We start from the raw sequence: 103656 nt of genomic DNA on the forward strand, positions 1-103656 counted from the left end.
TGTAGTTGGTCATGACGTTGTCGACGCGGGCGTGGAGGCGTGAGGCCGGGGGCTGGTCGCCGCAGGCGGTGTGGGGGCGATGATAGTTGTAGTGGCGCAGCCAGACGCCGTGACGGTTTCGACGCTCCTGCTCGGAGGTGAACACCTCTGCGTAGAGGAACTCGTCGGCGGTGATCCTCTGGAACCGCTCGACCTTCCCGTTGTGGCGGGGCGTATAGATCCGGGTGCGCTGGTGCCGGCCGATGAACGCGCAGGTAGAGCGCCGGAACGCCTTGGCGGTGTAGTTCTTGCCGTTGTCCGTGATCAGACGGGAGATCCGCGTGATCCCGTGGGCAGCGAAGAACACCCTGGCGCGGTGGAAGAATGCGATGGTCGTCGCAGCGGTCTCGTCCTCGAGCGCCTCGGTATAGGCCAGACGGGAGTACCCGTCGATCATCGAGTGGAGGTAGGTATAGCCGACCTTCTGCCGGTGGGCGCGCTTGCTCTTGGCTGGGCGGTGCCGCATTCGGCATCGAGCGCCTCCCGCCGCTGATTTCGAGATCTCCGGTCCGCGCGAGATCCCCGGTCTCCTACAGTGGGCCCATGAATCCCGCGCGCAGCGCCCGTGAAGGCGCCGAATCTGTCGAGAACGCCGCCGAGGACGTCGCTGAGAACCCTACGTTCGAGGCCATCGCCCGCGGCGGGTTCGTGATGAGCGGGCTGGTCCATGTGCTGATCGGGGTGATCACGCTGCAGATGGCGCTCGGCGGATCCTCCGAGGATGCCGACCAGTCCGGGGCGCTGCGCACACTCGCCGCGGCGCCGGGCGGGAACATCCTGCTCTGGATCGGCGGCCTGGCGATGGCCGCGCTGGTGATCTGGCATCTGGTCGAGACCTGGTTCGGAGCCAAGGGGAAGCAGGACGCGAAGGACCGCGCCGCTCACATCATCAAGACCCTCGGCAAGGCCGCGGTGTACGCGGCGCTGGCCGTGACCGCGTTGCGCTTCGCCGCCGGGGGAGGCAGTGACTCCGGACAGCAGACCACCGAGCTCACCGCGGGGATGATGGGCAGCGCCGCGGGGCGGGTCCTCATCGTGGTCGTGGCGCTGGTGGTGATCGGCATCGGCTGCTTCCACGTGTACAAGGGTGCGAGCCGCAGCTTCGAGGACGACCTGCGGATCCCGCCGGGGCAGAGGGTCGCCGGGGCGATCGTCGTGACCGGCATTCTGGGGTATATCGCCAAGGGCATCGCGCTGCTCGGCGTCGGCCTGATGTTCGGCTGGGCCGCCTTCGGCGCGGACCCGGAGAAGGCCAGCGGCCTGGACGGGGCGCTGAAGGCCATGGCACAGCTGCCCGCCGGCACGATCGTGCTCGCAATGATCGGCGTGGGCCTGATGCTCTACGGCGTCTACGCGGTGCTGCGCTCGCGCTACGCGCCCATGTGAGGGGGCTGAGTCCGCTGCTCATGCCCGATGCCGCACCGGACGTCGCACGACGCGATCCATTTGTCGCGCCGCGGTCCTCCTGATGAAGCATGAGAAGGGTCCTGAAGTACGTGGTGCCGTTCACCGGCTGGCCGATACGTTGCTTGTGGGGCAACGGTCCAGTGGCCTCGACGAACCGGAGAGGGAAGAGGGGCAGTTATGTCGGAGAAGATGCTGGTGGGGCGCCGAGCGCTGATCGCCGCATGTGTTGCGGTGCCTGCAGTGGCGGTGACCGGAGGTGTCGCGACAGCGGCACCGGTGAAGATCGCCCTCCCTGCAGGACAGAAGCGCGGAACGGTCGTCGAAACGGTCGAGGACGGCACCAAGATCTATGAGGTGCTGGATCGCGAGGGGAACGTGGTCGGCTACACGCTTGACGATGACAAGCTTCGGCAGATGTCGACCGCGAGCATGGCGCTGGCTCAGGAGGATACCCTCGACGGAAGTCTTCAGATCCGGGTCGTGACTCCGAGTGGAGTGACGAGCGTGGCGGCATGCGCGGCCGCTATCGCCGGCTTCGTAGCACTCACCGTGTTCCCGGCCGCGCGCGTCGCGAAGCTGGCCTGGCGTCTGGGGAAGCTCACGGTGAAGTACGGTCCGACGCTGGTTGCGAGGATCTTCCGTGGTGCCCGCGGCATCGCTGGTCGTACCGTGGAGAAGGAACTGATCGACCTCGCTAAGTCGCTGACGGGTGTTGCCGCACTCGCGGCGTGCGGACTCTGACCGGCCCGAGACGACCTGACCCAGACGGCAAGAAGGAGGACCCATGGCTGCCCGATCTGATCGAAGGAGCAGCACTGCACGCAGTTCGTCGAGCGCGATCCTGCTCGGGGTAGTGATGGCAGTGGTGGGAATCTGGTTGCTTGTCGGGGACGTGAGGCTGGGGGCGCTGGTCATCGAGCGCAACCTGTTCTTCGGCATTGTGGCGCTCATTGCCGCTGCGTTGAGTCTCGTCGGAGGCGGCATGGGTCTCTTCCGGTCCCGTAGCAGGTGAAGCCTGACTCCCGGGGGTGGAGGATCAGCTTTGCGATGAGCGGCACGGAGGAGAGGAGCCGGACTCGCCAGCATCTGAGGATGCTGGCGAGTCCGACGTGCATCAGGGGGGCCACGCTCCCCAGTTCAGGCTGTCGGCAGCCGGCTGTGTGGAGAACTACTTTTCGGGAAGTCTCGCCATGAGTGTGAAACTCTCTCCGCTCTGCTGGGTCTCAAGTGTTCCCCCGAGCAACGATGCTCTTTCGCGAAGCCGCGCGAGACCGTAGCCGGATGTTCGCGGGAAATCTTCAGGGCTGGTGGTGCCCGATAGGGAATTGCTGATGCCAAGTCGAATCCCGTGGTCGTCCGCGCGCAGGTCGATGGAGACATGGGGACTGGTCGGACCGTGTTTGATGATGTTCGTGACGGCTTCCCTGACGATGCGCACGGTCGCGTGCTCCACGGAGGATGATGCGTTGAGGGGTCCGCGCTGGACTATCTCCACGGTCGCGCCGAGGGCTGTCAGCTCGCGCTCCGCCTCCTTGAGTGCGTGGCCCACGGCGACGGTCTCAGGCATATGTTCGCCGCCGGCTTGCGAGTCGTTGGCCACGCGTAGAAGTCGCCGGATATCGGCGAGGGCTTGATCTGCACTGTTTCGGATGACCTCCTGGGAGGCGTCTCGACCCTCTTGATCACGGACGCGCTCGAGAACACGAACATGCATTGCTATCAGCGTGATATTTCGGGCGATGGTGTCATGGAGTTCGTCAGTGATTCGAAACCGCTCTGTGGTGACCGCAGCTTCCCTCGCACGCTCGAGACGGGCGAGGTCGGCCGCGAAATGCTGTTGGCGGCGATGCGCTGCGCTCAGTGCGATGCCGATTCCAGAGCATGTGATCAGTACGAGTCCGAGCGCGACCACGCCTCCGATGTCGGAGAAGCTGGAAGTTGCCACAGCAAATGCCGAGAGGCCGATCACCGCGGAAACGTAGATCGCGGTGAATCTGGACGGGGATGTGTACGCAACCAGCCCGCTGCCGATGGCCAAGTGCAGCAGCTCGTCGCCTGGGGGGCCCGTTGCCATGTGGGTGAGCGCACCCATCAGGAGGAGGATCGCCGCGGTCAAGGGCTGCCAACCGAATAGCGCGGTGGCGAAAAGCATGACGGCACTCGACAGGGCGTTCTGCCAAGTGTTCGGGGTACCGGTGACGTGCAACACCAGATCGACGCCACCGGTGATGGAGACGATCGTGACCAAGGCAATTCTTCCGCGACGCGAAAGATCCGTGAAGACCGGTTGCTCGATGGCGGCGGATGTGGGCCCGTGGGGATGCGTGCTGCCGCGGGCTCGGTCCGTCGTCATGTGCTCAGGATGCGCGAGTTGCGGGAGTCTGTCACTACTTGCAGATGCCGAGCAGGCGGCACAGTGATTTCATCACTTGTCCGGCCGGCGATGCTTGTGCGAGGTGGAACAGGATGTTGTTCATTGAAGCCTCTCGTGGTGGCGCGGTGATCCCTGATCGTCCCAGCTGATCGGTGTGGTCGGACGGGCACTTTTGGATCAACCCTTGCGACTTATGTATGGCCTCGCGTGTCGGTGATGCAGTTCCGGTGATCAGCCGCGGGAGGATCTACCCGCGGGCTTTCCTCGTTGAGGTGTCCGAGGGGTGGGTCGTCATGAGTGAAGGCGCTCCGCGGCTCCGCCCGCGGCCTCCGCAACCTCACCAACTACATCGCCCGCAGCCTCCTCTGATCAGGAGGCTTCAGACCCCTGCTGCACCCTCAAATGCGATGAGCCGGCAATGTACTATTGGGGAACTGTGACGTCGAGGAGGCGGAAGTATGGCAGATTCGAAACGCAAACACGGCAAGGTGTTCGCCTGGTTGGTGGCGATTGGCATCGTGGCGCTTGTCGGTCTTCCGACTGCGCTGCTCTTCGGCCTCGGCGACCTGATCTTCGACGGCCCCAAAGAAGGCGTGATCTCTTTCTTCGGTACGCTCGGCTTCATTGCGGTTCTGCTCGCTATCGGATTCGTATGGGAGCAGGTCAAGGAACGGCGAAATCGGGGCCGGTGAGACCTGGCGGTCACGCCAGCGCTGTCTACGAAAGAACGTGGCCCTCTGAGGGGCGAAAAGCTGACAAAGTCAGCGGCCCCCAGAGGGCCACGGTGCTGCCATACTTCCGGGGATATTCGCATTTGAGTGTGGTGCCCTGCTGAGTCAAGGTGCGTCGCCGGCGTGTTCGTCGGTGGCTGCGTAGCGGGATACAGGTCTAATAGTGGTCGTGGTTGCGGTAGCCCCGGGCCGGCCACCACCAACACTGACAGCCGGTTCAGACTCCTCGCTGACCGCCTCTCCAAGGATCACTGGCACTGGACGCCCGACCACCGCGACCGACACGCGGCGGACCGTCACACCCCAATGTCGGAATCAGCTCGCAACCATCGGTCACCACGCCGACCGGGCTGACCTGCAGACCCCACGAAAGATCGAGGCTAAGCTCGATGGGATGGAGCGAATTCAGGTGCTGCTTGTCGACGATGATCCCCTCGTCCGTCACGCCTTGAGGTTCTTCGTCGATGGGGCCGTGGATCTCTGTGTCGTCGGCGAGGCCGGCGACGGGGAGGCGGCGGTGTCGCTGGCGCGGGAGCTGGGGCCGGATGTCATATTGATGGACCTGCATATGCCGAGGATGGGGGGCGTCGAGGCGACTCGACAGGTTGTCGAGCTGTTTCCTGAGATGCATGTTCTTGCGGTGACCACGCTGAGCACCGAGAGGCACGTCGTCCCCGCGCTGCGTGCCGGGGCGTCGGGGTACCTCGTGAAGGACACGGAGCCGGATGAACTCGTAGCCGCCATCCGAGAGGTGCATTCTGGGCGCTCGATGATCTCCCCGGAGATCACGTTCGAACTGATCAGCACGATCCGTGGTGATGCCCTGCGCAATGATGGCCGCAGGATGGCGGAACAACTGACAGCGCGCGAAATCTCTATCGTACGGCTCATCGCGCGCGGGATGTCGAATGCGGAGATATCGGCGACCCTGCATCTGTCGGAGCCGACGATCAAATCGAATCTCACGCGATTGATGAGGAGGTGGCGGGTTCGGGATCGCGTCCAAGTTCTTATTTATGCGATCACGCATGATGTCATCGATGTCGATATGCTCGAGGTCGGAGACGGCGAATAGGTGTCGTGCGGGTGCGAGAGAACGTGGGGAATGGGCTGAAAGCTCTGTCTACTGCCTGTCACCACGGAGCAGCACCGCTCCATGACGCGGGATCACCACGTCGATCGCGCTGGAACCCGGGGCGACGCCGCGCGCCGCGTCGGACTGCACGGAGACCGCACGCACCGGCACGAGCTCCCCGCTCCACAGCTCGGTGACCTCGCCGACGAGCGCAGCGGGCAGGCCCACGTCCTGGCTGTCCAGCGACACCGCGAGCTCCTCCTCACCCACATTGAACGCGCCGACGTACTGCTCGCCCTCCAGCCCGTCGGCCGTCCACAGGATCAGCGCGCCCTCGCGGAACACCTCGCGATTGCCGGTGGAGCCGGCGTGCACAGCGAGCACGTCGGCGTTCTGCAGCAGCGCGATCGTCGCGGGATCCGAGCTGGGCAGGTCCCCTCCCACCATGAGCGGGGAGCGGGCGATCACCCACAGCGTCATGAGGGTGCGGCGTTCGTCGGGCGTGAGCAGGTCATCGCGGGGCTCGCCGCGCTCGGCCCGGATCCCGATCCGGCCCAGCGGCAGCATGTCCCCGTCGGCCCAGCCGTCCGGGCTCGAGTGCGGGGCCCAGCGGGCGAAACGGGCGAAGTTCGCCTCGACGTCCTCCCACCGATCCCACAAGTCATCGCAGATCCGCCACATGGTCGCGTGCTCGCGCAGATGGTCCAGGCGGGTCAGCGACAGGTCGCGGCCGGGGGAGAGGGACAGCTGCATCGGCCGCCCGGAGCGCTCGATCGCCCCGGCGAAGGCCTCGATGTCGGCGGCCTGGTACGGCCAGAGCATGTCATCGACCTTGAGGAAGTCCACGCCCCAGCCCGCATACAGCGCGAGCACCGAGTCGTAATAGGCGCTCGCACCGGGCGCCGTGTGGTCGATGCCCACCATGTGTGGGTTCCACTCGCAGGAGTTCGTGGGGTCGGCGATGTCTCCGGCGCGCAGCTCTGAGCCGAGCACGGGGCTGTTCGCTGCGACGGCGCGGCGCGGGATCCCGCGCATCACGTGGATGCCCAGCCGCAGCCCGAGGCCGTGGATCTGCTCCGCGAGCGGTCCGAAGCCGGCGCCGCCCGCGGCGCTCGGGAATCGCACCGGGTCCGGCAGCAGCCGCCCGTGCTCGTCCATCGTGAGCGGGGCGCCGACGTTATAGCCGTGGGAACGGGCCGACGGGTCCGACCAGTCGATGTCGATCACCACGGTGTCCCAGCCGTAGGGGGCCAGGTGCTCCGCGAGGAAGCGGGCGTTCGCGAGCACCTCCTCCTCGGTGACGGTGGTGCCGAAGCTGTCCCACGAGTTCCAGCCCATCGGCGGGCGGGCCGACGAGGTGCTGGGCGCAGTGGCGGGTGTGGTTGCGAGCGTGGGTGTCATCGGGTCACTCTCCGAGCAGACGGTCGACGTAGGCATTGGTGAACACGCGGCCCGGATCCAGCCGCTCGCGCAGCGCGAGGAAGTCCTCCAGCCGCGGGTACGGGGCACGCACCTGCGCGGGGTCGAGGGTGAAGACCTTTCCCCAGTGCGGGCGCGGCGCGAACGGGGCCAGGCGCTCCTCGATCTCGGGCAACAATGCTGTGACCTGCTCGGGAAGCTGCTTCCAGGTGAAGTGCACGCAGGCGCTGTCGCGCTGGTAGGCGGGGGAGAGCCACAGCTCGTCGGCCGCGACGGTGCGGATCTCGGAGGCATGCAGCAACGGCCGGATCCGCTCGCCGAGCTCGCTCACCGCCGCCACCGCTGCGGCCAGATCCTCGCGCGCCACGAAGTACTCCGACTGGATCTCCTCGCCGTTGCTCGGAGTGAACTCGAGCCGGAAATGGGGCAGCCGCTCATGGGAGGGGCCGGGTTCCCCGGTCTGGTCGGTGCAGAAATCGGCGGGCATCCCCGCCAGTGGATGCACCGGCCGACGGGCCCGGCGGCCGCCCAGCCACTGCTCCGGCAGCTCCTCATCGACCCCCGCCACCTGCTTCACCCAGGCCTGGTCGATGCGGCCGTCCCAGTGGTGGAAGAGGCTCACGCTGGTCCCGCCCGCGAGCATCGCCAGCATGCCCTCGCCCGTCGTGCTCTCGGGAGGAAAGTCCAGGTGGACGGTCTGGCGCATCGGGGCGGCGGGCACCAGGTCCAGGGTCAGGTAGGTGACGATGCCGAGCATCCCGAGGGAGAGCACCGCCCCGGCGAAGACCTCGGGATCCGCGTCACGGGACAGGGTGAGCTGGTCCCCGCCTGCGGTGACCAGCTCGATCGCCCGCACCGAGGAGGCCAGCGAAGGGCTGCCATCCCCCGAGCCATGGGTGCCCGTCGCACTCGCCCCGCCCACCGAGATGTGGGGGAGGGACCCCATGTTCGCGAGCGCCAGTCCGTGCTCGGCCGCCGCGAGCGCGAGCTCCCCGTAGCGCACCGCCGCGGCGACCCGGACGGTGCGCGCTGCGGCGTCGAACTCGAGATCGGCGGGCAGGTGCGCGAGGGTGACCAGGTCCGCGTCGCTCGCGGCGATCTCGGAGAAGGAGTGCCGCGTGCCGAGCGCCCGGATCCTTGGGCTGCGGCCCACCAGCGCGCGCAGCTCCGCGACCGAGGTCGGTGCATGCAGCGGTCCGGGCCCGTAGTCCACGGTCCCGGACCAGCTGCGCCCGGGGCGGGTGTGCGCGGAATCGGGGGCGTGCGCGGAAGGGGTCCCAGCGGGCATCATTGCTCCAGCTCTTCGAGGGTGGTCACGTCATCCTGCCGAAATGTGCCGGCCAGCGGGGCAAAGTAGGGCGATAGATCGCGCTATCGCCCCACTTTGTCCCGCTGGCCGGGCTTCTCCCGCAGGCGGGGCTTCTCCCGCGGGCGGGACGAGGTGGGGCTCAGAAGCCCTGGCCGAGGCGGTAGAACACCTGGTTGGTGCGCAGCTCCTGGGCGAAGGAGCGCACCGTGGTGTCCTCGTCGATGACCGCGAGCTCGAGATCACCGATCGTCGCGAGGTCCTCCCAGACCTCGAGGCCCACGGCGGTGGTCATCACCGTGTGATGGGCGGCGCCGGCGGTCAGCCAGCACTCGGCGGAGGTCGCGAAGTCGGGGGCGGGCTCCCAGACAGCGCAGGCCACGGGAAGCTTCGGCAGCTCCTGCGCGGGCTCGACGACCTTCACCACGTTGGCGACCAGGCGGAAGCGCTCGCGCATGTCGGAGAGCGCCACCACGACGGCGGGGCCGGCGTCGGCCGTGAACTTCAGGCGCACCGGGTCCTCCCGGTCGCCGAGGCCCAGCGGGTGGATCTCGAGCGACGGCTTCGCTGTGGTCAGCGAGGGGGAGACCTCGAGCATGTGGGCGCCGAGGATCTGCTCGCGGCCGGGGGTGAGCTCGTAGGTGTAGTCCTCCATCAGGGAGGCGCCGCCGGGCAGGCCGTGGCCCATCACCGCGGCGACCCGCACCAGGATCGCGGTCTTCCAGTCGCCCTCGGCGCCGAAGCCGTAGCCGTCGGCCATGAGGCGCTGCACTGCGAGGCCCGGCAGCTGGCGCAGCCCGCCGAGGTCCTCGAAGTTCGTGGTGAAGGCGCCGAAGCCGCCCTCCTCGAGGAAGGTGCGCAGGCCGAGTTCCTGGCGGGCGCCGTAGCGCAGCGAGTCGTGGCGCTCCCCGCCCTGCTTCAGCTCGGGGACGATCTCGTACAGCTCTTCGTACTCGGCGACCAGTGCGTCGATCGCGCTCTCCTCGACCGCGTCGACCACGGCGACCAGGTCGTTCACGCCCCAGGTGTTCACGGAGACGCCGAGTCGCAGCTCGGCCTCGGTCTTGTCCCCCTCGGTGACGGCGACGCCGCGCATGTTGTCGCCGAAGCGGGCGAGCTTCAGCGAGTGCATCTCGGCCCAGCCGGTCGCGGCGCGGGCCCAGCGGCCGATCTTGTCCTGCACGCCCTCATCCGAGGAGTGGCCCACGACGGTCTTGCGGTTCACGCCGAGGCGGGTGGCGATGTAGCCGAACTCGCGGTCGCCGTGCGCGGCCTGGTTGAGGTTCATGAAGTCCATGTCGATGCTGGACCAGGGCAGCTCGACGTTCGCCTGGGTGTGCAGGTGCAGCAGCGGGGTGCGCAGGGCATCCAGGCCCTGGATCCACATCTTCGCGGGGGAGAAGGTGTGCATCCAGGCGATGACGCCCACGCAGGCAGGGTCGGCGTTCGCGGCCAGGGCGGTCTCGCGGATCGCGTCACGGTCGGTGAGCACCGGCTTCCAGACGATCTTCACGGGGATGCCGCCTGCGGCGTCGAGGGTCTCGGCGATCACACGCGACTGCTCGGCGACCTGGTCGAGCGTCTCGGGGCCGTACAGGCCCTGGCTGCCGGTCAGGAACCAGATCTCGCGGGCTTCGAAGGGGTTCTGCATGGTGGTGTCCTCGTCGTTCAGGGGAATAGGGGGGGCGGAGCCGGCGTCAGCGCTGGCCGTAGACGTTCTGGTAGCGGTCGTAGAGCGAGTCGATCAGGCTCGGCTCGATGGGCAGGGGCTCACCGAGCTGGCGGGAGATGTGCACCGTGCGGGCGACCTCCTCGACCATCACGGCGGCCTTCACCGCGGCGCGGCCGTCCTTGCCGAGGGTGAACGGGCCGTGGTTCTGCATCAGCACGGCGGGGCTGCGGTGGCCTTCGAGCGTCTCGACGATGCCGCGGCCGATCGAGTCGTCGCCGATCACGGCGAAGGGGCCGACGGGCACGGGGCCGCCGAACTCGTCGGCCATCATCGTCAGCACGCAGGGGATCTCTTCGGCGCGAGCGGCCCAGGCGGTGGCGTAGGTCGAGTGTGTGTGCACGACCCCGCCCACCTCGGGCAGGTAGGAGTAGACGTAGGCGTGGGCGGCGGTGTCCGAGGAGGGGGTCAGCGTGTCGGGGGTGCCGTCGTCGATCTTCACGCCGTCGAGCGTGCAGACCACCATCGTCTCGGCGGTGAGCTCGTCATAGGAGACGCCGGAGGGCTTGATGACCATCAGCCCCGGGACCTCGGGCGCGGTGGCGGGGACCCGTTCGGAGACGTTCCCGGCCGTCCACACCACCAGCCCGTTGCGGGGCAGCTCGGCGTGGAGGGCGGCGACCCGCTCGCGGGTGGCGGCCACCGCCTCCTGGGTATCGACGGGGAGGGTGGCGAGGGCGAGAGTCATCAGGGCTCCTGGGAGGTCGTGGGGAAGAGTGAAGAGGCGAGCCCAGCCGGGTCAGCTGAGCAGGTCGCCGGCGAGCCGTTCGACCGGGAGCCCGGTGCGATAGCTGGCCAGCCACTGGGCGTGCCCGGCCATCCCGGCCTCGTCGGGCTCGAGGGTGCTGAGCTGCTGGGAGGCGAAGATCTCGGTGCCCAGGAAGTCGCCGAGGGAGGCCTGCCCCTGCTCCTGCCCCTGGTCGCGGGCGCGAGCAGTGAAGGCGGCGAGCAGGGCCATGCCCCAGGCGCCGCCCTCGGCCGCGGAGTCGCCGACGGCGACCGGGGTGGCGAGCGCGTCGGCCAGCACCTGCTGGGCGACGCCTGCGGTGGCGAAGATGCCGCCGTGGGCGTACATCACGTCCAGCTGCACGCCTTCGTCCTTCAGCAGGGCCTCCATGCCCACGGCGAGCGCCCCGAAGGCGCCGTAGAGCTGGGAGCGCATGAAGTTCTCGAGGGTGAAGCGGGCTTCCTGCTCGCGCACCAGCAGGGGGCGGCCGGAGGGGACGCCGGTCTGGTGCTCGCCGGAGACGTAGTTGTAGCTCAGCACTCCGCCGGCGTCGGCGTCGCCCTGGGCTCCCGCGCCGAACAGTGCGCCGTACAGCTCCTCGGGGCCGACGGGGTGGCCCAGCAACTCGGCGAAACGGCTGAACAGGCCCAGCCAGGCGTCGAGGTCGGTGGTGCAGTTGTTGGTGTGGATCATCGCGACCGGATCCCCGGCCGGGGTGGTGACCATGTCGATCTCCTCGCGCGGGCCGGAGAGCTGCCCCTCGAGGACCACCATGGCGAAGGCGCTGGTGCCGGCGGAGACGTTGCCGGTGCGCGGGGCGATGGCGTGGGTGGCGACCATGCCGGTGCCGGCGTCCCCCTCGGGAGGCGCGGCGACCGCGCCGGACTGCAGCGCGCCGGTGGGATCCAGCAGCGCCGCCCCCTCGGTGGTCAGGGAGCCGGCATCCTGCCCGGCGGACAGCACCTCGGGGAGCACCTCGGGCAGGGCCCAGGGCAGCTCCGCCACTCCGTCCAGGGCGGAGAACCGCTCCAGAAGTGCGGGGTCGAAGGCGTCGCCGGCGGCGGAGATCGGGAACATGCCGCTGGCATCGCCGACGCCGAGCACGGACCGCCCCGTGAGCTCGCGGTGCACGTATCCGGCCAGCGTGGTGAGCTGCGCCAGCTGCTGCACGTGCTCCTCGCCGCCGCGGATCGCATGCAGCAGATGCGCGACGCTCCAGCGCAGCGGGATGTTCACACCGAGGGCCTCGCTGAGCTCGCCGGCGGCCTCGGTGGTGAAGGTGTTGCGCCAGGTGCGGAAGGGGGTGAGCAGCTCGCCGTCGGCGTCGAGCGGGAGATAGCCGTGCATCATCGCGGAGATGCCGAGGCTCGCCAGCTGCGTGAGCCCCACCCCGTGCTGCTCACGCACCTCGCGCACCAGATCCGCGTAGCAGTCCTGGATACCGGTCCAGACGCTGTCCAGGGAGTAGGTCCAGCTCTCGTCCACGAGCTGGTTCTCCCAGGTGTGGGAACCGGTGGCGAGCACCGTGCCGGCATCGTCGATCAGAGCGGCTTTGATGCGGGTCGAGCCCAGCTCGAGGCCCAGGTGGGCGCGGCCGGCCCCGATCAGGGAGGCGGGGTCGGAATGCTCTGAGGGGGTCACGGCGGCGTGCGTCATGCGCCTATCCCACCAGGGAAATCACGCGATGTCAACGTTCACATTGGCACCAGGCGACGGCTCCCGACCAGGTCAGTGGGTGCGTTCAGGGAGGGTCGAGCGGCGCACCACCAGGCGCGGCGGCAGCGTGCTGGGCGTCCCTGGCGGCGGCTCTCGGTCCTCGAGCATGCACAGCAGGCGCTCGAGGGCGAGGCGTCCCAGCTCGGCGAAGGGTTGGGCGACGGTGGTCAGCGAGGGGATCTGGAACTCCGCTCCCATCGTGTTGTCGAAGCCCACCACCGCGACCTCCTCCGGCACTCGCAGGCCGTGCTCGTGCAGGGCGTGGAGCACGCCGATCGCCATCATGTCGTTCGCCGCGAAGATCGCGTCCGGCAGTCCGCTGCGCACCAGCTCGCTGGCGAGCTCGTAGCCGGAGCGCGGGGTCCAATCCCCGGGGCCCACGACCGTTCCGTCCAGGCCATGCAGGGCGAGGGCCTGCTCGAACCCCTCGCGCCGGGCGCAGGCGTCGAACCAGTCCTGGGGGCCCGCGATATGCGCCACTGAGCGCACTCCGGTGCGAGCCAGGTGCTCGATGACCTGGTGTGCTCCAAGGTGCTGGTCCACCCCGACGACCTGGACCTCCGGGTTCCGGGCCGGCACCGCGGTGACGGCGACGACGGGGGTCGAGCGTGACAGCGAGGCGACCGCCGGGACCATGCCCTCATGGGCGGCGACCACCAGGATGCCGTCCACACCGGTGCCCAGCAGCTCGGCTCCGATCTGGGGGCTGCTGTCTGCGTCGGGACCGACGGTGGTCAGCAGCATCGAGTAGCCGGCTCGACGTGCAGCGGCCTCGATGGCGGTGGTCGTCTCCGTCGGCCCGAACAGGGAGGAGCCGTCGTTGAGCAGCCCGATCAGGGAGGAGCGCGTGGTTTTCAGCGCTCTGGCCGCGCGGTTGCGGGTGTAGCCCAGCTCGGAGATCGCTGCGAGCACGCGGGCACGGGTGTCCGGGCGCACGATCTGCGGTTCGTTGAGCACTCGCGAGACGGTCTGGTAGGAGACCCCGGCGCGGCCGGCGACATCCGCCATGGAGGGGCGGCGCAGGGTGGGAGCCACGGGGATATCTCCTTTCCAGGACGGGGTATATGGGCTGCAGGTGAGGCGGTGGCCTGCAAGATCGATTCACATCAGAGCAACGTGCCGTCGCGCCCCGGTCCGGCGATATGTCCGTTGCTGATTCGTGACCCGCAGCGGCCTCGGAGGGGTGACACACGGGCATGTGAACGTTAGCATTCGAGGCGTTCTGGTCCCGGCCGGCACCGCTGTCCTCCAGGAGCTCGGAAAGCTCGAGACCACGGGGGAGGCGCCCCTGCTGAACACCCGGACGCACGATGCCTACCTCACGGAACTCGAGAGGGTCTCCGCTCACTCCGGGGTCTACGAGCTCACGGCCAGGACCGAGCGAAGTGCAGGTTCCGTCGGCGTCACCCTGCTGGTGGCGCGGATCGAGGAAGTCCTCTCTGACGTCGAGGGCCTGGTGACAGAGATGTTCGGCCCGGCGGGGCTGGTGGTGGAGTACGACGACCCGTCCGACGTCCTCGACCTGGCGGCGAGACTTCCGGGCCAGCTCACGGCGACCCTCATCGGAGACGAGGACGAGGAAGACCTGGAGCTCTCGCGAGAGCTCCTTCCCCTCTTGCGCGAGAGGGCCGGGCGCCTGCTGTGGAACGAATGGCCGACGGGCGTCTCCGTCACCCACGCCCAGCAGCATGGCGGCCCCTATCCCGCGACCACCGCACCGACCACGACATCGGTCGGCACCGCGGCGATCTCGCGGTTCCAGCGGCCGGTGGCCTATCAGAACTTCCCCGAGGTGCTGCTCCCCGAGCCCCTGAGGGATGCGAACCCGCTGGGAGTGCCCCAACGGGTCGACGGGTGAGGACCACCGTGCGGCGGGGTGAGGGAAGCGCAGCTCAGCGCCGGTAGCTGAGGACCCGGTAGCGGGTGCCGCTGGCCGCCTCGTGCCAGCCGCCGGCGGGATCGGACACTGCAGCATCGGTGGCGGCAAGGTGGAAGGCCGACGGGATCTCCGGGGCAGTGGTGTCCCCGTCGACCTCGAGGTCGATCTCGGTGACCACCAGCAGGTCGGCCTCCGCGATCGCCTCGCGGTAGACCGCGCCGCCGCCGATCACCCAGATCATCGGGCTGGCGGCGTCCGGGCGGGCAGCGTGCGGGGCGGGAGGCGTGCCCGCCTCGTCGGCGAGCACCTCGCGCGCGATCCGGAGGGCATCGGGCAGGCTCCGTGCCCGCACCGCACCGGCCTCCGCGAAGGCATCATCACGGGTGATGACGACATTGGTGCGGCCCGGCAGCGGCCGGAACTTCTCAGGGAACGACTGCCAGGTGCGCCGGCCCATCACCACCGGGGAGCCCTTCGTGGTGCGGGAGAAGTGCTTCAGGTCTTCCGGCAGGTGCCAGGGCATGGTGCCGCCGGCGCCGATCACGCCGTCCCGAGCCTGCGCCCAGATCAGACCGATCTGCGGAGCGACGACTCGCGGCGGCGCCGCACCGTCGGCCTTCGTGCTCTCGCCCGCTGTGCTCACACCGCCACCGGGGCCTTGATGCCCTTGTGGTGCTGGTAGTCGAGGATCTCGAAGTCCTCGAGCTCGTAGTCGAAGATCGACTCCGGCCGGCGCGCGATCCGCAGCGTCGGGGACGGGAACGCATCGCGCCCGAGCTGCCGGGTGACCTGCTCGTGGTGGTTGTCGTAGATGTGGCAGTCCCCGCCGGTCCAGATGAAGTCCCCGACCTCGAGGTCGGTCTGCTGGGCGATCATGTGCGTCAGCAGCGCATAGCTCGCGATGTTGAAGGGCACCCCGAGGAACAGGTCGGCGCTGCGCTGGTACAGCTGGCAGGAGAGCTTCCCGTCGTGCACCTCGAACTGGAAGAGCGCGTGGCAGGGGGCGAGCGCCATCTTCGGGATCTCCGCCGGGTTCCAGGCCGAGACGATGAGTCGCCGCGAGTCGGGATTGGTGCGGATCTGCTCGATGACGTCGCTGATCTGGTCGATCACCCCGCCGTCCGGGCTGGGCCAGGAGCGCCACTGCGCGCCGTAGACCGGGCCGAGGTCGCCGTTCTTGTCGGCCCACTCGTCCCAGATGGTCACCCCGCGCTCCTGCAGCCAGCGCACATTGGTGTCGCCGCGCAGGAACCACAGCAGCTCGAGGATGATCGAGCGGGTGTGCACCCGTTTGGTGGTGATCAGCGGGAAGCCCTCGGAGAGGTCGAAGCGGATCTGCTTGCCGAACAGGCTGCGGGTGCCGGTGCCGGTGCGGTCGCTCTTGGCGTTGCCGGTCTCCATGACCTCGCGCAGCAGGTCCTCGTAGGGGGTGGGGACGGTCATTGCGTCACTCCTTCTCGGGGCGGTCAGTGGTCATGGCTGCAGTTACTGGAACTCCGGCTGCGGGAGCCTCAGCGGCGGGAGTTTCGGCGGCGGCGAGCGTCGAGCCGCGCACCACGAGCGAGTACGGGGTGTCGACCACGCGCGGCGGGCCGTCATAGCCCAGAATCCGCTCTCCGAGCAGGTCCAAGGTGGTGCGGACGAGGGCGGCTTTGTCCGGCGAGATCGTGGTCAGCGGCGGCGACGCGTACGGGGCATCGGGGGTGTCGTCGTAACCGGTGACAGCGACGTCCTCCGGGACGCGGCGCCCCTGGCGGCGCAGGGCGGCGAGCGCGCCGATCGCCAGCTCGTCGTTGCCGCAGACGAGTCCGTCCACCTCCGGCATCCGCTCCAGCAGCGCGTTCGCGGCAGCGAAGCCGTCGGGCCGGTGCCAGGCATCCACCGCCTGCACCACGGCGTCGTCGGCGCGCAGGCCGTGCTCGCGCAGGGCGGCGAGGAAGCCGTCGCGGCGCAGGGAGCCCGAGCTGTGCGGCTGCAGGCCCTGGGCGGTGTCGATCTTGCCGATGAACGCGAGGTGCCGGCGCCCCGTCTCGATCAGGTGCGAGGTCGCGTCGAAGGCGGCGCTCTGATTGTCGATGCGCACATAGTCGCAGCCCTCGGGGAGCTGCTCGGGCAGATGCTCCCCGATGAACACGGTGGGCTGGGTGGTGCGCTCCATCTGCGCGAAGTGCTCCTCCTCCAGCAGCAGCGGATTGAAGATCACCCCATCGCCGAACACCTGCTTGAACCCCTCGAGCACGGTGCGTTCCGCCTCGCGACCTGCGGAGGTCGAGTGCAGCACGACGGTCTGCCCGCGGTCCTGCGCCTCATCGATGAAGTGCTGGGCGAGGTCCGAGAAGTAGGAGAAGGCCAGGGAGGGCACCGCGAGGGTGATCATCTGGGAGGCGCCGGTGCGCAGCTGCCGGGCGGCCAGTTGGGGCCGGTAGCCGACCTGCAGGATCGCCTCGCGCACCTTCTCGCGGGTGGATTCCCGCACGTGCGGGTAGTCGTTGACCACGTTGGAGACGGTCTTGATCGAGACGCCCGCGAGCTCGGCGACGTCGCGCAGCGCAGGCGGACGCCGCTGAGCGGAGGGCGAGCGGGGAGGCATGCACTGATTCTCGCATTCAGCTGGTCCTCTGCGGAGCCTCCTGGGAGAGACGGCACTTGGGGCGTCGCTCGTCTGCGTCCGACGTGCGTCGCGCGGATACGCGTTGACGCCGCGACCCGGCTGTGGAAAGCTTCTTCCAACGTTGCAGATCTGGCCGCCGCGCCCCGTGCGCGCACCCGTGCCCCTCCCTCATGAAGGACGCAGACACTGATGTCATCGCAGGTCACCCTCACCATCGACCCCGCCTTCCGGGTCGCCCCCGTGCGCCGCCGCACCTTCGGCGCCTTCGTCGAGCACCTCGGCCGCTGCGTCTACACCGGCATCTTCGAGCCGGACCACCCCGAGGCCGACGAAGACGGCTTCCGCACCGACGTCCTCGCCCTCACCCGCGAGCTCGGCGTGAGCTCCGTGCGCTATCCCGGCGGCAACTTCGTCTCCGGCTACAAGTGGGAGGACGGCGTGGGCCCGGTCGAGGACCGCCCCGCCCGCCACGACCTCGCCTGGCACTCCACCGACCCCAACACCGTGGGCCTGGACGAGTTCATGGCCTGGGCGAAGAAGGCGGAGGTCGAGCCGATGTACGCGATCAACCTCGGCACCCGCGGGGTCGAGGAGGCGCTCGACGTGCTCCAGTACGCGAACGCCCCCCAGGGCATCGCCCTCTCGGACCAGCGCGCCGCCAACGGCCACCCCGAGTCCCACGACATCCGCATGTGGTGCCTGGGCAACGAGATGGACGGCCCCTGGCAGACCGGCCACAAGACCGCCGAGGAGTATGCGCGCGTCGCCACCGAGGCTGCCCGCGCCATGCGCCAGGAGGACCCGAACCTCGAGCTCATCGCCTGCGGCTCCTCGAGCTCCTCGATGGAGACCTTCGCGGCCTGGGAGAGCACGGTCCTCACCGAGGCCTACGACCACGTCGACATGATCTCCGCCCACGCCTACTACGCGGAGAAGGACGGCGACCAGGCCTCCTTCCTCGCCTCGGCGGACGACATGGACCACTTCATCGACGCCGTCGTCGCGACGGCCGATCACGTGCGCGCGAAGCTCAAGAAGGACAAGCGCATCATGGTCAGCTTCGACGAGTGGAACGTCTGGTACCAGCACCGCGCCGAGTCCCGCCCCCCGAGCGGGGACGACTGGCCCGTCGCGCCGGTGCTGCTCGAGGACACCTACAACGCGATGGACGCGGTGGTCTTCGGCAACCTGCTGATCTCCCTGCTGCGCCACAGCGACCGCGTCGCCTCGGCCTCCCTGGCCCAGCTGGTCAACGTGATCGCCCCGATCATGACAGAGCCCGGCGGCGCAGCCTGGAAGCAGACCACCTTCCACCCCTTCGCGCTCACCTCCCAGCACGCCCGGGGCGAGGTGCTCGATGTGCGCCTGGACGCGCCCACCTTCGAGAACGCCCGCTTCGGCACCAGCTCCGCGGCTGACGCCGTCGCGACCTGGGACGAGGAGGACGGCGCGCTGTCCGTGTTCGTCGTCAACCGCGGCACCGCCGAGGAGCTCGCGCTCGACGCGGACCTCTCCTCCTTCGGTGACCTCGAGCTGATCGAGGCCGTGACCCTGCATCACGAGGACCCCTACGCGGCCAACACCCAGGACGCCCCGGACACCGTGGCGCCGCAGGCCAACGACTCGGTGCGCCTCGAGGGTGGCCGCCTGGTCGGCGCGCTGCCAGCGATCTCCTGGTCGCTCGTGCGCCTGGCCCGTCCTTCGGCCTGATCTTCTCGGGGGCCGACGGATCAGCCGGTCCGTCGGCCCCCGCCCATACCCGCTTCCGCACCACTGCCTCAGGAGCACCCATGACCGACTCCGTCCCCACTCTCTCCGCCGACCTCACCTCTGCGCTCACCGCGACCACCCCTGGCTCCCGCGCAAGCGGCTCGACCGGACCGTCGGCCGCCCGCACCGACGGCCCCGCCCGTGTGGTCGTGGACCTCGACCTCCCCGGCGTGACCATCAGCCGCCACCTCTACGGCCATTTCGCCGAGCACCTGGGCCGCTGCATCTACGAGGGCTTCTACGTGGGGGAGGACTCCGAGATCCCGAACACCCGCGGCATCCGCGACGACGTGGTGGCGGCGCTGCGCGCACTGCAGATCCCGAACCTGCGCTGGCCCGGCGGCTGCTTCGCCGACGACTACCACTGGAAGGACGGGATCGGCCCGCGCGAGCAGCGCCCGCAGATGGTGAACTCCCACTGGGGCGACATCGTCGAGGACAACTCCTTCGGCACCCACGAGTTCATGGACCTCGTCGAGCTGCTCGGCACCGAGGCCTACGTCAACGGCAACGTCGGCTCCGGCACCGTGCGCGAGATGAGCGAGTGGATCGAGTACCTCACCCGCGCCGATGACTCGCCGATGGCCTCCCTGCGTCGCGAGAACGGCCGCGACGAGCCGTGGAAGGTGCCCTACTTCGGCATCGGCAACGAGGCCTGGGGCTGCGGCGGCAACATGCGCGCCGAGGACTATGCGGCGCTCGCCCGCCAGTACTCCACCTATGTGCGTGACCATGCGGGCAACGAGGTCACCCGCATCGCCGCTGGTGCCAGCGACCACGACTACGCCTGGACCGAGGCGCTCATGCGCGCGGCGACGAACCTCGAGAAGCGGGAGGGCAAGGCCGGCCCGTATCAGGCGATCTCGATGCACTACTACACGATGTCCGGGCCCTGGCAGGACAAGGGCTCCGCCACCGAGTTCACCGAGGAGGAGTGGTACCGCACCCTCTCCCGCGCCGCCCACGCCGAGGAGCTCGTGGCCCGCCACGCCACGGTGATGGACCATTACGACCCGCACAAGAAGGTGGGCCTGGTCTTCGACGAGTGGGGCACCTGGTGGAACGTGGAGCCCGGCACCAACCCCGGTTTCCTGTACCAGCAGAACACCGTGCGTGACGCGCTCGTGGCGAGCATCCACTTCGACGGCTTCCACCGCCACGCGGACCGCCTGATCATGGCCAACATCGCGCAGACCGTGAACGTGCTGCAGGCGATGATCCTCACCGATCCTGAGACCGGCGCGCTCGTGCTCACCCCGACCTACCACGTGTTCGCGATGAACGCCGGGCACCAGGACGCCCGCGCGCTCGCCGCCCACGTGCTGCTGCCCGAGGAGGTCGCCGAGGTCGACGGCCGCGCGCTGCCGATGCTCTCCGCCTCCGCCTCGACCACGGGGAAGACGGCGCTGATCTCGCTGTCGAACCTCGACCACGCCGAGGAGCGCACCCTGGTGCTGGACCTGCGCGGCCGCTCCGTCACCGGTCACACGGCGACCGTGCTCACGGGCGCGAGCTCCGCCGCGCACAACACGCCCGAGCAGCCCGAGGCGGTCGCCCCGGTCGCGCTCGAGGCGGTGCGCGAGCATGAGCGAGGCCTCGAGATCACCCTGCCGCCGCACTCCTTCGCGACGGTGGAGCTGCAGCTGGGGAGTGACGCCGCGCGGGCCTCCACTGAGCTCCGCCAGACGATGTGACTGACCAGTATCCCCTCTGAGCTGTCGGTATGCGCCCCGCATGCCGACAGCACAGAGGGGATGCTCATGCGTGCGCACGATGGGAGCGCCACGGCCGCTGATTCTGCTGCCGTCGACGGACGGGCAGGAGTCAGGCCGCGACGTGCTCGGCCGACGCCTCCGCGAACTCTGGCTCGGGCTGCTCCGGGGCGCCGCGCTTGATGAACAGCGTGACCACGGCCGCACCGAGGCCGGCGACCGCACCGAGCAGGAAGCAGATCTTGAACGCGGTGACCGTGGGCAGCTCCATGCCGCCCGCGGTCGTCGTGATCGAGGTGAGCACGATCGCCATCACGGCGCCCGCGATCGTCGTCCCCATCGAGCGCATGAGCGCGTTCACGCCCACGCCGGCCCCGGCCTCGGAGGCGGGGGAGTTCTCCATGATCAGCGTCGGCATGGCGGCGTAGGCGATGCCCACGCCGGCAGAGGAGATGCAGGAGGCGAGCATGAGCTGCCACGGCGCCTCGGTGAGGAAAAAGGCGACGAGGTAGCCGCAGGCCAGCACCGTCATGCCGGTGGCCAGGGTGACGCGTCCGCCCAGGCGTGTGAGCATGCGGCTGGAGATCGGGGTGAAGGCCAGCATCATCAGACCGGCCGGAGCCATCCAGAGCCCGGCCTGCAGCATCGTCTGCCCGAGGCCGTAGCCGGTGGAGTCCGGCGCCTGCAGCAGCTGGGGCACGACGATCGACTGCGCCATCATGCCGAAGCCGGCCATGAGCGCCGCGATGTTCGTGAGCAGGATCGGGCGTCGGGCGGAGGTGCGCAGGTCCACCAGGGGATTCTTCTGGCCCACCTCGAAGCGGCCCCACAGCAGCAGCACGACGATGCCGCCGAGGATCGCGCCGAGCGTCGCGGGGCTGGTCCAGCCCCAGTCGTTGCCCTTGGAGACGCCGACCAGCAGGGCGATCACGCCGACCGCCATCCCGAGGGCGCCGATCACGTCGAGCTTTCCGGACTGTGCGGCGGGGCGATGCGGCATCACCACGACGGTGGCGATCACCATGATCACTGCGAGCGCGCTGGCCAGCCAGAACAGGGCATGCCAGTCGTAGGACTGGGCGATCCAGGCGGCGATCGGCAGGCCGAGCGCACCGCCGACACCGAGCGTGGCGCTGATCCCGGCGACGGCGGTGTTGCGCAGGTGCGGAGGCATCACCTCGCGCACGAAGCTGATCGCGACGGGGATGTAGCCCATGGCGAAGCCCTGGAGGGCGCGTCCCACGAGGACAGGGGCCAGGGAGTCCCCGAGCGCACAGATCAGCGAGCCGAGCAGCAGGATCAATGCCGAGATGACCAGCACGGGTTTGCGGCCGTAGAGGTCTGCGAGCTTGCCGGAGACCGGCATGGCGACGCCGCCGGCGAGCAGCGTCGCGGTGATCACCCAGGCAGCGTTGGAGCCGGAGGTGCCGAGCATCTCGGGCAGCGCGGGCTGGATCGGGATCACGAGCGATTGCATGAGCGCGGCGCACAGGCTGGAGAAGCCGGCGACGAGGAGGATCGCGATCGGATGGCGAGCGGTGCCGCGGGACGCCGCGGCGTCGGTGTCTTGGTTCATCAGGACTCTCCGGATCAGGTCGGACAGCAGTTTATGTAAGATACATATCGGGTTGGTATGTAGATTACATAACTACTGTGGGGTGCACAACCGGATGAGAGGGAGGGACTGGGATGGGCGGACGCACCGACGACCGGAGCGCCGACGGCGGGCGCATCGCCGGAGAGAGCATGGCGCGGCACGATCGGGGCCGGCACCTGGCCGGGTTGTTCTGGAAGCTCGATCGGCACCGCCGCGAGCACGAGCAGGCCATGTCGCTGGGAACGGCGGATCTCCGCATCCTCTGGCTGTTCTCCGACAACGCGTCGCGCACGCTCAAGGACGTCGCCCACGAGCTCGGCCTCGAGCAGTCCACGGTCAACCGGCAGATGAACGCCGTGGTCGCCGAGGGCCTGCTGGATCGGAAGCGGGAGGCGGGCGATACCGCCTACCGCTTCGCGCGCACCGCTGCGGGACGCGACGCCTTCGAGGCGGATCTCGCGATCTCACTGAACGGATATGAGGCCGCGCTGGGCGCGATGAGCGAGGAGGACGCGGAGACGTTCCTGCGGCTCATGGATCTCTACCTGGGCGCCTATGGTGCCGCGGTGCCGCGCGGCGACTCGCGCTGAACCACGCGGTCCTGACCCCGTGTACTGCCCAGGCAGTACTCGGCCCGCTCCGATCAGCGGATGCCGCGCCCTGCGGATGCCACCACACTGACAGCACGCGACGAACGCCGCGAGGCGACCCTGAGAGGACCCGGACATGAACCACGAGACGACCCCCTGACCGGCCGGACGACCATCGGGCAATGGCTCGCGAGCCCTGTCGGAGGGCCGCTGCTGCGCGGCCTCCTCGAGCAGGGAGGGATCGATGAATCGAGCCTCGCCCCCGCCCTCGAGCTGCCGCTGCAGAACCTGGTCGAGGCCAGCCGCGGTCGCTTCACGCAGGAGGTGGTCGATCAGCTGGTGCGCGGCGCGAACGACGGCGAGCTGGTCGTCGAGGACGATCCGGCGCTCTCCGCGCAGCGCTTCACCGGTCGCACGGTCGTGGTCACCGGTGCCGCCTCCGGCATCGGCCGGGCAACCGCGCGCAGGGTCCTCGCCGAGGGAGGCCGCGTGATCGCGGTCGACATCGCCGAGGGTGCCCTCGCCGCGCTCGTCGGCGCGCACGCCGAGGGCGCTGTGGTCCCGGTCGTCGCGGACATCACCGCCGCGGAGGGCATCGACGCGATCATCGCCGCGGCCGGCGGCGCCGTGCACGGTCTCGCCAACGTCGCGGGCATCACCGACGGCCACCGCCCGCTCCACGAGACGGACGACGAGGTGTGGGGGCGGGTCATGTCCGTCAACGTCGATGGCCCCTTCCGCCTGATGCGAGCGCTCGTCCCGGGCATGATCGAGGCCGGTGGCGGGGCGATCGTGAACGTCGCCTCCGAGGCCTCCCTGCGGGGGAGCGCCGCGGGCACCGCATACACCGTCTCCAAGCATGCCGTCGTCGGCCTCACCCGCAGTGCCGCGTTCCTGTACGCACCGCACGGGATCCGTGTGAACGCCGTCGCCCCCGGGCCGGTGGCCACCGGGATCGAAGGCCGCTTCGCCTCGGAATTCTCCGAGGCCCGCATCGGACCGTTCCTGCGGATGATCCCGCCGGTCGCCGACGCGGAGACCCTCGCAGCCTCCATCACCTGGATGCTCAGCGACGACGCGCGCAACATCAACGGTGTCGTGCTGCCTTCCGATGGTGGCTGGTCGGTGCAGTGAGCTTCGAGATGCCCAAGGCGGCTGATCGCCGTCCCGAGGACGCGTCGGTCGTCGTCGTCGGAGCGTCAGTCGCCGGGCTCGCGGTGGCCGAGTTCCTGCGGCGCCCCGCGGCGGCCATCACGCTCGTGGAGTGACTCCTGGTGCGGTCGCACCTGGTGTCCCGGTCGTCCTCCGCGTCGAGGTCAGCCGAGTGCGACCGATATGATCCCTGATCATGAACGGCCGATCCTCCAAGGGCGTCACGATCTACGACATCGCCCGCCTCACGAACTTGAGCCCATCGACCGTCTCCCGGGGACTGGGCAAGCCGGGCCGCCTCAACAGCGAGACCGAGCAGCGCATCAAAGATGCGGCACGGATGCTGCAGTACGAGGCGAACCCCACGGCCCGGGCGCTCCATACCGGCAGGACGGGGAGCATCGGCCTGGTGGTCCCGGCGATCAACCATCCGATCTTCGCCGACATCATCCGCGGGGTGGAGAACGCGGCCACGGCCGAAGGACTGACGATCCTCATCGCGGAGACCGGGCATCGTCCCGATCAGGAGCAGGATGTGCTGCAGCGCCTCCCGCCGTCTGTCGACGGACTGGTCCTCGTCTCCGCGAGCGTGGACGAGGAGGCGATCCGGCGCGTGGCCGAGCGCCGTCCCGTCGTGCTCATCAATCGCCACGGGGTGAGCGTGGCGTCCCTCAACCCTGACGTCGACCCGGGGTATCGGGCGGCGGTCGCGCATCTGCACAGACTCGGCCATCGCGACCTCGCCTTCCTCGACGGCCCCCAGGAGACCTGGGTCGGCGCGCAGCGCCGCGCAGCGCTGCGGCGCGCGGCCACGGAGCAGGGGATGAGCGTCGCGGACATCGGCTCCGGTGGGCTCGCCCGCGCGGACGGGGCCGAGAACCTGGAGGCCGTCCGCGGCAGTGGTGCGAGCGCCGTGTTCACGTTCAACGACCTGATCGCGGTCAGCATCCTCCATGCGGCGCACGCCGTCGCCTGCCGCGTCCCGGAGGAGTTCAGCCTGGTCGGGTACGACGACGTCTACGGCGCCGACTTCGTGATCCCGACCCTGTCCACCATCCGTCCGCCGTCCGGGGAGCTGGGTGCCGCGGCCATCGATCGTCTGATCGCCCTGTTCGAGGACGCGCCGCCCGGCGACGCCATGCATCCTGTGACCTTCGTGCCGCGCGATTCCACGGGGCCGTCTCCGCGCTGACTCCGAGGGTCGGCGCGCGATGACCATCGGGCTCCGCCCGGCGTGAAGCCAGCGGGTTCCCTCGCTCCGTGGGGGCCGGCACCACCTGCTCGGCATGCCCCCGGCCATGCCCGGCGTGCTCTCGACGCCCTGCCCTCACTGCGGCGACACCATTCTGCGCTCGATAGCGAGAAGCGATTGCCAAGCAAGGGTGCTGAGGTGACGTTTCTTCGCACCTCCATCTCAACAGGCGTACGGCAGCCCCCGATGTCACGGCCAGGTATCAATCCGGGTCGCATTCTGGCAATCGGTTGACAACGGGGTGATCGACCTGATGGGCTTGTGCTCGACGAGATGCCACAGGGCATGGGCCGGACCGGCCCGCCACCCGTCCATTCAAAGGAGAATGCCCATGACCACAACCCCCCGCACCACGCGCCGGACGGCTCTCGGTCTTGCCGCAGCGGCTCCCGGCCTCGCCCTTCTCGCGGGTTGCAGCGGGAGCGGCGGCGCGGACCCCGCCGGTGAATCCGCCGGCGGGAGCGAGCGGACCTTCGCGATCGCCGTCCAGTCCGGACCGAACTCACTGGATCCCGCCCAGCTCGTCGACGGGCAGCAGATGTTCGTCTGGGCCTCGGTCCTCGACACGCTCCTGACCCGCGATCGCGAGACAGGGGACGTCATCCCGCACGCCGCCGAGAGCTTCGAGCACTCCTCGGACGGCACGATCCTCACCCTCACGCTGCGCGAGGGGATGACGTTCAGCGACGGCTCCCCGGTCGATGCCGCGGCCGTGGCCGCGACCATGGAGCGGACCCGGGCCACGCCCGGACCGGTGCAGGCGAAGTACGACGCGGTCGAGGAGGTCGTCGCCGCCGACGATCTCACCGTCGAGGTGCGCTTCAGCGCCTATGACCCGCAGTTCGTGTACAACCTGACCCTCGGTGCCGGGGCGATCGGGCACCCGCCGACGCTCGACGAGGAGCGCACGGCGACCGATCCCGTCGGGTCCGGCCCCTTCACCTTGGACGTGGCCGCCTCGGTCCCCGGGACCAGCTACGTCCTGAAGAAGCGGGAGGACCACTGGAACGCGGCGGCGCTGCCCGTGTCGACCTTCACGGTCCGCGTGCTCCAGGATGCGACGGCCTCGTTCAACGCGCTGCAGGCCGGCGAGATCGACGCCGCGAGCGTGCGCGCGCAGATGCTGGCGCAGCTCGACCAGGAGACCTTCACGATCTCCGAGATCCCGGCGAGCTCCCTGGTGGTGCTCGACATCCTGGACCGCGGCGGCGAGCAGTGGCCCGCCCTCGGGGATGTCCGGGTGCGACAGGCCCTCAACCACGCGGTCGACCGGGACGACATCGTCACCGGGCTGCTGGGCGGCCAGGGACTGGCCACCCAGCAGGTCTTCGGCCCCGACGGCGAGGTGAACGATCCCGCCCTCGATCAGACCTTTCCCCACGATGCGGCCGCCGCCGCCGGGCTGGTCGAGGAGGCCGGCGCGACCGGGACGGTCTTCCAGATCCCGAGCACCTTCCTGTCCACGCCCTTCGAGCCGGCGCTGTCTCAGGCCTTCCAGGACGCGGGTCTCGAGCTCGAGTGGGTGTCGGTCCCGCCCCAGCAGGCGCAGTCCGCGCATCTCTCCGGCGACTTCCCGCTGTCCGTGCAGATCGTCGGTGTCAACTCCGATCCGGCCGATGCCTTCTATCACTACGCCCAGGGCGGTTTCGGCAATCCCCGGAACTACGTGGATCCAATCCTCGAAGAGGCCTTCACGACCATCAACACGACCGTCGAGTTCGACGATGCCGTAGAGGCCTACCGCACGCTCAACGCGCATGCGGTGCAGGAGGCGCTCGAAGTCCCGCTCGCCTTCACCGGCCAGAGCTGGGCGGCCCGCGACGGCGTGACCGTGGCGACCCGCAGTGGGATCCCTTCCACCATCGGCCTGTTCGACTTCGGGAGCTGATCGCCGATGCCGCACCGTCCACGTCCCCCGCACGAAGGAGCAGCGCCGTGATCGCGTATGTCGTGCGTCGCCTGGCCGCCGGATCAGTCCTCGCACTGCTCATCACTCTGATCGTGTACCTCCTGGTGAGCACCTCGTTCGCGGATCTGGCCCGGACCGTCCTGGGGCAGTCCGCCACGGAGGAGACCACCGCCGCGCTCATGCACGCCCGCGGATGGGACCGGCCGGTGCTTGTCCAGTACGTCGAGTGGCTCGCAGGGGCCGTGCGCGGCGATTTCGGGGTCTCCGTCTTCACTTCCCAGTCCGTGCTCCCGTCGGTCATCCAGCGACTGGCCGTGACCCTGTCCCTGATCGTCCCCGCCCTTGCGATCACGTCCGTGCTGTCGGTGCTGCTGGGCGTGTGGGCGGCCTCCCGCGGCGGGATCATCGACCGCCTCGCCCAGATCATCTCCCTGCTCGGCTTCATCCTGCCGGGACTGCTGCTGGCCATCGGCCTCGTGGTCCTGTTCGGCGTGCGGCTGGGCTGGCTGCCCGCCACCGGCTACGTGCCGTTCGGCGAGAACCCTCTGGGATGGTTGAGAAGCATCGTGATCCCCGTGACGGTCCTGTGCATCGCCGGTGTCGCGAACATGTCGGCCCAGGTGCGCGGCCGGATGATCGACGAGCTGCGCCGCGACTACGTGCGCACCCTGCGCACGCGGGGGATCCCCTACCGCACGATCGTGCTCAAGCACGCCCTGCGCAACGCCGGCAGCCCGGCGCTGACCGTCATGTCGCTGGAGTTCATCCAGATGTTCGGTGCCGCGCTGATCATCGAGAACGTCTTCGCGCTGCCAGGCTTCGGCAGCTATGCCTTCAACGCCACCTTGCAGGGCGACATCCCCGTCATTCTCGGGGTCTCCGCCTTCGGAGTCGTCCTGGTCACCATCGTCAACCTCGCCACCGATATCGCCAACGGCTGGCTGAACCCGAGAGCGAGGGTCCGATGAGCCCCGACAGCCCCCGCACCTCCACCCGGCCCAGCACGCAGGAGATCGTCCTTCCCCGCACGAACGCCTCCGCGCGCACACCGATGTGGCGCAAGATCCTGCGCGACAAGCAGGCCGTGATCACCCTCGCGATCCTGGCGGTGATCTTCGTGCTCGGCGCCCTCACCCCGCTGATCGCCCCGCACGGCCCGAACGAGGCCGACCTCGGGATGGTCAACGCCCCCGTGGGAACGCCGGGCTACCCGCTGGGCGCCGACGAATCCGGCCGCGACATCTTCTCCCGACTGCTGCACTCGATCAACACCGCCGCTGTGTCGGCGCTGATCGGCACGAGCGTCGCCCTCCTGGTCGGTGTCACGGCCGGACTGGTCGGCGGGTACTTCTCCCGGCTGGTCCAGTCGACCACCGAATGGGTGTTCTCGCTGATCATGACCCTCCCGGGCGTTCTGCTGCTGATCATCCTCATGCCGCTGACGGGCGGGGACTACCGCGCCACGATGCTGATCTTCGGCGTGCTGCTGGCCCCGGGCATCTACCGCATCGTCCGCAATCTCGTGCTCGGGGTGAAGAACGAGCTGTACGTCGACGCCGCTCGCGTGTCGGGGCTCGGCACGTTCCGCATCCTCGGCCGCCACGTCCTCTCGGTGGTCCGCGGGCCGATCATCATCGCGGCGGCCTTCATGGCGGGATCGGCGATCAACCTCCAGTCCGGCCTGGCCTTCCTCGGCGTCGGCTCGAAGGAGATCCCGAGCTTCGGCGCGATGATCTCCTCCGGGTTCCGCAACCTCTACATCGCACCGACCCAGTTCCTGTGGCCCAGCCTCCTGCTGGGTGTCATCACCGCCTGCCTGGTCCTGCTGGGCAATTCGCTGCGCGACACCCTCGAGGGCTCCACCCCTGCGGCGCACAAGCTCAGCGCGGGTCAGAAGGTCGCCGCCGATGCCGCCGTCGCGGAGGCCGCAGCGGAGGATTCCGGGGCGATCCTGAGCATCCGCGGCCTCACCATCGCCTACCCGGGAGTGGACGGCACGCTGAAGGAGGTCGTGCGAGGCATCGATCTGACGCTCGCCGCAGGTGATGTGCTGGGCCTGGTGGGGGAGTCGGGGTCGGGGAAGTCCCAGACAGCCTTCTCCACCCTCGGCGTGCTGCCGCCCGAGGCCATCATCACCGCCGGCTCGATCTGCTTCGACGGCACCGAGCTGCTGGGGTTGAACGACCGGCGGATGTCCGCCCTGCGCGGCAGTGCGATCTCCTACATCCCGCAGGAGCCGATGTCGAACCTGGACCCGTCCTATCGGGTCGGCTCGCAGCTCCTCGAGGGCCTGTGCGCAGCGACCTCGCTCAGCAGGGCGCAGGCCCGCGAGCGCGTGCTCGGCCTGCTGGATCGCTGCGGGATCCCCGATCCGCAGCGCACCTTCGACGCCTATCCCCACGAGATCTCGGGAGGCATGGCGCAGCGCGTGCTCATCGCCGGTGCGGTCGCCAGCCGCCCCCGGCTGCTCATCGCCGATGAGCCGACCACCGCACTGGACGTCACCGTCCAGGCGGAGATCCTCGACCTGCTGCGCGACCTGCAGCAGGAGCTCGGCATGGCAATCCTCCTGGTCACCCACGACTTCGGCGTAGTCGCCGATGTCTGTGACCACATCGCGGTGATGCGCACCGGGGAGATCGTGGAGAAGGGGACTGTGGAACAGATCTTCCGGGACCCGCAGCACTCCTACACCCGCATGCTGCTGGGCGCGATCCTCGACGAGGAGACGGTGCGCTCGGATCCGCCGACGCACGAGAACTCCACCGGCGCTGGTGCCGAGGTGCCTGCCGAGAGCGTCATGACCATCACTCACAAGGAGGCCACCTCATGAGCCTGCTGGAGATCGAGGACCTGCGGGTCCAGTACCCCGGTAAGGGGTGGCGCGCGAACCCCGTCGAGGTGCTCCACGGCGTGGACCTCGACGTGGAGGCCGCCCGCACCGTCGGCCTGGTCGGAGAATCCGGATCGGGGAAGACGACGATCGGCCGAGCGGTGCTCGGGCTGGTGCGGCCCTCCGGTGGATCGATCCGCTACGCCGGCCAGGAGATCGCCGGCCTGCGAGGCCGAGCCCGCCGCGGGCTCGCCAGCCAGATCCAGGTGGTGTTCCAGGACCCGTACACCTCGCTGAACCCCTCGATGACGATTGGCGACATCCTCGCCGAACCGCTCGTCGTCCACGGGGCGACGGGCCACGACGCCCGCGCGCGGGTGCGCAGCCTGCTGGATCAGGTGCAGCTTCCCGTCGATGCCATCGACCGTCTGCCTCGGGAGTTCTCCGGCGGTCAGCGCCAGCGCGTCGCCATCGCTCGGGCGCTGGCACCCGGGCCGAAGCTGATCGTGTGCGACGAGCCCGTCTCCGCGCTGGATCTGTCCACCCAGGCGCACGTGCTCGAGCTGCTCATCGACATCCAGCGGGAGACCGGCGTGGCATACCTCTTCGTCTCCCACGACCTGGCCGTCGTGCGCCACATCAGCCATCGGGTCGCCGTGCTCTACCGCGGCGACATGGTGGAGAGCGGGGACGCCGCCACGGTCACCTCGGCTCCCGAGCACCCCTACACCGAGCGCCTGCTCCTCGCCGCCCCCGTCGCCGATCCCGCGGCCCAGCGCGAGCGCCGCGAGAAGCGACGTCGGCTGTTGGACGCGACCGCATGATCCGACGAACCCCTGACATCCCACGCACCACGACGACCTCCAGGAGACGACCATGACCGCTCTGACCGCCTTCCCCCACGGCTTCCTCTGGGGAGCCTCCACCGCCGGCCACCAGATCGAGGGTGGCAACATCAACTCCGACTGGTGGCACAAGGAGCAGAGCACCCCGGGGATGGAGCTCTCCCTCGACGCCTGCGACAGCTACCACCGCTTCGAGGAGGACGTGGCGCTCCTGGCCGACGCCGGCCTCGACAGTTACCGCTTCAGCCTCGAATGGTCCCGCATCGAGCCGATCCCCGGGCACATCTCGCGAGCGGCGCTGCACCACTACCGACGCGTCATCGACGCCTGCCTCGCACGGCACGTGACTCCCGTGGTGACCCTGCAGCACTTCACGACCCCGCACTGGTTCGCCGAGGCAGGCGGATGGGCCGCGCCCGAGGCCGAGGAGCGCTTCGTGCGGTACGTGACGGCGACGACGAGCATCCTCGAGGGCGTCGAGTGGGTCGCCACGATGAACGAGCCGAACATGCAGGCCGCCATCATGACGGCGATGGCGAGGATGGTCGCTGGCGCCGACGGCGAGTGGATCAGCCCCACCGTGGAGCGCGAGATGAGCGAGGAGGAGCGCCACCGCGCCTCCCGCAATGTGATCGCCTATGCCGATCCGGAGATCGGCCGACGGCTGGTCGGCATCCATCACGCGGCCCGTGAGGTGCTGCGAGACCGGACCGACGCCAAGGTCGGCTGGACCATCGCGGCCGGTGCCCTCACTGCGGCCCCGGGCGGCGAGGAGAAGCTCCTCGAGGTCCGCTACGGCAAGGAGGACGTGTTCTGGGAGGGCAGCCGCGGGGATGACTGGGCCGGCGTCCAGGCCTATTCGAGCCAGCAGGTCGACGAGCACGGCCCCGTGCCCCACGTCGCACATCCCGACAGCACCCTCGTGGGCACCCCGTACCGCCCCGACTCGCTCGAGATCGCCGTGCGGCACGCCGCCGAGATGACCGGTGGCGTGCCCCTGCTCATCACCGAGAACGGGATCGCGACGGCCGATGATGCGCAGCGGATCCGCTACACCCGCGAGGCCCTCGAGGGACTGCACGCCGCGATCGCTGACGGCATCGATGTGCGCGGCTACCTGCACTGGTCCCTGCTGGACAACTACGAGTGGGGCCACTGGGCGCCCACCTTCGGCCTCATCGCCGTGGACCGCGAGACCTTCGTGCGCACCCCGAAGCCGAGCCTCGCCTGGCTCGGCGAGGTCGCGCACCGCAACGCCCTGGACTGACCCGTCGGCAGGGTCCGCCCCGCTCCACCGCGGAGCGCGGGGCCTGCCGCCGAGCCCGCCCCCACACCTACGGAAGGATCCCCTTGCTCAAGCCCCGCCCCACCCCGACCCGCGAGGTCATCAGCCTTGACGGCGTCTGGGCCTTCGCCCTCGACAGCCGCCTCGACGACCAGCCCTGGACCGGCCGGCTCGACACCCCGCTGGAGGCGGCCGTGCCTGCCAGCTACAACGATCTCTTCACCGATCCCGACATCCGCGACCACGTGGGCTGGGTCTACTACCAGCGCACCGTGCAGGTGCCTCGCGGATGGGCGGGGGAGCGGATCCTCCTGCGCTTCGCGGCCGCCACCCACGCCGCACGCGTCTACGTGGACGAGCAGCTCGCCGGGGAGCACGTGGGCGGGTACACGCCCTTCGACGTGGACCTCACCGACCTGGTCGCCGCGGGCGGCGCCTTCCGCCTCACCGTCGCCGTCAGCGGCGACCTCAGCAACGAGACGATCCCGCCCGGCAAGATCGAGGTCGGCTTCGGCGGGAAGAAGAAGCAGACCTACTTCCACGACTTCTACAACTACGCCGGCCTCGCGCGCTCGGTGAGTCTGCACAGCATGCCGCGGCGGCATATCCAGGACGTCGTGATCCGCACCGACCTGGACGGCACCACCGGCATCGTCCACTACGAGGTCGCAGTGGCCGGAGAGGGCGCCGACCGTGCCGCGGTGCGGGTGCGCCTCGCCGATGCTGACGGGACCCCCCTGGCCGAGTCCGCAGGTGCGATCGGGGAGATCGTGATCCCCGAGGTCACGCCCTGGCGGCCCGGTGCGGCCCACCTGTACGAGCTCACCGCAGAGCTGACCGACGGATCGGCCGGCGGGACGGCCGAGGAGAGCGCGGCGACCGACAGCATCACGCTCCCCGTCGGGGTGCGCACCGTCGAGGTGCGCGGTGCCGAGTTCCTCATCAACGGCGAGCCCTTCTACTTCACCGGCTTCGGCAAGCACGAGGACACCCCGGTGCGCGGCAAGGGGCATGACGACGCCTATCTCGTCCACGACATGCAGCTGCTGGACTGGATCGGCGCGAACTCCTTCCGCACCTCCCATTACCCCTACGCCGAGGAGGTGCTCGAGTTCGCCGACCGCCACGGCATCGTGGTCATCGACGAGACCGCCGCCGTGGGTCTGAACATGGGGGTCGTCGGCGGTATGGCGGGCAAGCCCCCGTTCCCCACGTTCTCCGAGCAGTTCGCGAACGAGCGCACCCATGCGGCGCACATGCAACACCTGCGCGAGCTCATCGAACGCGACCGGAACCACCCCAGCGTGGTCATGTGGAGCATCGCCAACGAGCCCGCCTCGAACGAGGAGGGAGCCCTCGAGTACTTCGAGCCGCTGTTCTCCCTGGCCCGCGAGCTCGACCCCACCCGCCCGCTCACCTACGCGATCGTCATGTTCGCGAACACGACCAATGACAAGATCATCGATCTCGCCGACGTGGTCAGCCTGAACCGCTACTACGGCTGGTACGTGGCCACCGGCGATCTGGCGCTCGCCGAGTCCTACCTCGAGCGGGACCTGCGCAGCTGGGTCGAGCGCACCGGCAAGCCCGTCATGATGAGCGAGTACGGGGCGGATACCCAGCCCGGTCTGCACTCGGTGTGGGACCAGGCCTGGACGGAGGAGTACCAGCGCGACTACCTCGCGATGAACCACCGCGTCTTCGACCGCTTCCCCGAGTTCGTCGGCGAGCAGGTCTGGAACTTCGCGGACTTCGCCACCTCCAACGGGATCCATCGGGTCGACGGCAACAAGAAGGGCGTCTTCACCCGTGACCGCCGCCCCAAGAGCGCGGCCTTCTCCCTGCGGGACCGCTGGCGCGGCCTGGGCGGTCGCAAGCCCGGGAGCCGGAAGTGAGGTCCGACGGCACCGGCCTCTCGCACCCCGGTCGCCTGCCGATGTCGAGCCTGCGGCGCCCGCTGGACGTCGTGCTGGACGGGGAGTGGGAGTTCGCGCTCGTGCCCTCGATCGACGCGCTCGCGCACGCGGAATGGGGGACGATCCAGGTCCCGGGGCTGTGGACGATGACCTCTCCGCAGGACCCTGCGCGCTACACGAACGTGCCGATGCCTTTCGACGAGGTGCCGCCGCACATCCCGGAGGACAATCCGATCGGCGTCCACCGGCGCACGGTCGAGCTCGGTGAGCACGACGGCCGTGTGCTGCTCCACATCGGGGCGGCGGAGGGGCACCTGCGGGCCGTCGTCAACGGCGAGCTCGTCGGCACGAGCGGCGACTCCCACCTCGCCGCGGAGTTCGATATCACCGACCAGGTCCGTCCCGGCACCAACGAGGTCGAGCTGCACGTCGCGAAGTGGTCCGCCGCCGCGTATCTCGAGGACCAGGACCAGTGGTGGCACTCCGGGATCTCCCGCTCCGTCGGGCTGATGCTGGTCCCGGCGGTGCACCTCACCGACCTGCGCGTCGTGGCCGATCTCGACCCCACAACGGGCACGGGCCGCCTCGACCTGGTGGCCTGGGCCGACGCGCTCGCGGGGGAGACTGATCCCGGCCACGAGATCGTGGTCTCCCTGCTCGGCAGGCAGCACGTCGCCGAGATCACCGGCCGCATGCCGGCGCCGACGATGCCACCGCCCTCGCGCGATCGCTCCTCGCGGCCGGCCCCGCGGTTCCCCGAGGACGCGATGGACATGCTCTCGATCAACGCCGCGGGCGGCGCCGTCCCCCCGGAGCTGCGCGCCCTCCCCGACGCCGCGGCGATCGTCGGCCATCGCCCCTCGTCCCCGGCGGGTACGGCGCGGATCGTCCTCGAGGACCTCGACGTCGCGCCGTGGACGGCGGAGACCCCGGCGCTCCATGACCTCGATGTCGAGCTGCGCGATGCCTCGGGCAGCGTCGTCGACCGCACCCGCCTGCGGATCGGGTTCCGGCGGGTGGAGATCGTCGGCACGGATCTGCTCGTCAACGGACAGCGGATCCTCATCCAGGGAGTCGCCCGCCACGACACCGATCCGGTGCACGGGCGGGTCATGAGCCGCGAACGACTCTCCGCAGAGCTCTCCCTGCTCAAGCGCCACAACGTCAACGCGATCCGCGCTGCGCACTACCCCAACGATCCCGTCCTGCTCGACCTGTGCGACGAGTACGGCCTCTACGTCGTCGACGAGGCGGACGTCGAGGGCCACGCCTTCGCCTCGACCCTCGCCGATGACCCCCGATATCTCACCGAGATCGTCGACCGGATCGCCCGGATGGTCCGCCGGGATCGCAATCACGCCTGTGTGATCATGTGGTCCCTCGGCAACGAGACCGGGCACGGGGCGGCGCACGACGCGGCCGCCGCCTGGGTGCGCCGCGCCGACCCCACCCGGCCCGTGCACTACGAGGGGGCGATCGCCGCGGACTGGCACGACGGTCATGCGGCATCGGACGTCGTCTGTCCGATGTACCCGTCCTTCGCGGCGCTCGAGGCGTACGCGCGCGATCCACGCGCGGACCGGCCCGTCATCCTGTGCGAGTACGCCTACTCACAAGGGAACTCGACCGGGGGTCTGGTCGAGTACTGGCGGCTGTTCGAGACCCTGCCCTCTCTCCAGGGCGGCTTCATCTGGCAGTTCGCCGACCACGCCCTCGACCCCGAGGGCGACGGCCGACTGCGCTACGGCGGAGACCTCGGCGACCAGACGCATCCCGTGGCCACCATGCTCAACGGCATCGTCTTCCCCGACCTCACCCCGCAGCCCGCGCTGCTCGAGGCACGAGGGATCTTCAGCCCACTGCGGATCGTCTCCGATGCGGCGCTCGCCGCCGCCGGCCGCGTGAGCATCCGCAACCGGCAGGCCTTCGCCGACCTCTCCGCGCTCCGCGTCGAAGCACAGGTCGACGGCGTGGACGGCCCCGTCGTCGCGGTCGAGGTCGACCTGCCGACCGTTCCTGCCGGGGCTACCATCACACTCGCCCTGCCGCCGGAGATCGTGCGCGCGGTACACGCCCCCGACGCGCTCGCCCTCACCCTGCGCGGCGCCACCATGGCCGATGCGCCCTGGGCTTCGGCCGGAACCGCACTGGTCATCGAGCAGATCTGCCTGCCGCCCACGATGTCCGTGATGCCGCGCCCGCGTCATGCGCCGACCCTGGACGAGCGGGGAGACATCGTCCACCCGCTCCTGGAGAGCCCGCCCCGGCTCTCGCTGTGGCGCGCCCTGACCGACAACGACATGGCCTTCGCCCTCGACCAGCGCTTCGTCCGCTCCGGATTCTTCCGGCTCGACGTCGAGGACGTGCGCATCCAGCACGAGGGCGGGATCGCGCTCATCGAGACCGACTATCGCACCGCCTTCGGCGACCTGGTCGTCCACCGTCGGCGCGCGGGCGAGGTGGCCGCAGGCGACTACCTCCTGGACGAGGAGGTGATCCTGCCCGAAGGGACCCGCGACGGTTTGCGGGTCGGGATGGAGCTCGTGCTGCCCACCGGATTCGAGGACACGTCGTGGGTGGGTCTGGGCCCCTGGGAGAACTACCCCGATCGCCGTTCCGCCGCGCTGCTGGGACGGTGGGAGCAGAGCGTGGACTCCTGGGCCGTGCCGTACCTGCGGCCGCAGTCCAACGGCACCCGCGGCGAGGTCACCCGGCTCGAGATCACCGGTCCCACCGGCACCGTCCTCGCCCGTGCGCCGCGAGGGCTGCATGCCACGCTCTCGCGGCACAGCTCCGAGGAGCTCGAGAGCGTCGACCACTGGTGGGAGCTGCCCGAGAGCACCGTGACGCACGTCCACCTCGATATCGCGCACCGAGGGGTCGGCACCGGCCTGCTCGGCCCCGACACCCGACCACCGCACCGCCTCGTCGGCTCCCACCATGCCTGGAGCTGGCGCCTCACCCTCGACCCCACGACAGGACAGACCTCATGACCGCAACGGACACCCTCCGTACCTCGCAGCAGCGGGCCAGCGAACTGCTCTCGCGGATGAAGCCCTCGGAGAAGGCCGCCCAGCTGGTGGGCGTCCTGCCGCACGCCCTCGGTGCCCCCCAGGTCACCACCGCCTCCCTCGGCGCTCATCTGGGCCACGGAATCGGCCACCTCTGCGGCGTCGGCACTGCCGCCGGTGACGCCGCCGGGTTCGCCCGCCTGAACAACCAGGTGCAGACCTACCTGCGCGACCACACGCGACTGGGGATCCCGGCGATCCTCCACAACGAGGCGCTCAACGGCGTGCAGGGCGAGGCCTTCACCTCCTTCCCGACGGCGATCGGCCTCGCCGGCACCTGGGACCCCGACGCGATCGGCGAGATGGCCGATCTGATCCGCCGCCAGCTGCGCGCGACCGGTGTGCGCCAGGCCCTCGCGCCCGTGCTCGACGTGGCCCGCGACGCCCGCTGGGGCCGGGTGCATGAGACCTACGGCGAGGACGTCCTGCTCGCCTCCGCCTTCGGCGTCGCCTTCGTCCGGGGGCTGCAGGGGGAGGACCTGCGCGAGGGCGTCATCGCCACCGCCAAGCACTTCCTCGGCTACGGCTGGAGCGAGAGCGGGCAGAACATGGCAGCCACGCACCTGGGCCCGCGGGAGCTTCGCGACGTGCACGCCGCGCCCTTCGAGGCGGCGATCCGCATGGCCGGTCTGCACAGCGTCATGAACAGCTACTCCGAGATCGACGGCGCCCCCGTGGCGATCTCCCGCGAGATCCTCACCGACCTGCTGCGCGGCGAGCTCGGCTTCGAGGGCACGGTCGTCTCCGACTACCGCAGCCTGTTCTACGTGGTCGAGCGCCAGCTGATGGGAGACCGCGACACCGTCGCCGACGCCGGCCTGCGCGCCGGCCTCGACATCGAGCTGCCCGCGCCCTACGCCTACGGTCCGGAGCTCGCCGCCCGACTCGAGCGCGGGGAGGCGAGCATGGCCGACGTCGACACCGCGGTGCACCGCACCCTCACCCACAAGTTCGCCCTGGGCCTGTTCGAGGACCCCTTCGTCGACGAGGACCCGGTGCGACTGAGGACTCTGGCCACGAGCGGGAAGGACCTCTCCCGCCGGATCACGGACGAGGCGATCACTCTGCTCCGCAATGACCGGGGCACGCTCCCGCTCGATGCGGGCATCGGCTCCGTCGCCGTGATCGGCCCCCACGCCGACACCGTCATGTCCGGCTTCGCCAACTACACCCACCCGGCCTTCCAGGAGACCCTGCGCGGCATGCTCACCGGGAAGTCCCGCATGGCCGGGATGGAGAAGGCCATGTCGGATCCGGACCCCGCGACGCAGGCGAAGATGACGGCGAAACTGGAGGCGATGGCAGCGCTCGACCCGGAACGAATCGCCCGCGAGACCCTCGACGCCATCTCCCTCGCCGAGGCGCTGCGCGAAGCGCTCCCCGGCGCCGACGTCGTCACCGCGGCGGGCACCGGTGTGCTGGACGACGAGCCCGCGGACATCCCCGCCGCGGTGGAGGCCGCTCACGACGCCGAGGTGATCATCGCGGCCATCGGGGGGCGCTCGGCCGCCTTCGCCGGCCGCGCCACCGAGGGCGAGGGCTCGGACGGCGCGACCCTGCAGCTGCCCGCGCAGCAGATGGAGCTGATCCGGGAGCTCGCCGCGCTCGGGAAGCCGATGGTCGCGGTGCTGTACATGGGCAAGCCCTACGATCTGGGCCCGATCGAACCGCTGGTGGACGCGATCCTCACCGGCTACATCCCCGGCCCCGCGGGCGGCGAGGCCCTCGCGGATGCACTCCTCGGGAGGATCTGCCCCTCGGGGAAGCTGCCCTTCACGATCCCTCGGCACGTGGGCCAGGTCCCGATCCACCACGCGCAGAAACCCGGCAGCGGCCAGCGCCGCACGGAGGCTGACCAGTTCACCGGGTACGTGGACCTCGAGAACACCCCGCGCTACCCCTTCGGGCACGGGCTCTCCTACACCCGCTTCGCGCTGTCGGACCTCACGATCGACGGTCCCGGATCCACCTCCGGGACCGTCCACGTCGAGACGACCGTCACCAACGAAGGCGAGCGTGAGGGCACCGAAGTGGTGCAGGTCTATGTCTCCGCCCCCGCAGTCGGCGTCACCCGCCCGGAGCGCCAGCTCGCCGCCTTCGCCCGCGTGCCGCTCGCGCCCGGCACCTCCGCGCGCGTGCGCTGGGAGATCGACATGGACCAGCTCGGATGCACGAGCACCCACGGCCGCTTCGCGGTGGAGCCCGGCGAGTACGGCGTGCGCTGCGGGACCTCCTCCGAGGACCTCCCGCTGCGGGGAGACTTCCGCGTGATGGGGCACCGGCACGTTGTCGCGGCACCGCACTCCACCCTCCCGCGTACGACGATCACCGCGGTCGGATGACGCAGGACGGTCTTACCGCATGATCCCCCAGCTCAGCGAACCGACAGGATGAACCCGTCGGCGGCGGCGAACCTCTTCCGGCTCGCCGCCGTCGAACCACCCAGGAGAGAAGGAACCACCTTGATCGAGCAGATCCCCACCCTCAGCGGCAACAGCACTCTCGCCGCTTGGTTGCAGCACCCCGCTGGTGAGCAGATCGTCCGCGGCATCGCCGAGCAGGCAGGCATGGACGAGCGTGCGCTCTCCGGCCTGCGGAACCTGTCCCTCCGCAATCTCGTCGAAGCCTCTCCGAACGCCCCGGAGGGGCTCGTGGACCAGCTCGTCACGCAGGCGAACGGCGGCCGGGTCCCCTCCGACGACGAGGCCACCGGCCTCGCGTGGGCTGAGCAGGTCACCTCCGGCCGCTTCGCCGGCCGCACGGTGGTCGTCACCGGCGCCGCCTCCGGCATCGGCCGCGCCGTCGCCTCCCGGGTGGCCCGGGAGGGCGGCCGTGTCATCGCCGTCGACCTCTCCGGAGATCGACTCGAGGACCTCCGCACCGAGCTCCAGGGCCACGAGGTGGTCCCCGTCGCCGCGGACATCACCGACGTCGAGGGCGCGGAGGCCATCGTCGCCGCGGCCGGGGAGCGGATCGACGCCCTCGCCAACGTCGCCGGCGTGATGGACGACTTCGCCCCTCTCCATGAGGTCCAGGACCCGATGCTCGAGAAGGTCTTCGACGTCAACGTCTTCGGGATCATCCGTCTCACACGCGCCGTGCTCCCGCGGATGATGGAGGCCGGCCGCGGCGCGATCGTCAACGTCTCCTCGGCGGCCGCGCTGAGCGGCTCCAACGCCGGCCTCGCCTACACCGCCTCGAAGCATGCCGTCGTCGGCATCACGAAGAGCAACGCGTTCATGTACGAGCCCTACGGCATCCGTACCAATTCCGTCGCCCCGGGCGGCACGCTCACCGGGATGCGACCGACGGGCACGAGCGAGTTCGGCCAGCAGCGCACCGACGCCGCACGGGCCGACCTCCCCATCGCCATGCCCCAGGCGCTGGCCGCCTCGATCACCTTCCTGCTGAGCGACGACAGCGTCAATGTCAACGGCGCGATCCTGCCGTGCGACGGCGGCGAGTCCGTCTACTGAGGTCGGCGGCAGGTATCCCATGAGCACCCGTCCGACGAGCATCCGCCAGGATCCGCGGAGCGGAGCGGACTGTGGGAGCGCCGCTCCGCGGGGGCCCGCGTCGCCGGAGTCCGCACCCGGCGTGCAGGGCGACGTGCTCCAGAGGCAGTAGCCGGGCGCCTCGATCGGCGGTGATCCTGCGTCGGGCGCGGTGCCCGGAGCCCTCCAGGCGGAGGATGTGCCGAGGCGTGCGGGACGGAAGGATGGGCATCGACGACATCCTCTCGTGAGGAAGGAATCCCGATGGCACAGCTCCTGACCCGTGCGGGGCGATGCAGTGCCGGATCCGGAGGGCTGGTGATCCTCGACTGGTTCACCCCTTCGTCGCGTCCCGGTCACGGCGGCGACCTGCGCAGGGACGACGCGCCACGAGGCGCTCGATGAGCGAGGATCCACAGGTCACTCCTCGCCTGCCCCTCGCCCACGAACCGCGCCTCACCTGGTTCCTGCGGATCGGGACGCTGGACAGCGTCCTCACCGTCACCGCGATCGCAGCGCTCGTCACCCAGGCCGTCATGACCACGATGACAGACGCCCACCCGTTGACGTTCGCCCTGCTCGGGCTGGCGGGTGCGGGGCTGGCGCTCGGGAGACGCCGACGCGGCGTCGGCCTGGGGCTCGTGGTCCTCGCGACCTGCGCGGCGGCGCTGTTCACCGACGACTACGTCGTGCTGTGGACGGTCTCGGTGATGATGCTCCTGTCCGTCACGCTGCGCGGGACGAAGTCCCTCCCGGCTGGGGTCCTCACGACGCTCGGGGTGTACGGGGCCGTCGTGGTGCGCGAGCAGGCAGGGCTCGACTCCGGATCCGCTCTCCTCGCGGCGAGCCTGTGCGTCTCGGCGACCGCCATCGGGAGCGCGGTGCGCTCCCAGGCGCGATACCTCGACGCGATGCGCGAGCGGGCGCTGGAGGCGATCGCGACCCGGGACCTGGCGGTGGAACGAGGTGTCGCGCGTGAGCGGCTGCGCATCGCCCAGGACCTCCACGACGCGGTGGGACATGAGATCGCCGTGGTCGGGATCGGGCTCGGTGCCGCGGAGGTGCAGCTGGAGCGGAATCCGGAGGCGGCGCGCGGGGCGCTGCAGGGCGCCCGGGAAGGGGTGCAGAGAGTGCTCCGGGAGACGCAGCAGATCCTCGACATCCTTCGTCACGGAGCCGGCGGCAGCATCGACGCGGTGGCCGACGTGCGCCACCTCGGAGCGCTCGTGGACACCCTGCGCGCGGCCTCGTTCCCCGTCGACGCGGACCTCCCGGACTCCCTGCCGCCGCTCGATCCCGCAGTGAGCGCCGCCGCCTACCGGATCGCCCAGGAGTCGCTGACCAACGCCCAGCGCCACGGCAGCGGCCGGATCCGGCTGACGGGGAAGGTCCTCGACGAGCATCTTGTCATCACGGTCGAAAACGACACGATCAGCGACTCGGCGCCGTCCTCTCGAGGCTCCGGCTACGGACTGATCGGGATGCAGGAGCGCGCGGCCTCTGTCGGCGGCCGCCTGGACATCGAGGAAACTCCCCGACGCTTCCGCGTCACCGCTGTGCTGGGCATCGACAAGCAGCTGGACATCGAGGAACGGAGGACACAGTCATGATCCGAGTATTCATCGTCGATGACCAGGATATGATCCGTGCCGGGATCAGAACCATCCTGGAGGCCGCGGAGGACATCTCCGTCGTCGGAGAGGCCGCCGATGCGCTGGCGGCTCTCTCCGAGCTCGAACGGATCGACGCCGACGTGGTGCTGATGGACATCCGGATGCCCGGCGTCGACGGCGTCGAGGCGACCCGGCGCCTGCGCGCGAGCCGCAGCGCCGAAGAGGTCAGGATCATCATCCTGACCACCTTCGAGCATGACGAGCACGTGATGGCCGCCGTGAGAGCCGGGGCCGACGGATTCCTCGGCAAGGGTGTGGGGCCCACCAAGCTCGCGGCCAGGATCCGGGAGGTGGCCGCCGGTGGAGGAGCGCTCTCCGCGGTGGCTGCGAGCGCCGTGATCGGCCAGATCGCCACCGCGCGGCACCGGAGCATCGATGCCGAGCTCGCCGCTCGGTTCGACGCCCTCACCCCGCGTGAGCTGGGCGTGGTGCGCGCCGCCTGCCTCGGCAAGAGCAATGCGGACATCGCCGGGGAGCTGTTCCTGTCTCCGCTGACGGTGAAGACGCACGTGAACCGCTCGATGACCAAGATGCAGGCGCGGGATCGCTCGCAGCTGATCGCCTATGCCTTCGCCGCGGGAATCGTGGACTGACGCCCCGCTCGGGGCTCAGCGCACCACGATCCGTGCCCGCGCGAGGCCCGAGAGGCGGGCGAAGGGGTCCTCCGCCTCGCCGGCGGTCTGCGCCGTCGCCCGGACGGCGACGATATAGGTTCCCGGCGCTCCGAAGGTGACCATGCGCTGCTCGCGATGGCTCACCGCGGGGGCCACGACGGTCTCGTCGCCGAGCTCACCGTCACCGTCGTCGTCCCACGCGATGGAGACGATGCTGCCGGCGCCGGGTGGGGTCGATGCCTGCATCGACAGCAGCACGCGCTCGCCGACGGACACCTCGGTGCGCTCCCTGCCGTTCGCCGTCAGGGCGACGACGGGCTGGATGCCGCGACGTCTCCCGGCGGAGTCGGGCACGACGACCTGTGCCTCCTCGATCTCGTAGGTCGTCGAGTGCCCGGGGTCCTCGCCGCGCTCGACCCACGCCGCCAGCCGGCGCAGCGCCGTCTCGAGCGCTCCGAGGTACGGCACCGTCCGCGTCGGGAAGTCCTGCTCGGCCGTGTCGCCGTGGAGCCCGTGGTCCACGTACCAGAGGCGGAACCGGTCCTCGGCGTCGTTCCCGAGGTGCTTCTCGACCTCGCCCCGGTACCAGTCGGCCTGCCAGGGGAAGGCCTCGCGGTCCAGCAGGCAGGAGACCACGATCATCCTCCCGCTGATCCGTCCGGTCGGGATCGTCCCGGCGGCGTTGGCGGTGAAGCTCGGGCCCAGGAGGAAGGGCCGCTGGGGGAACAGGGGGTCACCGGCCTCGTCGCGGAACTGCTCCCATGCCGGGTACCCCTCCGGGGGCACCTGGTGGCGGTGATAGCTCTGGAAGGCGAGGAAGCTCCCGTTGTCCAGGATGGCCGCATCGCCGACGGCGAGGGGCTGCGTGTCCTGCCCGGGTTCGAGGAGAGCGATGTCGCCGTCGACCCCGGCCAGTCGGAGCACCCGGGTGGTGCCGTCCTGTGCGGAGGTGACGGTCAGCTCGGCACCCTGCAGCCATCCCTCCGGGCGGTCCGCCAGACGGAGCCCGAGGATCTCCTCGCCGTCGGTGCCGTGCTGCCGGAACGCCTCGTCGACGCCTCCGATGTTCGCTTGCTCCGACGGCGTCGCCGGCGCGAGGAGGAGTTCCGCAAGGGTGGTCTCGAGCTGCACCCGATCGGCGCGCTCGGGCGAGGCGGGGTCGGCTCCGCGATACCCGGGCGTCGACCAGAAGTCGCCGACGTAGGAGGGATCCGCCGCCATGAGGCCCGGGAAGAGGGCGCTGAAGGCATGCATGCCCATCGTGCGCCAGCCGAACCAGGAGCGCGGCGGGAACCCCATCCGGGTCACCTCGTCGAAGGCGTCGCGCTCCTGAGCGGTCAGCTCGAGCGAGTCGGGATCGCCGCCGGCGTCGTAGGCGTCGACGATGCGCGGGAGGGCGTCGCGCAGCACGCGCTGCGCCTGCATCCGGACCGTGAACATGTTCGGGATGGCCAGGGGGCTGCCGATCACGTACGGCACGAAGCCGTCCCAGACGTCCGTGGTGTTCTCGGAGGAGCCGATGGTGCGATAGCCGCCGCCGCTGCCCCCGTAGAGGTATCCGTAGGGACGATGAGCGCCGTAGATGGCGGAGGCGACCACTCGCGAGAAGCGAGCCGCGGCGGCGTTCGCCCGGAAGGCTCCGACGGACTGGTCCTCGCCGACCGTCGGCGCTGCGGCCTCGGGACCGCCGCCGTTGGTCTCGACGAAGTACGCGCCGCTGGCAAGGGCGAAACCGACCTTGTCCTCGCCCGGAGCAGGGTGCTGAGCGAGGAGCTCGCTCTGCGGGGTCGGGGTCGCGTGCTGGAAGAAGCGGCCCTCATAGGCGTCGGAGTCGGGCAGATAGTACGAGAAGCGGGTGTCCGTCCCGAGGAAGCCGCCATGCACATAGCGGTGCGGCCAGGGAGAGGTGCGCTCCTCGTCGATGTCCACGAAGGGCGCGCTGAAGAGGGCGTCCTCGGGGTCGGACGGGAAGGTGCGATCGATCAGAGCAGAGGTCATGACGGAGCCGGAGGACCTTTCGAGTGGCGGGGCGGGCCGGGGCCGGGGGATCGGGGGCCCGCCTGCGGACCCCCGACGCTCAGCCGCCGTTGGACTGGCGCGATCCCTCGGCCAGCGCGTCGAAGCGGTAGACGAAGCCCCCGGACGGCCCGCTGACCGTCATATACGCATCGGTCGTCCCCGGGAGGATCGCGAGGTTCGTCGCGGACTCGAGCCCCTCGTGCTCGGCCGGGATGTCGATCGTCGCGCGATGGGTGCCGTCCGGGCCGTAGACCAGGATCCGGGGGATCCCGTGCGAAGCCTGGTAGATGTTCCCGGCCGCGTCGAGCGCGTTCGAATCTGCCTGGGAGGACCCGCCGTCGACATGGATCGCGGTGTGCCCGGAGGTGACGGCGGTGCCGTCCTCGTTCAGGGCCAGCCGGTCGACGCGGTTCGCATCGAGCTGGCTGATCCAGAGTGCACCGCCGTCAGGATCGAGGGAGATGCCGTTGGGGTTCGGCTGGTTGTCCGCCAGCACGGTCGCTTCGGCGGTGCCCGCGTCGATCCGCACCACCCGTCCGGTCGGGGCGGCGTCCGGATGGGTCGTCGGCGAGGAGTCGGAGATGAACATGTTCCCCTGCTCGTCGAAGGCGAGGTCGTCGGGATGCATGGCGCGGCCCTCGACCTCGCCCTCGAAGACCGTCTGCGGATCCTCGCCCTCGGCGGTGACGCTCACGATGCGCCCACCGACGTAGTCGGTCAGGTGCAGCCGTCCATCGGCAGGGCTCCACTGCGCGGAGGTGAAGGCGCCCTCGCCCTCGGTGACCAGAGGGGTGATCTCCTCGGTGTCGAGGTCGATGCGCATCACCTTCGCCTCACCGTCGGGGGCGGTGACGTCCACGAGGTGCAGGCGGCCCTCGGCATCGAACGTCGGGCCCTCCAGGAGGGTCATGCCGGTGGCCTCATGGGGCGAGGTGACCTGGAGGACGCGCTCGGCCGTGACGGCGGTCGGGGAGACGGGCACCGTCGGCTCCGGCTCGCCGGCGGGGCTCGGCGCGGCGGACGTGCATCCGGCGAGCGGCAGCAGCGCGACGACGGCCAGCGCGGACAGCACCGCGCGTGCGCGAGGAAGGGTTCCCGGTGCGGGGATCGCGTGCATCACGCGGCCTCCTTCTCGTCCATGCCCTCGTCGCCGGGCAGCACGAGCACCTCATCCATGCTCGCCGCACGCCACCTCGCGAGCTCCCGGTGGAAGGCCACGGGCCCGGGGCTGTACGTGGTGGGCGCCGCGCGCCGGGTCCCCTCCCCGTTGTAGTAGCCGGGAGTGCACTCGGCGAGGAAGGCCGAGTTGTCGGTGGCGACCTCGAGGATCGTCTCGCACCACCGCTGCTCCGCCTCGCGCGTCGGCTCGATGCGTCGTGCGCCGCGCTCCTCGGCGGCACCGACCATCGCCGCGATGTGCTGTGCCTGCTCGGAGAGGATGTGCGCGAAGTTCACCGAGTTCGCGTTCTGCATGGTGCCCAGCTGGAACAGGTTGGGGAACCCGTGGACGGTCATGCCATGGAGGGTGCGCGGGCCCCGGGCCCAGGCCTCCAGCAGCTGCGTGCCGCCGCGGCCGTGCACGGGCAGGGTGCCCGAGATGACGCCGGAGACTCCGGTCTCGAAGCCGGTCGCGAAGATGACGCAGTCCACCTCGTGCTCCTGTTCGCCCACCACGACGGCACTCGGCGTCATGCGGGTCACGCCGCCATGGTCCGCGGTGTCCACCAGCGTGACGTTCGGCTGGTTGAAGGTCTGCAGGTAGGCGTCGCTGAAGCCTGGGCGCTTGCACATGTAGCGGTACCAGGGAGTGAGCGCCTCCGCGGTCGACGGTTCGTCCACGAGCTCTCTCACGCGGTCGCGGAGCCGGTTCATCGTGGAGAAGTCCAGCAGCTCCTCGCGGCGCTCGCGCTCCTCGGCGTCGAGCGAGGTGTCGACCCTCCCGGAGAGCATCTGGCGCTGCAGGGTCGCCGTCGCCGTCCAGCCGTCCTGCACGAGGTCCTCCTCGACCGGCTCGCCGGAGAGGATCTCGAGGAAGTTCTCCATCCGCTCGCGCTGCCAGCCCGGCTGGAGCGCTTCGGCCCAGTCGGGATCGGTCGGGCGGTTGTCGCGCACGTCGACGGTGGAGGGGGTGCGCTGGAAGACGTACAGGTGCTGCGCATCGGCTGCGACCTTCGGGATCGCCTGCAGTCCGGTTGCGCCGGTACCGATCACCGCGACGCGCTTGTCCGCCAGCCCGGTGAGGCCGCCGTCGGCATCCCCGCCGGTGTACTCGTAGTCCCAACGGCTGGTGTGGAAGATGTGCCCGCCGAAGTCCTCGATCCCGGGGATACCCGGGAGCTTGGGCTGCGAGAGCGTGCCGGAGGAGACGACCACGTACCGCGCGCGCATCGCATCGCCGCGGTCGGTGCGCACCAGCCAGTGCTGCTCCTGCTCGTCCCAGCGCAGCTCGGTGGCGCGGGTGTGGAAGGCGGTGTCTCGATAGAGGTCGTAGTGCTCGGCGATCCGCACGGCGTGCCGGCGGATCTCCTCGCCCGGCGCGTATCGCCAGCGCGGCATGTAGCCGGTCTCCTCGAGCAGCGGCATGTAGAGGTAGGACTCGATGTCGCAGTGGATCCCGGGGTAGCGGTTCCAGTACCAGGTGCCGCCCACGTCACCTGCCTCATCCATCAGCCGCAGCGAGGTGACGCCGGAGTCCCGCAGGGCGGCCGCGGTGAGGAGCCCGCCGAGGCCGGCGCCGATCACGAGCGCCTCGACGGTGTCCGTCAGAGGGGCGCGCTCGGTGCGAGGAGTGTGCGGATCCGTGTCGCGGGCCGGGGAGTCGGAGGTGACCCGACGGTACTGGCCCGTGCCGTCGGGGCGGATGCGACGGTCGCGCTCCCGGCGGTACTTCTCCCGGAGCTCCGTCGGGTCGATGTCGAGGGCTTGGGGGTCCAAGGTGGAGATGTCGAGATCTCCGAGCGTGGCGGAGTGGGTCACGTGAGGTCCTCTTCGTCGCAGCGGAACTAAAACGTACATTGATGTACACATTAACGGCAAGGTGTGGCCGCCGCGTCGGCCTGGAGCGCAGGTCCGCCTCCTCCTTTCGCGGTACGGTGCGAGCATGACGGGGACCCCCATGCGCCGGGACGTGGCGCGAAATCGTGCACTGCTGCTCGAGGCGGCGCGGACCGTCGCCGCCCAGAGCGGGCCCGACGTGCCTCTCGACGACATCGCGCGCGCCGCAGGCGTCAGTCGCACCACCCTCCATCGGCACTTCGCCGACCGTGAGGCCCTCGCGGCCGCCGTGCTCGCGGAGAACGTGGAGAGCATCGAGGTGCGAGCGCAGGAGCTCGCGGATCAGCCCGACGGGATCGTGCAGCTGTTCCACCATGTGCTCGACATCCAGGCGGGCTCCCCCTGGCTCGCCCAGATGGTCGGCGCAGGGAGGAGTCGGGAGCTCTCTCGGCTCGCGGACCGGACCCGGGCCGCCTTCGACGCACTGCTGGACGGCGGGCGTGGACAGCACTGCCTCCGGAGCGGAGTGACCTCCGAGGAGGCCCTGCTCGCACTGCCGATGGCGATGGCAGCCCTCGCCGTGCAGCGCGAGTCCGGCGAGGAGGGGATCGATGCGCGGGCGCGCCGGATGCTGCATCGCAGCCTCTTCGTCGGCGAGATGCCGGACCCCGTCGCCGTCTGAGGTGTGCGACTGCCTGCAACGACGCCTGTTCAACCGAAAGGTTGACCGAGGTGGCGCGCAGGCGTAGCGTCTTCCTTATCAATCAATCGGTTGAGAAAGGGAGGGATGGACGACGACAGCCTCTCGAGGGCCTTCGCAGCCCTCGCAGACCCCACCCGGAGAGACCTCGTCTCCCGCCTCACCGTCGGCGATGCCACCGTCGGTGAGCTGGCCGCTCCGTACGACATGTCCCTGCAGGCCGTGAGCAAGCACATCGCGGTCCTCGAATCGGCCGGGCTCGTCACCCGTCGACGCGACGCACAGCGGCGCCCCGTGCACCTCGATGCCGAGGTGCTGGGGGAGCTGACCCACTGGATCGATCGCCACCGCCGCGCCGCCGAGGCCCGGCTGTCCCGTCTCGATGCCGTCCTGCACGCCACCGACCCGGCGAGCCCCACCGCCACATGACCGTCAGCACAGAGAACCAGGAGCACCAGTCATGACCACCTCCGACCGTCTCAGCACTGCCACCATCGAGGCCGACCCCGAGGTCCCCCTGATCCGCATCGCCCGGGATTTCCACGCCTCGCCCGCGCAGGTCCTGCGCGCCCACACGGATCCTGAGCTCTACGCCCGCTGGGTGGGGCCCGAGAACCTCTCCACCCGGATCGACCACTGGGAGGCGCGCACCGGCGGCGCCTACGCATTCACCAATATCGGGCCGGACGGCGAGGAGTACTCCTTCTACGGCAGCTTCCATGAGGTCACCGAGGAGCGCATCGTCCAGACCTTCACCTACGACGGCTGGCCCGAGGGGGTCTCCCTGGAGACGATGCGCGTCGAGGACCTCGGAGACGGCTGGACCCGCATGCGCAGCCAGTCCCTCTTCGACTCCTTCGAAGGGCGCAACGGGATGCTCGAAAGCGGCATGGACGTCGGCATCCACGAGGGCTACGCGGCGCTGGACGCCCTGCTCGAGGAGGCGGACAGCAGATGAGCACGCCCCTGACCCAGCTCCCGCCGGCGGAGAAGTATGGAGTGATCGCCGAGGGGTTCACCAGGGTCGTCCACGGGGTGGGGGACTGGGACGCTCCCACCCCGGTGGTGGAGTGGCGGGCCCGAGACGTCGTCGGCCATCTGACCACCTGGCTGCCCGCGATGATCCACGGCGGCTCGACGTTCCGCTTCGACGAGCCCCCGCCCGCCGACACGGATCCCGTCGGCGCCTGGACATCGCTCGACGCGCAGCTCCGGATGCTCTTCGAGGACCCCGCGTCCGGCCGGCCCCTCCACTCCAACCCCCATACGGGAACGGACCGGCCCGTGCTCGAGGTGATCGACGAGTTCTTCACCGGGGACGTCTTCTTCCACACCTGGGATCTCGCCCGCTCCTCGGGGCAGGATGACCGCCTCGACCCCGGCATGGTCCACGACGCCTACACGGGGATGAGCGCCGCCGAGGACTTCCTGCGCCCCACCGGCCAGTTCGGACAGCAGCAGAGCGTCCCGGCCGACGCCACCGAGCAGGAGATGCTGTTCGCCTTCCTGGGCCGTGATCCGCGGTGGTCGCCGCCGCGCTCCTTCGCCACCGTAGAGCTCCAGCTGGGGGAGTGACGTCGCGGGCCCGTGAGCCCGTGAGCCCGTGAGCCTGTGGGGCAGAGGTGACTGACCGGTATCCCCTCTGAGCTGTCGCTCAGCGCATCGCGCAGCGACAGCTCAGAGGGGATGCTCATGCGGGCGCCAGCTCCTGACAGCGTGCAAGGCACCGGCGGCGTTCGCCTGCCGCTATCTCCTGCCAGCCATGGAGCGCTCAGCCCCAGGAGCCCCGCCCGCCCCAGCAGCGCTCAGCCGCTGCAGGAGCGGCGCGAGCAGCTCGGCCACGATCTCCGCGACGGCGATCGCGCCGTCGATCGAGAAGTGCGTGTTGTCCTCGATCCCCTCGGGATAGAGGTCGCTCGACCCCGCCGGGAGCTGGGTGAACAGCTCCCGGGAGGGCTCCTCCCCGAGCGTCGTGATCAGCGCGCGGGTGCGCGACTGGAGGTCCAGCATCGGCACGTCGAAGGTCTCGGACAGGGCCAGCACCGCGGTGGGGTGCTCGCCGTGGGTGCGCAGCAGCTTCCCGCCCTCGTAATGGCGCCTGGCCACCGGGGTGCACAGCACCGGGTGCGCTCCGAGAGCCCGCACCTCCGCGATCATCCGGGCGAGGTTCTCGGTGTACCCCTCCCAGGCGGCGAGGTGCTCATGCTTCTGGTCGTTGTGCCCGAACTGGAGGAGCACCAGGTCGCCGGTCGCCGTCGCATCGAGCACCGCCGACCACAGCCCCTCGGCGCGATGGGATTCGGTGGTCGCGCCGTTCTTGGCCAAGTCGATGACGTGCAGCGCAGTCGCGACCGCCCCGTCGGCCGCTGTGCCCTCGCCCAGCACCGCGCAGCGCGCCGTCAGCGCGGCACCCAGATGGGCGCCCCAGCCGGACATCGGATAGGCCGTGGCCACATAGGGCGCGACGGTGGAGTCACCGGCGAGCACGATCCGGCGCCGACGGGCCGCGGGAAGGATCTGTCTCATGCTCAGGCCTCCCGCACGGCTGTGGACATCGCATCGAGCAGCCCGGGGACCTCGTCGATCGTCACCTGGCGGTCCAGGAGCATCATCTGCAGCGAGATCTCGAGGGTTTCGCCGAGGCGCACCTCGCGGGCTTCGTCCCAGGCGAGGCTGGGGCCGACTCCCACATAGTCCGAGGCGCGCACGAACCAGGGATCGATTCGGCGCTGGTTCTCCGCGTCCTGCACCATCACCAGGCTGGACCAGGCATTGCCGTGTCGACGCTGGATCACCAGGGCCGCGCCGCTGGAGCCATGGGCGAGAGCCTCGCCCGCTCCCTCCTGCACCAGGACGCGGGTCTCGTCCGCGCCGGGCAGGCGCCAGAACAGGCCTCCGTATCCCGCGCCGGGACGGCCGCGGGTGGCGGGGCTGGTCAGGTGCAGCGGCTCGGCGCCGGGGGTGAGGACGCTGTGCCAGGTCAGGGCCCAGCCGCGCTCTGCGGGAAGCAGCGTCGCGGACAGCGTGCGCTGCTCGGCGAGCAGGTCGTGGCCCTCGTGGGAGAGCCAGGCGATCTGCGACGTCAGCGAGCTGCCGTCCGGGGATGCGCCGGTCTCCCGCACCTGCTGGGTGCCGTGGTTGGACAGCAGGGTCGAACCGCGGCCCTCGACGAAGGTCCGGCCGCCCCAGTAGGTGGTGCCGTTGACGTCGGGCAGGGCGAGGGAGACGCCGTAGTGGTGGCGGTGATCCACGGGCGTGACCACGGTCGTCGGCCGTCCGTCGAGCGTGCGCACCGGGTGCAGATGCGGGCGCGGGCTGTGCACCGGCACCATCGCGCTGCCATCCACGGCGGTGCTGAGCAGGGTGCTGCCGTGCGTGAGATTCCAGGCGCCGTTCTCCGCCATCCACACGAGCGGGGAGGAGTCGAGCTCGCGACGGGGCTGCTCGGCGATGGCCGGCACCGCCTGCATGGAGGGGGCCCGGGACGGGGGTACCCGCCCGGTGCTGTCGCCGACCAGCAGCCGGGGGGTGAGCAGCGCATGCTCGGTGGGTTCCGGGGCGCTGCTCGGGTCCAGCTGCCGGTGCAGCAGCGACCAGGCGACGGCTCCGGTGTCGAGCTCCTCCTGGTCGACGGTGGTCAGCGTGGGTACCGCGAAACGGGACAGCTCGATCCCGTCGAAGCCGGTGACGGAGAGGTCACCGGGGACATCGACGCCGAACTGGTTCAGCCGGGCGAGGAGTCCGAAGGCGACGAGGTCGTTGAAGGCGAGCACGGCGGTGGCCCCGCTCTCCAGCACCTGTTCGGCCACGCGGTGACCGGCGGTCATGGTGGCCCCGCCGAGGATGGTGCGGATGCTGAGGGCAGGGCGGGTGTCTGCGAGGGCGTTCAGTGCGCTGAGCCGCTCCTGATGGGCCGCGCTGCGGGGCGGGCCGGAGACGTACAGCAGATCGCGATGGCCCAGTGCCTCCAGATGCCGCACCAGCTGGGACATGCCGCTGGCGTAGTCGATGCCCACGCTCGCGACCCGGGGGTCCTCGAGGCTGCGGTTCAGGACCACCACGGGGGCGATCTCCGGGACCAGCGCCTCGAGCTCGAGCTCGTTCATGCGCGGTGCCACGAGCACCACCGCATCGCATTGGCGCCGGGCATCCCGGGCGATGCCGGCTTCCCGCTCCGGGGTCGACGCCTCGGCGACCAGCACCCCGTAGCCGTCGGCCTCCGCCGCACGGGTGAGGCTGCGCAGAACGCTCTGGAACATCGGGTTGCCGAGATCGGGGATCACCAGGGACACGGTCATGGTGCGGCCGGTCGAGAGATAGCGGGCGGTGAGATTGGGGCGGTACTGCAGGCGGTCGGCCGCCTCCCGCACACGGGCGCCGATGCCGGGGTCGACGGAGGTGCGGCCGTTGAGGACCCGGGAGACGGTGGCGCGGGAGACGCCGGCGGCCTCGGCGACCTGCGTGATGGTCGGGCCCCCGCTGCTGCGTGCCATCAGATCTCACGTCCTTCTCGATCGACGGTCACCGCGCCGAAGCGCACGCCGCGCTCGGTGAGTCCATCGTGCACCATGCTGTCCACCGAGGCGAAGAGCCCCACCTCGGCGCCGACCCAGTGGCCCTTGGTGGCCTGCCACTCCTCGAGCAGCACCTGCTGCTCGGCCAAGAGCCGGATCCGACCGGCCTCGTCGCAGTCCATCTGCAGCTGCACCGACACCGGGGTCCCGGGCTCCTCGGTGAGCAGGCGGTGGACGGTGAGCGTCTCGTCGACCTCATTCTCCGCCATGGTCCCATGCACGAGCTCGACCCGGCCGCCCTCGCGGCGCAGCCCTGCCCAGGCGTAGCTCAACCCGAGCACCACCAGGCCGGCCCGTTCGGCACCGATCTGCTCGCCCGACGAGGCGGCGGGGAGCTCGAGCGTGACCGTCCAGGTCGAGGGCTGGCCGGGCAGCTGCTGCGCGAGGATGGCGCCGAGGTCCCGCAGGTCCCCCCGAGGGCTCGGAGCGAACGCGAGGTCGAGCCGGCCCTCTCCGCAGCGTGCCCAGGAGGGCTGCGGGTTCGCCTGCCAGTGCCAGCGCGGGTGGAGCTCGACAGCCGTGCCCCCAGCAGTGAAGGAGTCGGAGCGGCTGGGTTCGCGATAGACGTCCAGCTCGCCGGCCGGGCCGGGGCCCGGGGGCACCAGCGCGACCGGGCGCCCGCGGACCTCGTCGATGCTCTCGCCCATATGAGGCCAGCCGTCCTCGTCGAAGCGGACCGGTTGCACATGGGTGACCCGGCCGAAGACGCCGCGGTCCTGGAAGTGGAGGAACCACCAGCGGCCCTCGATGTCATCCACCAGGGCCCCCTGGTGGGGGCCGTTGACGGGGGTCGAGTCCTGCTCGAGCACGATCCGATGCTCGTAGGGACCCTCGATCGAGCGTGAGCGGAAGACGACCTGGTACCCGTCGGCCACCCCGCCGGCGGGTGCGAAGATCCAGTACCAGCCGTCCTTCCGGTAGGCCTTGGGGCCCTCGAGCGTGAGCATGCCGGGGAGCTCGGTGCCGTCGATCACCACCTGGGACGGGGACAGTGCGGCGGTGAGATCGGGGGTGACCTCGAGCAGGGAGAGGCGGTTCTTGACGCCAGCCCGCGAGCGGGCCCAGCCGTGCACCAGATAGGCGCGGCCGTCCTCGTCCCACAGTGGGCAGGGGTCGATCAGGCCGCGACCTGCCAGCAGCAGCCGCGGAGCGCTCCACGGGCCTGCCGGGTGCGGGGCGTCGAGCACGGAGATTCCGTGGTCCGGATCGGGGTACACGATGTGGAAGGTGCCCGCGTGCTCGCGGATGCTGGGGGCCCACACCCCGCTGCCCCGACGGGGGAGGGCGTAGTGATCGGCGGGCTCCAGCGCCGGCAGCGCGTTGGCGACGTGCTCCCAGTCCACCAGGTTGTGCGAGCGCAGCACGGGCAGGCCCGGGGCGCGATGGAAGCTGGAGGCGATCATCCAGTAGTCCGCGCCGACGCGGATGACATCTGGATCGGGCCAGTCCGCGTCGAGGACGGGATTCGAACGGTGCTCCAACTGCACTCCTCCATAGGGGTGGGGTCGACATCGACCCCGGGGCGTGATCAGGGGTGGGCCTGCGTGCTGCGAGACGCAGCCCGAACGTCCGACCGACGGGCGGGGCCGGTGGGACGGGACGGCGCGACGCGCCTCTGCGCCGGGCGGGCCGACGCCCGAACCGCCCACTGTGAGACCGCTCCACGAGCAGTGCGTGAAACCTGCGGGGAACCGATTTCCAGACCCTTGGTCGCACACAGTACCAGCACTGCGGAGGGGCCGCGAGAGGGGGTGGCTGCCGCATCGACGATGCAGATCGGTGAGCGAGACTGAACTGTGACCATCGTCTGACCTGCGGAGACGCTGAGCTTCTGGATGTGAGTCCACGGAGTGCTCAGGAATTCTTCCCGCGATCGTGTTGACAGTCGCGTGAACCCACCCCACACTTGGGGCTCGACGGGATACCGGTTTCCGATAGAGCGGTTTCCCGCCCTGACTCACCGTCCCGACCCGCCCTCGACGAAGAGCAAGGATGGCCAATGGTGGCTGACTCCGTGATCGATCCTCGGGCGAGCTCCTCCGTGCTCGATGTCCCGGATGCTGCCTCGCCCTCCAGCGCCGGCCCTGGCCGCGCTCCGCTGCGCCGCCGGACCCTGGCCGCGAAGATGTGGCGGCACCGTGCGCTCTACCTGATGGCGCTTCCCGGCATCGTGTACTTCCTGGTGTTCAAGTACCTGCCGATGGGCGGGCTGATCATCTCGTTCCAGGACTACAAGCCGTTCCTCGGCATCATGGGCAGCCCCTGGGTCGGCTTCGAGCACTTCGTGCGCCTGTTCACGCAGGACACCTTCTTCATGCTCCTGCGCAACACGCTGCTGCTCTCGCTGCTGCTGATGCTGATCTCGTTCCCGGTGCCGATCGTGCTCTCGCTGCTGCTGAACGAGCTGCGGGGCCGGTTCTTCAAGCGCAGCATCCAGACCATCATCTACATCCCGCACTTCATGTCCTGGGTGATCGTGGTGTCCCTGTTCTACGTGATGCTCACGACCGACGGCGGGGCGATCAACAACCTCCTCGTCTCCCTCGGCGCTGAGCCGATCGGCTTCCTCACCGATCCCGACTGGCTGCGCCCGATGTACGTCTTCCAGCACGTGTGGCGCACCGCCGGCTGGGGAACCATCGTCTACCTGGCAGCGCTGACCGCCGTGGACATGGCGCTCTACGAGGCCTCGGAGATCGACGGCGCGAACCGCTGGCAGCAGACCTGGCACATCACCCTGCCGGCGATCCGCCCCACCATCATCGTGCTGTTCATCCTCTCGATCGGTGACTTCCTCGAGCTCGGCTTCGAGCACATGTTCCTGCTCCTGAACTCGATGAACCGCGAGGTCGGGGAAATCTTCGACACCTTCGTCTACACCGCAGGCATCCAGAACGGCCAGCTCAGCTTCGCCACGGCCGTGGGCCTGTTCAAGGGCCTGGTGGGACTGATCCTGGTGATCGGTGCGAACTCGCTGGCCAAGAAGTTCGGCGAAGAGGGCGTCTACTGATGTTCGGCTTCGAGCAGTTCCTGGCGATCAACCGCCGCCTGACCGGCTTCTGGCGGCTGGCCTGGCTGAACCTGCTGTGGATCGCCGTGACCGTGCTCGGTCTCGGAGTGCTCGGGGTGGGGCCGGCCAGCTACGCGATGGCGAAGTACCTCCACCGCTGGTTCCGCTACGGGGAGACCCCACCATCCACGCGGACCTTCTTCCGCTACGCCCGGGAGCTGCGCTGGCAGCCCGTGCTGGTGGGCGGGGTCCTGCTGCTCGCGGGCGGGGTGATCCTCGTGAACCTCGTGAGCCTCAGCGACTGGTACCTGAGGGCTGCGAACCTGCTGGCCCTGGCCGTGCTGTGGATCATCTGCGCCTACGTCTTCACCGTCCTGGCGGCGCTCGACGTGAAGGGCCTGCGAGCCCAGCTGACCAGCGCCCTGCTGCTCGGGCTCGGCTCCCTCCACTGGACGATCATCGGCACCACCGCGGTGGTGATCGGCTACGCGCTGATGCTCCGCTTCGCACTTCCCTTGCTGGCGATGTTCGGGGTGGCTCTGCCCGCCGCCGTCTTCGCCGCCATCTGCTCGCGGATCCTCCGCGACCTCGAGCCCGCCGCGGCCGAGGACCCCGCTGTGCTTGCTGTCCCTGCGCGGACCATCGCGCATCCCGTGCAGCGCACCGACGCGCTCACGCCGCACCTGGCTTCGGCCTCCGACCAGGTGCACCCCCTCCGGAAAGGAACCCCAGCATGATCTCTCGCAGGAATCTCCTCCAGTCCGCTCCCGTCGCGGCGGCCGGCGCGCTCGCGCTGTCCGCCTGTGGCGGCACCTCCGGCGGCAGCGGCGGCGGGGAGGGCGGCGCCGACAGCCCGCTCTCCTGGATGGCGCTGCTGCACACCCCCACCACCCCTGAGGCCAGCGGGCCGGTGCAGTCCGGGCTGACCGAGGCGCTCGGCCAGGAGTTCGAGATCCAGTGGGTGCCGGACGCCTCCAAGGAGGAGAAGATGAACGCGGCGCTCGCCTCGGGCTCCGTCTCGGACATCACCTCCATCACCAACCTCACCAACTCGAGCATCCGCAGCGGCGTGACCTCCGGGCTGTTCTGGGACGTCGAGCCGTTCCTGGGCGAGTTCGAGAACCTCAAGAACATCGATCCGAAGATCATCGAGGCCGCCCGCCTCGACGGGGTCCTGTACGGAGTGCCCTTCCAGAAGATCCTCGCCCGCTACGGCGTGCTGGTGCGCCAGGACTGGCTCGACGCGCTCGGGCTCGAGGTCCCCCACACCATCGAGGAGCTGGGCGAGGTCGCCAAGGCCTTCGCCGCAGGCGATCCGACCGGCACCGGCGCCTCTGTCACCGGGTTCATCGACCGCGAGGAGAGCTTCAAGGTGGGCTTCCGCTCGCTAGCCGGGTACTTCGGCGCCGGCGAGACCTTCCAGCTGGACGAGGCCGCGGGGAAGATCATCCCGGCCTGCATCTCCGACCCCTGGAAGGAGGCCATGGAGTGGTACCAGGGCGTCTATGCCGCGGGCGGCGTGAACCAGGAGTTCATCACCACCCAGAAGCAGAACCAGCAGCAGGCGATCGCCCAGGACAAGGGCGGCATCGTCGTCACCGGCCTGTTCGAGGCCAAGAACTATGTCGCGCTCGCTGAGTCGATCAACCCCGACACCAAGGTCAAGTGGACCCTGATCAACGACATCACCCACGGGGACGTCCCGCGCCGCATCATCTCCGACACCGGTGGCGGCATGGGTGGCCTGTTCTCGATCTCCACCCAGTCCGTGAAGACCGAGGACGACGTGCGCCGGGTGCTGGCCTTCGCCGACGGGCTGATGAACGAAGAGGCCCACAACCTGATGACCAACGGCGTCGAGGGCGTCCACTACGAGATCGACGCCGACGGCGCCGTGAACACCATCGACCAGGCGCTGTGGGAGCAGGAGGTCCAGCCGTACTCGAGCTCCCGCCTGGCCGAGAACGCGTTCACCTACAAGTCCTCGAACCCGTACGTGAACCTCGCCAACGAGATGATGGCCGAGAGCTCCGAGTACGCAGTCACCAACCCGGTGCAGTCGATGAACTCGGAGACCTTCAACACCCAGTGGGCCACGATCGAGCAGGGCCTGAACGACACCTACAACAAGTTCATGATGGGCGCGGCCACGATGGCCGACTACGAGGCGGCCATCGAATCCGCTCGCGGCCAGGGCCTGGACGACATCATCGCCGAGTACACCGAGGCGTACGAGCAGTTCAACGGCTGATCCGCGCCGGGACCGGGCCGATCCACGGTCCGGTCCCGCCGCGCCCCCGCCATCCCACGCTGGTCTCCTCCCACCGTCCCACGCTGGCTTCCTCCCGCCATCCCACCCATGAAAGGGCCCGCCGTGACTCTCATGTCGTCCCCCCAGGACACCGCCGACATCGCTCCGGCGACCACCTGGCTGCAGCGTGCGATCGATGAGGCCGCGGCCGTCGGCGGCGGTCAGGTCCGCGTTCCCGCGGGAGTCCACCGCACCGGTGCGCTGCGCCTGCGCAGCGGCATCGATCTGCACCTCGAGGCGGGTGCGGTCCTGCAGTTCGTGCCGGATCCGGCGCTGTATCCCGCGGTCGATGCGCGGTGGGAGGGCGCCGTGGGGATCGTGCACTCGCCCTGCCTCTACGCCCACGGCGAGAAGGACATCGCGATCACGGGCCTGGGCACCATCGACGGGGCGGGGGAGGCCTGGTGGGACACCTTCCGCGACCGCCGCGAGGAGCTCGCCCATCCCCGACCCACCCTGATCGGACTGCATGAGTGTGAGCGGGTCACGATCAAGGACGTCGCCCTGCGCAACTCCCCGGCCTGGACGGTGCACCCCGCGCTCTGCGAGGACGTCACCATCTCCGGGATCAGCATCCGCAACCCTGCGGACTCCCCGAACACGGACGGCATCAACCCGGAGTCCTGCCGCAACGTGCGCATCAGCGACTGCCACATCGACGTGGGCGATGACTGCATCGCCATCAAAGCCGGCACCGAGCGCACCCCGCACCGGGTCGCCACCGAGAACGTCACCGTCACCGGCTGCACCATGGTCCGCGGTCACGGCGGAGTGGTGATCGGCAGCGAGATGAGCGGCGGCGTGCGCAACGTCGTGATCAGCAACTGCATCTTCCAGGGCACCGACCGCGGCATCCGCCTGAAGACCCGCCGAGACCGCGGGGGAGTGGTCGAGAACCTGCGCGTGACCAACATCGTGATGGACGACGTGCTGTGCCCGATCACCATCAATCCCTTCTACTTCTGCGGGCCCGACGGCAAGGACCCGCACGTCGGCGATCGCGAGGCGCGCCCGCTCGACGCCGGCACCCCGCAGCTGCGCTCCCTGCACCTGGCCCATCTCACCGCCACCAACGTGCACGCTTCCGCCGGGCACATCTTCGGGTTGCCGGAGGCCCCGCTGGAGGACTTCAGCATGCATGACGTGAGCATCAGCTTCGCTGCCGATCCGCGTGCCGCCGCCCCGGAGATGGCGCTGGACGTCCCCGAGCGAGTCCGTTCCGGGATCGAGCTCGGCTTCGTCTCGGGCGGCGAGCTCAGCCGGGTGCGGGTGCGGGGGGCCGACGGTCCCGCAGTCCACACCACCTCATGCACCGACCTCGAGCTCGACGTCAGGGGGAACGATGTCCACCATGGCTGAGCCGCGCCGCACTGGCAGACCCTCCCGCACAACGCGCACCTCCCACACTTCCCGCACCTCCCGCACTGCCGAGGAGGCCGCCCCGCGGGTATCCCGCACCGCCGAGCTCTGGCTGGTCGGGATCGGGATGGCCCTGTCCTTCGTGGCCCTGGGCGGCTTCGCCCTGGTGATGAACCAGATCGATATGGCCACCTTCGAGCAGGTCGTGATGCCGGCGCTGGTCGGGGCCGAGGCTGATTCCGGTCTCGGCGTCGCAGAGGCTCATGAGCTGGCCCGCACCCTCGCGGCGTGGTTCTCCATCACCCTGATCGCGGTGCTGCTGCTGTCGGCGATCGGCTGGTTCGTGGCCCGTCGGCGCCCCTGGCGGCGCACTGCCGGCTGGTGGATCCTCGCCGCCGGCCTCGCCTGCCTGCTGGGCAGCCAGCTGATCCTGTTCCCTCTTGCCTTCATCTTCTTCGTCGCCGCCGGCTTCTTCGCCCTTCGACCGGTCACGGATGGGAGCCCCTCATGACCACCACGCAGTCCGCCACCACCTCGCCCGTCCAGGCCGTCCTGGCCACCGACCCCCCGCCCCGCCGTCGCCGCCGCCGGGACGACGCCCCGAAGCTGCGACCGTTGACGCGCGGCGAGCAGGTGTTCCGGGTGGTCAACGTGACGATCCTGACGGGCTTCGCGCTGATCTGCGCGATCCCCTTCGTGCACGTCATCGGCAGCTCCTTCGCGACCCCCGGTGAACTCGCCACCAGCAACTTCCTGCTGATCCCGCGCGAGTTCACCCTCGACGCGTACCGCTACATCCTCTCCACCCCCACCATCTTCCGGGCGATCGGGGTCTCGACGATCGTGACCGTGGGCGGCACCTTCCTGAGCTTGGTGGTGACCTCCCTGATGGCCTATGCGCTCGCCAAGCCGTACCTGCTGGGGCGGCGCGCGATCAACTTCATGGTCGTGTTCACGATGCTGTTCAGCGGCGGCATGATCCCCACCTTCATCGTGGTCACCAAGCTGGGACTGCTGGATTCGCTGTGGTCGCTGGTGCTGCCGGTGCTGATCAACGCCTTCAACTTCGTGATCATGCGGAACTTCTTCTCCGGCATCCCGGAGAGCCTTGAGGAGTCCGCCCGCATCGACGGCTGCTCCGAGCTGGGGGTGTTCCTGCGGATCGTGCTGCCGCTGTCGGTCGCCTCGATCGCGACCATCGGCCTGTTCTACGGCGTGACCTACTGGAACACGTACATGCACGCCGTGCTCTACATCAACGACTCCTCGAAGTGGCCGATCCAGGTGCTGCTGCGCCAGATCGTCATCGTCTCCAGCGGCGTGAACGCGGATTCCACGGCGGTCGACGTGGTGCCGCCGGCCCAGTCGGTGAAGATGGCCGTCATCGCCGTGGCGACTCTGCCGATGCTCCTGGTCTACCCCTTCATCCAGCGCTTCTTCGTCAAGGGCGCCCTGATCGGTTCGGTCAAGGGCTGAGCGCGGTGGGGAGAGCCGGAGTAAGCGGGGCCGAGGCGATGGCTGCTGAGCAACAGCGGGAGCACCTGCGCACGCTGCTCGGCCTGCCTGGATCGTCCCGACTGCAGAGCCCCGACCCCGAGGCCGACGAGGCCGGCGAGACAGCGCGCCTCGATTCCCTCCCGTCGACCCCGTCGACCGGAGCCCCCGAAGAGGTGCACGTGCGCACCGCCGAGGGTGTCTCGATCCCGGCCTTCCTCCTGCGCCCCGCCCCGGAGCTCGCCAACGGTGCCGGGGTGGTGCTGATCGCGGGGCACGGCCGCGGCATCGATGACCTGGTGCGCACCGACCCGGCTGACGAGTACCACGAGGGCCTCGCGCACAAGCTGGTGCGGGCCGGACTCACGGTGCTGTGCCCGGAGATGATCAGCTTCGGTCGGCGGCGCTTCCCCCGCGCCGAGGGCGCCGAGCCCTACGAGCCGGCCGAGAACTCCTGCGGCATCGATGCCGCGCGCCTGCTTCTGCACGGCCGTCCGGTGATGGGCCAGCGGGTGGCCGACGCACTCGCCGCCGTGCAGGCTCTGCGGCAGCTGCCCGGGGTGGATCCCGGCCGGGTGGGCGTCGCCGGCGGATCCGGGGGCGGGGCAGTCTCGCTCCTGCTCGCCGCAGCGGACCCGTCGATCGCTGCATCCCTGGTCGCTACGTATTTCTGCAGCTTCGAGGCGAGCCTCTGCTCGATCCGGCACTGCCCCTGCAACATCATCCCGGGCCTCCTGCCCGAGCTCGAGATGGCGGACATCGCCGCCCTCGTCGCCCCGCGTCCGCTGATCCTGGAGGCGGGGGAGCGGGACCACATCTTCCCGATCGCGGCGACGAGGGAGTCTTTCGCGCTTCTCGCCCCGGCATGGGAGGCGCACGGCGCTGTCCCTCCCGAGCTCGTGGTCACCGACGGCGGTCACGCCTTCCGTGCGGAGCGCTCCCTCGACGCACTGGTGCAGGCGCTCGCCGTCTGAACCCCGCACCGTCTGAACCCCGCACCCTCTGAACCCCGCACGCAGGGCGCGGCGTCGGCGCGCCACCCCACGGCATGTCGCGATCGTCCCCTCCTACGCAAGCATCCCCTCTGAGGTGTCGCATCGCGAGGGCTGCAGCGACACCTCAGAGGGGATACCGACGGGTAACCCGTGCGGATTCGAGATTCTGAACGTGGTCAATCCGGCATGGATGCGGAAATGAGGCGTTCCTGACGTACGTTTAAGGGGTGGACGTTGCTGCGACCTCTGTGACGCGCGCGCCATCAATGACTTGAGACCCTGACCCTTCGACGATGGAGACACCTCCCCATGCCCACCCCCCGCCGTAAGCTCACTGCTCCCCCGCGCCTGCCCCGGAACGGGCTGCGCATCACCGCGCTCGGCGGCCTCGGCGAGGTCGGCCGCAACATGACGGTGTTCGAGTACGCCGGCAAGCTCCTGATCGTCGACTGCGGCGTGCTCTTCCCCGAGGAGCACCAGCCCGGCATCGACGTGATCCTGCCGGACTTCACCTCGATCCGCGACCGGCTCGACGACATCGAGGCCATCGTCCTGACCCACGGTCACGAGGACCACATCGGCGGCGTGCCGTACCTGCTCAAGGAGCGGGGCGACATCCCCCTGATCGGCTCCGAGCTGACCCTGGCGTTCATCACCGCGAAGCTCAAGGAGCATCGCATCACCCCCAAGACCATCCAGGTCGAGGCGGGGGAGCACCGGAAGGCTGGCTCGTTCGACCTCGAGTTCGTCGCGGTCAACCACTCGATCCCGGATGCGCTGGCCGTCATGATCCGCACCAAGGCGGGCAGCGTGCTGCACACCGGTGACTTCAAGATGGACCAGTTCCCGCTGGACAACCGCATCACCGACCTGCGTGCCTTCGCGCGTCTGGGCGAGGAGGGTGTGGATCTCTTCCTCACCGACTCCACCAACGCCGAGGTCCCCGGCTTCACGATGTCCGAGCGGGATCTCAACCCGGCCATCGACCAGGTGTTCACCACCTCGCCGCGGCGGATCATCGTCTCGAGCTTCGCCAGCCACGTGCACCGCATCCAGCAGGTGCTCAACGCCGCCCACGCGAATGGCCGCAAGGTCGCCTTCGTCGGCCGCTCCATGGTGCGCAACATGGGGATCGCCCGCGATCTCGGCTACCTCACCATCCCCAAGGGACTGGTCGTCGACTTCCGCAAGATCCAGTCGATGCCCGATCACAAGGTCACGCTGATCTGCACCGGTTCGCAGGGCGAGCCGCTGGCGGCGCTGGCCCGCATGGCCAACGGCGACCACCAGATCCAGGTCGGCGAGGGCGACACCGTGCTGATGGCGAGCTCGCTGATCCCGGGCAACGAGAACGCGATCTACGGGATCATCAACAAGCTCACCGATCTCGGCGCGAACATCGTCCACAAGGGCAACGCGAAGGTCCACGTCTCCGGCCACGCGAGCGCGGGCGAGCTCGTGTACTGCTACAACATCGTGCGTCCGAAGAACGTGATGCCGGTGCATGGCGAGTCCAAGCACCTGCACGCCAACGCCGAGCTGGCCCGTCGCACCGGCGTGCCGGAGGACCACATCGTCATCGCGCAGGACGGCTACACCGTCGACCTGATCGACGGCCACGCGAAGATCTCCGGCAAGGTCGAGGCCGGCCTGGTCTACGTCGACGGGCAGACCATCGGCGCCGCCACCGAGGACACCCTCGCCGAGCGTCGCCTGCTCAGCGGCGGCGGCGTCGTGACCGTGGTGGCCCTGATCGATCCCGACACGTACCAGCCGGTCGAGCCGGTCGAGTTCATGACCAAGGGCTTCGTGCATGACAAGCGCACCTTCGACGGTGCGTCGACCCAGGTCAACAAGGCGCTGGCCCGCGCCAAGCAGGACAAGATCGAGGACATCGGCGCGATCGAGAACATCATCGTCGACACCGTCAGCGGCTACCTGCGCCGCACCTACCGCCGCGAGCCCGCCGTCATGGCCGTGGTGGTCGACGCCTGAGCGACGCCTGGTCGTCAGACTTCTTCCCAAGGCCCCTCCGGCCCGCCTCGCGGCGGCAGTCGGAGGGGCCTTCGGCGATACTGGGCGGATGACGGATCCAGCACTGCAGCTCCTGGTCGGCGGCCTCTCCCGTGAGGAGCTGCGGGGGCGGCTGGAGGCGTCGGCGGTCCAGCTCAATGCGCATGCTGAGGCCCTGCTCGTACACCCCTGCTTCGATGAGCGTGCACCGGAGAGCGTGACGGTCATCCAGCGCCGCGTGGCGGATCTCGGCCTCCCGGAGGGTGGCACTCTGCCAGCGGTCATCGCTGCGGCGCTGCGGCACGACCTCCGGCTCTGCCCGCCCGAGACGGGCCCGTATCTGCGGCTCGCGATGACCTCGCAATCCCAGGCGCAGGATTCCGTGCTCTCCGCGGGGCGCATCCCGACCGGAGCGCTGCATGTGGTCTCTGCTCCGCTGAGCGAGGACGTGGAGTTCCCGAAGGGCTTCTATCTGCGGGTGGTCGACGGAGTGGCGTGGCTGCGCGGTTTCCGCTGCGACGACGACTACGTCTGGCCGCCGGAGAGCGTGATCGCGCTCCGTGCGGCCGAAGAGCGCTGAGCGGCGCGTGACACGAGGGGCGCACGCTCCGGCCCGTGCTCAGCCGCGCCGGTGCGTCCGGTGGGCCGACGGGCTCATGCCGTGCTGGGCCCGGAACCGGCGCGAGAAGTACAGCGCGTCGCGGAACCCGACCCGGCGGGCCACGGTGGTGACGGGATCATCGGTCAGCTCCAGCAGACGGGCAGCAAGCTCCATTCGCTGCGCCTCGACATAGCGGGTGAGGGGCGTGCCCACCTGGGCGGAGAACAGGTGGGCCAGACGTGACGGGGAGAGGTGGGCGACGTCCGCGAGGCGCGCCACGTCGAGCTGCTCGGCAAGATGGGCGTCGATGTGTTCGAGGACCCGCAGCACGCGCTCGTCGAGCTGGCGCCGGCGAGGGTTCTGGGTGTCATACCAGAGCAGCGCCGCTTCGATCCCGTTCAGCGCGAACAGCTCCGGGCGGCCGACGGCGAGGCGCGCAGCGCGTGCCGCCCCGCGCAGCTGCTCGCGCACGCGATGGTCCACCTCCGTGCCCAGCCGGATGCGGCCGATCCCCGGAGCGGCGTCGGGCCAGTCCAGCAGCGCCAGCCAGGTCGCCGGCGGGTGCACATGGCAGAACAGCATGTCCCAGTGGCCGGCGACCAGATCGGTCCCGTAGTCGTGGACGGTGCCTGGGCGCAGCAGCACCCCGTCGCCGGGCGAGGTCGCGACCCGGGTGCCGTCGGCCGCGAGCACCAGGCCGCCGCCACCCACGGTGTGCAGCAGCAGCCAGTCCACGGTCCCCCGGGAGCGCCGCACGTGATAGCCGGTGTCCTGGGTGAGCTCCCCGGCCAGCACGCGTCCGAACTGGGGCGGCGGCAGCTCGAGGGCAGGCCCGCGCGGAGCCGATGCCCGAGATGGCGCAGCAGGATCGTCCATGTCTTCGCCCTTCGATCACCTGGTCCGCAGCAGTGCGTGGACTCAGACTGGCATCATGACGACCACTTCGGAAGCCCCCATCGCCCGCTCGACCCCTGCAGAGCCCACCGGACTCCAGGTTCTCGATGCAGAGGGCCTGGATCCGCGCCGGCTGGCTGACGCCTACGACCGCAACGGCGCGGTGCACCTGCGCGGCGTGCTCACTGCGGAGGAGATCGGCGAGCTGCGCGACAGCTTCACCACCCACATCGAGACCGATGGCAGCGGCGGGTCCTTCGGAGAGATCCCCGAGGGGGACCCGCTGCGTGCCTATCCGCGGATGATCCAGCCGCATCGGGCTGATCATCACCCGGGGCAGCTCGCCCGGCGCTGGCTGCTCGAGGAGCGGGTGATGGGGCGGGTGATCGAGGCGGTGGGCCCGGTATGGGCGGCGCAGTCGATGTTCTACTTCAAACCCGCCGGTGCTCGCGGTCAGGCCATGCATCAGGACAACTACTTCCTGCAGTCCCACCCGGAGACCTGCATCGCGGCCTGGATCGCGGTCGATGATTGCGATGCCGAGAACGGGGCGCTCGGCGTGGTGCCCGGAACCCACCGCTACGAGATCGAATGTCCCGAGGAGGCCGACGCCGCAGAATCGTTCACCACCATCACGGTGAGCATCCCCGCGCACCTTCGGGTCGAGCAGACGGAGATGAAGGCCGGCGACATGCTCATCTTCCACGGCAGCCTGGTGCACGGATCGAAGCCCAACACGAGCACCGACCGTTTCCGTCGTTCGCTGATCTTCCACTACATCCCCGAGGGCAGTCGGGAGGTGGCCGCCGCCTACCAGCCGCTGCTCGACGCTGCGGGTGATGAGGTGCGGATCGACGCCTCCGAGTACGGCGGGGAGTGCGGCGAGGGTTGGGTGGCGCGCAACCATTGATCCCGGGCACGGGCACGGGCACAGGTGGAGCCGAAGTCCGGGTCAGAAGGGTGGCTCGGGCTCGGGCTCGGGTTCGGGCTTGGATTCGGTGTCCGGAGGCGTGCCGGGCAGCGGTGCCGGGTCGGTGTCCTGGAGGAGCCCGAGGCCGCGCGCTGCCTCCCAGGCGAGCATCTCCTCGTAGACATTCCAGGAGTGCTGGAGGGCTTTGGCGAGTACCGGCGTGAGCAGGTCGTAGTTCTGTCTCGCTCGGATGCGGGCCTGCCCGGCGATGACCCAGGTGGTGCTCCCATCCGGTTCTCGCACCGGATCGATGAGGCCGCGAGTCTTCATCTCATGGTGCTTCCAGCACAATCGATGAAGATTGTCGATCTCCGTCTGGCCGCCATTCTCGGGATTCTCGTGATCGTACTCTTCGATATGATCCGCTTCTCCCACGGTGCAGACATTTCTGGTGCATCCGGGGACGGCGCATACGGGATCGAGGAGGCGCAGATGCTCTTGCATCGAAGGCGTGGGCGAATATCGTGTGGGATGCAGTGGGAGGAAGGCGCCTTTGGCGGGTTCGGTGAGAATTCGGTACCAGGTGCTTTCGCCAGCCGCGAGGTGGCGGGCCATCGACGCGGGCAGCGGGATCGTTCCGTCGATCGTTCCGGGGGCCTCTGATTCGCCGAGCAGCGTCATTGCGGGGACGACGACGTTGAGCCGAAGTCGACTCCCCGGGACTTCGATGCCCCCGGTGTCGAGCATGGTGCGGGTGAGGATCGCATAGCGCAGGGCCGCGAGGGTCAGATGGTGGCCGTCGCGGGCGGCGTCGCCATCGATGTCGAAGGGGACGGGGCGACCTTCCTCGAGGGCATGGCGCTGGTCGTTCTGGACAGCACGCGCGGCGGCGTCGAGGCGGTGGGAGAGGGCGATGATCTCGTGGACAGGCCCGGTGATCCCGAGGCGGGCGGTGCCGTCATGCTCCGGATTCACCTCGAGGGCGACGTCGCGCTGCTCGGCAGGCGTGGACCGCACGGCAGTCGTGCCGAACCAGGCGATCAGCTTCCCGAGCTCCCGAGAGAACCGATCGCAGCTGATGTTCTCGAGATCCCAGTCCGCCACCCGCTCATCGACCTGCCAACACTGGTCGGAGGTGAGACGACGCACGCGGCGCAGCAGCTGCTCGAACCAGGCGACAGGGAGGTGTCCGGCTTCGAGGCGTGCGAGGGTGCGCGGGAGGGAGGTGACGGCGGTGCAGGCATCCCGGAGCAGCGACCGAGCCTGGTCCAGGGTGACTCGACGCGCATCGGCGACGAGGATCGCGTAGGTGTCTCCGTCGTCATCCGCGCCATCCGTGTCGTCCCAGAGCGTCGCAAGCTTGCGCAGTCGCTCTGCGTAGCCGCGGGCTTCCTCATGATGCGTGGCGAAGAGTTCCTGCGCCGCATGGACCTCGAGAGACCCTGGCTCGCACCAGGCGTGCGCGGCGAAGCCCTCCGGATCCAGCGGCTTACGGGCGCGGACCGGCGTGCGCGGGGGCTCCGTCTCTCGGGCGGGTTCGGAGGCTTCCTGCAAGGACTGGCCAGCTGCCTTCTTGCCGGAGGCGGCGGAGCCTCGGGGCGGCCGTGTTTCCATGGTGGAAGACATTCCCCGCCCCTTTCTCGGTCGTTCTTGCACGTTCGGAAGCTGTGCATCAAGCATCGCGTTCAACTTTCCTTCTCTTCTCAATATTTTACGCCAAGGGACGCCTTCCCGCTAGGGCCGGAGGCGCAATTGTGGATTTTGTGGATAACCCGGCAGTGTGGAGGAGAGATGACATTCGGAAATGCTGTCGTATGGCGGGAGGAAATGTGGATAACCCTGCTGTGGGGAGGAACGGTGAGGGCCGCGTGGCGGCACAGCTGGGGGAGGGGGCAGGCCGGGGGGCCCAGGTCGGTAGTGATCTGGATGGAGGGCCCAGGCCGACAGCGATCCGGATGGAGGAGCCAGGCCGGTAGTGATCCGGCCGGTAGCGATCCGGCGGGCCTCGACAGCTTGCCCCCAGCCCGCCCCAGCCGCCCCTCGCAGACGCGAGAGAATGGTCGACATGACCGACCATGTCGACTCCGGGCCCGCGAAGGGGACACCCCTTCGGGAGGATTTGCCCTTTCGTGTGATCGCCGGCGTCTGGGTGATCACGGGAGGGCTGGTCGCCGCGGTGACGGGCCCGCTCGCGCTCGAGCACGGTTCCTGGGCTGCGGCCTTCCAGGTGCTCGTCGGCGGTGTGTTGCAGGCAGGTCTCGGCGTGTCCCAGCACGCCCTCGCGGCGCGGCGTCCCTCGCCCGGCATGCTCCGGGCTGAGCTGCTGACCTGGAACCTGGGGTGCCTCGCGGTGATCGTCGGGACGATGCTCTCGTCGCCGTGGATCGTCGATGTCGGCGGGCTGCTGCTCGTGGTGACGATAGTGCTGATGATCCGTGCCGTCGGCCGCGGCGCGAAGGGCCCGGTCTGGGCGTCGTGGACCTATCGGGCGGTGCTCGTGCTGACCGTGGTGAGCATCCCGATCGGTCTGCTCCTCGCGCACCTGCGGGCCGGCTGAGCAGGAGAGGTCAGCACTGGTCCCAGGTGAGCACCGCGTCGACGAGCCGAGTTCCGGGCAGGGCGCTGTCCAGACGCAGCAGCGGCTTCTCCAGGGACTCGAGCCACGCTTCATGGCCTCCCCGGCTGCGCCCGGTGAAGGACGGATCGTCGTAGCTGCGAGCCCAGTTCCGGAACTCCTCCCAGGCAGCGGGATCGAAGCTCTGTCCCGCTCGCCGGACTGCTTCGCGGGTCTCGAGCCTGCGCAGGCGCTCCTCCGGATCAAGAGTCAGGAACACGACGGCATCGCACTGTGCCACGACGCTCTCCCCCCAGCCGAGCAGCGAGCCGGACAGCACCCACGCCTCACGCGGCACGAAGAGGGCCTCCATGAGAGCAATCCGATCTGCTGCGGGCCGCTTCCGGGTGTAGGGCGGGCTGGACGGGAGCCAGAAGTAGTCATCCGCATCGGCATGGGGCACAGCCCAGCGATCGGCCAGGGCGCGCGCGAGCGTCGTCGTCCCGGAGCCGCTGGCTCCCATGATGAGGATCCTGGAACGCTGCATGCTTCTATTCTCGGGCCCGGACGCGCCCTATCGCACCCTTCACCCTATGGCGCCGCGTGCCGCTCACCGGTACACGCTCACTGGTACGAGACGAACCAGGGCCGGGGCTCGACCTCGTAGGTCTGCTCCGGAGTGAACATGGGGGAGTCCTCGTCGTAGAAGTTCTTCCACGCCATGAAGATCCCCTCCGGCAGATCCCGTTGCAGGGCCCGCCAGGTCTCGAGCTTGTCCCCGGGCGCCCCATGGCCGTCGGCGTGCAGGGTGATCGCCAGCTCCGGGTGGGAGGTGTCGATGTCCTGCCGGTCGCTGATCATGGACAGGCTGAACTGGTGGAGGATCAGGAGCTTCTGCGGGAGGCTGTGCTCGGCAGTGAGGGCGGCCAGCCACTCGGCGACCTCGTTGACCTCGGCCGCGGAGACCGATCCGATCTGTGCGAGGTGCTTCTGTCCGGCTTCGAGCCGCCATTCCGCATCCAGCGCCAGGCCCACGTGAGGTGCGGTCAGCAAGTCCTCGTAGAGACGCGCCTGGGTGAGGAAGTCCGTCGTGCCGGGCTGCAGGTCCAGCACCACATAGACCCCGGCCTCGCCGGCTGCCTCGACCCATTCGCGCAGCAGCTCGGGATCTCGCTCGGTGGAGTAGTCGCCATCCCCGCCCGGCTCCGAGGAGGCCATGGTGGTGATGATCTCGAAGGCCGGGATCACCGGCTCCCCGGTGAGGCCCGCGTATTCCGCGGCGAGTTCCTGGATCCGCGTGATCGCCTCCGGCATCTCCTGCTCGCCGAGGATTCCGAGCGAGGGGACGCCGGGGGAGCCGTAGGCGGCGATCATCCGCCGGTCTGGGAAAGCGGTGTGGCCGCCGCCCGGCAGCTGCGGGGTGCGGAGCGTCCGTTCGAGGGCGGCGGGCCAGTCGTCGGCCGCGCCGAAGCTCGCCCCGAGTGCGAGCACGCCGGTGGCCGGATCCTCGCCCGCCGCCTCCGCGACCGCCGCGATCGTCTCGCTGCTGCGGCCGAGCACCCCGCCGGGGATCTCGGCGAGGCTGCCGCCGACGGCTTGGATGACGGCCGATGCGAGGACCTGGGTGGGAAGTGCTGCCTCGGGGTCCACGAGCAGGGTCACCGCGACGCTCGGCCCGGACCTGCTGAGCTCGGGCAGATCCGGGTCATCCTGCGCCGCGGGATCGTCCTCGACGATCTCCAACCCGTCATCGAGCGCGCTGAGGTCCGTGCCGCTCGCGGTCACCACGGCGACGGCCCCGAGCCGAGAGATCTCCTCCCTGACGCCCTGGCCGGTGCCGACCAGCAGCGGCATGCCGGTGGAGGCGCTCACGGGAGCGAGTGCTGCGAGAGTCTGCGGGGTCGCGACCACGACCGCATTGGCTGCCGCGAACAGGGCGGAGCTGAGGGCGAGCGCGGTCTGGACGAGATCCTCGCCGGGCAGCACGGTCGAGGCGGGGGCGGCGTCGACGACGTCGATGCGGAGCTGCCCGTCCTCCTCGTCGGTGCAGGCGCCGAGGGTCCCGGTCATCGCGAGCGCCGTGAGTCCGACGACCCCCGCGAACCCTCGACGGCTCAGCACCGCCCGACCGCGCAGCACCGCTCGACCGCGCAGCTCTGCTCGTCCCTGTCCTCGTGTCTTCACAGCATCACGCACCTTCCGCCGGCAGCAGGCTCGCGGTCCATCCCTCGCCGGGATCCGCAGCCGGCGCCATGGTGTCAGACTTCCGCGACGTCTGACGTCCGCGGGCTGTGCAGGGCGGCGGCATTGAGCTCCACCGGCTCCATCCCGGTCAACCGGACGCTCACCACCCGGTTCCCGCAGCGCACCCGGTGCGTGCCGAGCGCTCCCGGGCCCGTCGCCTGCAGCTGGACAGAGGTGAGAGCGCCGTCGCTCCACGCCATGTCCACCGCGACACCGGGGCGGGCGAGCAGCCCGCGCACGGACCCGTCGGCCATCACCGGTGGCAGCGCCGGGAGCAGCTCGATCTCCCTGCGATGGCTCTGCAGCAGGCATTCGGCGAGGGCTGCGACGATGCCGAGGTTCCCGTCGATCTGGAACGGCGGATGGGCGGAGAACAGGTTCGGGTAGAGGCCGCTGCGCTCGCCGTCGGCGGTCTCGGCGGGGCGCAGGTACAGCTCGAGCAGGGCCTGCACCCGATCTCCTCGATGCAGGCGTGCCCAGAGGCAGGCCTTCCACACCAGGGACCAGCCGGTGGCGTCGTCTCCGCGGGCTTCGAGGGAGCGGGCCACGGCCTGCTCCGTCCGCGAATCGACCGGGCCGTTGCCGGGGTAGAGGAAGCCCAGGTGGGAGACGTGCCGGTGATGCGGTTCGGCCTCGGCGAGACCATCGCGATGCCACTCGAGCAGACGGCCGTCGGCCCCGATCCTCGGGCCCGGCACCAGCGCGAGCGCCGAGGCTGTGCGCTGCACCACCGGATCCTGCTCCTGGCCCAGCAGCGCCGCGGCCTCCAGCAGGTGCTGGGCGCACTCGTGCAGCAGCCATCGGTCCATCCCGGTGCCCTCGCTGAGGCTGACCGCGGCGCCACCGGGCGTGGCCCCGTCGGTGAGCCAGAGATTCTCCGGCGAGGTCGAGGGGAAGGTGGCCAGATGGCCGTCGGCGCTCTCATGGAGCAGGCAGAGTGCGAAGGAGACCGCCTCTTTGAGCGCCGGGAAGCGGTCGCGGGCGATCTCGACCGCGTCGCGTCCGCTGAAGCTCGCCAGGGAGTCCAGCTCCCGTTCGAGCCATAGCCCGCCCATCGGCCAGGTCGACCAGGAGGGCTCGCCCCGCACCGGATCGGTGTACCCCCAGGGATCGGAATTGTGGTGCACCGTCCAGCCGTCGGCCCCGTAGAGCCGGCGCGCGGTCTCCTGCCCGGCGGTGCGCAGCATCGCCACGTACTGCTCGAGCGCCGCGGCGGCCTCCGGCACCTGGGCGACGCCGGCCGCCCAGTGATTCATCTCGAGATTGATGTTCACCGTGTAGTTCGAGGACCACGGTGCCTCGAGGCGCGCGTTCCACAAGCCCTGCAGGTTCGCGGGCGGGAGCCCGGGTCGTGAGGCGGAGGCCAGCAGATGGCGGCCGTAGGCGAAGCTGGTGGCGAGCAGCTCCGCCTCGGGGGAGCCGCTCAGCTCGAGCGCGACCTCGCCGGCGCCCGGCAGCGGGGTGGCGCGATGGCGCCGGTGCAGCTCGTCCTCACCGCGGGCGAGAGCCGACTCCGCCTGTGCCGACGCCTCGTCGATGGCCTCCTGCACGTCTCTGTCCGGAGCCTGCCCGAGGCCCTGCCAGGTGGTGGCCACTGCGCAGACCAACAGCAGGCGCTCGTGCTGCACCTGCCAGCGCACCACGACCGCCGCACGGCTGGCCCCGGCGCTCTCCCAGGCGACCTCCTGCTCGCGTCGGAACTGCCCGGCGGGGATGTCCGACGGGGCGCGCAGCAGGATCGTGAGCCCGTCGGCGCTGGCCTCGCGACGCTCCTCGACCAGGGGAGAGGTGAACTCGAGGGACGGGACTGCGCCGTCGGGGCAGGGTGCGGTGTGGACGAGGACCTCGTCGGCCCGGCTGATGAAGCTCAGCTGCTCCCCGGACTCGCCCAGCACCCGGTGCTCGGCGTGCTCGAGGTCCAGGATCCGCTCCGCCAGAACAGCGGGCACGGCAGCGGGAGAGCCGGCCTCCCCGATGCCCTCGAAACGCACGCACAGGTCCCCGACCGGCAGATATGCCTGCGACCATGACGCACCCAGGTGCTCGATCTCCTGCTGGGCCGCGGGCACGTCGCCGTTCTCGAACAGGGCACGGGAACGGGCCAGGGCCGCTCCGGCCTCGCGGCGGCCGGTGCGGTGCGGAGCATCCGTCTGGGGCCCGCCGGACCACAGGGTGGATTCGTTGAGCGAGAACCGGGCGGCATCGGGATCGCCCCAGATCATCGCGCCGAGGCGCCCGTTGCCCAGGGGGAGAGCTTCGAGCCAGCGCTCGGCGGGGCCCTGGCGGTGGAGGGCGAGGGGAGAGGTCACGGAGGGTGCCTTTCATGGGGCGCGGGATGAGCTGGGCCTGCCCACCCGATGCGCCGTCGTCGACCGCATCCCCGGAGAGACCGCTGTACCGATGTTCCTACGGGCACTGCTGCGAGCGGAGCCACTCCTTGCCCGATGTTGCCGCCTCGCAGGGCTCCGCGGCGGGCTCCGGGCAGGGATGCCCAGGTGGGGCGCCCAGGTGGCAGCGGGGTGGGGCGGGGCGCGTGAGCGCAGGCAAGGGCTTGCCCAGTGGTCGACACCATGATCTAATGGACGAAAGGAAAGCGGTTGCCGTCGGGCATCGAAGCTCGCGGGCCACGGGACACCAGGGAGCAGCAGCATGGCTACACGCAGGATCGGGATCATTGTCAACGGCGCCACGGGGCGGATGGGCTATCGCCAGCACCTGGTGCGGTCCCTGCTCGCCATCCAGGAGCAGGGTGGCGTGGAGCTCGCTGACGGCGACCGCCTCCTGCCGGACCTGCTACTGGTCGGGCGCAACGAGGAGAAGCTGCGCGGAGTGGCCGAGAAGCACGGCCTGACGAAGTGGACGACCGACGTCGATGAGGCGCTCGCGAACCCCGACTATGAGGTCTACTTCGACGCGCTGGTGACGAACCTGCGGGTCGCGAACCTCAAGAAGGCGATCGCCGCCGGCAAGGCGATCTACACCGAGAAGCCCACGGCGGAGTCCTTCGAGGACGCGCTCGAGCTCGCGACACTCGCCAAGGAGCACGGCACCGTCAACGGCGTCGTCCACGACAAGCTCTACCTGCCCGGCCTGCTCAAGCTGCGCCGCCTGATCGACTCCGGCTTCTTCGGCGAGATCCTCTCCGTGCGCGGCGAGTTCGGCTACTGGGTCTACGAGGGGGACTGGCAGCAGGCGCAGCGCCCCTCCTGGAACTACCGCAGCGAGGACGGCGGCGGCATCGTCGCGGACATGTTCCCCCACTGGAACTACGTCATCGAGGAGCTGTTCGGCCGCATCGAGGACGTCTACGCCCAGACCGCCACCCACATCGGGAAGCGCTGGGATGAGAAGGGCCAGGAGTACGTCGCGACCGCTGACGACGCGGCCTACGGCGTCTTCCGCCTCGAGGGCGGCACCGTGGTGCAGATGAACTCCAGCTGGGATGTGCGCGTCCACCGCGATGAGCTCGTCGAGTTCCAGGTCGACGGCACGAAGGGCAGCGCCGTCGTCGGCCTGCACGGCGCGCGCATCCAGCCGCGCGAGGCGACCCCGAAGCCCGTGTGGAACCCCGATGTCAAGGACGGCCACGACTACCGGGCCGACTGGATCGAGGTGCCGGACAACGAGCAGTTCGACAACGGCTTCAAGGTGCAGTGGGAGGACTTCCTGCGCCACTATGTTGAGGGTCGCGAGTACCCCTTCGACTTCCTCTCGGGCGCTCGGGGCGTGCGCCTCGCCGAGGCCGGGCTCACCAGCTCCGCCGAGGGTCGTCGGATCGCGCTCGACCCGCTGACGGAGGTGTGAGCGCCGTGAGTGACCTGCAGCTGACACTGCTGGATGAGGGCGGTGCGCTGCGCTCGATACCGCTCGCCGGCGCGCCCGCCTTCGCCACGCCGACCGCGCCGCTGCGCTCCCGCGTGGTCTATGCGGCGGTGCACGTGGTCCCGCAGGTGCACGGGGACAACACCCCCGGCGCCCCGGCGGACATCGACTGGGATGCCACGCTCGCCTTCCGCCGCACGATGTGGTCCCGCGGGCTCGGGGTGGCCGACGCGATGGACACCGCCCAGCGCAACATGGGCCTGGATCCGGTCGCGACCCGCGAGCTCATCACTCGCACGGCCGACGCCGCCCGCGCCGCGCTCGCGGATCCGGAGATCTCCGCCGTGTTCCCGGCCGGTGCGACAGTGAGCGATCTGGTGGTCGCCGGGGTCAACACCGACCAGCGCAGCGAGCATGAGCTCAGCCTGGACGAGATCACCGAGGCCTATATCGAACAGCTTCGCGCCACCGAGGCCACCGGCGCCGGCGCTGTGCTGATGGCCAGCCGCCACCTCGCGCGCGCCGCGACGACCGCGGCCGAGTACGAGGACGTCTACCGCCGGGTGCTCGACGCGGCCACCGCACCTGTCGTGCTGCACTGGCTGGGCACCGTGTTCGATCCGCAGCTCGAGGGCTACTTCGGCAGTTCGACGAGCGCGGACGCTGCAGAGACGATGCTGCGCATCATCGAGGCGGATCCCGCGAAGATCCGCGGGGTGAAGATGAGCCTGCTGGATGACGCCGCAGAGATCGCGGTGCGCGAGCGGCTCCCCGAGGGCGTGCGGATGCTCACCGGGGACGACTTCCACTTCTCCCACCTCATCGTGGGCGACGGCACCTTCACCGCCGATACCGGGGGAGAGCAGGTGCTCGGGAAGTACTCCGACGCTTTGCTGGGTGCCTTCGCCGCGACCGCTCCCGCCGCGTCCGCCGCAGTGCAGGCGCTGGATGCGGGCGATCCAGCCGAGGCCTCGCGGATCCTGGACGCCTCAGAGGAGCTGGGCCGCCACATCTTCTCCGCCCCCACCCCCCACTACAAGACCGGGGTCGCCTTCCTGGCCTGGCTCAACGGCCACCAGCAGGCGTTCGTCATGGTGGGCGGCATGCACTCGGCCCGCAGCCTCCCGCACCTCTCGCGCACCATCGAGCTCGCCGCCACCACCGGCAATCTTGAGCAACCTGCGCTGGCCGCCGAACGCTGGCACGGCATGCTGCGCCAGGCCGGCTACGAGATCGCGGCCGATGGAACCACCTCGAACGGAGATGCCGCATGACCACCTCACCCTCCCTTACCTCGCCCTCCGCGCGGCTCGGCACCGGGACCCCGCGCCTGTCCCTGAATCGCTGGAGCTTCCGCACCACCCCGCTCCAGGACTTCCTCGAGGCCACGACCGCCCGGGGGATCGACGCGGTGGGTCTGTGGCGCCAGGACGTCGCGGAGGTCGGGCTGGATGCCCTGCGGCGCCGGGTCGACGATGCGGGGCTGCGCGTGAGCAGCCTGTGCCGCGGCGGCTTCCTCACCGCCTCCGCCGAGGTCGACAGGGAGGCGGCGCTGACGGACAACCGTCGCGCGATCGACGAGACCGCCACACTCGGAGCGCCCACCCTGGTGCTCGTCGTCGGCGGAGTGGACAAGGCGGACAAGGACATCATCGGCGCCCGGACCCGGGTCACCGAGGCCGTCGCCGAGCTCGCCCCCTATGCCGCCGAGCGCGGGGTGACGCTGTCTATCGAACCGCTGCACCCGATGTTCGCCGCGGACCGCGCCGTGGTCTCCACCATCGACCAGGCCCTCGACATCGCTGAAGCGTCCGGCAGCGCGGCCGCAGGTGTCGTCGTGGACACTTATCACGTGTGGTGGGATCCGTATCTCGAGCGCGCCATCCAGCGTGCCGCGGCAGCGGATCGCCTGTTCAGCTACCAGGTGTGCGACTGGAACCTGCCGCTGGCCGCGGAGCCGCTGAACTCCCGCGGCTACATGGGCGACGGCTTCATCGACTTCCCGTCGATCACCCGCATGATCAAGGCCGCCGGCTACACCGGCGACATCGAGGTCGAGATCTTCAACGAGGACGTCTGGGCCACCCCGGCCGACGAGTCCGCGAAGATCATCGCTGAGCGCTTCGAACAGCTGGTGCTGCCTTTCGCCTGACGACGAACTGCGAGGAACGAGCGGGAGGAGTCGGGCAATCGGATGGAGCCTTGAGCTGAGGGACCGAATCGTGGAGATGACATCGCCGCTGCGCACTGCGTGGGGCCTCGAGGTCGAGGCTGAGGACGAGCATGGCGTCGGCCCGGAGGCCGCTGCCCGCGCCGCCCTGCCCACCGAGCTGTCCCTGGCTCTCGATGGGGCGCGGGAGCGGATCTCCCTCCCCGCCAGACCTTCCGTGCAGCTGCGGGAGGCGATGACCTCCCCGGCGCTCGCGGTACTCGCGGATCCGCTGCCCTTTCCGCTGCTGAGCAGGTACACGCGGTTCTGGCGCGAGGGCGTGCGCACCGACTACGAGAACGAGGTGCGCCGGCTCGGCATCATGACCGGGGAGGCCGTGCTCGCGGCCCTCGCCACGGGGGAGACCCGCTGGATCGACCGTGCGGCCGACGGACTGATGCTGCTGTGCGAGCTCTCGACCTGGTGCTGGGTCGCCCATGAAAAGGCACATGACCTGCGGGGATGGATCGTCCCGGATCCTGAGGCGCCGGTCGTGGATCTGGGCGCGGCACAGACCCTCCAGGTGATCGCCTGGGCGGATCTTGCCCTGGGGGAGGAGCTCGACGAGCGCGTGCCGGGGCTGCGGCAGCGGCTGCGATGGGAGGCGCGGCAGCGCGTGTTCGACCCCTACCTGGCGCGTCGCGACTGGCATTGGCTGCATGGGGCGGCGCACAACTGGACCGGGTGGATCCATCAGCATCTGCTCACCGCTGCCCTCTTCCTGCTCGAGGAGGAGTCGGACCGCGGGACCCGCGATGCCGTCCTCGCCCTCTCGATCGCTCAGCTGGACCGCTACCTCGCCTCCTTCCCGGCCGACGGGGGGATCGATGAGGGGTTCTCCTACTTCTGGAACGGCGCCTCGCGGCTGCTGGAAGCCATCGACCTGCTGATCACCGCCTCCGGAGGCACCCTGAGCCGGGACGCGGTGACAGGAATCGACGTCATCGCCCGGTTGCTGCGCTATCCGCAGGGCATGGACCTCGGTGGGGGCTGGTTCGTCAACGTCGCCGACGGCCCGGCCCGGCCTCCCGCCGACGAGCTGCCCTGGGACGTGCTGCATCGTTGGGGCCGACACCTCGGCGCGGACGACGTGGTCGCCCAGGCCCTCGCCCATCGCGGTCACAGTCCTCTCCCGCGGGTGCAGCCCGAGCTCGGCCTCGGGCGAGTGCTGACCGCCCTCGGCGACGAGCACTGGGCGACTGCCGACAGCGCCGGAGTCCGACCGCCGTATCCCGCCCGGATCTGGCTGCCGGAGGTCCAGCTGCTGGTGGCGCGGGAACGCGAGGGCGATCCCTCCGGGCTCGCGCTCGCCGCCAAGGGCGGTCACAACGACGAGGCCCATAACCACCTCGATGTGGGCTCCTATCTGGTCGCTCTCGACGGCTCCCCGGTGCTGATCGACCTCGGCCAACCCACCTACACCGCGCTGACCTTCACCGATCGCCGCTATGAGATCTGGACCATGACCAGCTCCTGGCACAACCTGCCCGAGATCCGGGGGCGCCAGCAGGGCGTCGGCCCCGAGTACCGCGCCCGCGAGGTGACCGCACGGCCGGGTCCGTCGGCGTCGGGCGACCAGGGCTCCGGGGCGACCTCGACGCTCGAGCTGGAGCTCGCAGCGGCGTACCCGGCGGAGGCCGGTCTGCGCTCTTACCGCCGGAGTGTCTCGTTGGATCGAGGGTCGGAACCGGGCGCCGAGGTGCGTATCGAGGATGCCTGGCTCCTGGACCCCGTCGGCCCCGCCGAGGGTGAGTCCGACCCGGACGCCCCTGCCGTCCCTGCCGCTCCTGACGTGGTGCTGAACCACGTGATCGCCGGCGACCCGATCGACCACCGCCCCGGCCTGCTGCTGGTGCGTGCTCCGTCCGGGGCGCTCGCCGAGATCCGTTGGGCCCCCGCGCTCGGCAGCGGGACGCTCGAGCGCCGGGAGATCGAGGACCCGTTGCTCGCCGCCTCCTGGGGAGCAGCGGTGCACCGCCTGCGCCTGACCGTTGCTGATGCCGGGACGGCGACGGTCACGGTGCGCTCCGCCGGGAGCGATGCGCCGCGGTGACGGTCCGGCTCAGTGAGGTGCGACGTCAGTGAGGTGAGACGTCCGTGACGTGAGGCGTCAGCGACCGATCGCCGGTCTCGGGGCCGCGGTCGAGGATCGGGTGCGCAGGGAGGGGAGGAGCTCGACCCGTTCGATCGGACAGTCGGGCTGGCGCAGCCGACCCAGTGCGAGCAGCACCGCGCGCTCACCGAGGGCCTGTTTGGGAGGGGCCACCGCCGTCAGCGGAGGATGCGCCAGCTCGGAGAGCTCGTCGTCATACGAGACGATCGAGAGGTCGTGGGGCACCGACCAGCCGCGCCGCTGAGCATGCTGGAGCACGAGCAGGGCGGCTTCGTCGGAATGGATCAGTGCGGCCGTCGTCCCCTGTTCCCGGCACCGGTCCAGGAACGCATCAATCGCCTCGAACGGGGAGTTCCCGTGGGTGTCGATGGTGCCGGTGTGGGTGTGCCGTGCATCGAATCCGAGCTCGGTCGAGGCGCGCTCGAACCCCTGCTCGAGGAGGGGCCGGGTCGGGCTGAAGGGGTCGCACAGCATCGTCACGCGCTCGTGCCCGAGCTCCCGGAGGTGGCGGAGCGCCATGGCGGCACCGCTGGCGTGATCCGTGCGCACGGAGTCGAAGCTGCGCCCGTGCACGCTGAAGGCGTGCATGCTCCGTTCGGCGAGGACCACCGGGAGCTGGACGCCCTGCAGGCGTTCGAGGAGTCGCTCGCTGGCCGCACCGGAGCGCAGGTCAGGGGCGAGGATCAGGGCATCGATGCTGGGATCCGCGGTGAGCTGGTCGAGCACCGCCAGGTTGTCCTCAGCGCTGGCGGACGATGCCTGGACCAGCAGCCTGGCCCCATGCTCCGAGGCGGCGTGACGAGCACCGCTGACGATCGTGGGCCAGTAGTACTGCAGGGACGGGGCGACCATCGCCAGGGTGGCCTGGGTGGCATATCCAGCGGGTCCAGCGGCGTCACCGAGTGTGCTCGCCGGGGTCCCGGCGGTGCGCCGGGCTCCACCGTGAACCTGCTCGATGAGCTGTTCCTGCGCGAGCCGGGCCAGGTCACGCCGCACGGTGATCGGGGAGACCCCGAGGTCCTCGGCGAGGGTGGTGACGCGCACCTCTCCGTCGCGGGCGACCCGCTCGAGGATCGCGAACCGTCTGCTGTCCGGGAGTGCAGTGCTCATCGGTTCAGTCCTCCTTCGGCGCCTGTGGGGGCCACGGTGCCACACCGGCGGTGTGGTGATCATAAAAGAACATAATGGATCATAAGGAATAAGGAAAGCGCTTGACAGCACAGAAGTGATCCTGTTGACTCTGGGCCAGATCGCACCGCGGGCTCTGATGGATCGAGAGTCGCTGCGCCCCGCCGAGGTCGGCGGTGCCGGAGGCGGTGCCGCAGCACCTTCGATCCCTGCACGCCCGAGGCGGAGGCTTCACCGTTGGAGCCGGTGCCCCGGGCATCACTGGAAGGACAGACCGATGACGTTCACCCCTACTCGCCGTTCCCTGCTCGCCGCAGCCGCGGTCGCCGCCCCTGTCGCAGCGCTCAGCGCCTGTGGAGGGGGAGGCGGCGACGCCCGCAATGCGGACGGCAAGATCGAGCTGACGATGGCCGGCTGGTCGATCGACTCCACCCCGGAGTTCACCGTTCTCAAGGAAGGATTCGAGGCGGTCAACAGCGATGTCGTCGTGGTGATCAAGGAATACAGCGCCGACGACTACGAGACCCAGCTGACCACCGACCTGTCCGCAGAGTCCGCGCCCGACGTGTTCCCGGTCAAGAACCTCCAGCCGTACCACTACCTCATGAGCAACGGCGCTCTCGCCGACGTCTCCTCCCTCGCCGAGTCCCTGTCCGGGGATGGGAACATCAACCTCGAGCACCTCACCGTCGACGACGGTGTCTTCGCCCTGCCGTACCGGCAGGACTCCTGGGTGATCTACTACAACAAGGAGCTGTTCGACGCGGCCGGCGTCTCCCACCCCGACGGCACCTGGACCTGGGATGACTACGCCGAGGCCGCACAGCAGCTGACCGAGGGTCTGGCGGGTACCGACACCCCCGCCAAGGGCACCTACCACCACACCTGGAAGTCCGTCGTGCAGGGATTCGCTCTCGCGCAGACGGAGGGCGCGGAGCTCAGCTCCGGGGATCTCGGCTTCTTCGCGCCGTACTACGAGCGCGCGCTGGCGATGCAGGACGCAGGCTTCACCGAGACCTTCTCGACCGCGCAGTCCCAGTCCCTCGCGTACCAGGCGCAGTTCGGCACCCAGAAGGCGGCGATGACGCTGATGGGCTCCTGGTACATCGCCACCCTGCTGGCCCAGCGCGAGAGCGGGGACGCGGACGTCTTCGACTGGGGACTGGCACCGGTACCGCAGCTCGACTCCTCGACGGTGGAGAACCCGGTCACCTTCGGCGACCCCACCTCCCTCGCGATCAACGCCGCCCTGACCGGGGAGAAGCTCGAGGCCGCCCAGTCGTTCCTCGAATACGTGGTCTCGGAGGAATGCTCCCAGGCTCTTGCCGGAATCGGCATCGCGCCCTCGTACTTCTCCGACGCGGTGGTCGAGACGATCTTCGGCCTCGAGGGCATGCCGGAGGATGAAGGATCCAAGGCGGCCTTCCAGAACAACGACACCCGGCCCGAGAACCCCGTCGGCGAGTTCACCAACGACATCCAGACCATCCTCGAGGACACCCACTCGGAGATCCTCACCGGCTCCACGCCGGTCGATGAGGCCCTGACCGCGGTCGAGGAGCAGCTCGCGAACGAGGGCCTGGTCGGCTGATGGCGGACACGACGCGCGCAGGACTCGCCCCGCGGGAGGTGAACACATGTCCACGCTGACCGCAGATCCTGCTGCTGACCGGATGGATCCGCCCGGTCAGCGGCGCGGGCAGCGCCTGCGCCAGAGCGCGATTCGCCGCCGTCGGACCCTCTCGGGCTGGACCTTCATCCTGCCCAACTTCCTCGGCTTCGGGCTGCTCACCCTGGGGCCCGTACTCGCGCTGTTCTACATCGCCTTCACGAAATGGACCGCCTTCGGGACGCCGCAGTTCACGGGCCTGGACAACGCCCGGCGGCTGATCGGTGACAAGACCTTCTGGACGGCGCTGCTGAACACGCTGTACTACGCCGGCGTGCACATCCCGGTCACGCTCGTGCTCTCGCTCGGGCTCGCGATGCTGCTCAACCAGAAGCTGCGTGGTCGCGCGTTCTTCCGCTCCGCCGCTTTCTTCCCCTACTTCACCTCGATCGTCGCGGTGGCGCAGGTCTGGAACATGCTGTTCTCCCCGGAGTTCGGGCCGATCAACCAGTTCCTGCGATTCATCGGCCTGGAGAACCCTCCGGACTGGTTCACCTCGAGCACCTGGGCGATGCCAGCGGTGATCGTCGTGAGCATCTGGCGCGAGACCGGCTACTACATGCTGCTGTTCCTGGCCGGGCTCCAGGCGGTCCCGCCGGAGCTGCACGAGGCAGCGAAGATGGACGGTGCCAACTGGCTCCAGCGCCTGTGGAACGTCACCATCCCGACCCTGCGGCCGACGACCTTCTTCGTCACGGTGATGCTCACCATCGGCAGCTTCAAGGTGCTCGACCTGATCCTCGTGATGACCAACGGCGGCCCGGGCACCTCGACGCTCGTGCTCTCGCAGTACATCTACCGCATGGGCTTCGAGCGGAACGACTTCGGCTATGCCTCGGCGGTGTCTCTCGTCCTCTTCGGACTGTGCATGGTCGTGACCATCACCCAGTTCATCTACAACCGCAGAAAGGAGCGGTGAGCCATGAGCACGATCGACGCCCTGGCGCCCACCTCCGCCGGCACCTCAGCTGCCGAGCGGGCCCCGCTCCGCACCAAGCCCGACCGCCCGCTGCGCCGGTTCGCGCGACTGCTGCGCTACGTGATGCTCGGCCTCGCCTCAGTGCTGGTCCTGCTCCCGTTCGCCTGGATGGTGCTGTCCTCTCTCAAGCGCAACAACGAGGTGTTCACCGCCCCGATCACCTGGTTCCCGCAGGAATGGCAGTGGCACAACTACCTCGACATCTGGACCAAGGCGGACATGTCGACCTGGCTGATGAACACCATCATCCTGTCGGTGGCCGTGACGACCCTGCAGGTGGTGACCGGATCGTTCGCCGCCTACGGCTTCAGCAGGATCCGCTTCCCCGGGCGCGACATCCTCTTCCTGGTCTACATCGGCACGATCGCGGTGCCGTGGCAGGCGTACATGATCCCGCAGTTCAAGATGCTGTCCGCGATGGGGCTCTCCGACACCCGCCTGTCGATCATCCTGCTGCAGGCCTTCGGTGCCTTCGGAGTGTTCCTGATGAAGCAGTTCTACGACACGATCCCGGAGGAGCTCTCTGAGTCAGCCCGGATCGATGGGGTCTCCGAGTTCGGGATCTACTGGCGGATCATGCTGCCGCTGTCCGTGCCGTCGATCGCGGCGCTCGCGATCATCACCTTCACCAATACGTGGAACGACTACATGGGCCCGCTGATCTACCTGCGCAGCCCGGACCTGTGGACGATCCAGCTCGGCCTGAAGACCTTCATCGGCCAGTACAACGCGGACTACGCCGCGATCATGACCGGCTCCGTGCTGTCCGTGCTGCCCATTGCGATCGTCTTCGCGATCGGCCAGAAGCACTTCGTGCAGGGCATCGCGACCTCCGGGCTCAAGGGGTGAGCGGCATCCGCACGATGCAGCGACGCTCTGGCTCCAGGCGGCCCGACGCACCGCCGGCCAGCACTCATGCGGCACAGACCTGGTCGATGATCGCGGGATTCCTGTTCGGGGCGCTGCGGCTGAACGCGGCGCTGATGCTCGGGGCGCTGCCCCTGGTGCTGCTCTGCGTGCTGGCAGCGAACCCGCTCTCCGCGACGCCAGCGCTGATCCTGGCGCTGTATCTGGCGATGCCGATCATCACCGTCGGCTTCTGCGTTTTCCGGGACGCTCCGGTGTTCCACGTCAGCCAGGGGCCGGGCGACGGGCCCGGCGGCGAGGCGCAGGACGGCCCGCACTCCTGGTGGGACGGCTGCTCCGAACAGGAGATGCTGCGCCCGATGCTGCGGGTGCTGCGCACCACGGCACCGAAGGTGCTGCGCTCCACGGCCCTGCCGATGGCGGCGACTTTGGTACTGGTGGTCGATGCGCAATGGGTGCTCGAGCAGAGCTGGGGGCTGATGGCCGCGCCCGCACTGCTGATCGCGGCGCTGCTCAGCCTGATGATGGCCTTCGGGGTCTGCGCACTGGTCAGCGACAGAGCGGACGCCGGGCCCCTGGTGCTCGCCCGTACGGCGGGCTACGCCATGCTGCGGAGCTTCCCGCTCACGCTGCTCAGCCTGCTGGTCCTGGGGATCGGGCTGCTCGGGCTGATCTGGCAGCCGATCCTGTGCTGGGCGCTGGCGTCCTCGCTGGTCCTCTACGTGGTGTGGGCCAACACGCGTTGGTCGATCAAGCCCGCGCTGCGCACGTCCTGATGCGCCGCGGCTCCCGCCCGCCTTTCCCGCGCATGCTCACGGAGGTGCGGTGCGCAGCACGTCAGGCCTGAACAGGTGCGCATAGACCGCACGACCTGCTTCGAGGGCGAGCTTCGTCGTCTCGTCACCGGGACGCGGTCGGCCGCTCAGCCGGCGACAGCACCCAGCGCCGTGGACTCGCACAGCAGCACGTCGCCGCGCACACGCACCTCGTGGGGGTGGTCCGCGGGAGGGGCGTCCTTCGCCGCTGCCGGCTCGAGCGCCCACTCCACGGCCTGCCGCGCCATCTCGGCCAGCGGCAGCGCGATGGTGGTGAGGATCGGGTTGGCGTCGGCCGCCCCGGGGACTCCGCCGAAGCCGGCGACCGCGACCTGCCCGGGCACGTCCACGCCGCGGCGGCGCAGCTCGCCGAGCGCGCCGAGGGCCATGACGTCCGCCGGGGCGAAGACGCACAGCGGCGAGTCCGCGGGGCCGGGCGAGGAGAGCAGGTGGTCGTGGATCCGTTCGGCGAGCTGATAGCCGCCGTCGCGGGTGAGGTCCGCAGCGGTGCTGAGCTCCGGCTCGATGCCGGCCTCGGTGAGCGCGGCGACGAAGCCGCCGGTGCGGTCCCCGGCCGACGGGATCCCGGCGATGCCCTCGACCACCGCGAACCGTCGATGTCCCTCGACGACCAGGGCAGTGGCCAGCTCATGGGACGCTGCGGCGTTGTCCGTCACGATGGTGCGGCCCACGCCCAGCGACTGGCCCAGGCCCACCACCTTGCCGCCGTTGCGCTCGAAGCCCTGGAGCAGATTGCCGATGGCGGCGTCGGACTCGGTGCCGTAGCGGTGCGAGCCCACCAGCACCAGCGCATCGACCTGCTGGGCGAGCAGGGAGCGCAGCGCCCGGATCTCGGTGTCGATCTCACGGTCGGTCTGGGTGAGCAGCACCTGCGACTGGGAGGCGAACACCTGCTGCTGGACCTCGCGCGCGATGGTCGAGAAGTAGGGGTCGGCGATGTCGTGCACCACCAGACCGATCAGGCCCGAGCGGGAGCGGGCGAGCGCCTGCGCCTGGGCGTTGGCGACATAGCCGAGCTTCTCGGCGGAGGCCTTCACCTTGTCGGCGACGGCCTTCCCCGGCACGCGGGTGGAGCCGTTGAGCACACGAGAGGCGGTGGCCAGGGAGACCCCGGCGTCCTGGGCGACGTCGCTGAGGCGCACGGCGGGCATCTGGACTCCTTCTGCTGAGGGTCTGTCATGGGCTGGAGGGGGACTGGGAAACGCTGTCCCCGAATCGGACAAGCATAACGACGCCTCGCACCGCCCGATGGTCTCCAGTCGTGGATGGTGAGGGTGAGATTCCCCGGGAGGTGCCAGGCGGAACTGTCAGACGGAGCTGTCAGGTGGAGCCGTCATGCGGAGATGTCCCGGCGAGAGGCATCGACCGGATATCGCGGTGGTTCCCCGGCGCCGAGACGCCGGATCTCCTCGAGCGCCGCCTCGCCCAACCGATGCAGCTCATTGCCCTGCGAGCCGGCGATATGCGGGGTGATCGAGGCCAGCGGGGCGTCCCAGAGCGGGTCGTCAGCGGCGAGATCGTCGTGCACGTCGAGCACCGCGGCGAGGCGCCCGGAGACCACCTCGTCGCGCAGCGCGTCCAGATCCACCAGCGCGGGCCGTGCGGTGTTGAGGAAGGTGGTGCCGTCCCGCATCAGCGCGAGCAGCTCGCGGCTGACCATGCCCTGGGTGGTGGGGACATCCGGGGCATGGAGGCTCACCACATCGCTGCGGGAGTACAGCTCCTCCGGCTCCACCTTTGTCGCGCCGAGCGCGGAGATGGTCGCGGCATCGACGAAGGGGTCGGTGATGAGCACCTCGAGGTCGAAAGGCCGCAGGTGTTCAGCGACCAGCACGCCGATGCGCGAGGCGCCGATGAGGCCGACGACGGCGCCGTAGTTGCCGATCTCGGGCGCTGAGAGGGCCGCCAGGCGCGGCGCACGATCGCCCCGGTAACGGTGCTCCTGAGCGAGGGAACGCTTCCCCGCCAGCAGGATCTGGGCAAGGGTGAACTCCGCGACCGGCACCGCATTCACCTCGGTCGCCGAGGTGACCACCACATCGCCTCTCTCCCAGACGGCATCGGTGACGACATGACGCACCGTCCCGGCGGTGTGGACGATCGCCCGCAGTCGCGGCAGGCGGGCGAGGGCCGCGGCGTCGACGGGGCGCGAGCCCCAGCCGGTGATCAGCACCTCCACCTCCGCCAGCACCGCATCGGGGGCGTCGGCGAGGTCGGGGACGGCGCGCGCGGTGTCGATCTCGGCCAACTCGCGCAGCCGCGCCAGCTGGGCGGCGTCGAACATCCGCTGCGGCAGGCTCACGGGCATCGCCAGCAGCGCCCTCATCGTGCGGCCGCCTCTCCGGCCTCGATCAGCTGGCGCAGTGTGTCCGCCTCACGGCCGAGCAGGGAAGGATCATCCGCCGGGACGAATTCGAGCAGTGCGTCGCGGTCGGAGCCCTCCGTGGCGAGGATCGCGAACGCGTCCCGCCACAGCTCGGCGCGCTGGGAGAGCGGCAGGCGCTCATTCGTGGGCCACCACGAGAACGCGTGGATGGTGGAGGTGCGGGGGAGCACCTGGCGGAGCGTCTCGAGCGCCTCCGGGGCGGCCATCCCCTGATGGGACTGCCAGTACGAGAGCACGGTGTCGCGGTCGATCTCCTCGAGCAGGTGCAGGGTCGAGCCGATCTCGTCGGTCAGCGTGCGACCGTGGAATTCGAGGCCGACGTCGATGCCGTGCTCCGCCGCGCGGTCGGCGAACTGTTGGATGCGACGGGTGATCAGGGCCCGCCCCTCAGCGGGGACGTCAGCGGAACCGGTGCGACCCGCCCAGACCCGGATCCGGGGAGCGCCGAGCTCCCGGGCGGCGATGATCACCGCGTCGCCCTCTGCGCGGGCCTCGTCATCGGATCCTTCGAAGCGCAGGTAGGAGCCGTAGGAGGCGACGGCGAGCCCTGCCTGCTCGGTGAGCTCCCGTGCGCGCCGGGCTGCAGCGGCGTCGCCGGGTGGGACGTGGGCGTCTCCGGCCCATTCGATGCATTCGAGCCCGGCGGCCTGGGCGTGGCCGATCACGGCTTCGACGTCGAGGTCTCGGAAGGTGACGGAGCAGAGTCCGGGGCGGATCATGGTCCCTCCTGGTTGGACGAGAGCTGAGGGAAAGCGATTGCCATCCTGGGGAGTCTATCCGTTCGTCGGCTGACCTCCTCCGCCCGACCATGAGAGGTCTCTCATGAAGGTCTGTCCGCGGTCTCATCGACGGCCGCTGTACTGCGGAGCACGATGAGGGCCCGGCAGCGGGCGGGCTAAGCGAGGAGCGCACGCATGAGGAAGAAGACGATCTGGACCGTGGTGGCGGGTACCAGCGCCGCCGTGCTGGTGCCCGGCGTGGCCTATGCCCTGGTCGCCGGGGGTGCCTCGATGCCCACGGAGGGGCCCGGGATCGGCACTGCGGGCGCCGACGCGTCGGTCGCGGATCCTGCGTCGGTCGGGGATCCCTCCGAGCAGTCCGTCGCCGACGCTGCGGACCTGGCCATCGAGCGCGCACCGGACGAGCTGGCCGGCTCGGACGGGTCCGCTGCTCAGGTGCCCTCCCCGCAGCAGGTTCCAGCGGTGGAGACGCTGAGCTCCGCCGGATCTCCGCTGTCCCCGATCTCGGCGATGCCTGCGGTCACCGCGGTCTCTGCGCTCTCCGCCCCTTCGGCGCAGTCGCCGGCCCCGGCCCAGAAGACCACGACGCAGCGGGCTCCCGAGGCGCCGAAGCCGTCGACCACGAAACAGACCCCGAAGCAGACCTCGAAGGAGACCACGAAGAAGGCGCCCGCTCCGAAAAAGACGGTGCAGTCGGCTCCCTCGCCGGTCTCCGCGCAGAGCGCCGACTCCCCGGACTCACCCCAGTCCGCGGACGACGACGACTGAGACCGCGGCACCCCGCCCGTCAGACCGTCACAGCCAGCCGACGGCGCTCAGCGCCAGCAGCCAGAGGGAGAGCGTGACGAAGGACAGGACCGTGGAGAGCATCATGGTCGAGGCGCCGAACTCGCCCTCGCCGTACTGCTCCCCGAGTGCGGCCGCCATCGCCATCGACGGCAGTGCGGTGGTGAGGATCGCTGCGACCCGCTGTTCGGGGGTCAGTGCCGGCAGCCCCAGCAGCGGGAGCACGAGCACCAGGGCCACGGCGATCGCCGGCATGATCAGGAGCTTGCCGTTCACAGCCGCCGCGAGATCCGCCCGCTGGCCGTGCAGGTTCATCCCTACCAGCATGCCGCCGATCGAGAACAGCGCGACGGCGGAGGAGGAGCCGGCCACCAGCTCTAGCGCCGGGTCCACGAGCGCCGGGACCCCGATCCCGAGTGCGGTGAAGGCGAGCGCGGCGGCGATCGCGAGCGCCATCGGGTGGGTGACCACGCCGCGGAGGGTGCCGCTGAGGCGTCGGCCCCAGCTCTTCTCCTGGCCCGTCGAGGATTCGAACAGTGCGATCGCCAGCGGGATGATCAGGATGTTGTCGACCATCATGTCCATCCCGATCGCCAGCCCCGCCACCTCGGGGATCAGGAGCAGGAAGATCGGGAACCCGACGAAGCCGTTGTTGGTGGCGCTGACCGCGATGGAGAGCGTGGCGGCCCGCACCGGTCGTACCCGGCGGGCGCTGTTCCAGGCCCGGGCCAGGCCCACCATCGCCATCGCGGCGATCGCGTAGGTGAGCAGGTACGTCGGGTTGAAGATGTCTCCGAGGGAGCGGCCCACCACGTTCACGAAGACCAGCGCCGGCAGCGCCACCTTCACGACGTAGGTCGAGAGGACGCGCATGTCCTCGCGGCGGAGGATCCCGATCCGGGTGACACCGAAACCGAGCGCCGGCCGCTCTCAGCCGCGGCCGAGCAGCTTGCCCATCGGCACGAAGTCGGAGAATTCGGCATCCAGCGCGAGCCCGGTGCTCTCGTCGGCACCATCCGTCGCCGATGCGCTGTCTGCCTCACCCTGCGGAGCGGTTCCACCGACACCGGCGCGCAGCATGATCGCGAGATCGCCGGCGGCCCGACGCACCCGCACGGCCAGCGGCTGCCCGTCGGCCTGTCCCTCGGTGTCCGCACCGAAGTCCGCGGAGGCCGCGAACACCGCCGTCGGCACCACCTCTGCCTTCAGGTAGCTGAACATCGGGCGGATCGCGTAGTCGATCGCGAGGGAGTGGCGGGCGGTGCCGGCGGTCGCACCGAGCAGCACCGGCTTGTCCTTCCACAGCTCCATGTCGACGGCGTCGAAGAAGGTCTTGAACAGGCCCGAGGGGCCGACGTTGAACACCGGCGTGACGGCGATGACCGCATCCGCGGCACGCACCTGCTCGATCACCATCGACAGTCGCTCGTTCGGGAAGCGGGTGAGCAGGGCGTCGGTGATGTCGTGGGCGTGCTCGCGCAGCTCCACGGTGGTCACCTCGACCCGGCTGCCATCGCGGCCCAGCGCCGCTGCCGCCTCGCGGGAGAGCTGGTCGGTGAGCATCCGGGTGGAGCTCGGGGTGGAGAGCCCGGCCGTGAGGGCGACGAGGCGGAAGGTGCGGGTCATGGGGTGATCCTCTCTGGGAGCAGGGCGGGATGAGTGGGCCGGGCGGGGTCAGCTGCGGGCGTCTTCGGCGCGCAGGCCCGTCCAGTTGTCGCCGGTCTCGAACCTGTAGGAGTCGTCGAAGGCGCCATCCTTCGCGGCGGCGGCGGCCACGCGAGCGGCGTGGGTGGGTGCCTCGGGGACATCCGCGGGCTTGCGGGCTTCGAGCTCGCGGCGCAGCACCGGCACGACCTCGGTGCCCAGCAGCTCGATCTGCTCCATCACGGTCTTGTGCGGCAGGCCGGCGTGATCCATGAGGAACATCTGGCGCTGGTAGTCGCCGACGTTGTCCGCCATGGTCAGGTAGCGCTCGATGACCTGCTCGGGGGAGCCGACGGTGAGTGGGGTCTGCGCGGTGAAGTCCTCCATCGACGGGCCGCCGCCGTAGACCGGGGCGTTGTCGAAGTAGGGGCGGAACTCGTTGATCGCGTCCTGGGAGTTCTTGCGCATGAAGGCCTGGCCGCCGAGGCCCACATAGGCCTGGTGGGCCTTGCCGTGGCCGTAGTGCTCGTAGCGCTCGCGGTACAGCTGCACCATCTGCTTGGTGTGGGACATCGGCCAGAAGATGTTGTTGTGCAGGAATCCGTCGCCGTAGTACGCGGCCTGCTCGGCGATCTGCGGGGAGCGGATCGAGCCGTGCCACACGAAGGGCGCGACGCCGTCCAGCGGGCGCGGAGTGGAGGTGAACTGCTGCAGCGGGGTGCGGAACTGGCCCTCCCAGTCCACGACATCCTCGGTCCACAGCCGACGCAGCAGGTCGTAGTTCTCGATCGCGATCTCGACGCCCTTACGGATGTCCTGCCCGAACCAGGGGTAGACCGGGCCGGTGTTGCCGCGCCCCATCACCAGATCGACACGGCCCCCGGTGAGGTGCTGCAGCATCGCGTAGTCCTCGGCGATCTTCACCGGGTCGTTGGTGGTGATCAGCGTGGTCGCGGTGGAGAGGATGATCTTCTCGGTCTGCGCGCCGACGTAGGCCAGCGTGGTGGTGGGGGAGGAGGTCACGAACGGAGGGTTGTGGTGCTCGCCGATCGCGAACACGTCCAGGCCCACCTGCTCGGCGAGCTTGCCCTGCTCCACCATGGACATCAGGCGCTCATTCTCGGTAGGGATCCTGCCGGTGACGGGGTCCGGCGTGATGTCGGCGATGGTGAAGATTCCGAACTGCATGGTGGGCGCTCCTCGCGGTAGGTCTCGGTGCCGGGGAGTGGTGTGCTTGTGTCATCTTGCTACGACTTCCCCGGGCGATGGTTCAAGATTAAACTAGATTGTTCGGGGGTGCAAGACCGGGTGACCGTGGTCGCCTCTCCGGCCCCAGGCGCACAGAGGAGTGGGGCAGAGGGATGGGGTAGAGGGGTGAGGTAGTAGGGCGGGGCCCGCGGTTCCTCGTGCCCTGGCGTGCAAACGGTGGCAGGATGGCGTCTCATGACACGAGAGACCATCGACGCCCTGTTGGACGCCCGCCGGCTCGCGGGCCTGGAGACCACCGACGGAGGCAGGATCCTCGCCAAGATGTCCGCCCCGGACGCCAAGGGCACCGGATATCGCAGCTCCCTCGTGGAGCTCGACGGTGATCGCATCCTCCCGCTGACCCGCGGCAGCGCCTCCATCGGGGCGATCGCCGCCGCCGAGGACGGCACCACCTTCTTCACCGCCAAGCGGGTGGGCGAGGACGGTGACGAGGCCGACGATGCCCAGCTGTGGGCGCTGCCCGTGCGGGGCGAGGCCCGCGAGCTCGCCTCCCGCGCCGGCGGCTTCGGCGGCCTGAAAGCCGCTGGCGGTCACCTGATCGCCGAGCTCGAAGTGCATTCACAAGCGGCCGACGAGACCGAGCACGCCGCCCTCAGCACGAAGCGGAAGGACGCCAAGGTCACCGCCGCGCTCCACTCCGGCTTCCCCACCCGCTACTGGGACCACGACCTCGGCCCCACCCGCCCCGTGCTCGCGATCGCCGCGCTGCCCGAGGACCTCGCCTGGGCCGAGGCCACGCCAGCACCGGGGACCACGCCTGCGTCCGGGGCTGACGAAGCTGCTGCATCTGATGGCGCCGGCGCCGCGGAGGACGCCCCGGCCACGCAGCTGCTGCACTTCCGCCACGTCACGATGCCCGCCGGGCGTCTGCTCGGCTGGACGGTGGACCGCGAGGGCACCCGGGCGCTCGCAGCGATGCAGGACTCCCGCGGAGACCTGCTCGGCACGCCCGATCTCTACCTGCTGGACCTGATCGGCGCGCAGCCGCCGCGGCTCCTGCGCGAGGCGACCGCGGAGGTCGAGTACGACCCCGGCGAGTTCAGCCCGGCCGGCACCCACGCCCTCATCGGCCGCTCGCGCACCTGGACGCAGCAGGCGACCCTCTCGGGCGCTGTCGAGCTCCTGGATCTGGCCACCGGCACCTCCACCGAAGTGTGGCCGGAGCTGGACCACTGGGTGGATCCGATCTGGCTGGACGAGACGACGCTGATCGCGACCAGTGACGACCAGGGCCGCGGCTCCGTCTGGATCGGCGGGGTCGCAGATCCCGCCCCACGCCGACTCGCGGGCGGGCCGGAGCAGGACCTCGCCTTCTCCGCGGCCTCCGTGGCAGGAGGCGCGATCATCGCCTCCGCCTCCGGGATCGCCGTCGCCCCGTACCCGGTGCGCATCGACCCGGCCACCGGGGAGGTCCACGCGCTGCCGAACCCGGCCGACGCCGTCGACCCCGTCGGCACCCTCACCGAGGTCAGCGCCACCGCCGAGGACGGCACCGACCTGCGCGCCTGGCTGCGCCTGCCCGACGGGGAGGGCCCGCACCCGCTGGTCGTCTTCGCCCACGGCGGCCCGTGGGGGTCCTGGAACGCCTGGACCTACCGCTGGAACCCGAACCCGTTCGTCGCGGCCGGATATGCGGTGCTGCTGCCGGACCCGGCGATCTCCACCGGCTACGGCCAGGCGATGATCGACCGCGGCCAGCACGAGTTGGGCGGCGCCCCCTACACCGACATCATGGCGCTGACCGACGTCACCGTGGCGCGGGATGACATCGACTCCGAGCGCACCGCCTTCGCCGGCGGCTCCTACGGCGGCTACATGGCCAACTGGGTGGCCGGGCACACCGGCGACCGCTTCCGCTGCATCGTCACCCACGCCTCCCTGTGGGACACCGACACGATGGGCCACACCACCGACAACTCCGGCTGGGAGCGCCCGATGCGGGAGCAGAACGCCCTGTACAACCCCAAGAATTTCGTGGGCGAGATCGTCGCACCGATGCTCGTGATCCATGGGGACAAGGACTACCGGGTCCCGATCGCTCAGGGCCACGCCCTCTGGTACGACCTGCACGAGTTCTCGGCCACACCACGGGACGCCGAGGGCCGCACCCAGCACCGCTACCTGTACTTCCCCGACGAGGGCCACTGGATCCAGGGCCGCGGCAACGCGCAGGTCTGGTACGAGACCTTCCTCGGCTTCCTCGATGAGCACGTGCGCGGCGAGGCCTGGCAGCGCCCCGCGACGCTTGGCTGATCGACGTGCTGCGAGGAACGAGCGGCAGGAGATCTGCCGAGAAGGGGAGGTGAGGCGACGCGATGACCAGCATGTTCCCCGGGGCGTTCAACGCGCGGGACGTGGGCGGGCTGCCGCTCGTCGGCGGTGGCACCGTGCGCGCCGGCGTGTTGCTGCGCTCCGATGCCCTGGCCACGCTCACCGATGAGGGCGTCGCCCTGCTCGAACGCGTCGGGTGCGTGGTCGACCTCCGCACGCCGCAGGAGCGGGCGGCGGCGCCGAACCGGCTGCCGTCCTCGGGGGAGATCCGCGTCCTGGAGCGCCCCCTCCTCGAGGGTGCGATCGCGCAGATGGCGGAAGGGTCTGTGGCCGCGATGGCGCAGCTGTCAGAGCAGGCCGGGTCCAGCCCGGAGCCCAGCGCGGAGCTGCGCGAGGAGCTCCGCGCGCAGATCCCCACCCTCGCCGCGCTCTACACCTCGATGCTCGCGCACGGAGCAGCGGTGTTCGCAGACTGTGCTCGCACGGTCGCGGCCCCCGGGGCCTCGGGCTCGCCGCACGGGGCCGTGCTCCTGCACTGCACCGCGGGCAAGGATCGCACCGGCATCGCGATCGCGCTCCTGCTCGCGGCCGCCGGGGTCGAGCGCGAGGCCATCATCGCCGACTACACCCGCAGCCAGTCCGAGCTCACCGGACCCTGGGCGGACCGCATGCTCGAGGGCATGCGCCGGGCCGGTATCCCGCCGCTGCCGGAGATCGAGCAGCTCATGGTCTCCACCCCGGCCTCTGCGATCGAGGCTGCGCTCGCCGAGGTGGACGCCCGCGGCGGCGCGGCGGCATATCTCCGCTCGGGCGGTCTGAGCGAGGAGGAGCTCGCCCTGCTGCGCTCGCGACTGCGCGACGACACCTGAGTCCTGAAACCTGAGCCCTGAGCCCTGAGCCCTGAGCCCTGAGCCCTGAGCCCTGAGCCCTGAGCCCTGAGCCCTGAGCCCTGAGCCCTGAGCCCTGAGCCCTGAGCGAGGCGAGCCCATGCCGGACGTTCCGTCAGCTACTCATGGGTATCCCCTCCGAACTGTCGTGACGGCGTGGCTGATGCGACAGTTCAGAGCGGGTACTGACGAGTAACGCGGGGCGCGGCCCTCTGCTGCGCGCCTCTCAGGACGCGGGCAGTTCAGAAGGCGGGCAGCAGGGTGGCGCTGTGCTCCTCCTCGAGGAAGCTGCGCACTGCGTCGCTGGTCATCGCCCGGCGCAGCACCTGGATCTTCTCGGAGTCCTGGTTGTCCTCGCGTGCGATCAGGGAGATGGTGAATCGCTGGTCCACGAGCTCCTCGAGCAGGAGCGCATCGGCCGGGGTCAGGCCCACCTTCTCGATGTAGGAGGGGTAGCTGTAGACCAGCGCCATGCCCTCCTCGTCGTAGGCGGAGGGGAGGTTCAGCAGGTCGATCTGCACGAACTCGAGGGACAGGGGGTTGTCCACGATCTCGCCCACGCGGCCCTCGAAGCCGGTGCCCTCGGGCAGGGTGATCAGCTCCTGCCCTGCGAGGATCGCGAGCGCGCGGCCCTCGTTGGAGGCATCGTTGGGGATCGCGACCTTCGCGCCCTCGGGGAGCTGCTCGATGTCGTCGAAGGCTTTGGCGTAGAAGCCGACCTTCGCGTCGTAGATCCCGTCCAGCAGCACCAGATTCGCGCCATGGGCCTCGTTGAACGCCTGCATGTACGGCTCGTGCTGGGCGAAGTTCGCATCGACCTCGCCGTCGGCCAGCAGCCGGTTGTACTGGACGTTGTCGCTGACCTGCACCAGCTCGATCGTGTACCCCTCCTCGGCGGCGGCCTCGCCGGCGAGGGTGACCACGTCGGTCATCGGCGGCAGGTGGGAGGCCACCTTGATGACCTTGTCCTCCTCGCCGCCGCCGGACTCGCCTGCCCCGCATGCGGCAAGGGCCAGGGCGGTGGTCCCGGCAAGGGCGGTCAGGGCGAAGCTGCGGCGGTTGAACAGGTGTCGCGTCATGGGGGTCTCGTTCCTGGTCAGGAGGCGCTCAGCGCGCCCGCTTGTCGATGATGCGGGCAAGCAGGGTGCCCGCTCCCTGGATGACCATCACGCACACGACCATTATGAGGATCGTCGTGTACATCAGGTCGTATTCGTAGGTCTGGTAGCCGTACCGGATCGCGAAGTCGCCCACGCCGCCGCCGCCGACGACGCCCATGATGGTGGAGTAGCTGACCATCGAGATCGTCACCGTGGTCAGGCTCAGCACCAGGCCGGAGCGGGCTTCGGGGAACAGGAACAGGCTGATCAGCTGCAGCGGCCCGGCGCCCAGCGAACGGGCCAGCTCCACGGTCTGCTCGGGCACATCCAGCAGGGTCTGCTCGGAGAAGCGGGCGTAGAGCGCGGCGGCGACGAAGGCCAGCGGCACCGACGCCGCCGTGGTACCGAAGGACGTCCCCACCAGCCAGCGGGTGAACGGGATCAGCGCCACCACGAACAGGAGGAAGGGCACCGAGCGCACCACGTTGACATAGGCGTTCAGCAGTCGGTGCAGCCAGAGCCGGGGGTAGGGCCCGTCGGGCCGGGCGAGGTAGAGCAGGGTCCCGATCGGGAGGCCCACGAGCACCGCCGCGACCATGGAGTTGACCATCATGATCCCGGTCTCGAGGATCGAGAGGACGATCTCTCCGCGGTACTCGCCGAGGCGTGCCAGCAGATCGCTCATCCCAGGAACTCCCGGGCACGCTCGGCGTAGGAGTCGAACCGTTCCTGCAGGGGTGGCGGGGTCACCTCGGTGAGAGCGGCGAGACGGCCCTGCTCGAGCACCGCAGCCCGGTCGCACGAGGACTTGATGACGTCCAGCTCGTGGCTGACCAGCACGATCGTGGTGCCGAAACGGTCGCGAACATCACGCAGGATGGCCATGACCTCCTCGGTGGTCCCTGAGTCCAGGGCCGAGGTGGGCTCGTCGCACAGCAGGATCCCCGGCTGGGTGGACAGCGCCCGGGCGATCGCCACGCGCTGCTTCTCGCCGCCGGAGAGCTGGCTGGGGTGCTTGCGGTGATGATCGGCCATCTTCACGAACTCGAGCATCTGCATCACAGTGTCGCGCTCACGGCGGCGCTGCAGCCGCAGCGGTCGGGCCACGTTGTCGAAGACGGTCGAGTTGCCCAGCAGGTTGAACTGCTGGAACACCATGCCGATGCCGCGCCGGCGCTTCCGCAGCTCGCGTGGGGACAGGGCGCCGAGGTCCTCCCCGTCCACCAGCACGGTTCCGGAAGAAGGGGCCTCGAGGTGGTTGATCAGCCGCAGCAGCGTCGATTTGCCCGAGCCGGATTCGCCGACGATGCCGAACATCTCGCGGTCTTCGATGGTGAGGGTGACGTCGTTCAGCGCGGTCGCCGTGGAGCGTCCCTGGGGGAAGCTCTTGGTGACATTCCGCAGCTCGATCATCGTCGGCCCAGCCTACCGACCATGCAGGTCAGAAGGTTATGCGCTGCATCACGTTCAGTGTTGAACTATCAGCTCGACGACCGGCACGCCCTGCCCGCGCAGGAGCTTGGAGACGGGGCAGCGGGCATGCGCGGCGTCGACCAGTCGCTGGGCCTGGTCCGGGTCCAGTCCCGGGATGCTCACCAGGGCGCGGGGTATGAAGCGGTAGCCGCCGGCTGGGTCAGGGTGCAGCCCCACCTCGACGCTCACCTGGCTGGGATGCTCGAGCCCCTGGGCGTTCATCACCACCCGCAGCGTCTCCCCGAGGCACGTGCTCCAGGCCATCGCCAGGAACTGCTCGGGGTTGAACCCCTTCGCTGTGGGCGTCGGCCCACCCGTCGGCAGCGCGACCGCCCCGTCCGGGGCGTCGGCCAGAGCCTCGAGCGCAATGGCGGAGGCTCCGCGGATCTGCACCCGGCCAGAGGTGCCTCCGCTGTTCTCGACCCGGGCGGTGTACAGCGCGGGGTCGGGCTTCGGAGACGCGCCGGTCTGCGGGTCGGAAGCGGCTGGGGGAGCGGGGTCGGTCACCATCGATCCAGGCTAAGCGGTGCCATCGATCCTTGACGCCAGCTCGAACACGTGTTCGACTGTGCGGTATGCGATGGAGTGGGCAGGAGATTGGCCAAGAGCCCGGCGAGCAGCAGCGGTCCCCGGCGCTGCTGGGCCTGTCGGGCCTCGTGCGCAGCGTGACCACCCCCGACTTCCAGGGCGTCACCTTCCACGAGGTCACCGCGAAGTCCGCGCTGAATCGCGTGCCCGCCGCGAGCTCGATGCCCTTCGAGTGGACGGTGAACCCCTACCGCGGCTGCTCGCACGCCTGTGTCTACTGCTTCGCCCGCAGCAGCCACCGCTACCTCGACCTCGATGCGGGCGCCGACTTCGATCAACAAGTGATCGTCAAGGTCAACACCGCCGAGGTGCTGCGAGCCGAACTCGCGAAGCGCTCCTGGCGGTGGGACCTGGTGGCACTGGGCACCAACACCGATCCCTACCAGCGGGCCGAGGGGCGGTACCGGCTGATGCCCGGCATCATCGATGCCCTGGCGGACTCCGGCACCCCGCTGTCGATCCTCACCAAGGGCACGCTGCTGCGCCGCGACCTGCCGCAGCTGGTGACAGCCGCCGAGCGGGTCCCGGTGGACCTCTCGATGTCGATCGCCGTGTTCGACGACGCGCTGCAGAAGGCCGTCGAGCCCGGCACGCCCACCACTGCGGCGCGGTTGGCGACGGTGCGCGCCGCGGCCGACGCCGGCTTCCGAGTCACCGTGTTCCTCATGCCGATCATGCCGTGGCTGACGGATTCCGACGCCCAGCTCGACGACGCCCTCGCCCAGATCGCCGGCGCCGGCGCCGCGCACGTCATCTTCGGCGCGCTGCACCTGCGCCCGGGGGCGAAGGAGTGGTTCCTCGAGTGGATCCAGCGGGAGCACCCGGAGCTCGCCACCGGGTACCGACGCTTCTACGGCACCGCGTCCTACGCCCCGGCGGCGTACCGCAAGCACCTCGCCCAGCGGCTTCGGCCGCTGCTGAGGCGTCACGGCCTGGACTCCCGCGAGGACGAGGACCAGCCCGAGCAGCGACGCTACGCGGCCGACGCCGCACGTCGGATCCGCACCGCGCCCTCGGCACTGGATCTGGCGCTGCAGCCGGCGCTGTTCTGAGCTGGCCATAGAAATGCCGGGTGAGGGTCAGGCCACAGCGTCGGCGCCTGCCGACCAGGTCGAGCACTCGCCGAGGGACCCGCGGCTGTCCCGTCCGGTGCCCACCCAGGCGGCACGCGACTCTTGGGCGGGATCACCCGCGGTGACAGGCTCACCCTGCGCCTCGACGGAGGTCACGAAATCCTCGACCCGCTCGGCCGGGCGGATACCCTGCGGCAGCTGGAAGGCCGCGGCCGAGGAGAGGCAGGAGACCTGCAGTGCGTACCGGCGCTGGACCTCGTCGGCCTGCTCCGGGGCGTCGGCCAGCTCGAGCAGCAGCGCGCCGTAGTAGGCGTCCATATCGGCTGCGGCCAGCGCGAACATCGTGTACGAGTACGCCAGGTGCCACATGTACAGGCTGGGAGCCTCCGTGGCCGAGGTGTTCGAGAACCCCGGATCCCAGGCGGCCGGCCAGTAGAGGGTGTTGTCGTCATGGCAGACCACCGGGGCGGTCTTGGTGAAGTTCGCGGTCTGGCAGGCGGAGTCCGTCGGCAGTGTGTCCATCGTGTAGACGACCACGTCCGGGGCCTCGAAGGCGATGCCCACGGGCTCGAGGGCGTCGGCCCAGACCGTCTCCAGGCAGCCCGCGCCCGCCTCGAGATAGCCCGGCAGCTCCTCGGCCGGCAGCATCCCTCCCGCGGCCGGCGGCAGGACGCATTGCGCGGGGATCGGCAGCCGCGCCTCGAGCAGCGGATTCTCGGCGAGAACCTGCTGGAGCTCCTCGGGACTGCCGGCGGGGACCTGCTCCTCCGTGAGCGGTGCCCACACCCCGGGGTCGACATCGGGGGTGTTCATCAGAGGGTCTTGGGCCATGGGGGCCGTGGCGTCGTCGTGGTCGGTGAGCCACAGCGCGGTGAGCCCGCCGCCGATCCCCAGCAGCAGGAGCATCGCGCAGCCGAAGGCGATCGCCGGGATCAGCAGCCCGCGGGGCTTGGGCCCGGTGGTGGCGTCGATCCCGGGCGGAGGCTGCGGTGGCGGTGGCGCCGGTAGTGGCCGCAGTGGCGAGGGTGCGCCGGGCGAGGGCTGGGCAGCGGCCGACGGGGTGGGCGCCGGTGGGGCCGACCGCGGGGCTGCCGGTGAGGCAGCCGGAGGGGCCGACGGCGGAGGCTCGAATCGGGGGCGCTGGTCGAAGCGCTGGATCGGCGCGTGATCGGGGACGATGGCTCGACCAAAGGGTGCGCGATCGATGAAATCGGACGACGACGACAACAACGGCGCCGGTCCCGCCGCTGCACCGGAGCCGGGACCGGCGGGCCACTGCACGGTCGGGGCGTCGTCGAGAAGCGGGCGGTGCACGGTGCCCTCATCGGGGGCTGATCGCAGCACCGTGTCTTCGTCGAGGGCCGGACGCAGCACCGTGTCCTCGTCGTCCGATGTCGCGTCGGCGTCGCCGGAGGGGTCGACCCCGTCGGCCCTGCTGTTCATCGTCCTCCTGCCGCCGGACTCGCGCCCGGGCTCAGCTCACCTGTTCAGCATCGACCAGCCAGGTGTTGCAGGCAGAGAGGTCGCCGCCGGAGTTGAAGCCGATCTCCAGCCACTTCGCACGGTTCTCGGACGAGATGTTGTACGGGGGCTCTCCCTCGATCCAGCTCTCAGGATCGGTGAGGGCTTCGCGCAGCGCCGGGGTGGGCTCGGCCGCGGACGGAACCTGCATGGCGACCGCGGAGGACACGCACTGCATCTGCAGGCTGTAGCGCCGCCAGGACTCGTTCAAGAGCTCCTCGTCGGTGCCGTCCTCGAGCATGTCCCGCATGGTGCCGTAGTAGATGGACATCGAGCTCTGCCAGCCCACAGCGTTCTGATAGATGAAGGCGAGATCCCACAGGTAGGCCCCCGGGACGTCCGCCGCATCGGGGAAGTCGAGCGCGGTGCCGTAGCCGATGGGCCAGTAGACCGTGTTGTCGAGGTTGCACATCCGAGGGAAGTCCTCCTCGAAGCTCGAATCGCACGCGGAATCCGCGGGGATGTCCGGGTAGGTGTAGACCACGACAGTGGGACCTGACCAGGGCAGCCCACGGTCCGAGCTCGCCGTGCCCCAGATCTGGTTCAAGCAGGTGGAGGACGCATCCAGCACAGCCTGCAGCTGCTCGGGAGTCGGGGAGATGGGAGTCTCGGGGAGCTCGCACGTGGTGATCGACGGCAGCTTGCCGTGGACCAGCGGGTTGTCTTCCAGGACTGCCCGCATGTCGTCGACATCGCCCGGCGGCAGGTCGATCGGCGAGACGACCTCGAACCCGGAACCTTCCTCCTCGGGGGGAGTGGTGACCTCGCTCGGGGACTCGGAGTCCGGATCCGTCTCCGGATCGGTCACGGGCTCGGTCTCGGGCGGAGGGTCGGAGGCGATCGTGGTGTCGTCCCCTCCTCGACTGAGCACGAGGTAGGTGATCCCGCCACCGACCACGAGCACCATCGCCAGGACGCAGCCCAGGGCCACAGTGATCAGAGCCCAGGGCCGCTTCCGCGGCGGCTGCTGGCCGAAGCCGCCAGGGCCGTGCGGGCCCGTCGGGCCGTGCGGGCCCGTCGGACCATGGGGGCCGGCGGGGCCGGAAGGGCCGCCATAGCTGGGGACGGCGGGTCCGTTCTGCCCCGGTCCGCCGTAGCCCGGAGGACCCGCTGCGGGGGGCGCGAACTGCGGGGAAGGCGGGAGCGACTGCCAGGGGCCCGGTGCAGGAGCGCCGTGCTGACCCCCCTGCTGACCGCCCTGCTGACCGCTGTGCTGACCGCCCGGCTGGCCACTCTGCGCGGGAGGACCGTAGTGGGGATTCTGAGGGCCGGAACCTTCAGGGGAAGGAGGCTGCTGGGAAGGAGGCTGCTGCCAGCCGCCCTGCGGGTTCGGGGCCGGCTGGTTCACACCCTGGTGGCCCGGTCTGTGCTGATCGGGCCCCTGCGGGCCGCTGCTGGAACCGCCCCATCCTGCGCTGGACATCAGCTCCCCCTCGCTTCCGTCACGTCATTGTTCCCGGCAGGATATCCGCGCAGGCCGCGCGATGGGCGGGGATGGCTCCCGCCCTTCGCATCGGACTTCGTCCTCGCCACCAGGGCTGCGCCGATGGATGCCGCTGTCAGGTCACCTGCTCGAGATCGGCCACCCACGTATTGCAGACGGAGATGTCGCCCTCGGAGGTGAACCCGCGGTCGATCCACAGGGACCGGTTTTCGGTGCTGATGTTCCGCGGAGGCTCCCCCTCGGTCAAGTAGGCGGGGTCGGTGAGCATCTCTCGAACCGCTGGAGAGGGCTCGGCGCTGGTCGGGAACTGCATCGATGCCGCGGAGGCGAGGCACAGCCGCTGCAGGGTGAGGCGCCGCCAGGTCTCGTCGAAGCGCTCCGGGTCGCTGGTCTCGAGCTCGGTGCGGATGGTCCCGTAGTAGATCGTCAGCGAGCTGTTCCAATACGCGGTGTTCGTATAGACGAAGGCGAGGTCCCAGAGGTAGGCACCAGGGACGTTCGCCGGATTGGTGAGGTCCGATGCGGTCCCGAACCCGACGGGCCAGTAGATCGTGGAGTCCAGGTTGCACATGCGGGGAGCATCCGCGGAGAACTGAGTGTCGCAGGTGGCATCCGCAGGCACATCCGGGTGCGTGTACACGACGATCTTCGGGCTCACCCACGGCAGATCACGGTCCGAGCTCGCCGTGGCCCATTGCTGGTTCAGGCAGAGCGAGGCGGCGTTCAGCACGGCCTGCAGCTCCTCGACGCTCGGCTCCAGCGGAGTCGCTGGCAGATCGCAGGTGGGCAGAGCGGGCAACGTGCCCTCGGTCAGTGGGTTGTCCGACATGACCTGCCACAGCTCATCGACGGTGCCGGTCGGCGGGTCATAGGGCACGACCACCTCGAAGGGGGTGCTCGTCTCCGCAGGCGTCGGCGACTCCGTCTCCCCGGAGGTGACCGGATCCGAGGGGGCGTCGGTGGCGATCGCGGTGTGGTCCCCGGTGCGGCTGAGCACGAGGTAGGTGAGGCCGCCGCCGACCACGAGCACCATCGCCAGCACGCAGCCCAGCGCGACGGTGATCAGCGCCCACGGCCGGTTCCGGGGAGGCTGCTGGCCGGGGCCACCGGGGCCACCGGGGCCACCGGGGCCACCCGGGCCCTGCGGACCGCCGGGACCGGACCCGCCATGCCCGGGGTGCGCGGGAGAGCCGTAGCCGGGGCCCGGGGGTCCGCCGACGTTCGGGGACCCCATCGGATGCATCGACGGGGAGCCGGACGGCGGGACCGCTGGCGGTGACTGCCAGGGGGCAGGAGACGGAGCGCCGTGCGGCCCGGCGGGCTGCCCGGCGCCGGACTGCGGCTGGCTGCCCTGCGGTGCTCCTCCCTGAGGAACCCCGTTCTGCCATGCCTCGCCCCGCGGCCCGTTGCCGGGACCACCCCATCCTGCGTTCGACATCAGCTCCCCCTCGCT

Annotated in this window: 85 protein-coding genes and 2 pseudogenes; 50 read left to right on the plus strand and 37 right to left on the minus strand. The window is 69.9% G+C overall.

Annotated elements, in window-relative coordinates:
- A pseudogene (locus tag ACT3T9_RS13970) lies at positions 1-463 on the minus strand (integrase core domain-containing protein); the annotation flags it as partial.
- Between the two features lie 119 nt (positions 464-582).
- On the opposite strand from ACT3T9_RS13970, the gene ACT3T9_RS13975 reads away from it, so the two are divergent.
- The 3 genes from ACT3T9_RS13975 (at position 583) to ACT3T9_RS13985 (ending at position 2458) form a co-directional block, all read left to right on the plus strand.
- Entirely contained in the window at positions 583-1425 is an 843-nt protein-coding gene (locus ACT3T9_RS13975; RefSeq protein ID WP_444606805.1) for a DUF1206 domain-containing protein, read from the plus strand.
- 198 nt (positions 1426-1623) lie between these two features.
- A complete protein-coding gene (locus ACT3T9_RS13980) occupies positions 1624-2187 on the plus strand; it encodes a hypothetical protein (RefSeq protein ID WP_345075598.1) in 564 nt (187 codons plus the stop codon).
- 43 nt (positions 2188-2230) lie between these two features.
- A complete protein-coding gene (locus ACT3T9_RS13985) occupies positions 2231-2458 on the plus strand; it encodes a hypothetical protein (RefSeq protein WP_345075597.1) in 228 nt (75 codons plus the stop codon).
- Positions 2459-2614: 156 nt separating this feature from the next.
- Here ACT3T9_RS13985 and ACT3T9_RS13990 read toward each other — a convergent pair whose 3' ends face one another.
- A complete protein-coding gene (locus tag ACT3T9_RS13990; RefSeq protein WP_444606806.1) occupies positions 2615-3799 on the minus strand; it encodes a sensor histidine kinase in 1185 nt (394 codons plus the stop codon).
- A gap of 479 nt (positions 3800-4278) precedes the next feature.
- Between ACT3T9_RS13990 and ACT3T9_RS13995 the strand changes: the two genes are divergently transcribed.
- Positions 4279-4512, plus strand: coding sequence for a hypothetical protein (locus tag ACT3T9_RS13995; RefSeq protein ID WP_441445849.1), 234 nt, complete (start codon positions 4279-4281; stop codon positions 4510-4512).
- Positions 4513-4945: 433 nt separating this feature from the next.
- Positions 4946-5626, plus strand: a complete 681-nt coding sequence (locus ACT3T9_RS14000; RefSeq protein ID WP_345075592.1) for a response regulator transcription factor — start codon at positions 4946-4948, stop codon at positions 5624-5626.
- A gap of 48 nt (positions 5627-5674) precedes the next feature.
- Here ACT3T9_RS14000 and ACT3T9_RS14005 read toward each other — a convergent pair whose 3' ends face one another.
- The 6 genes from ACT3T9_RS14005 to ACT3T9_RS14030 form a co-directional block, all read right to left on the minus strand.
- Positions 5675-7027 (minus strand): glycoside hydrolase family 27 protein, encoded by a 1353-nt coding sequence (locus ACT3T9_RS14005; protein WP_345075591.1) that lies wholly within the window; start codon positions 7025-7027, stop codon positions 5675-5677.
- Between the two features lie 4 nt (positions 7028-7031).
- On the minus strand, positions 7032-8336 hold the full coding sequence (locus ACT3T9_RS14010) for a D-arabinono-1,4-lactone oxidase (protein WP_345075590.1): 1305 nt from the start codon (positions 8334-8336) through the stop codon (positions 7032-7034).
- A 157-nt stretch (positions 8337-8493) separates the two neighbouring features.
- Positions 8494-10002 (minus strand): L-arabinose isomerase, encoded by a 1509-nt coding sequence (gene araA, locus ACT3T9_RS14015; protein WP_444606807.1) that lies wholly within the window; start codon positions 10000-10002, stop codon positions 8494-8496.
- Between the two features lie 46 nt (positions 10003-10048).
- Entirely contained in the window at positions 10049-10768 is a 720-nt protein-coding gene (locus ACT3T9_RS14020; RefSeq protein WP_345075587.1) for an L-ribulose-5-phosphate 4-epimerase, read from the minus strand.
- Positions 10769-10819: 51 nt separating this feature from the next.
- On the minus strand, positions 10820-12463 hold the full coding sequence (locus ACT3T9_RS14025) for a xylulokinase (RefSeq protein WP_444606808.1): 1644 nt from the start codon (positions 12461-12463) through the stop codon (positions 10820-10822).
- A 72-nt stretch (positions 12464-12535) separates the two neighbouring features.
- On the minus strand, positions 12536-13558 hold the full coding sequence (locus tag ACT3T9_RS14030) for a LacI family DNA-binding transcriptional regulator (RefSeq protein ID WP_444606809.1): 1023 nt from the start codon (positions 13556-13558) through the stop codon (positions 12536-12538).
- 163 nt (positions 13559-13721) lie between these two features.
- On the opposite strand from ACT3T9_RS14030, the gene ACT3T9_RS14035 reads away from it, so the two are divergent.
- Complete coding sequence (locus ACT3T9_RS14035; RefSeq protein WP_444601216.1) at positions 13722-14381, plus strand: hypothetical protein; 660 nt, start codon at positions 13722-13724, stop codon at positions 14379-14381.
- Positions 14382-14415: 34 nt separating this feature from the next.
- Here ACT3T9_RS14035 and ACT3T9_RS14040 read toward each other — a convergent pair whose 3' ends face one another.
- Genes ACT3T9_RS14040 through ACT3T9_RS14050 form a run of 3 tightly spaced genes read right to left on the minus strand, consistent with a single transcriptional unit; the run spans position 14416 to position 16992 of the window.
- Entirely contained in the window at positions 14416-15045 is a 630-nt protein-coding gene (locus tag ACT3T9_RS14040) for a dihydrofolate reductase (RefSeq protein ID WP_345075578.1), read from the minus strand.
- Positions 15042-15845 (minus strand): thymidylate synthase, encoded by an 804-nt coding sequence (locus ACT3T9_RS14045; RefSeq protein ID WP_444606810.1) that lies wholly within the window; start codon positions 15843-15845, stop codon positions 15042-15044. Before ACT3T9_RS14045 ends, ACT3T9_RS14040 begins: the two co-directional genes overlap by 4 nt.
- 4 nt (positions 15846-15849) lie before the next feature.
- Complete coding sequence (locus ACT3T9_RS14050) at positions 15850-16992, minus strand: LacI family DNA-binding transcriptional regulator (protein WP_444606811.1); 1143 nt, start codon at positions 16990-16992, stop codon at positions 15850-15852.
- A gap of 210 nt (positions 16993-17202) precedes the next feature.
- Here ACT3T9_RS14050 and arfA point away from each other — a divergent pair, with 210 nt between their 5' ends.
- Positions 17203-18723, plus strand: coding sequence for an arabinosylfuranosidase ArfA (gene arfA / locus ACT3T9_RS14055; RefSeq protein WP_444606812.1), 1521 nt, complete (start codon positions 17203-17205; stop codon positions 18721-18723).
- 80 nt (positions 18724-18803) lie between these two features.
- Entirely contained in the window at positions 18804-20477 is a 1674-nt protein-coding gene (locus tag ACT3T9_RS14060) for an alpha-N-arabinofuranosidase (protein ID WP_444606813.1), read from the plus strand.
- Between the two features lie 130 nt (positions 20478-20607).
- On the opposite strand, the gene ACT3T9_RS14065 is transcribed toward ACT3T9_RS14060, so the two are convergent.
- On the minus strand, positions 20608-22071 hold the full coding sequence (locus tag ACT3T9_RS14065) for an MFS transporter (protein ID WP_444606814.1): 1464 nt from the start codon (positions 22069-22071) through the stop codon (positions 20608-20610).
- Positions 22072-22184: 113 nt separating this feature from the next.
- Here ACT3T9_RS14065 and ACT3T9_RS14070 point away from each other — a divergent pair, with 113 nt between their 5' ends.
- From ACT3T9_RS14070 to ACT3T9_RS14140, 15 genes are all read left to right on the plus strand, one after another.
- On the plus strand, positions 22185-22682 hold the full coding sequence (locus ACT3T9_RS14070; RefSeq protein WP_444606815.1) for a MarR family winged helix-turn-helix transcriptional regulator: 498 nt from the start codon (positions 22185-22187) through the stop codon (positions 22680-22682).
- A 60-nt stretch (positions 22683-22742) separates the two neighbouring features.
- Positions 22743-23816 carry an SDR family NAD(P)-dependent oxidoreductase gene (locus ACT3T9_RS14075; RefSeq protein WP_444606816.1) on the plus strand — a complete coding sequence of 358 codons (1074 nt, stop codon included), beginning with the start codon at positions 22743-22745 and terminating at the stop codon, positions 23814-23816.
- A gap of 8 nt (positions 23817-23824) precedes the next feature.
- Positions 23825-23950, plus strand: a complete 126-nt coding sequence (locus ACT3T9_RS14080; RefSeq protein ID WP_444606817.1) for a hypothetical protein — start codon at positions 23825-23827, stop codon at positions 23948-23950.
- Between the two features lie 80 nt (positions 23951-24030).
- Positions 24031-25026 (plus strand): LacI family DNA-binding transcriptional regulator, encoded by a 996-nt coding sequence (locus ACT3T9_RS14085; protein ID WP_444606818.1) that lies wholly within the window; start codon positions 24031-24033, stop codon positions 25024-25026.
- A 391-nt stretch (positions 25027-25417) separates the two neighbouring features.
- On the plus strand, positions 25418-26974 hold the full coding sequence (locus tag ACT3T9_RS14090; RefSeq protein ID WP_444606819.1) for an ABC transporter substrate-binding protein: 1557 nt from the start codon (positions 25418-25420) through the stop codon (positions 26972-26974).
- 47 nt (positions 26975-27021) lie between these two features.
- Positions 27022-27963, plus strand: coding sequence for an ABC transporter permease (locus ACT3T9_RS14095; protein ID WP_444606820.1), 942 nt, complete (start codon positions 27022-27024; stop codon positions 27961-27963).
- Positions 27960-29828 (plus strand): ATP-binding cassette domain-containing protein, encoded by a 1869-nt coding sequence (locus ACT3T9_RS14100; RefSeq protein ID WP_444606821.1) that lies wholly within the window; start codon positions 27960-27962, stop codon positions 29826-29828. The genes ACT3T9_RS14095 and ACT3T9_RS14100 overlap by 4 nt, the downstream gene beginning before the upstream one ends.
- Positions 29825-30652, plus strand: coding sequence for an ATP-binding cassette domain-containing protein (locus ACT3T9_RS14105; protein WP_444606822.1), 828 nt, complete (start codon positions 29825-29827; stop codon positions 30650-30652). The genes ACT3T9_RS14100 and ACT3T9_RS14105 overlap by 4 nt, the downstream gene beginning before the upstream one ends.
- 52 nt (positions 30653-30704) lie before the next feature.
- Positions 30705-31940 carry a glycoside hydrolase family 1 protein gene (locus ACT3T9_RS14110; protein ID WP_444606823.1) on the plus strand — a complete coding sequence of 412 codons (1236 nt, stop codon included), beginning with the start codon at positions 30705-30707 and terminating at the stop codon, positions 31938-31940.
- Between the two features lie 83 nt (positions 31941-32023).
- Positions 32024-33853: a beta-glucuronidase gene (gene uidA / locus ACT3T9_RS14115; RefSeq protein ID WP_444606824.1), complete on the plus strand. Its 1830-nt coding sequence runs from the start codon at positions 32024-32026 to the stop codon at positions 33851-33853.
- Positions 33850-36867: a glycoside hydrolase family 2 TIM barrel-domain containing protein gene (locus ACT3T9_RS14120; RefSeq protein WP_444606825.1), complete on the plus strand. Its 3018-nt coding sequence runs from the start codon at positions 33850-33852 to the stop codon at positions 36865-36867. The genes uidA and ACT3T9_RS14120 overlap by 4 nt, the downstream gene beginning before the upstream one ends.
- Positions 36864-39287, plus strand: a complete 2424-nt coding sequence (locus ACT3T9_RS14125; protein WP_444606826.1) for a glycoside hydrolase family 3 N-terminal domain-containing protein — start codon at positions 36864-36866, stop codon at positions 39285-39287. Before ACT3T9_RS14120 ends, ACT3T9_RS14125 begins: the two co-directional genes overlap by 4 nt.
- A 120-nt stretch (positions 39288-39407) precedes the next feature.
- The gene (locus ACT3T9_RS14130; RefSeq protein WP_444606827.1) at positions 39408-40421 is read left to right on the plus strand and encodes an SDR family NAD(P)-dependent oxidoreductase; all 1014 of its coding nucleotides are present in this window, start codon (positions 39408-39410) and stop codon (positions 40419-40421) included.
- 419 nt (positions 40422-40840) lie between these two features.
- On the plus strand, positions 40841-42049 hold the full coding sequence (locus ACT3T9_RS14135) for a sensor histidine kinase (protein ID WP_444606828.1): 1209 nt from the start codon (positions 40841-40843) through the stop codon (positions 42047-42049).
- Positions 42046-42705: a response regulator gene (locus ACT3T9_RS14140; protein ID WP_444606829.1), complete on the plus strand. Its 660-nt coding sequence runs from the start codon at positions 42046-42048 to the stop codon at positions 42703-42705. Before ACT3T9_RS14135 ends, ACT3T9_RS14140 begins: the two co-directional genes overlap by 4 nt.
- A 15-nt stretch (positions 42706-42720) precedes the next feature.
- Here ACT3T9_RS14140 and ACT3T9_RS14145 read toward each other — a convergent pair whose 3' ends face one another.
- The 3 genes from ACT3T9_RS14145 to ACT3T9_RS14155 form a co-directional block, all read right to left on the minus strand.
- The gene (locus tag ACT3T9_RS14145; RefSeq protein ID WP_444606830.1) at positions 42721-44724 is read right to left on the minus strand and encodes a hypothetical protein; all 2004 of its coding nucleotides are present in this window, start codon (positions 44722-44724) and stop codon (positions 42721-42723) included.
- Between the two features lie 79 nt (positions 44725-44803).
- On the minus strand, positions 44804-45862 hold the full coding sequence (locus ACT3T9_RS14150; RefSeq protein WP_444606864.1) for an SMP-30/gluconolactonase/LRE family protein: 1059 nt from the start codon (positions 45860-45862) through the stop codon (positions 44804-44806).
- The gene (locus ACT3T9_RS14155; protein ID WP_444606831.1) at positions 45862-47721 is read right to left on the minus strand and encodes a flavin-containing monooxygenase; all 1860 of its coding nucleotides are present in this window, start codon (positions 47719-47721) and stop codon (positions 45862-45864) included. Before ACT3T9_RS14155 ends, ACT3T9_RS14150 begins: the two co-directional genes overlap by 1 nt.
- 124 nt (positions 47722-47845) lie before the next feature.
- On the opposite strand from ACT3T9_RS14155, the gene ACT3T9_RS14160 reads away from it, so the two are divergent.
- From ACT3T9_RS14160 to ACT3T9_RS14175, 4 genes are all read left to right on the plus strand, one after another.
- On the plus strand, positions 47846-48421 hold the full coding sequence (locus ACT3T9_RS14160; RefSeq protein WP_444606832.1) for a TetR/AcrR family transcriptional regulator: 576 nt from the start codon (positions 47846-47848) through the stop codon (positions 48419-48421).
- 105 nt (positions 48422-48526) lie between these two features.
- Entirely contained in the window at positions 48527-48868 is a 342-nt protein-coding gene (locus ACT3T9_RS14165; protein ID WP_444606833.1) for an ArsR/SmtB family transcription factor, read from the plus strand.
- Positions 48869-48899: 31 nt separating this feature from the next.
- A complete protein-coding gene (locus tag ACT3T9_RS14170) occupies positions 48900-49397 on the plus strand; it encodes an SRPBCC family protein (protein WP_444606834.1) in 498 nt (165 codons plus the stop codon).
- Positions 49394-50014, plus strand: a complete 621-nt coding sequence (locus ACT3T9_RS14175) for a TIGR03086 family protein (protein WP_444606835.1) — start codon at positions 49394-49396, stop codon at positions 50012-50014. The genes ACT3T9_RS14170 and ACT3T9_RS14175 overlap by 4 nt, the downstream gene beginning before the upstream one ends.
- A gap of 171 nt (positions 50015-50185) precedes the next feature.
- Here ACT3T9_RS14175 and ACT3T9_RS14180 read toward each other — a convergent pair whose 3' ends face one another.
- Genes ACT3T9_RS14180 through ACT3T9_RS14190 form a run of 3 tightly spaced genes read right to left on the minus strand, consistent with a single transcriptional unit; the run spans position 50186 to position 54494 of the window.
- Entirely contained in the window at positions 50186-50965 is a 780-nt protein-coding gene (locus ACT3T9_RS14180; protein WP_444606836.1) for a rhamnogalacturonan acetylesterase, read from the minus strand.
- A 2-nt stretch (positions 50966-50967) separates the two neighbouring features.
- Positions 50968-52932, minus strand: coding sequence for a DUF6807 family protein (locus ACT3T9_RS14185; protein WP_444606837.1), 1965 nt, complete (start codon positions 52930-52932; stop codon positions 50968-50970).
- Positions 52932-54494 (minus strand): family 43 glycosylhydrolase, encoded by a 1563-nt coding sequence (locus ACT3T9_RS14190; protein ID WP_444606838.1) that lies wholly within the window; start codon positions 54492-54494, stop codon positions 52932-52934. Before ACT3T9_RS14190 ends, ACT3T9_RS14185 begins: the two co-directional genes overlap by 1 nt.
- 518 nt (positions 54495-55012) lie before the next feature.
- Between ACT3T9_RS14190 and ACT3T9_RS14195 the strand changes: the two genes are divergently transcribed.
- From ACT3T9_RS14195 to ACT3T9_RS14235, 9 genes are all read left to right on the plus strand, one after another.
- Positions 55013-56023, plus strand: coding sequence for an ABC transporter permease (locus tag ACT3T9_RS14195; protein ID WP_444606839.1), 1011 nt, complete (start codon positions 55013-55015; stop codon positions 56021-56023).
- Positions 56023-56760 (plus strand): DUF624 domain-containing protein, encoded by a 738-nt coding sequence (locus ACT3T9_RS14200; protein WP_444599482.1) that lies wholly within the window; start codon positions 56023-56025, stop codon positions 56758-56760. Before ACT3T9_RS14195 ends, ACT3T9_RS14200 begins: the two co-directional genes overlap by 1 nt.
- Positions 56757-58274, plus strand: coding sequence for an extracellular solute-binding protein (locus ACT3T9_RS14205; protein ID WP_444606840.1), 1518 nt, complete (start codon positions 56757-56759; stop codon positions 58272-58274). Before ACT3T9_RS14200 ends, ACT3T9_RS14205 begins: the two co-directional genes overlap by 4 nt.
- Positions 58275-58406: 132 nt before the next feature.
- The gene (locus ACT3T9_RS14210; RefSeq protein WP_444606841.1) at positions 58407-59693 is read left to right on the plus strand and encodes a glycoside hydrolase family 28 protein; all 1287 of its coding nucleotides are present in this window, start codon (positions 58407-58409) and stop codon (positions 59691-59693) included.
- Positions 59686-60204, plus strand: coding sequence for a hypothetical protein (locus ACT3T9_RS14215; protein ID WP_444606842.1), 519 nt, complete (start codon positions 59686-59688; stop codon positions 60202-60204). The genes ACT3T9_RS14210 and ACT3T9_RS14215 overlap by 8 nt, the downstream gene beginning before the upstream one ends.
- Positions 60201-61169 carry a carbohydrate ABC transporter permease gene (locus ACT3T9_RS14220; protein WP_444599486.1) on the plus strand — a complete coding sequence of 323 codons (969 nt, stop codon included), beginning with the start codon at positions 60201-60203 and terminating at the stop codon, positions 61167-61169. The genes ACT3T9_RS14215 and ACT3T9_RS14220 overlap by 4 nt, the downstream gene beginning before the upstream one ends.
- A gap of 38 nt (positions 61170-61207) precedes the next feature.
- Entirely contained in the window at positions 61208-62161 is a 954-nt protein-coding gene (locus tag ACT3T9_RS14225) for a dienelactone hydrolase family protein (protein WP_444606843.1), read from the plus strand.
- Between the two features lie 330 nt (positions 62162-62491).
- A complete protein-coding gene (locus tag ACT3T9_RS14230; protein WP_444606844.1) occupies positions 62492-64177 on the plus strand; it encodes a ribonuclease J in 1686 nt (561 codons plus the stop codon).
- Positions 64178-64265: 88 nt separating this feature from the next.
- Positions 64266-64775, plus strand: coding sequence for a hypothetical protein (locus ACT3T9_RS14235; protein WP_444606845.1), 510 nt, complete (start codon positions 64266-64268; stop codon positions 64773-64775).
- Between the two features lie 39 nt (positions 64776-64814).
- Here the strand turns inward: ACT3T9_RS14235 and ACT3T9_RS14240 are convergent, their stop codons facing one another.
- Entirely contained in the window at positions 64815-65672 is an 858-nt protein-coding gene (locus tag ACT3T9_RS14240) for a helix-turn-helix domain-containing protein (protein ID WP_444606846.1), read from the minus strand.
- A gap of 55 nt (positions 65673-65727) precedes the next feature.
- Between ACT3T9_RS14240 and ACT3T9_RS14245 the strand changes: the two genes are divergently transcribed.
- Positions 65728-66600 carry a phytanoyl-CoA dioxygenase family protein gene (locus ACT3T9_RS14245; protein ID WP_444606847.1) on the plus strand — a complete coding sequence of 291 codons (873 nt, stop codon included), beginning with the start codon at positions 65728-65730 and terminating at the stop codon, positions 66598-66600.
- A gap of 42 nt (positions 66601-66642) precedes the next feature.
- Here ACT3T9_RS14245 and ACT3T9_RS14250 read toward each other — a convergent pair whose 3' ends face one another.
- Positions 66643-68226: a DUF222 domain-containing protein gene (locus ACT3T9_RS14250; RefSeq protein ID WP_444606848.1), complete on the minus strand. Its 1584-nt coding sequence runs from the start codon at positions 68224-68226 to the stop codon at positions 66643-66645.
- Positions 68227-68665: 439 nt separating this feature from the next.
- Between ACT3T9_RS14250 and ACT3T9_RS14255 the strand changes: the two genes are divergently transcribed.
- Positions 68666-69157 (plus strand): hypothetical protein, encoded by a 492-nt coding sequence (locus tag ACT3T9_RS14255; RefSeq protein WP_441445949.1) that lies wholly within the window; start codon positions 68666-68668, stop codon positions 69155-69157.
- A 10-nt stretch (positions 69158-69167) separates the two neighbouring features.
- On the opposite strand, the gene ACT3T9_RS14260 is transcribed toward ACT3T9_RS14255, so the two are convergent.
- The 3 genes from ACT3T9_RS14260 to ACT3T9_RS14270 form a co-directional block, all read right to left on the minus strand.
- On the minus strand, positions 69168-69701 hold the full coding sequence (locus ACT3T9_RS14260; protein WP_444606849.1) for an AAA family ATPase: 534 nt from the start codon (positions 69699-69701) through the stop codon (positions 69168-69170).
- 77 nt (positions 69702-69778) lie between these two features.
- The gene (locus ACT3T9_RS14265) at positions 69779-71338 is read right to left on the minus strand and encodes a hypothetical protein (protein ID WP_444606850.1); all 1560 of its coding nucleotides are present in this window, start codon (positions 71336-71338) and stop codon (positions 69779-69781) included.
- A gap of 74 nt (positions 71339-71412) precedes the next feature.
- Complete coding sequence (locus ACT3T9_RS14270) at positions 71413-73707, minus strand: glycosyl hydrolase family 95 catalytic domain-containing protein (RefSeq protein WP_444606851.1); 2295 nt, start codon at positions 73705-73707, stop codon at positions 71413-71415.
- A 340-nt stretch (positions 73708-74047) separates the two neighbouring features.
- On the opposite strand from ACT3T9_RS14270, the gene ACT3T9_RS14275 reads away from it, so the two are divergent.
- The 4 genes from ACT3T9_RS14275 to ACT3T9_RS14290 all read left to right on the plus strand — a co-directional run bounded on the left by ACT3T9_RS14275 (position 74048) and on the right by ACT3T9_RS14290 (position 79482).
- Positions 74048-75202, plus strand: a complete 1155-nt coding sequence (locus tag ACT3T9_RS14275; protein ID WP_441445945.1) for a Gfo/Idh/MocA family protein — start codon at positions 74048-74050, stop codon at positions 75200-75202.
- Positions 75203-75207: 5 nt separating this feature from the next.
- A complete protein-coding gene (locus tag ACT3T9_RS14280) occupies positions 75208-76494 on the plus strand; it encodes a DUF993 family protein (RefSeq protein WP_441445944.1) in 1287 nt (428 codons plus the stop codon).
- Positions 76491-77372, plus strand: a complete 882-nt coding sequence (locus ACT3T9_RS14285; protein WP_441445943.1) for a sugar phosphate isomerase/epimerase family protein — start codon at positions 76491-76493, stop codon at positions 77370-77372. The genes ACT3T9_RS14280 and ACT3T9_RS14285 overlap by 4 nt, the downstream gene beginning before the upstream one ends.
- Positions 77373-77448: 76 nt before the next feature.
- Positions 77449-79482, plus strand: coding sequence for a heparinase II/III domain-containing protein (locus tag ACT3T9_RS14290; protein ID WP_444606852.1), 2034 nt, complete (start codon positions 77449-77451; stop codon positions 79480-79482).
- Positions 79483-79539: 57 nt separating this feature from the next.
- Here the strand turns inward: ACT3T9_RS14290 and ACT3T9_RS14295 are convergent, their stop codons facing one another.
- The gene (locus ACT3T9_RS14295) at positions 79540-80652 is read right to left on the minus strand and encodes a substrate-binding domain-containing protein (protein ID WP_444606853.1); all 1113 of its coding nucleotides are present in this window, start codon (positions 80650-80652) and stop codon (positions 79540-79542) included.
- A 295-nt stretch (positions 80653-80947) separates the two neighbouring features.
- Between ACT3T9_RS14295 and ACT3T9_RS14300 the strand changes: the two genes are divergently transcribed.
- The 4 genes from ACT3T9_RS14300 (at position 80948) to ACT3T9_RS14315 (ending at position 84961) form a co-directional block, all read left to right on the plus strand.
- The gene (locus tag ACT3T9_RS14300) at positions 80948-82261 is read left to right on the plus strand and encodes an ABC transporter substrate-binding protein (RefSeq protein WP_444606854.1); all 1314 of its coding nucleotides are present in this window, start codon (positions 80948-80950) and stop codon (positions 82259-82261) included.
- Between the two features lie 46 nt (positions 82262-82307).
- Positions 82308-83258 carry a carbohydrate ABC transporter permease gene (locus tag ACT3T9_RS14305; protein ID WP_444606855.1) on the plus strand — a complete coding sequence of 317 codons (951 nt, stop codon included), beginning with the start codon at positions 82308-82310 and terminating at the stop codon, positions 83256-83258.
- Positions 83259-83261: 3 nt separating this feature from the next.
- Positions 83262-84167 (plus strand): carbohydrate ABC transporter permease, encoded by a 906-nt coding sequence (locus tag ACT3T9_RS14310; protein ID WP_444606856.1) that lies wholly within the window; start codon positions 83262-83264, stop codon positions 84165-84167.
- 86 nt (positions 84168-84253) lie between these two features.
- Positions 84254-84961 (plus strand): hypothetical protein, encoded by a 708-nt coding sequence (locus ACT3T9_RS14315; protein ID WP_444606857.1) that lies wholly within the window; start codon positions 84254-84256, stop codon positions 84959-84961.
- 146 nt (positions 84962-85107) lie between these two features.
- Here the strand turns inward: ACT3T9_RS14315 and ACT3T9_RS14320 are convergent, their stop codons facing one another.
- The 3 genes from ACT3T9_RS14320 to ACT3T9_RS14330 form a co-directional block, all read right to left on the minus strand.
- Positions 85108-86172 carry a LacI family DNA-binding transcriptional regulator gene (locus tag ACT3T9_RS14320; protein WP_441445936.1) on the minus strand — a complete coding sequence of 355 codons (1065 nt, stop codon included), beginning with the start codon at positions 86170-86172 and terminating at the stop codon, positions 85108-85110.
- A 182-nt stretch (positions 86173-86354) separates the two neighbouring features.
- Positions 86355-87347, minus strand: a complete 993-nt coding sequence (locus ACT3T9_RS14325) for a hydroxyacid dehydrogenase (RefSeq protein WP_444606858.1) — start codon at positions 87345-87347, stop codon at positions 86355-86357.
- Entirely contained in the window at positions 87344-88126 is a 783-nt protein-coding gene (locus tag ACT3T9_RS14330; RefSeq protein ID WP_444606859.1) for a sugar phosphate isomerase/epimerase family protein, read from the minus strand. Before ACT3T9_RS14330 ends, ACT3T9_RS14325 begins: the two co-directional genes overlap by 4 nt.
- A gap of 195 nt (positions 88127-88321) precedes the next feature.
- On the opposite strand from ACT3T9_RS14330, the gene ACT3T9_RS14335 reads away from it, so the two are divergent.
- Positions 88322-88915, plus strand: a complete 594-nt coding sequence (locus ACT3T9_RS14335) for a hypothetical protein (protein WP_444606860.1) — start codon at positions 88322-88324, stop codon at positions 88913-88915.
- A 27-nt stretch (positions 88916-88942) separates the two neighbouring features.
- Here ACT3T9_RS14335 and ACT3T9_RS14340 read toward each other — a convergent pair.
- The 3 genes and pseudogenes from ACT3T9_RS14340 to ACT3T9_RS14350 all read right to left on the minus strand — a co-directional run.
- Positions 88943-89842: pseudogene (locus ACT3T9_RS14340) on the minus strand (AEC family transporter); the annotation flags it as partial.
- 21 nt (positions 89843-89863) lie between these two features.
- Positions 89864-90559, minus strand: a complete 696-nt coding sequence (locus ACT3T9_RS14345; protein ID WP_441446182.1) for a CE1759 family FMN reductase — start codon at positions 90557-90559, stop codon at positions 89864-89866.
- A 48-nt stretch (positions 90560-90607) separates the two neighbouring features.
- A complete protein-coding gene (locus ACT3T9_RS14350) occupies positions 90608-91765 on the minus strand; it encodes an LLM class flavin-dependent oxidoreductase (RefSeq protein WP_444606861.1) in 1158 nt (385 codons plus the stop codon).
- Between the two features lie 255 nt (positions 91766-92020).
- On the opposite strand from ACT3T9_RS14350, the gene ACT3T9_RS14355 reads away from it, so the two are divergent.
- Positions 92021-94099 carry an alpha/beta fold hydrolase gene (locus ACT3T9_RS14355; RefSeq protein WP_441446184.1) on the plus strand — a complete coding sequence of 693 codons (2079 nt, stop codon included), beginning with the start codon at positions 92021-92023 and terminating at the stop codon, positions 94097-94099.
- A 62-nt stretch (positions 94100-94161) separates the two neighbouring features.
- The gene (locus tag ACT3T9_RS14360; protein WP_441446185.1) at positions 94162-94986 is read left to right on the plus strand and encodes a tyrosine-protein phosphatase; all 825 of its coding nucleotides are present in this window, start codon (positions 94162-94164) and stop codon (positions 94984-94986) included.
- Positions 94987-95246: 260 nt separating this feature from the next.
- Here the strand turns inward: ACT3T9_RS14360 and ACT3T9_RS14365 are convergent, their stop codons facing one another.
- Genes ACT3T9_RS14365 through ACT3T9_RS14380 form a run of 4 tightly spaced genes read right to left on the minus strand, consistent with a single transcriptional unit; the run spans position 95247 to position 98087 of the window.
- Complete coding sequence (locus ACT3T9_RS14365; protein WP_441445763.1) at positions 95247-96083, minus strand: MetQ/NlpA family ABC transporter substrate-binding protein; 837 nt, start codon at positions 96081-96083, stop codon at positions 95247-95249.
- Positions 96084-96111: 28 nt separating this feature from the next.
- Complete coding sequence (locus tag ACT3T9_RS14370) at positions 96112-96789, minus strand: methionine ABC transporter permease (protein WP_441445764.1); 678 nt, start codon at positions 96787-96789, stop codon at positions 96112-96114.
- Positions 96786-97517, minus strand: a complete 732-nt coding sequence (locus ACT3T9_RS14375) for a methionine ABC transporter ATP-binding protein (RefSeq protein WP_441445765.1) — start codon at positions 97515-97517, stop codon at positions 96786-96788. The genes ACT3T9_RS14370 and ACT3T9_RS14375 overlap by 4 nt, the downstream gene beginning before the upstream one ends.
- 54 nt (positions 97518-97571) lie before the next feature.
- The gene (locus tag ACT3T9_RS14380; protein ID WP_444592527.1) at positions 97572-98087 is read right to left on the minus strand and encodes an OsmC family protein; all 516 of its coding nucleotides are present in this window, start codon (positions 98085-98087) and stop codon (positions 97572-97574) included.
- Between the two features lie 65 nt (positions 98088-98152).
- Between ACT3T9_RS14380 and ACT3T9_RS14385 the strand changes: the two genes are divergently transcribed.
- Complete coding sequence (locus ACT3T9_RS14385) at positions 98153-99217, plus strand: Rv2578c family radical SAM protein (protein ID WP_442331962.1); 1065 nt, start codon at positions 98153-98155, stop codon at positions 99215-99217.
- 27 nt (positions 99218-99244) lie between these two features.
- On the opposite strand, the gene ACT3T9_RS14390 is transcribed toward ACT3T9_RS14385, so the two are convergent.
- From ACT3T9_RS14390 to ACT3T9_RS14400, 3 genes are all read right to left on the minus strand, one after another.
- A complete protein-coding gene (locus tag ACT3T9_RS14390) occupies positions 99245-100681 on the minus strand; it encodes a hypothetical protein (RefSeq protein WP_444606862.1) in 1437 nt (478 codons plus the stop codon).
- 31 nt (positions 100682-100712) lie between these two features.
- Positions 100713-101690, minus strand: coding sequence for a hypothetical protein (locus tag ACT3T9_RS14395; protein ID WP_441445769.1), 978 nt, complete (start codon positions 101688-101690; stop codon positions 100713-100715).
- A gap of 628 nt (positions 101691-102318) precedes the next feature.
- A partial coding sequence (locus ACT3T9_RS14400; protein WP_444606863.1) for a hypothetical protein occupies positions 102319-103656 on the minus strand: 1338 nt, incomplete at its 5' end.

Source organism: Brachybacterium sp. AOP29-B2-41, assembly GCF_052378395.1.
Taxonomy (GTDB): Bacteria; Actinomycetota; Actinomycetes; order Actinomycetales; family Dermabacteraceae; genus Brachybacterium.

Coding starts and splice junctions, on each gene's coding strand:
- ACT3T9_RS14295 (WP_444606853.1), bottom strand. CDS start 80,652: ATGAGCACTGCACTCCCGGACAGCAGACGGTTCGCGATCCTCGAGCGG.
- ACT3T9_RS14290 (WP_444606852.1), top strand. CDS start 77,449: ATGACATCGCCGCTGCGCACTGCGTGGGGCCTCGAGGTCGAGGCTGAG.
- ACT3T9_RS13995 (WP_441445849.1), top strand. CDS start 4,279: ATGGCAGATTCGAAACGCAAACACGGCAAGGTGTTCGCCTGGTTGGTG.
- ACT3T9_RS14110 (WP_444606823.1), top strand. CDS start 30,705: ATGACCGCTCTGACCGCCTTCCCCCACGGCTTCCTCTGGGGAGCCTCC.
- ACT3T9_RS14355 (WP_441446184.1), top strand. CDS start 92,021: ATGACACGAGAGACCATCGACGCCCTGTTGGACGCCCGCCGGCTCGCG.
- ACT3T9_RS14210 (WP_444606841.1), top strand. CDS start 58,407: ATGTCGTCCCCCCAGGACACCGCCGACATCGCTCCGGCGACCACCTGG.
- ACT3T9_RS14325 (WP_444606858.1), bottom strand. CDS start 87,347: ATGAGGGCGCTGCTGGCGATGCCCGTGAGCCTGCCGCAGCGGATGTTC.
- ACT3T9_RS14085 (WP_444606818.1), top strand. CDS start 24,031: ATGAACGGCCGATCCTCCAAGGGCGTCACGATCTACGACATCGCCCGC.
- ACT3T9_RS14010 (WP_345075590.1), bottom strand. CDS start 8,336: ATGATGCCCGCTGGGACCCCTTCCGCGCACGCCCCCGATTCCGCGCAC.
- ACT3T9_RS14250 (WP_444606848.1), bottom strand. CDS start 68,226: ATGTCTTCCACCATGGAAACACGGCCGCCCCGAGGCTCCGCCGCCTCC.
- ACT3T9_RS14100 (WP_444606821.1), top strand. CDS start 27,960: ATGAGCCCCGACAGCCCCCGCACCTCCACCCGGCCCAGCACGCAGGAG.
- ACT3T9_RS14220 (WP_444599486.1), top strand. CDS start 60,201: ATGACCACCACGCAGTCCGCCACCACCTCGCCCGTCCAGGCCGTCCTG.
- ACT3T9_RS13990 (WP_444606806.1), bottom strand. CDS start 3,799: ATGACGACGGACCGAGCCCGCGGCAGCACGCATCCCCACGGGCCCACA.
- ACT3T9_RS14180 (WP_444606836.1), bottom strand. CDS start 50,965: ATGAGACAGATCCTTCCCGCGGCCCGTCGGCGCCGGATCGTGCTCGCC.
- ACT3T9_RS14105 (WP_444606822.1), top strand. CDS start 29,825: ATGAGCCTGCTGGAGATCGAGGACCTGCGGGTCCAGTACCCCGGTAAG.
- ACT3T9_RS14185 (WP_444606837.1), bottom strand. CDS start 52,932: ATGGCACGCAGCAGCGGGGGCCCGACCATCACGCAGGTCGCCGAGGCC.
- ACT3T9_RS13985 (WP_345075597.1), top strand. CDS start 2,231: ATGGCTGCCCGATCTGATCGAAGGAGCAGCACTGCACGCAGTTCGTCG.
- ACT3T9_RS14000 (WP_345075592.1), top strand. CDS start 4,946: ATGGAGCGAATTCAGGTGCTGCTTGTCGACGATGATCCCCTCGTCCGT.
- ACT3T9_RS14150 (WP_444606864.1), bottom strand. CDS start 45,862: ATGCACGCGATCCCCGCACCGGGAACCCTTCCTCGCGCACGCGCGGTG.
- ACT3T9_RS14300 (WP_444606854.1), top strand. CDS start 80,948: ATGACGTTCACCCCTACTCGCCGTTCCCTGCTCGCCGCAGCCGCGGTC.
- ACT3T9_RS14310 (WP_444606856.1), top strand. CDS start 83,262: ATGAGCACGATCGACGCCCTGGCGCCCACCTCCGCCGGCACCTCAGCT.
- ACT3T9_RS14065 (WP_444606814.1), bottom strand. CDS start 22,071: ATGAACCAAGACACCGACGCCGCGGCGTCCCGCGGCACCGCTCGCCAT.
- ACT3T9_RS14365 (WP_441445763.1), bottom strand. CDS start 96,083: ATGACGCGACACCTGTTCAACCGCCGCAGCTTCGCCCTGACCGCCCTT.
- ACT3T9_RS14200 (WP_444599482.1), top strand. CDS start 56,023: ATGTTCGGCTTCGAGCAGTTCCTGGCGATCAACCGCCGCCTGACCGGC.
- ACT3T9_RS14135 (WP_444606828.1), top strand. CDS start 40,841: ATGAGCGAGGATCCACAGGTCACTCCTCGCCTGCCCCTCGCCCACGAA.
- arfA (WP_444606812.1), top strand. CDS start 17,203: ATGTCATCGCAGGTCACCCTCACCATCGACCCCGCCTTCCGGGTCGCC.
- ACT3T9_RS14070 (WP_444606815.1), top strand. CDS start 22,185: ATGGGCGGACGCACCGACGACCGGAGCGCCGACGGCGGGCGCATCGCC.
- ACT3T9_RS14050 (WP_444606811.1), bottom strand. CDS start 16,992: ATGCCTCCCCGCTCGCCCTCCGCTCAGCGGCGTCCGCCTGCGCTGCGC.
- ACT3T9_RS14195 (WP_444606839.1), top strand. CDS start 55,013: ATGGTGGCTGACTCCGTGATCGATCCTCGGGCGAGCTCCTCCGTGCTC.
- ACT3T9_RS14175 (WP_444606835.1), top strand. CDS start 49,394: ATGAGCACGCCCCTGACCCAGCTCCCGCCGGCGGAGAAGTATGGAGTG.
- ACT3T9_RS14020 (WP_345075587.1), bottom strand. CDS start 10,768: ATGACTCTCGCCCTCGCCACCCTCCCCGTCGATACCCAGGAGGCGGTG.
- ACT3T9_RS14275 (WP_441445945.1), top strand. CDS start 74,048: ATGGCTACACGCAGGATCGGGATCATTGTCAACGGCGCCACGGGGCGG.
- ACT3T9_RS14170 (WP_444606834.1), top strand. CDS start 48,900: ATGACCACCTCCGACCGTCTCAGCACTGCCACCATCGAGGCCGACCCC.
- ACT3T9_RS14285 (WP_441445943.1), top strand. CDS start 76,491: ATGACCACCTCACCCTCCCTTACCTCGCCCTCCGCGCGGCTCGGCACC.
- ACT3T9_RS14390 (WP_444606862.1), bottom strand. CDS start 100,681: ATGAACAGCAGGGCCGACGGGGTCGACCCCTCCGGCGACGCCGACGCG.
- ACT3T9_RS13980 (WP_345075598.1), top strand. CDS start 1,624: ATGTCGGAGAAGATGCTGGTGGGGCGCCGAGCGCTGATCGCCGCATGT.
- ACT3T9_RS13975 (WP_444606805.1), top strand. CDS start 583: ATGAATCCCGCGCGCAGCGCCCGTGAAGGCGCCGAATCTGTCGAGAAC.
- ACT3T9_RS14240 (WP_444606846.1), bottom strand. CDS start 65,672: ATGGACGATCCTGCTGCGCCATCTCGGGCATCGGCTCCGCGCGGGCCT.
- ACT3T9_RS14335 (WP_444606860.1), top strand. CDS start 88,322: ATGAGGAAGAAGACGATCTGGACCGTGGTGGCGGGTACCAGCGCCGCC.
- ACT3T9_RS14260 (WP_444606849.1), bottom strand. CDS start 69,701: ATGCAGCGTTCCAGGATCCTCATCATGGGAGCCAGCGGCTCCGGGACG.
- ACT3T9_RS14145 (WP_444606830.1), bottom strand. CDS start 44,724: ATGACCTCTGCTCTGATCGATCGCACCTTCCCGTCCGACCCCGAGGAC.
- ACT3T9_RS14060 (WP_444606813.1), top strand. CDS start 18,804: ATGACCGACTCCGTCCCCACTCTCTCCGCCGACCTCACCTCTGCGCTC.
- ACT3T9_RS14215 (WP_444606842.1), top strand. CDS start 59,686: ATGGCTGAGCCGCGCCGCACTGGCAGACCCTCCCGCACAACGCGCACC.
- ACT3T9_RS14350 (WP_444606861.1), bottom strand. CDS start 91,765: ATGCAGTTCGGAATCTTCACCATCGCCGACATCACGCCGGACCCCGTC.
- ACT3T9_RS14025 (WP_444606808.1), bottom strand. CDS start 12,463: ATGACGCACGCCGCCGTGACCCCCTCAGAGCATTCCGACCCCGCCTCC.
- ACT3T9_RS14075 (WP_444606816.1), top strand. CDS start 22,743: ATGCCGCGCCCTGCGGATGCCACCACACTGACAGCACGCGACGAACGC.
- ACT3T9_RS14385 (WP_442331962.1), top strand. CDS start 98,153: ATGCGATGGAGTGGGCAGGAGATTGGCCAAGAGCCCGGCGAGCAGCAG.
- ACT3T9_RS14360 (WP_441446185.1), top strand. CDS start 94,162: ATGACCAGCATGTTCCCCGGGGCGTTCAACGCGCGGGACGTGGGCGGG.
- ACT3T9_RS14045 (WP_444606810.1), bottom strand. CDS start 15,845: ATGACCGTCCCCACCCCCTACGAGGACCTGCTGCGCGAGGTCATGGAG.
- ACT3T9_RS14140 (WP_444606829.1), top strand. CDS start 42,046: ATGATCCGAGTATTCATCGTCGATGACCAGGATATGATCCGTGCCGGG.
- ACT3T9_RS14345 (WP_441446182.1), bottom strand. CDS start 90,559: ATGACCCGCACCTTCCGCCTCGTCGCCCTCACGGCCGGGCTCTCCACC.
- ACT3T9_RS14330 (WP_444606859.1), bottom strand. CDS start 88,126: ATGATCCGCCCCGGACTCTGCTCCGTCACCTTCCGAGACCTCGACGTC.
- ACT3T9_RS14370 (WP_441445764.1), bottom strand. CDS start 96,789: ATGAGCGATCTGCTGGCACGCCTCGGCGAGTACCGCGGAGAGATCGTC.
- ACT3T9_RS14225 (WP_444606843.1), top strand. CDS start 61,208: ATGGCTGCTGAGCAACAGCGGGAGCACCTGCGCACGCTGCTCGGCCTG.
- ACT3T9_RS14090 (WP_444606819.1), top strand. CDS start 25,418: ATGACCACAACCCCCCGCACCACGCGCCGGACGGCTCTCGGTCTTGCC.
- ACT3T9_RS14005 (WP_345075591.1), bottom strand. CDS start 7,027: ATGACACCCACGCTCGCAACCACACCCGCCACTGCGCCCAGCACCTCG.
- ACT3T9_RS14305 (WP_444606855.1), top strand. CDS start 82,308: ATGTCCACGCTGACCGCAGATCCTGCTGCTGACCGGATGGATCCGCCC.
- ACT3T9_RS14160 (WP_444606832.1), top strand. CDS start 47,846: ATGACGGGGACCCCCATGCGCCGGGACGTGGCGCGAAATCGTGCACTG.
- araA (WP_444606807.1), bottom strand. CDS start 10,002: ATGCAGAACCCCTTCGAAGCCCGCGAGATCTGGTTCCTGACCGGCAGC.
- ACT3T9_RS14125 (WP_444606826.1), top strand. CDS start 36,864: ATGACCGCAACGGACACCCTCCGTACCTCGCAGCAGCGGGCCAGCGAA.
- ACT3T9_RS14205 (WP_444606840.1), top strand. CDS start 56,757: ATGATCTCTCGCAGGAATCTCCTCCAGTCCGCTCCCGTCGCGGCGGCC.
- ACT3T9_RS14380 (WP_444592527.1), bottom strand. CDS start 98,087: ATGGTGACCGACCCCGCTCCCCCAGCCGCTTCCGACCCGCAGACCGGC.
- ACT3T9_RS14235 (WP_444606845.1), top strand. CDS start 64,266: ATGACGGATCCAGCACTGCAGCTCCTGGTCGGCGGCCTCTCCCGTGAG.
- ACT3T9_RS14255 (WP_441445949.1), top strand. CDS start 68,666: ATGACCGACCATGTCGACTCCGGGCCCGCGAAGGGGACACCCCTTCGG.
- ACT3T9_RS14375 (WP_441445765.1), bottom strand. CDS start 97,517: ATGATCGAGCTGCGGAATGTCACCAAGAGCTTCCCCCAGGGACGCTCC.
- ACT3T9_RS14315 (WP_444606857.1), top strand. CDS start 84,254: ATGATCGCGGGATTCCTGTTCGGGGCGCTGCGGCTGAACGCGGCGCTG.
- ACT3T9_RS14165 (WP_444606833.1), top strand. CDS start 48,527: ATGGACGACGACAGCCTCTCGAGGGCCTTCGCAGCCCTCGCAGACCCC.
- ACT3T9_RS14320 (WP_441445936.1), bottom strand. CDS start 86,172: ATGCCCGCCGTGCGCCTCAGCGACGTCGCCCAGGACGCCGGGGTCTCC.
- ACT3T9_RS14245 (WP_444606847.1), top strand. CDS start 65,728: ATGACGACCACTTCGGAAGCCCCCATCGCCCGCTCGACCCCTGCAGAG.
- ACT3T9_RS14230 (WP_444606844.1), top strand. CDS start 62,492: ATGCCCACCCCCCGCCGTAAGCTCACTGCTCCCCCGCGCCTGCCCCGG.
- ACT3T9_RS14080 (WP_444606817.1), top strand. CDS start 23,825: ATGCCCAAGGCGGCTGATCGCCGTCCCGAGGACGCGTCGGTCGTCGTC.